Source organism: Pseudomonas sp. HB05 (assembly GCF_016756915.1).
Lineage (GTDB): Bacteria > Pseudomonadota > Gammaproteobacteria > Pseudomonadales > Pseudomonadaceae > Aquipseudomonas > Aquipseudomonas alvandae.
Window position 1 is genome coordinate 226313 of record NZ_JAESPG010000003.1, and the last position, 115343, is coordinate 341655.

The 115343-nt window shown below is 61.0% G+C and carries 98 protein-coding genes (2 of these 98 running past the window's edge); 51 read left to right on the top strand and 47 right to left on the bottom strand.

The genetic code is table 11. The features are described 5' to 3' along the window. The 10 genes from JMN22_RS05160 to yaaA all read right to left on the bottom strand — a co-directional run. Positions 1-670, bottom strand: the beginning of a protein-coding gene (locus tag JMN22_RS05160; protein WP_030139655.1) for an MBOAT family O-acyltransferase. Its footprint begins 896 nt before the window's first position; 670 of the gene's 1566 nt are visible here — the first part of the coding sequence; it begins with the start codon at positions 668-670; its stop codon lies beyond the left edge, outside the window. A 220-nt stretch (positions 671-890) separates the two neighbouring features. Continuing rightward, complete coding sequence (locus JMN22_RS05165) at positions 891-2015, bottom strand: mannuronate-specific alginate lyase (RefSeq protein WP_030139654.1); 1125 nt, start codon at positions 2013-2015, stop codon at positions 891-893. Positions 2016-2038: 23 nt separating this feature from the next. Then, the gene (locus JMN22_RS05170) at positions 2039-3490 is read right to left on the bottom strand and encodes an alginate O-acetyltransferase (RefSeq protein WP_030139653.1); all 1452 of its coding nucleotides are present in this window, start codon (positions 3488-3490) and stop codon (positions 2039-2041) included. A 12-nt stretch (positions 3491-3502) separates the two neighbouring features. Then, positions 3503-5092, bottom strand: a complete 1590-nt coding sequence (gene algG, locus JMN22_RS05175) for a mannuronan 5-epimerase AlgG (protein ID WP_198796592.1) — start codon at positions 5090-5092, stop codon at positions 3503-3505. 26 nt (positions 5093-5118) lie between these two features. Next, positions 5119-6603, bottom strand: coding sequence for an alginate export family protein (locus JMN22_RS05180; protein ID WP_198796646.1), 1485 nt, complete (start codon positions 6601-6603; stop codon positions 5119-5121). 5 nt (positions 6604-6608) lie between these two features. Further along, positions 6609-8093 carry an alginate biosynthesis TPR repeat lipoprotein AlgK gene (gene algK / locus JMN22_RS05185; RefSeq protein WP_033864473.1) on the bottom strand — a complete coding sequence of 495 codons (1485 nt, stop codon included), beginning with the start codon at positions 8091-8093 and terminating at the stop codon, positions 6609-6611. Between the two features lie 15 nt (positions 8094-8108). Further along, positions 8109-9278, bottom strand: coding sequence for an alginate biosynthesis protein Alg44 (locus JMN22_RS05190; protein ID WP_030139649.1), 1170 nt, complete (start codon positions 9276-9278; stop codon positions 8109-8111). Positions 9279-9313: 35 nt separating this feature from the next. Continuing rightward, positions 9314-10795 (bottom strand): mannuronan synthase, encoded by a 1482-nt coding sequence (gene alg8 / locus JMN22_RS05195; protein WP_407682753.1) that lies wholly within the window; start codon positions 10793-10795, stop codon positions 9314-9316. A gap of 100 nt (positions 10796-10895) precedes the next feature. Next, positions 10896-12212 (bottom strand): nucleotide sugar dehydrogenase, encoded by a 1317-nt coding sequence (locus tag JMN22_RS05200; protein ID WP_030139647.1) that lies wholly within the window; start codon positions 12210-12212, stop codon positions 10896-10898. Positions 12213-13022: 810 nt separating this feature from the next. Further along, the gene (gene yaaA / locus JMN22_RS05205; protein ID WP_198796591.1) at positions 13023-13802 is read right to left on the bottom strand and encodes a peroxide stress protein YaaA; all 780 of its coding nucleotides are present in this window, start codon (positions 13800-13802) and stop codon (positions 13023-13025) included. Positions 13803-14156: 354 nt separating this feature from the next. Between yaaA and JMN22_RS05210 the strand changes: the two genes are divergently transcribed. The 6 genes from JMN22_RS05210 (at position 14157) to JMN22_RS05235 (ending at position 19371) form a co-directional block, all read left to right on the top strand. Continuing rightward, the gene (locus JMN22_RS05210) at positions 14157-15281 is read left to right on the top strand and encodes a polysaccharide deacetylase family protein (protein ID WP_030139645.1); all 1125 of its coding nucleotides are present in this window, start codon (positions 14157-14159) and stop codon (positions 15279-15281) included. A gap of 334 nt (positions 15282-15615) precedes the next feature. Then, positions 15616-17010: a PhoH family protein gene (locus JMN22_RS05215; protein WP_030139644.1), complete on the top strand. Its 1395-nt coding sequence runs from the start codon at positions 15616-15618 to the stop codon at positions 17008-17010. 154 nt (positions 17011-17164) lie between these two features. Then, positions 17165-17638: a cyclic pyranopterin monophosphate synthase MoaC gene (gene moaC / locus JMN22_RS05220; protein WP_030139643.1), complete on the top strand. Its 474-nt coding sequence runs from the start codon at positions 17165-17167 to the stop codon at positions 17636-17638. Further along, positions 17635-17877 (top strand): MoaD family protein, encoded by a 243-nt coding sequence (locus tag JMN22_RS05225; protein ID WP_198796590.1) that lies wholly within the window; start codon positions 17635-17637, stop codon positions 17875-17877. The genes moaC and JMN22_RS05225 overlap by 4 nt, the downstream gene beginning before the upstream one ends. 3 nt (positions 17878-17880) lie before the next feature. Continuing rightward, positions 17881-18333, top strand: a complete 453-nt coding sequence (gene moaE / locus JMN22_RS05230; RefSeq protein WP_198796589.1) for a molybdopterin synthase catalytic subunit MoaE — start codon at positions 17881-17883, stop codon at positions 18331-18333. Between the two features lie 261 nt (positions 18334-18594). Next, on the top strand, positions 18595-19371 hold the full coding sequence (locus JMN22_RS05235) for an ABC transporter substrate-binding protein (RefSeq protein ID WP_198796588.1): 777 nt from the start codon (positions 18595-18597) through the stop codon (positions 19369-19371). A gap of 109 nt (positions 19372-19480) precedes the next feature. On the opposite strand, the gene JMN22_RS05240 is transcribed toward JMN22_RS05235, so the two are convergent. From JMN22_RS05240 to JMN22_RS05260, 5 genes are all read right to left on the bottom strand, one after another. Then, complete coding sequence (locus JMN22_RS05240; protein ID WP_030139639.1) at positions 19481-20107, bottom strand: helix-turn-helix transcriptional regulator; 627 nt, start codon at positions 20105-20107, stop codon at positions 19481-19483. A gap of 87 nt (positions 20108-20194) precedes the next feature. Next, positions 20195-21322, bottom strand: coding sequence for an NAD(P)/FAD-dependent oxidoreductase (locus JMN22_RS05245; RefSeq protein WP_198796587.1), 1128 nt, complete (start codon positions 21320-21322; stop codon positions 20195-20197). An 85-nt stretch (positions 21323-21407) separates the two neighbouring features. After that, entirely contained in the window at positions 21408-22355 is a 948-nt protein-coding gene (locus tag JMN22_RS05250; protein WP_198796586.1) for an ornithine cyclodeaminase family protein, read from the bottom strand. A gap of 155 nt (positions 22356-22510) precedes the next feature. Further along, positions 22511-23989: an ATP-dependent RNA helicase RhlB gene (rhlB, locus tag JMN22_RS05255; protein WP_198796585.1), complete on the bottom strand. Its 1479-nt coding sequence runs from the start codon at positions 23987-23989 to the stop codon at positions 22511-22513. 98 nt (positions 23990-24087) lie between these two features. Beyond that, complete coding sequence (locus tag JMN22_RS05260) at positions 24088-24744, bottom strand: alpha/beta hydrolase (RefSeq protein WP_030139635.1); 657 nt, start codon at positions 24742-24744, stop codon at positions 24088-24090. Between the two features lie 472 nt (positions 24745-25216). Between JMN22_RS05260 and JMN22_RS05265 the strand changes: the two genes are divergently transcribed. The 4 genes from JMN22_RS05265 to JMN22_RS05280 all read left to right on the top strand — a co-directional run bounded on the left by JMN22_RS05265 (position 25217) and on the right by JMN22_RS05280 (position 29378). Next, positions 25217-26248, top strand: coding sequence for an amino acid ABC transporter substrate-binding protein (locus JMN22_RS05265; RefSeq protein WP_030139634.1), 1032 nt, complete (start codon positions 25217-25219; stop codon positions 26246-26248). 65 nt (positions 26249-26313) lie between these two features. Next, positions 26314-27495: an amino acid ABC transporter permease gene (locus JMN22_RS05270; protein ID WP_198796584.1), complete on the top strand. Its 1182-nt coding sequence runs from the start codon at positions 26314-26316 to the stop codon at positions 27493-27495. A 10-nt stretch (positions 27496-27505) separates the two neighbouring features. Further along, positions 27506-28603 (top strand): amino acid ABC transporter permease, encoded by a 1098-nt coding sequence (locus tag JMN22_RS05275; RefSeq protein ID WP_030139632.1) that lies wholly within the window; start codon positions 27506-27508, stop codon positions 28601-28603. 10 nt (positions 28604-28613) lie between these two features. After that, positions 28614-29378, top strand: a complete 765-nt coding sequence (locus JMN22_RS05280) for an amino acid ABC transporter ATP-binding protein (RefSeq protein WP_003178331.1) — start codon at positions 28614-28616, stop codon at positions 29376-29378. 65 nt (positions 29379-29443) lie between these two features. Here the strand turns inward: JMN22_RS05280 and JMN22_RS05285 are convergent, their stop codons facing one another. Both JMN22_RS05285 and JMN22_RS05290 read right to left on the bottom strand, forming a co-directional pair. Further along, on the bottom strand, positions 29444-29926 hold the full coding sequence (locus JMN22_RS05285; RefSeq protein WP_198796583.1) for a type II toxin-antitoxin system MqsA family antitoxin: 483 nt from the start codon (positions 29924-29926) through the stop codon (positions 29444-29446). Continuing rightward, entirely contained in the window at positions 29923-30234 is a 312-nt protein-coding gene (locus JMN22_RS05290) for a type II toxin-antitoxin system MqsR family toxin (protein WP_198796582.1), read from the bottom strand. The genes JMN22_RS05285 and JMN22_RS05290 overlap by 4 nt, the downstream gene beginning before the upstream one ends. 164 nt (positions 30235-30398) lie before the next feature. Here JMN22_RS05290 and JMN22_RS05295 point away from each other — a divergent pair, with 164 nt between their 5' ends. The 5 genes from JMN22_RS05295 (at position 30399) to JMN22_RS05315 (ending at position 34312) form a co-directional block, all read left to right on the top strand. Next, positions 30399-31058, top strand: a complete 660-nt coding sequence (locus JMN22_RS05295) for a FadR/GntR family transcriptional regulator (RefSeq protein ID WP_198796581.1) — start codon at positions 30399-30401, stop codon at positions 31056-31058. After that, positions 31048-32376: a CynX/NimT family MFS transporter gene (locus JMN22_RS05300; RefSeq protein ID WP_198796580.1), complete on the top strand. Its 1329-nt coding sequence runs from the start codon at positions 31048-31050 to the stop codon at positions 32374-32376. The genes JMN22_RS05295 and JMN22_RS05300 overlap by 11 nt, the downstream gene beginning before the upstream one ends. A gap of 85 nt (positions 32377-32461) precedes the next feature. Further along, complete coding sequence (locus JMN22_RS05305) at positions 32462-32932, top strand: nuclear transport factor 2 family protein (protein WP_198796579.1); 471 nt, start codon at positions 32462-32464, stop codon at positions 32930-32932. Between the two features lie 41 nt (positions 32933-32973). Further along, the gene (locus JMN22_RS05310; RefSeq protein ID WP_198796578.1) at positions 32974-33297 is read left to right on the top strand and encodes a GIY-YIG nuclease family protein; all 324 of its coding nucleotides are present in this window, start codon (positions 32974-32976) and stop codon (positions 33295-33297) included. Positions 33298-33376: 79 nt separating this feature from the next. Next, entirely contained in the window at positions 33377-34312 is a 936-nt protein-coding gene (locus JMN22_RS05315; RefSeq protein ID WP_198796577.1) for a glutathione S-transferase family protein, read from the top strand. Positions 34313-34454: 142 nt separating this feature from the next. Here JMN22_RS05315 and JMN22_RS05320 read toward each other — a convergent pair whose 3' ends face one another. Both JMN22_RS05320 and yejK read right to left on the bottom strand, forming a co-directional pair. Then, positions 34455-34811, bottom strand: a complete 357-nt coding sequence (locus tag JMN22_RS05320; RefSeq protein WP_198796576.1) for a glutaredoxin family protein — start codon at positions 34809-34811, stop codon at positions 34455-34457. Then, positions 34811-35815, bottom strand: a complete 1005-nt coding sequence (yejK, locus tag JMN22_RS05325) for a nucleoid-associated protein YejK (RefSeq protein ID WP_030139623.1) — start codon at positions 35813-35815, stop codon at positions 34811-34813. The genes JMN22_RS05320 and yejK overlap by 1 nt, the downstream gene beginning before the upstream one ends. 394 nt (positions 35816-36209) lie before the next feature. On the opposite strand from yejK, the gene JMN22_RS05330 reads away from it, so the two are divergent. Beyond that, on the top strand, positions 36210-36491 hold the full coding sequence (locus JMN22_RS05330; RefSeq protein ID WP_030139622.1) for an HU family DNA-binding protein: 282 nt from the start codon (positions 36210-36212) through the stop codon (positions 36489-36491). Between the two features lie 190 nt (positions 36492-36681). Here the strand turns inward: JMN22_RS05330 and rlmF are convergent, their stop codons facing one another. From rlmF to JMN22_RS05355, 5 genes are all read right to left on the bottom strand, one after another. Then, positions 36682-37707: a 23S rRNA (adenine(1618)-N(6))-methyltransferase RlmF gene (rlmF, locus tag JMN22_RS05335; protein ID WP_198796575.1), complete on the bottom strand. Its 1026-nt coding sequence runs from the start codon at positions 37705-37707 to the stop codon at positions 36682-36684. An 832-nt stretch (positions 37708-38539) separates the two neighbouring features. Beyond that, the gene (locus JMN22_RS05340; RefSeq protein ID WP_030139620.1) at positions 38540-41386 is read right to left on the bottom strand and encodes a valine--tRNA ligase; all 2847 of its coding nucleotides are present in this window, start codon (positions 41384-41386) and stop codon (positions 38540-38542) included. Positions 41387-41618: 232 nt separating this feature from the next. Continuing rightward, the gene (locus tag JMN22_RS05345; RefSeq protein WP_030139619.1) at positions 41619-41984 is read right to left on the bottom strand and encodes a hypothetical protein; all 366 of its coding nucleotides are present in this window, start codon (positions 41982-41984) and stop codon (positions 41619-41621) included. 7 nt (positions 41985-41991) lie between these two features. Further along, the gene (locus JMN22_RS05350) at positions 41992-42420 is read right to left on the bottom strand and encodes a DNA polymerase III subunit chi (protein ID WP_030139618.1); all 429 of its coding nucleotides are present in this window, start codon (positions 42418-42420) and stop codon (positions 41992-41994) included. A gap of 60 nt (positions 42421-42480) precedes the next feature. Continuing rightward, positions 42481-43971 carry a leucyl aminopeptidase gene (locus JMN22_RS05355; protein WP_198796574.1) on the bottom strand — a complete coding sequence of 497 codons (1491 nt, stop codon included), beginning with the start codon at positions 43969-43971 and terminating at the stop codon, positions 42481-42483. A 313-nt stretch (positions 43972-44284) separates the two neighbouring features. On the opposite strand from JMN22_RS05355, the gene lptF reads away from it, so the two are divergent. From lptF to pdxJ, 8 genes are all read left to right on the top strand, one after another. Next, complete coding sequence (gene lptF, locus JMN22_RS05360) at positions 44285-45406, top strand: LPS export ABC transporter permease LptF (protein ID WP_030139616.1); 1122 nt, start codon at positions 44285-44287, stop codon at positions 45404-45406. Beyond that, positions 45399-46460, top strand: coding sequence for an LPS export ABC transporter permease LptG (gene lptG / locus JMN22_RS05365; protein WP_030139615.1), 1062 nt, complete (start codon positions 45399-45401; stop codon positions 46458-46460). Before lptF ends, lptG begins: the two co-directional genes overlap by 8 nt. Positions 46461-46601: 141 nt before the next feature. Continuing rightward, positions 46602-48401 (top strand): translation elongation factor 4, encoded by a 1800-nt coding sequence (lepA, locus tag JMN22_RS05370; protein ID WP_030139614.1) that lies wholly within the window; start codon positions 46602-46604, stop codon positions 48399-48401. 5 nt (positions 48402-48406) lie between these two features. Beyond that, the gene (gene lepB, locus JMN22_RS05375) at positions 48407-49261 is read left to right on the top strand and encodes a signal peptidase I (RefSeq protein ID WP_030139613.1); all 855 of its coding nucleotides are present in this window, start codon (positions 48407-48409) and stop codon (positions 49259-49261) included. A gap of 184 nt (positions 49262-49445) precedes the next feature. Beyond that, positions 49446-50135, top strand: coding sequence for a ribonuclease III (gene rnc / locus JMN22_RS05380; RefSeq protein ID WP_030139612.1), 690 nt, complete (start codon positions 49446-49448; stop codon positions 50133-50135). Then, positions 50128-51030 carry a GTPase Era gene (gene era / locus JMN22_RS05385; RefSeq protein ID WP_030139611.1) on the top strand — a complete coding sequence of 301 codons (903 nt, stop codon included), beginning with the start codon at positions 50128-50130 and terminating at the stop codon, positions 51028-51030. Before rnc ends, era begins: the two co-directional genes overlap by 8 nt. Before the next feature lie 168 nt (positions 51031-51198). Continuing rightward, a complete protein-coding gene (gene recO, locus JMN22_RS05390; protein WP_030139610.1) occupies positions 51199-51882 on the top strand; it encodes a DNA repair protein RecO in 684 nt (227 codons plus the stop codon). 50 nt (positions 51883-51932) lie between these two features. Beyond that, positions 51933-52676, top strand: a complete 744-nt coding sequence (gene pdxJ / locus JMN22_RS05395) for a pyridoxine 5'-phosphate synthase (RefSeq protein ID WP_030139609.1) — start codon at positions 51933-51935, stop codon at positions 52674-52676. 189 nt (positions 52677-52865) lie between these two features. Here the strand turns inward: pdxJ and mltF are convergent, their stop codons facing one another. Continuing rightward, on the bottom strand, positions 52866-54326 hold the full coding sequence (mltF, locus tag JMN22_RS05400) for a membrane-bound lytic murein transglycosylase MltF (protein ID WP_030139608.1): 1461 nt from the start codon (positions 54324-54326) through the stop codon (positions 52866-52868). 287 nt (positions 54327-54613) lie between these two features. Between mltF and purL the strand changes: the two genes are divergently transcribed. Together purL and JMN22_RS05410 are read left to right on the top strand one after the other, a co-directional pair. Beyond that, positions 54614-58510, top strand: coding sequence for a phosphoribosylformylglycinamidine synthase (gene purL / locus JMN22_RS05405; RefSeq protein WP_198796573.1), 3897 nt, complete (start codon positions 54614-54616; stop codon positions 58508-58510). A 4-nt stretch (positions 58511-58514) separates the two neighbouring features. Further along, positions 58515-58826 (top strand): YqfO family protein, encoded by a 312-nt coding sequence (locus JMN22_RS05410; RefSeq protein WP_198796572.1) that lies wholly within the window; start codon positions 58515-58517, stop codon positions 58824-58826. 246 nt (positions 58827-59072) lie between these two features. Here the strand turns inward: JMN22_RS05410 and nagE are convergent, their stop codons facing one another. The 5 genes from nagE to JMN22_RS05435 are packed head-to-tail and all read right to left on the bottom strand — an operon-like array spanning position 59073 to position 66246. Next, positions 59073-60788: an N-acetylglucosamine-specific PTS transporter subunit IIBC gene (gene nagE, locus JMN22_RS05415; protein WP_030139605.1), complete on the bottom strand. Its 1716-nt coding sequence runs from the start codon at positions 60786-60788 to the stop codon at positions 59073-59075. A gap of 33 nt (positions 60789-60821) precedes the next feature. Further along, a complete protein-coding gene (gene ptsP, locus JMN22_RS05420) occupies positions 60822-63335 on the bottom strand; it encodes a phosphoenolpyruvate--protein phosphotransferase (RefSeq protein WP_198796571.1) in 2514 nt (837 codons plus the stop codon). A gap of 52 nt (positions 63336-63387) precedes the next feature. Further along, positions 63388-64410 carry an SIS domain-containing protein gene (locus JMN22_RS05425; RefSeq protein ID WP_030139603.1) on the bottom strand — a complete coding sequence of 341 codons (1023 nt, stop codon included), beginning with the start codon at positions 64408-64410 and terminating at the stop codon, positions 63388-63390. Then, positions 64391-65497, bottom strand: a complete 1107-nt coding sequence (gene nagA / locus JMN22_RS05430; protein WP_198796570.1) for an N-acetylglucosamine-6-phosphate deacetylase — start codon at positions 65495-65497, stop codon at positions 64391-64393. Before nagA ends, JMN22_RS05425 begins: the two co-directional genes overlap by 20 nt. Before the next feature lie 17 nt (positions 65498-65514). After that, positions 65515-66246, bottom strand: a complete 732-nt coding sequence (locus JMN22_RS05435; RefSeq protein WP_030139601.1) for a GntR family transcriptional regulator — start codon at positions 66244-66246, stop codon at positions 65515-65517. Positions 66247-66323: 77 nt separating this feature from the next. Between JMN22_RS05435 and JMN22_RS05440 the strand changes: the two genes are divergently transcribed. After that, positions 66324-66665: a hypothetical protein gene (locus JMN22_RS05440; protein WP_198796569.1), complete on the top strand. Its 342-nt coding sequence runs from the start codon at positions 66324-66326 to the stop codon at positions 66663-66665. A gap of 186 nt (positions 66666-66851) precedes the next feature. Here the strand turns inward: JMN22_RS05440 and JMN22_RS05445 are convergent, their stop codons facing one another. Next, positions 66852-67358: a L,D-transpeptidase family protein gene (locus JMN22_RS05445; RefSeq protein WP_030138556.1), complete on the bottom strand. Its 507-nt coding sequence runs from the start codon at positions 67356-67358 to the stop codon at positions 66852-66854. Between the two features lie 184 nt (positions 67359-67542). Then, positions 67543-68094 carry an NUDIX hydrolase gene (locus JMN22_RS05450; RefSeq protein ID WP_030138555.1) on the bottom strand — a complete coding sequence of 184 codons (552 nt, stop codon included), beginning with the start codon at positions 68092-68094 and terminating at the stop codon, positions 67543-67545. A gap of 146 nt (positions 68095-68240) precedes the next feature. Here JMN22_RS05450 and JMN22_RS05455 point away from each other — a divergent pair, with 146 nt between their 5' ends. From JMN22_RS05455 to JMN22_RS05465, 3 genes are read left to right on the top strand one after another with little or no spacing between them, the layout of a single operon-like run. After that, a complete protein-coding gene (locus JMN22_RS05455) occupies positions 68241-68840 on the top strand; it encodes a CoA pyrophosphatase (protein WP_030138554.1) in 600 nt (199 codons plus the stop codon). 16 nt (positions 68841-68856) lie between these two features. Beyond that, complete coding sequence (locus tag JMN22_RS05460) at positions 68857-69381, top strand: gamma carbonic anhydrase family protein (protein ID WP_198796568.1); 525 nt, start codon at positions 68857-68859, stop codon at positions 69379-69381. Further along, entirely contained in the window at positions 69378-69587 is a 210-nt protein-coding gene (locus JMN22_RS05465; RefSeq protein WP_198796567.1) for a DUF1289 domain-containing protein, read from the top strand. Before JMN22_RS05460 ends, JMN22_RS05465 begins: the two co-directional genes overlap by 4 nt. Before the next feature lie 173 nt (positions 69588-69760). On the opposite strand, the gene JMN22_RS05470 is transcribed toward JMN22_RS05465, so the two are convergent. Together JMN22_RS05470 and JMN22_RS05475 are read right to left on the bottom strand one after the other, a co-directional pair. Next, on the bottom strand, positions 69761-70378 hold the full coding sequence (locus JMN22_RS05470) for a Pr6Pr family membrane protein (RefSeq protein WP_030138551.1): 618 nt from the start codon (positions 70376-70378) through the stop codon (positions 69761-69763). 30 nt (positions 70379-70408) lie between these two features. Beyond that, entirely contained in the window at positions 70409-70639 is a 231-nt protein-coding gene (locus JMN22_RS05475; protein WP_030138550.1) for a VF530 family DNA-binding protein, read from the bottom strand. Between the two features lie 507 nt (positions 70640-71146). On the opposite strand from JMN22_RS05475, the gene JMN22_RS05480 reads away from it, so the two are divergent. Then, positions 71147-73561: a glucose/quinate/shikimate family membrane-bound PQQ-dependent dehydrogenase gene (locus JMN22_RS05480; protein ID WP_198796566.1), complete on the top strand. Its 2415-nt coding sequence runs from the start codon at positions 71147-71149 to the stop codon at positions 73559-73561. A 300-nt stretch (positions 73562-73861) separates the two neighbouring features. On the opposite strand, the gene purT is transcribed toward JMN22_RS05480, so the two are convergent. The 4 genes from purT to JMN22_RS05500 all read right to left on the bottom strand — a co-directional run bounded on the left by purT (position 73862) and on the right by JMN22_RS05500 (position 77213). Then, the gene (gene purT / locus JMN22_RS05485) at positions 73862-75043 is read right to left on the bottom strand and encodes a formate-dependent phosphoribosylglycinamide formyltransferase (protein WP_030138548.1); all 1182 of its coding nucleotides are present in this window, start codon (positions 75041-75043) and stop codon (positions 73862-73864) included. Between the two features lie 89 nt (positions 75044-75132). Continuing rightward, positions 75133-75600: a preQ0 transporter gene (locus JMN22_RS05490; RefSeq protein WP_198796565.1), complete on the bottom strand. Its 468-nt coding sequence runs from the start codon at positions 75598-75600 to the stop codon at positions 75133-75135. 261 nt (positions 75601-75861) lie between these two features. Further along, the gene (locus JMN22_RS05495) at positions 75862-76647 is read right to left on the bottom strand and encodes a siderophore-interacting protein (RefSeq protein ID WP_030138546.1); all 786 of its coding nucleotides are present in this window, start codon (positions 76645-76647) and stop codon (positions 75862-75864) included. Beyond that, positions 76644-77213 carry a PadR family transcriptional regulator gene (locus JMN22_RS05500; RefSeq protein WP_198796564.1) on the bottom strand — a complete coding sequence of 190 codons (570 nt, stop codon included), beginning with the start codon at positions 77211-77213 and terminating at the stop codon, positions 76644-76646. Before JMN22_RS05500 ends, JMN22_RS05495 begins: the two co-directional genes overlap by 4 nt. Before the next feature lie 429 nt (positions 77214-77642). Between JMN22_RS05500 and JMN22_RS05505 the strand changes: the two genes are divergently transcribed. The 8 genes from JMN22_RS05505 (at position 77643) to JMN22_RS05540 (ending at position 85946) form a co-directional block, all read left to right on the top strand. Next, positions 77643-78134 (top strand): CS1 type fimbrial major subunit, encoded by a 492-nt coding sequence (locus tag JMN22_RS05505; RefSeq protein WP_198796563.1) that lies wholly within the window; start codon positions 77643-77645, stop codon positions 78132-78134. A gap of 113 nt (positions 78135-78247) precedes the next feature. After that, entirely contained in the window at positions 78248-80782 is a 2535-nt protein-coding gene (locus tag JMN22_RS05510; RefSeq protein WP_198796562.1) for a CS1-pili formation C-terminal domain-containing protein, read from the top strand. A gap of 139 nt (positions 80783-80921) precedes the next feature. Further along, entirely contained in the window at positions 80922-82169 is a 1248-nt protein-coding gene (locus JMN22_RS05515) for a hypothetical protein (protein ID WP_198796561.1), read from the top strand. Positions 82170-82208: 39 nt separating this feature from the next. Continuing rightward, positions 82209-83453 (top strand): hypothetical protein, encoded by a 1245-nt coding sequence (locus tag JMN22_RS05520; protein ID WP_030138541.1) that lies wholly within the window; start codon positions 82209-82211, stop codon positions 83451-83453. Between the two features lie 60 nt (positions 83454-83513). Then, positions 83514-84257 carry a molecular chaperone gene (locus JMN22_RS05525; protein ID WP_198796560.1) on the top strand — a complete coding sequence of 248 codons (744 nt, stop codon included), beginning with the start codon at positions 83514-83516 and terminating at the stop codon, positions 84255-84257. A 38-nt stretch (positions 84258-84295) separates the two neighbouring features. Continuing rightward, positions 84296-84778, top strand: coding sequence for a CS1 type fimbrial major subunit (locus JMN22_RS05530; protein ID WP_030138539.1), 483 nt, complete (start codon positions 84296-84298; stop codon positions 84776-84778). 41 nt (positions 84779-84819) lie between these two features. Then, on the top strand, positions 84820-85311 hold the full coding sequence (locus tag JMN22_RS05535) for a hypothetical protein (protein ID WP_030138538.1): 492 nt from the start codon (positions 84820-84822) through the stop codon (positions 85309-85311). Positions 85312-85475: 164 nt separating this feature from the next. Beyond that, positions 85476-85946 carry a CS1 type fimbrial major subunit gene (locus tag JMN22_RS05540; RefSeq protein ID WP_410002279.1) on the top strand — a complete coding sequence of 157 codons (471 nt, stop codon included), beginning with the start codon at positions 85476-85478 and terminating at the stop codon, positions 85944-85946. Between the two features lie 19 nt (positions 85947-85965). On the opposite strand, the gene JMN22_RS05545 is transcribed toward JMN22_RS05540, so the two are convergent. Further along, positions 85966-89073, bottom strand: coding sequence for a transglycosylase domain-containing protein (locus JMN22_RS05545; RefSeq protein WP_030138536.1), 3108 nt, complete (start codon positions 89071-89073; stop codon positions 85966-85968). Between the two features lie 385 nt (positions 89074-89458). Here JMN22_RS05545 and JMN22_RS05550 point away from each other — a divergent pair, with 385 nt between their 5' ends. From JMN22_RS05550 to JMN22_RS05575, 6 genes are all read left to right on the top strand, one after another. Further along, the gene (locus tag JMN22_RS05550) at positions 89459-89917 is read left to right on the top strand and encodes an REP-associated tyrosine transposase (protein ID WP_198796559.1); all 459 of its coding nucleotides are present in this window, start codon (positions 89459-89461) and stop codon (positions 89915-89917) included. 560 nt (positions 89918-90477) lie between these two features. Next, positions 90478-91899 (top strand): amino acid permease, encoded by a 1422-nt coding sequence (locus JMN22_RS05555; protein ID WP_198796558.1) that lies wholly within the window; start codon positions 90478-90480, stop codon positions 91897-91899. A gap of 150 nt (positions 91900-92049) precedes the next feature. Then, on the top strand, positions 92050-92424 hold the full coding sequence (locus tag JMN22_RS05560; RefSeq protein WP_198796557.1) for a GtrA family protein: 375 nt from the start codon (positions 92050-92052) through the stop codon (positions 92422-92424). Beyond that, on the top strand, positions 92421-93371 hold the full coding sequence (locus tag JMN22_RS05565) for a glycosyltransferase family 2 protein (protein ID WP_198796556.1): 951 nt from the start codon (positions 92421-92423) through the stop codon (positions 93369-93371). Before JMN22_RS05560 ends, JMN22_RS05565 begins: the two co-directional genes overlap by 4 nt. Before the next feature lie 38 nt (positions 93372-93409). Next, entirely contained in the window at positions 93410-94903 is a 1494-nt protein-coding gene (locus JMN22_RS05570) for a glucosyltransferase domain-containing protein (protein WP_202334959.1), read from the top strand. 123 nt (positions 94904-95026) lie between these two features. Further along, entirely contained in the window at positions 95027-95383 is a 357-nt protein-coding gene (locus JMN22_RS05575) for a polysaccharide synthesis protein GtrA (protein ID WP_198796554.1), read from the top strand. Between the two features lie 577 nt (positions 95384-95960). On the opposite strand, the gene JMN22_RS05580 is transcribed toward JMN22_RS05575, so the two are convergent. From JMN22_RS05580 to JMN22_RS05605, 6 genes are all read right to left on the bottom strand, one after another. Continuing rightward, positions 95961-97580, bottom strand: coding sequence for an FMN-binding glutamate synthase family protein (locus JMN22_RS05580; RefSeq protein ID WP_198796553.1), 1620 nt, complete (start codon positions 97578-97580; stop codon positions 95961-95963). Between the two features lie 232 nt (positions 97581-97812). Further along, positions 97813-99219, bottom strand: a complete 1407-nt coding sequence (locus JMN22_RS05585; protein WP_030138528.1) for an ATP-binding protein — start codon at positions 99217-99219, stop codon at positions 97813-97815. Beyond that, on the bottom strand, positions 99216-101015 hold the full coding sequence (locus JMN22_RS05590; RefSeq protein ID WP_030138527.1) for a DAHL domain-containing protein: 1800 nt from the start codon (positions 101013-101015) through the stop codon (positions 99216-99218). Before JMN22_RS05590 ends, JMN22_RS05585 begins: the two co-directional genes overlap by 4 nt. Beyond that, on the bottom strand, positions 101012-101971 hold the full coding sequence (locus JMN22_RS05595) for a cytochrome-c peroxidase (RefSeq protein ID WP_198796552.1): 960 nt from the start codon (positions 101969-101971) through the stop codon (positions 101012-101014). The genes JMN22_RS05590 and JMN22_RS05595 overlap by 4 nt, the downstream gene beginning before the upstream one ends. Positions 101972-102011: 40 nt before the next feature. After that, positions 102012-103886, bottom strand: coding sequence for an EAL domain-containing protein (locus JMN22_RS05600; RefSeq protein WP_198796551.1), 1875 nt, complete (start codon positions 103884-103886; stop codon positions 102012-102014). Next, a complete protein-coding gene (locus JMN22_RS05605) occupies positions 103883-106174 on the bottom strand; it encodes an EAL domain-containing protein (protein ID WP_198796550.1) in 2292 nt (763 codons plus the stop codon). The genes JMN22_RS05600 and JMN22_RS05605 overlap by 4 nt, the downstream gene beginning before the upstream one ends. A 227-nt stretch (positions 106175-106401) precedes the next feature. On the opposite strand from JMN22_RS05605, the gene JMN22_RS05610 reads away from it, so the two are divergent. The 4 genes from JMN22_RS05610 to JMN22_RS05625 all read left to right on the top strand — a co-directional run bounded on the left by JMN22_RS05610 (position 106402) and on the right by JMN22_RS05625 (position 109558). Then, positions 106402-107769 (top strand): HD domain-containing phosphohydrolase, encoded by a 1368-nt coding sequence (locus tag JMN22_RS05610; RefSeq protein WP_030138523.1) that lies wholly within the window; start codon positions 106402-106404, stop codon positions 107767-107769. Positions 107770-107984: 215 nt separating this feature from the next. After that, positions 107985-108401 carry an NUDIX hydrolase gene (locus JMN22_RS05615; protein WP_198796549.1) on the top strand — a complete coding sequence of 139 codons (417 nt, stop codon included), beginning with the start codon at positions 107985-107987 and terminating at the stop codon, positions 108399-108401. Positions 108402-108425: 24 nt separating this feature from the next. Further along, entirely contained in the window at positions 108426-109064 is a 639-nt protein-coding gene (locus JMN22_RS05620; protein ID WP_198796548.1) for a LysE family translocator, read from the top strand. Beyond that, positions 109061-109558: a GNAT family N-acetyltransferase gene (locus JMN22_RS05625; RefSeq protein ID WP_030138429.1), complete on the top strand. Its 498-nt coding sequence runs from the start codon at positions 109061-109063 to the stop codon at positions 109556-109558. The genes JMN22_RS05620 and JMN22_RS05625 overlap by 4 nt, the downstream gene beginning before the upstream one ends. Positions 109559-109747: 189 nt before the next feature. Here JMN22_RS05625 and metR read toward each other — a convergent pair whose 3' ends face one another. Further along, a complete protein-coding gene (metR, locus tag JMN22_RS05630) occupies positions 109748-110665 on the bottom strand; it encodes a transcriptional regulator MetR (protein ID WP_060740854.1) in 918 nt (305 codons plus the stop codon). 109 nt (positions 110666-110774) lie between these two features. Between metR and metE the strand changes: the two genes are divergently transcribed. Then, entirely contained in the window at positions 110775-113087 is a 2313-nt protein-coding gene (gene metE, locus JMN22_RS05635) for a 5-methyltetrahydropteroyltriglutamate--homocysteine S-methyltransferase (RefSeq protein ID WP_198796547.1), read from the top strand. A 267-nt stretch (positions 113088-113354) separates the two neighbouring features. Further along, entirely contained in the window at positions 113355-114374 is a 1020-nt protein-coding gene (locus JMN22_RS05640; RefSeq protein ID WP_030138432.1) for an alpha/beta fold hydrolase, read from the top strand. Positions 114375-114521: 147 nt separating this feature from the next. Here JMN22_RS05640 and JMN22_RS05645 read toward each other — a convergent pair whose 3' ends face one another. Then, positions 114522-115343, bottom strand: the 3' portion of a protein-coding gene (locus tag JMN22_RS05645) for a LysR substrate-binding domain-containing protein (RefSeq protein ID WP_030138433.1). Its footprint extends 60 nt past the window's final position; 822 of the gene's 882 nt are visible here — the last part of the coding sequence; the start codon falls outside the window, past its right edge; the stop codon is at positions 114522-114524.

A 115343-nucleotide genomic window follows, 5' to 3' on the forward strand; every position in this document is an offset into this window, starting at 1 on the left:
TCGGGTTCTGCAGGGCGAAGCAATGGTCGGCCACCACCGCCAGGGTGTCGGCGATGAACACCTTCTTGATGAAGCCCTGCATGAAGCGCGTGCAGCCTTCGGAGAATTTGTCCAGCGTGTGGGTGCGGTTGTTGAACTGGTCGGCCAGGTCGCGGAAACGCAGCACGGGGCCGGCGATCAGGTGCGGGAAGATCGCCACGAACGCCGCGAAGTCGATCAGGTTGCGGGTCGCCGGCGTATCACCGCGATACACGTCGATGATGTAGCTGATGGACTCGAAGATGTAGAACGAGATCCCGATCGGCAGCAGCACGTGGGTCAGGATGAACGGGTTGAGCCCGAAGCTGGTGATGATTGCGTTGAGGCTGTCCACGCCGAAGTTGGCGTATTTGAAATAGCCCAGGATGGCCAAGTCCACGCCCACGCCGAGCAGCAGCCAACGCTGGGCCGGTTTGGTGCGCACGCCGGCGGCACCGACTTTCAGGCCGATCCAGTAGTTCCACAGCGTGACGCCGGCGAACAGGGCCAGGAAGTCCACTCGCCACCAGGCATAGAACACATAGCTGGCGATCAGCAGCAGCAGGTTGCGATAGCGTTGCCCGCTCAGGTAGTACAAGCCGAGAAAGATCGGCAAGAACAGGAACAGGAACACATTGGATGAAAATACCATCCCGATCTCTCCTTGTTGAATCAACAGTCAAGGGCCAGAGCCCCCCCAAACCCCCCCATGAAAACCGGGGGGCATTGCATTTGAAACAGACCACTTTCCCTTGTGGGAGCGAGCTTGCTCGCGATAGCAGTGGATCAGCTTGCATCGCAGTGGCATGTGCCGCCGTCATCGCGAGCAAGCTCGCTCCCACAGGGTTCCCTTTCAGGCAGGGAGAACGGTGTCAGCTTCCTTTCTCGCCTTTCTCCCGCGAAGGGTCGTACACCCGGGTCAAGTCGCCGCCGAGGCGGAAGGTCTTGAACGGCTGCATTTCGTGCTTGCGTTCAAGCACGTCTTCGGAGCAGGTGTAGAGGCTGCAGAACGGTTCGAGCCAGGCGAATTTCGAATCGATCTTCAGATCCTTCATGTCCTGTTCTTCGCCGTTCTTCTCTTCGAAGATGTCCGGGTCTTTCACCCCGGCCAGCACTCGGTCACCCAGTCGCTTGAGGGCGCCGTTGTTTTCCTGGCGCAGGTCCACGCCATTGACCTGGGCGAAGCTGGCGATCATGGCCAGCGGCGGCAGGGCATAGTTGTGGTAGGACAGGGCCCGTTGCTTGCGCTTGAGTTCGTTGGGCAGGAAACCATCGGAATCGATCTGGTTGACACCGACCTTGTATTCCTTGACGGCCCAGTCGAACAGGTCGCGACGGTTGGTCGCCACGGACGTCGCCATCACCGACCAGGCGGCCCAGTACGAGTGATTGTTGGTCTTGTCCAGCGGCAGGTTGTCCCAGTCGCTGACTACCTGGTCGGCCATCTTGCTGAACCAGGCTTCGATCAATTGCGCCTGGTCCTGATGGTTTGCCAGCGGGCGCGACTCGGAGAACTTCAGGCGGACATAGGCCGAAGCCATGCTGCCCAGCGCCCATTTGCGCATGGACTTGCCGGTGTGGTTGAAGTCCTTGGACATCAACGCATCGGCCTTGGCCCAGGCGGTCAGCCAGTTCAGGGTGCATTCCAGTTGCTCGGGGCGACCGTCGCGCATGAACTGCATGACTTGCTTGCTGATGCCGCGCTCGATCTTGGTGATGTCGGCGGTGCTGTCACGGAAGGCTTTTTCCGATTGCACGTTCAGCGTGGCGCGAGCCTTGTCGGAGCCTTCGTACTTGCTGCGAAACTGCAACGAGCCGGTGTACGGCGTCGGCACGGCTTCGCAGCCCTTGCCGCCGTCGCCTTCCTTGACCTTTTCAATCGGTGCGAAGTAGCCCTGTGGCGGGCGTAGTGGCGCGGCGGCCTGCGTGGCCCCGGCGAACATCGCCAGGGTCAGCAGGGACGGCGCCAACAGCGTTTTCAACGTTCGGGTGCGCATGGTTCTGGTCATGAGACGAGACCTCATTGTCCGATTTGAGCCGTTTGTTGCTCGGCTTGCGGAGATGCGTTGCGTTTGCAGACTTTCGCTTCCACTTGCAATGGCTCCTTGCCGGCTTCAGGCCCTTGGACTTCTAGAGCCAAGAGGTTCTGGGAAGCCCAGTCCTCGTCGGTGCGCAATTGGAAGGCGAAACGCCCGTCGGTTTCGGAGGTGTTCGGTTTTTCGATCTTGATGTCCTCGTGGCGCCCATTCATGTACCAGAGGGTGGCTTGCAAGGTTTTCACCGACGTGTCGGCGAATTGGATGTCGACCTGGTGGCTGCCGTTACGCAGATCCATGTTCTTGCTGTTGACCATCAATTCGTTCTTGCCCGGCTTGAGCTTGGCCTTGCTGCTCATCAATGCCGGCTTGCCTTCGCAACCGTTGTTGTCCAGCAGCGCCATCATCTGGCGGTAGATGGTTTCCTGGTCCAGGCGATACAGCGGCGAGAATTCCCAGATGAGAATCTTCGGTGGGTTCTTCTGGAACTCTTCGCTGCCCAGGTACTGGATCATCGCGCCTTCGAAACCGCCGCCCGGGAAGGCCACGTTGAGGATGTCGGCGCCGATGGCTTCTTCCAGGAAACCGGCGAAGTTGTAGTTCTTGCCGCTGTGGCTGGTACCCACGAGGGTGATCTGCGGGTTGCCGGAATCGCCGAACAGGTCGCCATCGCCAGCCTCGCCCTTGGGCTCGGTGGTGAACTGGTCCATGTACTGGATCGCGTAGCTGGTGCCGCACAGTTGCCCGGCCATGTTGTGCAGGGTGCCGGTCTTGCCCATGCGGCCGGACTTCTTGGTTTCGAATTCACGCTTGGGAATGTCGGCGAAGGCCGGGATCTGCTTGACCTTCTCGGCCACGATCTTCGCCGTGCGCTGGGCACCGTACGGGGTCCAGTGCTGGTCGCCACGGAAGTAGAAGTCGTGGGCCGGCAGGGTGTCGGGCAGGTTTTCGTTGGTCAGCGGTGACAGGTCCGGCACGACGTAACCCATCTGCGCGAAACGACCCAGCATGGACTTGTAGTTGGTCAGGGCCTTTTCGTAGTCGAAGGCAGCCTTTTCCTGGGGGTTGAGTTTGTTGCGGTTCACCAGGCCACGGGTCGGCTGGTAGACGATCACCAGCTCGACGCCTTTTTTCTTGAACGCATCGTGCAGCTGCTGCATGCGCTTGTAGCCGGCCGGCGTGGTGTTGAACTCCGTGCGCAGGTCTTCCTGGGTACGGAACAGCCAGTCGCCCTGGGCCTGTACCAGCGTGGTGAAGTTTTGTTGGTAACGCGTGGTGTAGTTCTTCGCGTCGTGGGCAGCCGGGCACAGGTTGCAGCACGGTTCGGCAGTGAACGTTGGTGCCTTGATTTCATCGGCGCGAGCGCCGCTTGCGGCGGCGAGAATGCCGGCAGTCAGGGCGGAAAGGCCCAGAAGTTTGATCATCTGTGGGTTCATAAAGGTCATTCCTCAGTCCCGCATTTCGGTCTGGCGTTCAACGGGGTCGATCAGCACGGCTTTTTGCTGGCGCACCAGCAGGTCGAGAATTTCGTCCTGGCGTTCGCCAAGGATTCCCGTGAAGCTGATGCCGCTGGATTTGGTCGGCGCGAGCATGGACACGCGGTACAGCTCGACGCTCAACGGCGAGTCGATGGACAGCGGGCCACTGCCGTTGCCGGCCAGTTCGCCACCGACCACGATCAGCGACACTTCGGCGTCGAACGGGTCGAGCTTGATGTCCCGGTCGGTGTCCGACAGGTCCTTGATGTGGCCGTACAGACCGGTCAGGCCGTTGGCCATGGACAGGTTTTCGTACAGGCGGATGTTCACGCTGTTACGAATCCGGATGCCGTGGCGCTGGTTGCTGATCACCTTGTTGCCCCACAACAGGTTGTCGGCACTCTCGTAGAGCGTGATGCCGTCGGTGTGGTTCTTGTAGATCTCGTTGTAGGCGATCAGGTTGTTCACGCTGTTACGGTCGATCACCAGGCCCGAGAGTTTGTTGTCGTAGCTTCGGTTGTTGATGATGAAGCTGTCGTTGACCTCACGGGAAACGATGATCCCGTGCTTCTTCTTGGTCCCGTAGACGGTGTTGTCGGCGATGATCAGCCGGTGCGAACGGTCGTGGGGGTCGATGCCGTAGACGATGTTGTCTTTGTAGGTGTTGCCCTTGATGACAAAGTCGCGGGTCTCGTAGCAGTAGAAGCCGTACCACATGTCCGAGAACTCGGAACCGATGATCCAGCCGGTCGGTTCCGGGCGCTTGAGGACCTTGGCCATGTTCGGCGTGTATTGGGAGATACTCACCCCGTACGACTTACTGTTGGCATAGCCGAAGCTGGCCATCTTGGTGTTGACGATGTAGGTCTCGGTGCCGCCCCAGGACAGCAGGAACGGACGGAACTCCTTGGGCGAGCGGAACGTGGCGGGGCCATTGTCCTTTTCGCGCCAGCCGGTGACCTTGGTGTCGCGGATGAACATCTGGCCATCGTTGACCAGGAACGACCCGCCCTCCTGGGACAGGCGCAGTTCCTGGGTCTGTTTGTCGATCTCGAGGATGCCCTTGCGACCGACGACGATCGGGATCTTCGCCAGGTATACGCCTGGCGAAGTCTCGATGACGTACTTGGGCACTTTCTTGACCAGGTCCTTGAGGTTCATGTAGCCGTCGTCAAGAAAGATGGCCTGTGGGATACCGTGCTGGCGCACCACCCACTCGGCCATCTTGTTGTCGCCGCCGATGAAGTCCTTCAAGGCGTCTTCTTGCATCATCCGTCGAACGCTGACCTTGCCTGCCTTGGTCCGTACGATCTTGGCTGCAGCCGCTTCGGCGGTGTAGCCCTTGAGGTCGGGCAGGGTAGGCGTGGCCAGCTCCAGCGGCGCGGTCGGCGCGCTGCTGACGGTGTAGGTCTTGGCGCGTTGCAGTTCCTTGACCACGTTGCCCGGCTTGGCCACCGGTTCAACGTTGGCGAACGCCGACGAGCCGGCCAGCAGCATCGCTGCGGCCAACAGGCTGATCGAACCTTTCATCGCCTGGCTGTTCCTGAGGTAGCGGTTCATATCGGGCACTCCCATGGTCGTTTGCATCAGAAGCGCCAGATCACGTCGACAAAGGCCCGATGCATGTACGAATCGACCTCTTTGCCGTAGGCGTCGCCTGGCTTGAACACGCCGCCACGAAAGCGCACCAGCGCCGACGGCTCATCGATGGACTGACTCAGCGCAGCCGGCAGCAGGCCTTGCTTGAAGTATTTGGTGACGACCAGGTCGACTTCCTGGCCCAGGTCCTTGTCACCGTCGCGCAGCGGCAACGACGAGGTCGACAGGATGGCGCCGGTCACGTCGTCGGTGTTGTTTTCCACCGCATTGATGCCGTTGCTGCCCACCGGCTTGTTGCCGTCCACGCGCCAGAACTTGTGGTACACCAGGCTGGCGTCGTATTCGTCGCGCAATTGCCAGGAACCGAACAGGCTGGCGCTCTGGGTGTTGGCCATTTCGCCGCGGAAAGCCTCGCCGAAACGGTGGACCCGCGAGCGGGTGCCGGTGAAGTTCGAGCGGTTGCTTTGCAAGCCGTTCTGTTCGTAGTCCTCGCTGGCCCGGGCATACGCTGCACCGACTTGCCATTGCGGATCGAGGCGCAGGCGCACACCCAGGTCGGTGGCCCAGCCGTCGACATCGTCACTGCGCTTGGCTTGCGCCGGGCGCGTGCCGTCGGCGTTCAGCGCGTTGACGGTGTCGCGGTCGCCGGTCATGCCGGTGAGGCTTGCCCAATAGTTGACGGTGTTGGTGTTGCGCCAGTTGTAGGCGTCGCTGGTGGCCTCCAGGCCGAGCCAGGTCAAGTCACCGTTCTGGGTCTTGTCCAGGGTGTCGGTGGGCTCGCCCGGGGTCGGGTAGTCGAGGCTGCCGCTGTCGTGGCTGTGGTGGGCACGGATACTGGCCCACTGGCCTGGCATCCACTGATAGCCGACGTCGCCATAGACGTGCAGGCGGTCCTTGTCTTTTGGAGACAATTCCTTGAGGTCGGTGCGGTATTCGCTGAAACGCTCGGCCACGCCGAGGTTGGCCCGCAGCAAGGTGGTGTCGAAGGTCCAGTTCAGGGCTTCGATGTTGGTGTCGCGCCATTGGCCGTCGTCGTTGCGCAGGCGCTGGCGGCCGAATTTCAAGAGTTCGCCCGGATAAGGGGTCAGCCCGCTGTAGCCAATCCAGAATTCGCGCATGGCCAGGTAGCTTTTCTTGGCTTCGCGGTCGCCGCTGTCGGTTTCCTGCGTAGCGCCATCGGACTGTTGCAGGGTGTCGGTCTCGATGATGTCGGTGGACGTGACGGCCTGGGCCATGGCGTAGGCGCTCCAGTCACCGCTTTCGCCATAGACCCAAGGACGCAGGTCCAGGCCGATACCGTTGACGTCGCCACCGTGTTGGGTGCCCAGGTCGCGGTCGTCTTCAGACTGGCCGGTGATCTTCACTTCCAGGCCGAAATTCTTGCTTTCGGTCAACGCCGCCAGGGTCGGGCAGGACCACAGCAGGGCAAACGACAGGCCAATACCAGCCTGCACAAAAGGATTGAGCTTCAAAAGCTTCATAGAGGTTCCTCGCCGTCATCTTCTTTTAGGGCTTGCAGTTCAAGCGTATCGGGGCTCATTGCGCCGCGAATGGCCTGCTCTTGTTGTAGCAGGCGTTGCGCTTGTGCAAGTTGTTCCGGCGGTAATTGTGCTTCGAGGGTCTGGGCAAGCTCGGTGGCCTGCGGGGTGTTTTGCACCTTGGCCAACTGGCTGAACACGTAGGCGTTGACCGGGTTGGGCTTGGTGCCCTTGCCTTGGGAGAACAGCTGGGCAATGGCAAAGTCAGCGCTGTTCTGGCCGTTGCGGGCGGCCTTGAGCAGGTGGTCCAGGGCTTTTTGCGAGTACACCTGGCCCAGGTAACCACGGCGATAGATCTGGCCGAGGTAGTAATCGGCAGCCACTTCCCGGCCCACGGCTTTCTGGAAATGTGCCTCGGCGACCTTGGCGTCGGCCGGTACCCACTTGCCTTCGTAGTACAGCTTGCCCAGCAACAGCTCGGCACGAGGCTGGTCGGCGGCGCGGCCGTTTTCCAGGTATTGCATCATCTTGTCGACGTCACCCAGCTCGGGGAAGTCGTAGAGCAGTTGCGCCAGGCTGACCCAGGAAGCGGGGTTGCCGGGGGCGATGCCTTCGAGCAACGACTGGGCGGTTTTCTCGTCAGTCTTGCCCAGGCTTTGATCGGCCAGGACGCGGGCGACGCTGTCCACACGCTGGGCCGAGACCACGCCGCGGGCGTGACCGGCTTGCATTTGCTTGATCAGCTCGGCCTGCTGTTCCGGTTGGCCGCGTTTCTGATAGACCGTGGCCAGTTCGACGTAGCATATGTCGGTGGTGGCCAGGGCGGCCTTGCAGACCTTTTCCACTTCGTCCAGGTGCTGGTCGTAAGTGCCTTGGGTGCGATAGAGCAGGATCTGCGCCAGGCCCGCTTCCGGGTAGCCGGCGCTGCGCCATTGGCTGATCTGCTGCTGGGCGTTGACGTTCGGGAAGCTGTGGGGATATTGCAGATACAGCATCGCCAGCGGGATCAGGGTGTTGCCTTCACCGTTGGCGAAGGCTTTTTTCAACAGGCCTTCGGCTTCGTGTTTTTCAGCCTCGGTGGAGCCGGGCTTGGCCACCAGCAGGCGACCCAGGCGAGCCTGGGCGCGCGGCGAGATATCGGCGGCGGCGCGGTAGGTCGCCTCGGCCTTGCGCATCTGCTCGGGGTCGCGGCTGTCCACCTGGATATCGGCCAGGCCGACCTGGGCTTCGCTGTAGCCCAGGTCTGCCAGTTGCTGATAGTTCTGCTGCGCCAACGCCGTGTCGCCGCGCTTGAGGGCTTCGTTGGCCAGGCGTTGGTCGGGCAGGCCGGCGCAACCGGCCAGGCTCACTGCCAATGCCAAGGCACAGAGGGTTCCCACTTGGGAACGAGCTTGCGGCGCATCGTCCTGACCGCGTTGATCCTTTCGCGAGCAGGCTCGCTCCCACAGGGTCTGTGGGCTGTTCAGGATTTTTATAATGGTCACGGGCATATCCTCGACTTAAAGACCAACGGCCATGGCTTTGTCGATCAGCCAGTTCAGGCTTGGGCCACGATCGCTGACGACTTCCACCGGACGGCCGGCCAGCGCGCTGTCGAGGGCTTCGTCAGGTTGGATCAGCACACGGATGTCGGAGGACAGGTCGGCACTTTTCAGGCTGGTGCTGCTGACAATCTTGCCGGTGCGGGTGGTGTCTTCGCCGGCAACCTGGAAGCTGACCGGGGTGCCTGGACGCACGTCGCCGAACTGGCGATAGGAGAAGCGTGCCTCAACGTTGGCCTCGGTGCCCCGTGGTACCAGTTGGAAGATCACGTCACCCTTGCTCGCGTACTGGCCGTTGGAGACCAGTTGCTGGGTGACGATGCAATCGCATGGCGACGTCAGGGTGCCGGTCATCTGCTTGCCGAACAATTCCTCGACCTTGGCTGGTTGCAGTTGGTTGTCGTCCAGGTGGCCCTTGAGCACGTCGAGCATGCTGGTGCTGAAGGTCGCCAGCGGGGCACCCTTGGCGGCTACGCCGTCGGCCTTAACGAGGCTCTGCACGGTGCCGTCGCGCGGCATGGTGATGGCCATGCCCGGTACGTTGACGATGCCGGCCTGCGCGTGGCTGACGAAGTACATGCCGTACACCGACTTGAAGATGAAACCGAACGCCGCCAGGCCAACGACGAATACGCCCAGGCTGAAGGTCACGGCGCGCAGGCGACCGAAGGCAGTCATGCCGCCGTTGTCATCTTTCTGCTTGCGGGCCTTGGTGAAGTTGTCGCGCTGCAGGGTCGCCAGCACATCGCCGACGCCGACGATGTCGCCGGCCAGGTGCGAGGTGATGATGTGACGCAGTGTCGAGATGTCCCGCGGCTCCAGGTTCTGGAACTGGCAGCCGGTGCGGCCGGTCTGGCGGTCGTAGGAACGGATCTGCAATTCGACGTCCATGGCCAGGCCGAGGTTGTCGATCACGAACTGCAGGCGAGCCTTGTAGGTCTCGCCAACCTTGAGCGGCAGTTGGCCGGCGTTGAAGCACAGGCCGCCGGCCGACAGGTCCAGGACCTTGACTTCCATGGGCGTACGGTCAGGGCCGAAGAAACGCAACTTGGCCGGGATTTTGACCCGGGCGTGTTGGCGTTGGGCTTCGGATTCATGCACTACGTTGACATTCACGGCGGTGTTCATAGGGGCGATTTCCTAGTTAATTCATTCAAGTCCGGTCAGACCATCGTCAGCAGCACGGCGACAAAGATGCTGCCGGCGGAGAAGGTCATGGTCCGAGACGACCAAGTGTTGAACCAACGTTGAAAGCTGGCGAGATCACGGGTCAGGTGGGTGGGCTGGCGGGTCCAGGACTGTTGATCAAGGCGGAAGAACACGTAGATCTTCACCAGGGCACCGACGATCTGGTTGTAATAGAGAATCGCCGGGTAGGCCGGGCCGATCCGGTGTCCGGAGCACGACAGCAGCAAGGTCAGGATCAACCGCGTGATGCCGATCCACAGCAGGTACACCAGGATGAACGCGGTGCCGTACTTGAAGCTGGCGATGATCGCCACGGTCAGGCCCAGCAGCGACGTCCACATCGATACACGCTGGTCGAACAGCACCACCGAAGTGAACAGGCCCAGACGCCGCAGACCCAGGCCCAAGGCCCGGGAGTTCTGCCGCAGGTTGTTGCCGTACCAACGGAACATCAACTTGCGACTCGCCTTGATGAAGCTCTTTTCCGGTGGGTGCTCGACCGTATTGATCGCCGCATCCGGCACGTAGAAGGTGTCGTAGCCCAGGCGCATCAGGCTGAACCAGCTCGATTTGTCGTCGCCGGTGAGGAATTTGAAGCGGCCCAGGCGCCAGTGTTGCAGCGAGTCGCTTTCCACGTCGGCGATGAAGTCCGGGTTGGTGACGACGGTCGCGCGGAACACCGACATGCGTCCGGTCATGGTCAGGACGCGCTTGGACAACGCCATCGAGCACATGTTGATGTGGCGTTGGGCGAAGCGCAGCTTGTGCCACTCGCTCATGATGTAGCCGCCGCGCACTTCGCAGAACTCGTTGGTGGTCAGGCCGCCGACGTTGCCGAACAGCTGGAACCACGGCACGGTCTTGCGCACCACGCCCTCGGCGAGGACGGTGTCGCCATCGATCACCGCGACCACTGCGCGATCGTCCGGCAGGTGGCGGGAGATGGCGCGGAAGCCGTAGGCCAGGCCGTCGCGCTTGCCGGTGCCGGGGATGCGCACGAAGTCCAGCTTGACGTGCTCCGGCGGGTTCATGCGGGCCCAGAGGCTCTTGACCAGCAGTTCATCGGACATTTCCACGATGGAGCAGACCACGGTGGTCGGCAGCCCGCACTCAATGGCTTCGCGAATCACCGAGCCGTAGACTTGGGCGGTGGTCAGCGCGTCGATGCGGAAACTGGTGACCATCAGGTACACGTGGGACGGGTCCGCCGCCTTGCCCAGCTTGCGTACCTTGCGGCGCAGGTGTGGGTAGACGATGTACAGGAAGATCATGCCGCGCACGAAATGCGTCGCGCCCATGGAGTAACGCCAGATGCCCACGGCGCCGATCAGGAAGATGAAATCCTTGGATTCGGAGTCGAACGTGGACGTGGGCAGCGCCATGGCGATGCCCATCAGTAAACTCAAGTAAAACAGCCAACCGGCGGCCTGAAGCAGGCCGTGCTTTAGCCTGTGCATAATCTGCATCCGTCTCTATCTCGGGCGGGCCTTGTGGGCGGCCCGATGGGTTAAGGCAGGCGAAAGGCCGGCCAGGGCGAGCCCCGGCCGGCTAACAGACTTACCAGCAGATGCCTTCGGTCCGGCCACTCGGGGAGGTGGCCTTGGACATGAAACCAACCAGGTCGATGACCTGCTTGCCTTCCGGTACGTTCTCGGTCAGCGCACGGAACTTCTCGTCGCGGTTGCCGAGAATGATGATGTCGGAGCTGTCGATCACCGCGTCGAAGTCGGAGTTGAGCAAGGACGAGACGTGAGGAATCTTCGACTCGATGTAATCCTTGTTCGCACCGTGGACACGGGCGTATTCGACGTTGCTGTCGTAGATGCGCAGGTCATAGCCCTTGCCGATCAGCATTTCCGCCAGTTCTACCAGTGGGCTTTCACGCAGGTCGTCGGTACCGGCCTTGAAGCTCAGGCCCAGCAGGGCGACTTTGCGCTTGTCGTGGCTGGAGACGATGTCGAAAGCGTTCTGCACCTGGGATTCGTTGCTGCGCATCAGCGAGTTGAGCAGCGGCGCTTCCACGTCCAAGGAGCTTGCGCGGTAGGTCAGGGCGCGCACGTCTTTAGGCAGGCAGGAGCCACCGAAGGCGAAGCCTGGGCGCATGTAGTACTGCGACAGGTTCAGGGCCTTGTCCTGGCAGACCACGTCCATCACTTCGCGACCATCGACGCCGACGGCCTTGGCAATGTTGCCGATCTCGTTGGCGAAGGTGACCTTGGTGGCGTGCCACACGTTGCAGGTGTACTTGATCATCTCGGCAACGGCGATGTCCTTGCGGATGATCGGTGCGTCGAGCTCTTCGTACAGCGATTGCAGGACGTCGCCCGAGGCGGTGTCGAACTCGCCGATGACGGTCATTGGCGGCTGGTCGTAGTCCTTGATCGCGGTACTTTCACGCAGGAACTCCGGGTTGACCGCGACGCCGAAATCGACGCCGGCTTTCTTGCCGGAGCAGTCTTCGAGGATCGGGATGACCACATTGGCCACGGTGCCTGGCAGTACGGTACTGCGCACCACGATGGTGTGGCGGGTGGTCTTGTCGCGCAGGACAAAACCGATCTCGCGGCACACGGCTTCGATGTAGTTCAGTTCCAGGTCGCCATTCTTCTTACTTGGCGTGCCAACGCAAATCATCGACAGGTCAGTATCGCGAATGGCTTCGGCGAAGTTGGTAGTGCCGCGCAGCCGACCCGTTTGAATGCCCTGCGCCAACAGCTCGCCAAGACCCGGTTCAACGATCGGAGACTTACCAGCATTGATCATGTCGATCTTGTCTTTGGCGACATCTACGCCAACTACATCATGGCCCCGTGCAGACAGGCAACCGGCACATACTGCACCGACGTAACCCAAACCAAATATGCTAATGCGCATCGCATTTACCTCTGTTTTCACGCCATTAAATGGCCGGAGTTAATAGTGTTCAGCGGTCATCGTGCACTCGGAAGTGTGGAAATGCAGGCGCCACAGTGCCGTGTGCAGGCATACAAAGTTCCGAGTGTCTAAATAAGTGCACTCAAGTTGTGCGCAAAGCGGCCTAGTTGTTATGACCTGCCCTGTTATGCAGCCAGTCCTCGTTGGCGGGACGCTCGTGCAAAAGATCTTTCACTTCAGACTCCTGGCAAAAAGCCCACAAAATCAGAAGGTTGGGTGCTCGGGTGAGCACGTTAATAGGGGCGCAGCCTTGGCCTTGTAGGGGATAGTAATGGTGCGTTATCTCCCGTCCTTTAAGGGTGGATCCAATAAGACGACCGTTTCGCTAAGTTGTCGTTACAACTCCGTTACTTCGGACGACGTGCCTTGTAAGTTATCTCGTACACGCTCGGCGAGAATCGTTACGGGTGGTATGAGCCGTGCAATTTCACATAGTTCCGATCCGCTCATCGTGATTTTCGAAATTTTTCGAAATATTTGCCTAGATGGCACTGCTCTCATATTGATAGCACCACCGATTTCGCCCTTTAGTTTCGGGGAGTTAAAGGGGGTAGATAGTTTTGTGCCAGTACTGAAGAAAAAAATCGGTGCCACTACGGAAAAATCTGACATTTGTCGAGTGAAAGAAAAGTTAGCGCGGGGAGTGTTTGTTTTGTTGACGCCAAGAAAGTGGCGAATAGGGCGGGGAAGTTGGATGACAAATTCGGCTTTGATCGAGGCCCCTTATCGGGGCCCGGAAATGACGCTGCGTTATTGCGGGGCGTGGTCGCGCAGGAAAACCAGCTTGTCTGAAGAAGATTGCTCGGCGCTGTAGCGATACCCCTGCACATCAAATTGCTTGAGTGCCGTTGGATCGTTGATGCGTTGTTCAATGACAAACCGGCTCATCAAGCCTCGGGCTTTTTTGGCGTAGAAACTGATGATCTTGTACTGGCCATTCTTGAGGTCCTTGAACTCGGTATCGATGATGCGGGCCTTCAGTGCGCTGCGTTTGACTGCGCTGAAGTATTCATTGGAGGCCAGGTTCAACAACAGGTCGTCGCCCTGGTCGGCCAGCGCCTCGTTCAGCCATTCACTGATGCGGGTGCCCCAGAAGGCGTACAGGTCCTTGCCCCGGGCGTTGGCCAACTTGGTGCCCATCTCCAGGCGATACGGCTGCATCAAGTCCAGCGGGCGCAGCAGGCCATAAAGGCCGGAGAGCATGCGCAGGTGCTGTTGCGCATAGTCGAAGTCGGCTTCGCCAAGGCTTTGTGCGTCGAGGCCGGTATAAACGTCGCCCTTGAACGCCAGCAGCGCCTGCTTGGCGTTGGCCGGGGTGAACGCCGGGGTCCAGCTGCCGAACCGCGCGGCATTGAGGCCGCCGATCTTGTCGGAAACGTGCATCAGTTCACTGATCTGGGCAGGCGAGAGTTCACGCAATTGCTCGACCAACTCCTGGGAATGATCCAGGTATTGGGGCAGGGTGAAGCGCTCGGTAGCCGGCGGTGTTTCGAAGTCGAGGGTCTTGGCGGGGGAAATCACCATCAGCATGCAAACGTCTCCTTTGAGGGTGCGGCGATTCTAGGGGGTTGTCCGGGTGGACTCCAGCTATTGGGGTGATAGGGGATGGATGGTGAGGCGCGAATTGCCGAGTTTTGTGTGGCGAGGGGATTTAGCGAAACGTCGCACCGCCCCGCTGGGGTGCGAAGCAGCCCTGAAAAATCTACAGCCTGATGGAACTGATTGGTTGCACCTTTGTTGGGGCTGCTGCGCAGCCCAGCGGGGATAAATCCCCTCGCCACAGCAAGCTCCCTCGCCACAGAGGCTTATTCGCCAGTTTGCGAAGAGGTGCCACACCAGGATCAGCTATCATGCCGCGCGGGTTTCGTTATGGAGACATCCCTTTTGCGTATCGTCCTTCTACTGTCGGTGTGGTTGTTGAGTTTCGGTGCCATCGCCGCGCCCAATGACGTCGCCACCCTGGACCGCAGCACCTGGCCCGAGCAGCTCACCAACCCGACGCTGTTCGATGTGGCCTCCCGGGCCGAGGTGCTGATGTTTGCCCGGGTGTTGCTGGACACCGATGCCATGGACGAAATCGCCCTCAAGCAATACCTGGGGCTGCGCACGGTCAACATGGCGGCGGTCAATGCCCTGCGCGCGCGGTTGTGGCAGCGATTGCTGTCCAGCTACAACTTTGCCCAGCGAAGCTGCGAACTGGACGCGTCGTTCTGCTATCTGGTGGAAAACATGGCGACCTTGCGGGAAGAGGCGGGCAGGTTTCAGCTCGACGACAACTCGTATTACATCAAGTGGGCCGAGCCAAGCCGGATCTTCCACACCCGGTATCGGGACGAACTGCTGCGCAAGGCGGCGCTGTTTCCCCAGGTCACCAGCGAAATCGAGCGTTTCGGCGATTACGAGCGCAACGGCGAGCAGATGAATGACCGGCTGTTCCTGTTGACCTTCGACAGCGGGGCCAACGTCGCGCCGGACAACACGCCGTGGCTGACAGATTACCTGCGCAAGTCGAACATGAGCGGGACGTTCTTCGTGTTGGGCAAGGACATCCAGGCGCGCCTCGCGGATCGCTCGGTCAATGATCTCCAGACGGTCTATTCCGGGCAGTGCGTCGGTGTGCAGGGTTGGGAGTTTCGTTCCCACAGTTACTGGCAGGATTGGCAGGACTCGGTGCGGCGCAGTGTCGACCTGGTCAAGGGCAAGCTGCCGGAGAATTTCGTGCCGCTGTTTCGCCCGCCCCAGGGGCAGCGCCGGGGTGACGCGCAGTCGTTCTTCCGGAACCAGGGCCTGCAAGTGGCGCTGTGGGATATCGATCCCCAGGACAGCACCAACCGCCTCAAGCCCGAGCAGAGTGCCCAGCGTGTGCTGACCCTGATGCTGTTGTGGCGTCACGGCGTAATCAATTTCAACGCCAAGCAGGATGCGGTCAAAACGGCTATGCCGTGGCTCATCGCGCAAACAGCGCAAAGCGGGATCGGTTGGGAAGATTGCCAGGACGCGTTTCGCTGAATGCGAAAGGCCTGTAAACGTTGGGCTGGAGGTAAATTCGATCGGGCTTTCATGGCGACCGGACTTCCGACTTTAACGGTGCAGCAACGGTACGCCAAGGGTTATTCGTCACTCTGAAAAATAAACTTCAAAAAACCGTCAAAGTGCTTTTTCCTGTCATGTGTTTTGGAGTATCAAGAAGACAGACCGCCGAAACCTGCAACACAGGTGGCGTCTTCCAAGACCCAGTTTGTGTGCAGTTCACCCGAATCGTCGCGGGTGGATTCGGTGGCTACCTCGAGGCGCAGCACTGTCACGGTATTGCGTCGAATGGCCCCCACAAAGGTGACCGAGTATGGATGACCACGGACGTAGCCCTTCCTCCAACCAGCCAATCCTGTATGTACTCGATACCAACGTATTGATCCACGATCCAAACGCGCTGCTGAATTTCGAAGAACACCACGTTGCCCTGCCGATGACCGTCCTGGAGGAGCTGGACAAGCTCAAGAGTGGCCATCACAGCGTAGCGGCCGAATGCCGCCAGGCGATCCGCCTGATCGACAAGACCCTGGGCGACGCTTCTCCCGAAGACGTCGAGCTGGGCGTACCGATCCAGCGCGGCAAAAGCGGTCCCAAGGGCCTGCTTTCAATCCTGATGAGCAAGCGCACCGAACCCAACCTGGTGCTGCCTGAACACCTGAACGACAACATCATCATCAACCAGTTGATCGACCTGCACGCGCGCAACAAGGATCAAGCCGTGGTGCTGGTGACCAAAGACATCAACATGCGCCTCAAGGCCCGCGCCTGCGGGATCGCGGCGGAGGACTACAGCACCGACCAACTGGTCGACGACGTTTCGCTGCTGCCCAACGGCTACCACACCATGACCGGCTCCTTCTGGGACCGCGTGAGCAAGGTCGAAACCCGCCAGGACCATGGTCGCACCTGGCACCAGGTGCAACTGATCGACAACCTGCCGGCGGTGCACATCAACGAATTCATCATCGACGAACAAGGCTTCGTCGGCTGGATCAAGGAAATCCAGGTCGACAAACTGCTGATCCTCGATTTGCATCAGGAACCCTTGCTGCACCAGGAGGCGTGGGGCCTCAAGCCTCGGGACATCTACCAGAGCCTGGCGCTGTTCGCCTTGCTCGACCCGGATATCCACCTGGTCAACCTGTCCGGCGCCGCCGGTTCCGGCAAGACCATCCTGGCCTTGGCCGCCGCCATCGAACAGACCATGGTCAGCAAGCGCTACCGGCGCATCATCGCCACCCGCAGCGTGCAGGGCCTCGACCAGGAGATCGGCTTCCTGCCCGGCACCGAAGCGGAAAAAATGGAACCGTGGCTGGGTGCGATTACCGACAACCTCGAAGCGTTGCACATGGACGACGAGAGTACCCATGGCAGCGTCGACTACATCCTCAGCAAAGTGCCGTTGCAGTTCAAATCCCTCAACTACATCCGGGGCCGCAGCTTCCAGCAGAGCCTGATCCTGATCGACGAATGCCAGAACCTGACCCCGCACCAGATGAAAACCATCATCACCCGTGCCGGCGCCGGTTCCAAAGTGGTGTGCCTGGGCAACCTGGCACAGATCGACACCCCTTACCTGTCCGCGACCAGCTCCGGGCTGACCTACCTGACCGAACGCTTCAAGGACTTCCCCAACGGGGTCCACATTACCCTGCAAGGTGTACCGCGCTCGATCCTGGCCGAATACGCTGAATCCCACCTGTAACCCGAGCCAAGCCGGGCGACCGCAAGGTCGCCTGGTTTTTTATGAATCGCACAACCCTGTGGGAGCTGCGTTGCAAATGGTGGGTGCGACAATCAGCCCTGCCGGAATCTGACCCACGGGTTTACAATCGACGCTCCTGATCAGGAGTAACCCTGTGCTGACTCATCTCGATTCCCAAGGTCGCGCCAATATGGTCGACGTGACCGACAAGGCCGTGACGTTCCGTGAAGCCACGGCTGAAGCTTTTGTGCGCATGTTGCCCGATACCCTGCAAATGATCGTCAGCGGCGGCCATCCCAAGGGCGACGTGTTCGCCGTTGCGCGCATTGCCGGTATCCAGGCGGCGAAGAAAACCAGCGATCTGATTCCGCTCTGCCATCCGCTGATGCTCACCAGCGTCAAGGTCGAGCTCAATGCCGAAGGCGAGGACCGGGTACGCATCGTTGCCCGTTGCAAGTTGTCGGGCCAGACCGGTGTGGAAATGGAGGCGCTCACCGCCGCCAGTGTCGCCGCGCTGACGATCTACGACATGTGCAAGGCCGTGGACCGTGGCATGACCATCGAAGGCGTGCGGGTGCTGGAAAAGCTCGGCGGCAAGAGCGGCCATTTCCAGGCGGATGCCTCATGAAAATCACCGTGAAATTTTTTGCTCGCTACCGCGAAGCGCTTGGCGTGGACTCGGTAAAGGTCGAAGGCGATTTTGCCAAGGTCGACGACGTGCGCGCATTGCTCGCCCAGCGTGACGGTGCCGAGGTGCTGAAAGAGCAAAACCTGATGTGCGCACGCAACGAAGACCTGTGCCAACTCGACGAGCCTTTGGCCGACGGCGATGAAGTCGCGTTCTTCCCGACTGTGACAGGAGGCTGAGCCATGGCGATTCGGGTGCAGGCCGAGCCGTTCGATCCCGGGACCGAAGTCAACGCGATGCACGCGGCGAATGTCGGCGTAGGGGCGGTGGTGAGTTTTGTCGGCTACGTGCGCGACTTCAATGACGGCCTCGATGTGTCCGGGATGTTCCTGGAGCATTACCCAGGCATGACCGAGAAGGCCCTGGGCAAGATCGCCATCGAGGCCGAGCAGCGCTGGCCATTGCTCAAGCTCGAGGTGTTGCATCGCATTGGTGCCCTGGAACCGGGGGAGCCGATCGTTTTTGTCGGTGCTGCCAGCGCCCATCGCCAGGCAGCGTTCGACGCCTGCGCCTTTGTCATGGACTACCTCAAGACCCGCGCACCGTTCTGGAAAAAGGAAAACACCGTCGATGGCCCGCGCTGGGTGGAAGGGCGGGACAGTGATCATGCGGCGGCGGATCGCTGGAAGCGGTAGGCAGATTATTTTGAAGTGATAAGCCGTCTTCGCGAGCAGGCTCGCTCCCACAGGGAATTTGCGTTGGATACAGCCTCTGTGTTCACCGCAGCACCTTGTGGGAGCGAGCTTGCTCGCGATGAGGCCATCAGCCTCCCATCACATTCCCTCTTTCCCCGATTGACGATATGTACATTAAAGTCCAGTATGGATTTATAAGTACAAATTAAGTCGCGCCTATTTTTCTCTGCCAAACCAACAACAATCCGCGAGAGAACGACCATGAAAAAACTTCCCCTCATCACCGGCCTGGCCTTGAGCCTGTTGGCCTCCAGCACTCTGTTTGCTGCCGATAAAACCTTGCGCATCGGCATCGAGGCGGCTTATCCACCGTTTGCCTCCAAGACTTCGGAAGGCAAGATCGAAGGTTTCGACTACGACATCGGCAACGCCTTGTGCGCGCAGATGCAGGTCAAGTGTGAGTGGATCGAGGGTGAGTTCGACGGGCTGATCCCGTCCCTCAAGGTGAAGAAGATCGACCTGGCGCTGTCGTCCATGACCATCACCGAAGAGCGCAAGAAGTCGGTGGATTTCACCCACAAGTACTATTTCACTTCGTCGCGGCTGGTGATGAAGGAAGGCGCCGTAGTCGATGACCAGTACGCCAGCCTCAAGGGCAAGACCGTGGGCGTGCAGCGCGCTACCACCACGGATCGTTTCGCCACGGAAGTCTTCGAGCCCAAAGGCGTGACGGTCAAGCGCTACAGCAATAACGAAGAAATCTACATGGACCTGGCGTCGGGGCGCCTGGACGCGATTTTTGCAGACACCATCCCGCTGGAAGACTTCCTGTCGATGCCTCGTGGCAAGGGCTACGCGTTTGTCGGGCCGGAGCTCAAGGATCCGAAATACGTCGGTGAGGGCGCCGGGATCGCGGTGCGCAAGGGCAATACTCAATTGGTGGCGGATTTGAACAAGGCCATCGATGGGATTCGGGCCAATGGCGAGTACCAGAAGATCCAGGCCAAGTATTTCAAGTCGGATATCTACGGCGACTGATCAATAGCCTTCGCGAGCAAGCTCGCTCCCACACTGGACCTCATTGAACAGAGATCCCCTGTGGGAGCGAGCTTGCTCGCGATGAGGCCAGTACAGGCAGCACAAAACCTCAGCCCTTCAATTCCTTCAAATGCTTGTACACCGTCGCCCGCCCCATGTTCAGCACATTGGCCACATAGTTGGACGCGCTCTTGCCCTTGAACGCGCCTTCGGCATGCAGCGCCAGCACCAGCTCGCGTTTGTGGTCGCGGGTCAGCAGGTTCAGGCTCAATTGACGCTCGCGCATCCAGGCGTGGAGGAAAGTGTTGATCCGCTCCTGCCAATCATCGCGAAACAGCGAGTCGGGTTGCGCAATCAATTTGTTCGGTGACAGGAACAGGTCCAGCGCCGCCTTGGCGTTTTCGAACAGCGAAATGTTCAGGTTGATGCACAGTACCGCCAATGGGTGGCCCTTGGCGTCTCGCAGCACACTGCTGAGACTGCGAATCTTTTGCCCATCCCAATTCAGTTTCTCGTAAGGCCCGATGTTTCGTTCGCTGACGTCTTCGCTGAGCATGTCTTCCAGGGATGAGTCATCGCCAATTTCGCGCTTGGACAGGTTGTTGGCGATGTAATCGACCCGTTGCGTGCGCAGGTCATGCAGCACCACTTCGGCGTGGGGGTAGAAAAGCGTGGCGATGGCATCGGCGATGGTGCGGAAGTTATCCAGCGCCGGATCGGCTTGCGGGGCATTCATGACAGGACTCCAGGCAGTCAGCGCCCCGTGAAGCAGGGGCGCGAGGGAGTGTGCCGCAATCGTGGCGATGCGTCACCTTGGTGAAGATCAGCCCAGGCGTGCGGGCGATAGCATCGCGGCGCTCAAGCCGAAACGGGCGAGGCCATCGGGCAGCGGTTCGCCGCGAACCAGCGCCGCGCTGGCCTGACCCATGGCCGGAGAAGTCTGGATGCCGTAGCCGCCCTGGGCCGCGACCCAGAACAGTCCAGGCACCTGCACATCGAAGCCGGCCAGCAGATCGCCGTCGTGCACGAAGCTGCGCAACCCGGCCCAGGTGCGGGTCGGGCGGCGGATGGTCAGGGTGGTGGCTTCTTCGATCTGGTAGATGCCCATGGCGATGTCCAGCTCTTCGGGCTGCACGTCGTGGGGCTCGACCGGGTCGGCATTGGCGGGCGAACCGAGGAACATGCCGGCGTCCGGTTTCATGTAGAAGGACTCGTCGAGGCTCACCAGCATCGGCCAATCATGAATGTCCACGCCCTCGGGGCCGGCAAAAATGAACGCTGCCCGCCGCTTCGGTTGCAGGCCCAGCTTGCGTGCGCCGGCCATCTCAGCCACTTGGTCGGCCCAGGCGCCAGCCGCGTTGACCAGCACGGGCGCGCGGAAGGTCTGGCTGGCGGTCCTGACTTGCCATTGCCCTTGATCGTCGCGGATCAAGTCGAGCACTTCGCTGTCGGTGTGCACTTCGCCGCCGCTGCGACGAATGCCTCGCAAGTAACCCTGGTGCAGCGCATCGGTGTCGATGTCGCAGGCCGTGGGGTCATAGATCGCGCCATGGACTTTTTCCCGGCGCAAGATCGGCAGCCGCACGCAGGCTTCTTCGGCATTGAGCAACTGCATCTGCGGTACCGTGGCCTTGGCGCTGAGGTATTGATTGTTCAGTTCGGTCGGGTCACCGGTGAAATCCACGGTCATTTCGCCGCGCGGTGTGAGCAGCGCGTGCTCGCAGAAGCCGGTTGGCGGGGCGTCGAAGAAGTCCCGGCTGGCCTGGGTCAATGCCCTTACTTGTGGCGTGCCATAAGCGGCGGTGTACAGTGCCGCCGAACGACCGGTGGAGTGATAGGCCGGATGCGATTCGCGTTCAAGCACGATGACCCGGCCGTGGGGCGCCAGCCAGTAGCCGGTGGAAGCACCGGCGATGCCGCCGCCGATGATGATGAAGTCTGCTTGTGTCATGAAGCTCTCCTGTCGAGCACGGTGCCGGGAGTTTCCGAGAACCTGTGGGAGCGAGCAGGCTCGCTCCCACAAGGAAAAGGGCGTCTCAGTGATGAAGTCGATACAGCGCATTCGCCAGCGCAACATCCTCCAGCCCCAACCCAATGGAACGGAAGAACACATGGCGCTCATAGCTCGGACGCGCCGTCCGTTCGCTCAGCAGATCGGGCAAGTCACCCATGATCTTCGAGGCCTCCCAGCCATGCTGTTCAGCGGCGATCAACATCTCGCCAGCCGAGCCCGGGGTGGTCTGACGATAGTCGCAGAACACATCCATGTCGTTGAGGCTCGGGGGCGGCACTTCATGGGCGCGCGGGGCGTTGGTGCTGATCGATGTGATCAACGCCGGTTTGCCGAGTGTCTGCGGGTCGAGCACTGCCTTGGCGGATGAGGTGCAGAGCATCACCACATCGGCGTCGTGCAGTGCCGCTTCAAGGGTGTCGGTGATTTGCAGGCGCGGGTCCAGGTCGGTGAGCGAGGCCAGTACTGCTGCCGACTTGGCCTTCAGGCCTGGCGAATAGAGACTGATGGCTTGCCAATCCCGCAGTCCCTTGACGTATTGCACATGAGCCCGCGCCACCGCGCCGCTGCCGATCACTGCCAGGCGCTTGGCCTTGAGTGGGGCGAGGGCGTCGACGGCGACGGCCGTGGTGGCGGCGGTGCGGACCGTCGTCAGCTCGGCGGCATCGCACAACAGCAGCGGTTGGCCGGTGCGCATCGACATCAGCAACGTCCAGGCGGTGACCAATGGACCCTGTTCGCGGACGATATAGGGTGATGTCTTGACACCGTAGACCTGGTCTTCAGCCAGCACGCCCAGGTAATTGATGAAATCCCCGGCGCCTTGGGGGAACTCCACCCATTGCTGGGGCGGCTGCACGGCTTGCCCGGCGGCGAGACCGCGGAACAGCTTGCGAAGGATTTCCAGCACATCGACATTTTCGAGCAGCGCTCGGGCCTGGGCTTGGGTCATGACATGAGGCGTGCTGGTCATCGTGTGCTCCGGATGCCTGAATTAAACTAATTTGTCCATTATGGACTTTTAGTTTATTCGAGCAATATCCCAAGGTAAAAAAAAGCGCAGCCTGTATTGGCTGCGCTGATCGTTCCCACGCCCTGCGTGGGAATGCCTCAATGGACGCTCTGCGTCTAAGGCCGTTTGCGCTCGACCGGTCGCAACAGATGAGTCGGTGGCATCTCGCAGCTGATCTTGCGACCCAGCAGCGCTTCGATCGACGGCAACTGGTAGGAGTCGTCTTCGCCGGCGAAGCTGATCGAAACCCCCGCGGCTCCGGCACGACCGGTGCGGCCAATGCGATGCACGTAGTCGTCCGGCACTTCCGGCAAGGTGAAGTTGATCACATGGCTGATGCCATCGATATGGATGCCGCGACCGGCCACGTCGGTGGCGACCAGCACGCGGATCTTGCCTTCGCGGAAACCTTCGAGGGTCTTGATGCGCTTGTGCTGCGGTACGTCGCCGGAGAGCTGGGCGGCGTTGACGCCATCGCGCACCAGGCGTTCTTCGATACGGCGTACTTCGTCCTTGCGGTTGGCGAATACCATCACCCGCTCCCAACCGTTGTCGTTGACCAGGTTGTAGAGCAGCTTGTACTTGTCGGCACCGGCAACGGCGTAGATATGCTGCTCGACGTTCTCGCTGGCGACATTCTCGGCTTCGATCTCGACGATGGCCGGATCGGTGGTCCACTGCTTGGCCAGGTTCATCACGTCTTCGGTGAAGGTGGCGGAAAACAGCAGGGTCTGGCGTTCGCTTTTCGGTGGGGTCTGGCGAATGATCTGGCGCACCTGCGGGATGAAGCCCATGTCGAGCATGCGGTCGGCTTCGTCCAGCACCATCACCTCGACCATGTCCAGGTGCACGTCGCCGCGCTGGTTGAAGTCCAGCAGGCGACCGGGCGTGGCCACGAGGATGTCGCAGTGGCGGGCTTCGAGGTGCTTGAGTTGCTTGTCGAAATCCATGCCGCCCACGAACGTCATGACGTTCAGGCCGGTGTACTTGGTCAGGTCGGCGGCGTCCTTGGCGATCTGTACCACCAGTTCGCGGGTCGGCGCGATGATCAACGCCCGCGGTTCGCCCATGTAGCGTTCCTTGGGCGGCGGAGTCTGGAGCAACTGGGTGATGATGGAGATCAGGAACGCGGCGGTCTTGCCTGTACCGGTCTGGGCGCGTCCGATGGCGTCTTTGCCGGCGAGGGTGTAACCGAGCACCTGCGCCTGGATCGGCGTGCAATAGGGGAAACCCAGGTCCTGGATGGCGTGCATCAGTTCAGGGGCGAGCTTGAAATCGTGGAAGCGGGTCTTGCCTTCCTGGGGTTCTACGACGAAATCTTCAAGCTTCCAGGCAACGACGGGCGGTTTTGGTGCGCGTTCGCGGCGCGGCCTTGGCGCTTCGCTACGTGGCTTTTCCTGGGCCGGTACGGCGACAGGCTGGGCAGCGGGTGAGGTCGTCGGCGTTGTCATTGCCTGCGCAACCGGCGGAGCGGTCCGGCGCGGTTGTTGCGCATCGGTGCGGCTCGGGGCTTGGACTGGCGCGCTGGAAACGGGCGCGAGCTGCTCGGCCTCGCTTTTACCGAACATCTTCTTGAGTGCTTTGAGCACGGTCATCTCATCGATTGGTTAAGGAATGTACGCCGGCCAGTGTAATGCAAGAAACGGGCGCGGCGTAGTGTGATCATCAAAGCGCTGGCGTGGCGATTTGCCTCTTAGCGCAGCCGTTCGGCCAGCCAAGTGCCGATGTCGCGAATCTCCTCGGGTAACACTTCGTGGCCCATTGGGTATTCCTGCCATGTCACGGTGACACCATGGAGCTTCAAATACTCCTGAGCGGTCCTGCCCATGGGGTTGAGTACCACTTCATCGTATTGCCCGTGCAGCGCCAGGACCGGGATGCGTTGTTGACTGGCAGACAACTGCAGTTCTTCGCTGAACGTTGGCGCATAGGTGGACAGGGCGATCACGCCCCCCAGCGGCCCCTGCCATTTCACAAAAGCGGTGTGATAAACCACCGCGCCGCCCTGGGAAAACCCCGCCAGGAAAATCCGCGAGGCGTCTATTCCGCTGGTTCGCTGGGTGTCGATGAGGTCGATGACTCGCTGCGCCGAGGCCTCCAACTGATCTTCGTCAATGGCTCGGGCCGGGCTCAGGGCGCGGATGTCATACCAGCTGGGCATGGCATAGCCGCCGTTGATCGTTACAGGCTGGGTCGGTGCCTGGGGCAGAACGAAACGCGTCGTGAGCAGGCTTTCCTGCAACATTTCTGCGACCGGCAGGAAGTCAAAACGATCGGCGCCCAGGCCGTGGAGCCAGATAACGCACGCATCGGCGGTGCGGGAGGGCTCGAGAATCAAGGGGTCGGTCATGGTGTGCTCCAAAAATGTGCGGGCGCGCTCAATCAGTGCGTGATTACGGTGCAGCCCTGGTGTCTCAGTTAATTAGATGTCGCAATACTACAACTTTTTGTCTTGACCTCTTCAGTAAGGGGCAAGCGCAGCGGTGTGGTACGGGCTTTGCTATGGGTGTAGCTGAGTGATGATTCTTACGCTGCGCGGTAACACTATCAGCTCGACGCGACGCATGGGATATCAGAAATCCGGTGATGGATGTTCGCCAATAGCCGCTACGGGCTTCGCGAACGTGAAGGGCTACAGCCCGTTCGGCCGATTGGTGAGAAGTGAGCAGCCCCACTGTTTATTGGCGCTCTCATTAATAGACTCATAGCGAAGGCCCAGACGTCGGTTGACCCTAAAAAAAGCCAACAAGGGTCGGCAATGCCTCAAAAGGGTGCGACAGGGCTCGAGCTCCGACACAACAAGAGCAAAACTGGAGGTTTGAATGAAGTTACTGAAATCCACCCTGGCAGTCGTGACTGCAGCAGCAGTCCTCGGTGTCAGCGGGTTCGCTCAGGCGGGTGCAACCCTGGATGCCGTGCAGAAGAAAGGTTTTGTGCAATGTGGTGTAAGTGACGGCCTGCCGGGTTTCTCGGTGCCTGATTCCACCGGCAAGATCGTCGGTATCGACGCTGACTTCTGCCGTGCCGTTGCCGCAGCAGTGTTTGGCGATGCAACCAAGGTCAAGTTCAGCCAGTTGAACGCCAAGGAGCGCTTCACCGCGCTGCAGTCCGGCGAAATCGATCTGCTGTCGCGCAACTCCACCATGACCAGCTCCCGCGATGCGGGCATGGGCCTGAAATTCCCAGGCTTCATCACCTATTACGACGGCATCGGCTTCCTGGCCAACAGCAAACTGGGCGTCAAGAGCGCCAAGGAACTGGACGGTGCAACCATCTGCATCCAGGCCGGTACCACCACCGAGCTGAACGTTTCCGACTACTTCCGCGCCAATGGCCTGAAGTACACCCCGATCACTTTCGACACCTCCGATGAAAGCGCCAAGTCGCTGGAATCCGGTCGTTGCGACGTGCTGACCTCCGACAAGTCCCAACTGTTCGCCCAGCGCAGCAAGCTGGCTTCGCCGAAGGACTACGTGGTGCTGCCGGAAACCATTTCCAAGGAGCCACTGGGTCCGGTCGTGCGTAACGGCGACGACGAGTGGCTGGCCATCGTTCGTTGGACTGGCTACGCCATGCTCAACGCTGAAGAGGCAGGCGTGACTTCGGCAAACGTCGAAGCCGAAGCCAAGTCCACCAAGAACCCAGACGTCGCTCGTATGCTGGGCGCTGATGGTGAATACGGCAAAGATTTGAAGCTGCCGAAAGACTGGGTCGTGAAGATCGTCAAGCAAGTAGGTAACTACGGCGAAATGTTCGAGCGCAACCTGGGCAAGAAGACTCCGCTGGAAATCGATCGCGGCCTGAACGCTCTGTGGAACGCAGGCGGCATTCAATACGCACCACCAGTGCGCTGATGGTTCTATCACCCGGTGGGCCAACCACCGGGTGATGTTCTGTTCCATTCTTTGCGGGGCACTTCATGCAAAATTCAATCGGCGCACCTAAGCAGAGGCTCAGCCTCAGCGATCCACGAGTGCGTGCGTGGGTATTTCAGATCGTCACCATCGTGGCGGTCATCGCGCTGGGCTGGTTTCTGTTCGATAACACGCAGACCAACCTTGCACACCGGGGCATCACTTCCGGTTTCGGCTTTCTGGAGCGCAGTGCCGGTTTCGGCATCGCCCAACACCTGATCGACTACACCGAAGCGGACAGCTATGCCCGCGTCTTTGTCATCGGTCTGCTCAATACTCTGCTGGTAACCTTCATTGGCGTGATCCTGGCGACCATCCTGGGGTTCATCATCGGCGTCGCACGCTTGTCGAAGAACTGGATAATCTCCAAGCTGGCGACCGTCTATGTGGAGGTCTTTCGTAACATCCCACCGCTGTTGCAAATCCTGTTCTGGTATTTCGCGGTCTTCTTGACGATGCCGGGACCACGGGCTGCCCACAACTTCGGCGACACCTTCTTCGTCAGCAGCCGAGGCCTGAACATGCCGGCGGCGCTGGTGGCCGACGGGTTCTGGCCGTTCGTGATCAGCATCGTGCTGGCGATTGTCGCGATCGTGCTGATGACCCGCTGGGCCAACAAGCGTTTCGAAGCAACGGGCGAGCCGTTCCACAAGTTCTGGGTGGGCCTGGCGTTGTTCCTGGTGATCCCGGCGCTGTGCGCGCTGATCTTCGGGGCGCCTGTGCATTGGGAGATGCCGGAGCTGAAAGGCTTCAACTTCGTTGGCGGCTGGGTGTTGATCCCTGAGCTGCTGGCGTTGACCCTGGCCTTGACCGTGTACACCGCGGCGTTCATCGCCGAGATCGTGCGTTCGGGTATCAAGTCGGTCAGCCATGGCCAGACCGAGGCGGCTCACTCCTTGGGGCTGCGCAACGGTCCGACGTTGCGCAAGGTGATCATCCCGCAAGCCCTGCGCGTGATCATCCCGCCGTTGACCAGCCAATACCTGAACCTGGCGAAGAACTCTTCCCTGGCTGCCGGTATCGGTTACCCGGAAATGGTTTCGCTGTTTGCCGGCACGGTGTTGAACCAGACCGGCCAGGCCATCGAGGTGATCGCGATCACCATGAGCGTGTACCTGGCGATCAGTATCAGCATTTCCTTGCTGATGAACTGGTACAACAAGCGCATTGCGCTGATCGAGCGGTGAGGAAAAGCGCATGACATCCCATACTTTCAAACCTGATATGCCGCCACCGAGCAAAGTGTTCGGGCCGATGGCATGGATGCGCGCGAACATGTTCTCCAGCTGGATCAACACGCTGCTGACGCTGTTCGCGTTCTACCTGATCTACCTGATCATCCCGCCGATCCTGGAATGGGCGATCCTGGATGCCAACTGGGTAGGCACCACGCGCGCCGATTGCACCAAGGAGGGCGCCTGCTGGGTGTTCATCCAGCAGCGCTTCGGCCAGTTCATGTATGGCTACTACCCGACGGAGCTGCGCTGGCGCGTGGACCTCACCGTGTGGTTGGCCGTGATCGGCGTGGCGCCGCTGTTCATCTCGCGCTTCCCGCGCAAGGCGATCTACGGCCTGAGTTTCCTGGTGGTGTACCCGATCGTCGCCTGGTGCCTGTTGCACGGTGGCGTGCTGGGCCTGGCCGCTGTAGCGACCAGCCAATGGGGCGGCCTGATGCTGACCCTGGTGATCGCCACCGTCGGCATCGCCGGCGCCTTGCCACTGGGCATCGTCCTGGCGCTGGGTCGTCGCTCGAACCTGCCGGCGATCCGCGTGGTCTGCGTGACGTTCATCGAGTTCTGGCGCGGCGTGCCGTTGATCACGGTGCTGTTCATGTCCTCGGTCATGCTGCCGTTGTTCCTGCCTGAAGGCATGAACTTCGACAAGCTGTTGCGTGCGCTGATCGGCGTGATCCTGTTCCAGTCGGCCTACGTGGCCGAAGTGGTGCGCGGTGGCCTGCAAGCGATTCCCAAGGGGCAATACGAAGCGGCCGCGGCGATGGGCCTCGGTTACTGGCGCAGCATGGGCCTGGTGATCCTGCCACAAGCCCTGAAGCTGGTGATCCCGGGTATCGTCAACACCTTCATCGCGTTGTTCAAGGACACGAGCCTGGTGATCATCATCGGCCTGTTCGACTTGCTCAACAGCGTGAAACAAGCTGCCGCCGACCCGAAATGGCTGGGCATGGCCACCGAAGGCTATGTATTCGCCGCCCTGGTGTTCTGGATTTTCTGTTTTGGTATGTCCCGCTATTCCATGCATTTGGAACGCAAGCTGGACACTGGCCACAAGCGTTAGGAGTTGACTCATGAGTGAAGCGATCAAACAGCCTGTGAGCCCTGAAGGCATTATTCAGATGCAGGGCGTGAACAAGTGGTACGGCCAGTTCCACGTGTTGAAAGACATCAACCTGAACGTCAAGCAGGGCGAGCGCATCGTGCTGTGCGGCCCGTCGGGTTCCGGCAAGTCCACGACCATCCGCTGCCTCAACCGCCTGGAAGAGCACCAGCAGGGTCGCATCGTGGTCGATGGCGTGGAACTGACCAACGACCTCAAGCAGATCGAAGCGATCCGCCGTGAAGTCGGCATGGTGTTCCAGCACTTCAACCTGTTCCCGCACCTGACGATCCTGCAGAACTGCACCCTGGCGCCGATGTGGGTTCGCAAGATGCCCAAGCGCAAGGCCGAGGAAATCGCCATGCATTACCTGGAACGCGTTCGCATTCCAGAGCAGGCGCACAAGTACCCGGGCCAGCTCTCCGGTGGACAGCAGCAGCGCGTAGCGATCGCCCGTGCCCTGTGCATGAAGCCGAAGATCATGCTGTTCGACGAGCCGACCTCGGCCCTCGACCCGGAAATGGTGAAAGAGGTGCTCGACACCATGATCGGCCTGGCCGAAGACGGCATGACCATGCTCTGCGTGACCCACGAAATGGGCTTCGCCCGCACCGTGGCCAACCGTGTGATCTTCATGGACAAGGGTGAAATCGTCGAACAGGCCGCGCCGAACGACTTCTTCGACAACCCGCAGAACGACCGCACCAAGCTGTTCCTGAGCCAGATCCTGCATTGATCCGGCCTTAGCCAGTGAAATAAGCCCGGACTTGTCCGGGTTTATTTTTTTGCAGTGCCGGCGGCTCAGGAAGCCGTGAGGGTTTCGTGCTCCTTGTGCACTGTCGACTTGAATCCTCTCAAGTCCGCGCCTTCAGCCAGGGCTTGTGCATCTGCAAGCAAATGCGGGTAGCGATCAAGCAGGCGCATCAGCAATGTCAGTGCTTTTGGCGCCAGGACCTCGCCACGCTCATAGCGGGAAAAAGCGTTGTGTCCACCGCCCGATAGCAGCAGTACCGCTTCCTTTTGCGATAGATGCAGTTTGCGCCGGACACGTTTGATCTCTTCACCGATCATTCGCCTGGCCGCATTGACCAGCTCATCGCCTGCCTGGTCGTAGCGATCCGAGCAGCTTGAATCGAGCTCGACTTCGCCGCACATCTGACATTCCCAGCCAGACAAGTCATCGACCCGGCGTTCCAGCCCCTTGACGCTGATGGTTTCGCCGCGACCTTCGAAATGCAACATGCCCTCCGGGGCACCACAGCTGAAGCATTGCTGGTGTTTCATGAGTTTTTCTCCTTGAAGGAAATTACCGGTGGGCCTCCGCAGGGGCGGTACGTCACCTTCAGGTAAATCTGCAGACCGTGTGAATTGGCGTGGTAGACGTCATGCCAGACTCGATGATCGTCATAGGTGGTCATCGATTTGTAGAACTGTTTTCGCTCAAGCCCATGGATGACGTGCTGCATGTCCGAGACGTTTAAACCGAGCGTTCGAGCAGTGTTCTTCGCAGAGCTGGTGAAAGCTTTTCCTTTAAGCCGCCTGACATCCGCCTGTATCGCTACCAAGGCGTAATGGGGTGTGTTCTTTTCCATGGAACGGTGCGCCTTGTTCGTAAAATTACCCTTAAAGGGTAATTTTGACTAGTCGAAAATCTCGTTTCTTTGGCCTCCCATTGACCCTAGGCGGTTGCCGTCCTACACGAAGCTGACTAACATGTCAGAAAATTCATCCTATGATTGGATGAAAAGGCGAATCCATGTCCGATATTTCTCCATTGATAAAGCGCTCCTTGGTCGACCAGGCCTTGGAGCAATTGCGCCGCCGCATCAGCGACGGCGTCTGGCCCGTAGGCCAGCGCTTGCCCACCGAGCCGGAGCTGGTGGCCGAGCTGGGCATCAGCCGCAACACCGTGCGGGAAGCCATGCGCGTGCTGGCGTTCTCCGGGTTGATCGAGATTCGCCAGGGGGACGGCAGTTACGTGCGGGCAGTGGTCGATCCGCTGGACACGCTAAAGGTGCTGTCGCGCTGTTCGTTGGAACAGGCTCGGGAAACCCGCCACATCCTGGAGGTGGAGGCCATCGGCCTGGCGGCACTGCGGCGTACCGATGAGGATTTGCTTGCGTTGCGCCAGGCGCTGAAAACCAGCGGCGAGCATTACCACGGCGACTTGGAGCACTACATTGCCTGCGATCTGATCTTCCATCGTCTGTTGGTAGATGCCGCCCACAACCCGGCCCTCAGCGAGCTGTATCGCTATTTTTCCAGCGTAATCGGCGCGCAATTGCGCCATAGCCTCAACATCATTCCCCGCCATCAACACGTGTTCGATCTGCACATCGAAATCCTCGAAGCCGTCGAGCGACAGGATCCGGAGCGGGCCAAGGCCCTGTGTCGGCAGTTGATCAATGAACCCTGAACCAGAGTTTTCCATGTCCCGCGATTCGCTTGACCGCACCCCGGTGACGACGCACAAACGCGCCGCCGAACTCGAAGAACTGCTGATCGACGCCGAAGCGGACGATGAGCAAACCCAGCAGGACCACCCGTTGGTGCGCCGGCCCTGGCTGTTGTTGCTCGGGTTGATCCTGGTGGCGTTGAATTTGCGTCCGGCGCTGTCGAGCATGGCGCCGCTGCTCAGCGAGGTTTCAAAGAGCCTGGGGCTGTCGGCTGCGCAAGCGGGTTTGTTGACGACGCTGCCGGTGCTTTGCCTGGGCCTGTTCGCGCCGTTGGCGCCGGTGCTGGCGCGGCGTTTTGGTGCCGAGCGTGTGGTGCTGGGGATCTTGCTGACGTTGGCCGGTGGAATCGTCCTGCGCAGTTCGTTCGGCCAGATCGGCTTGTTCGCCGGCAGTATCCTGGCGGGCGCGAGTATCGGGATCATCGGCGTGCTGTTGCCGGGTATCGTCAAGCGCGACTTCGCCAAGCAGGCTGGCACCATGACCGGTGTCTACACCATGGCCCTTTGCCTGGGCGCCGCGATGGCGGCAGGGGCCACGGTGCCGCTGAGCGAGCAGCTCGGCGAAAACTGGGCCTTGGGCCTGGGGTTCTGGGTGGTCCCGGCGCTGCTTGCTGCGGTGTTCTGGCTGCCGCAAGTGGGGCAGAAACACGGCGCCCACCAAGTGGCGTACCGGGTCCGTGGCTTGCTGCGCGATCCGTTGGCTTGGCAAGTGACCTTGTACATGGGGCTTCAATCGTCCCTGGCCTACATCGTGTTCGGCTGGCTGCCCTCGATTCTCATCGGTCGAGGGCTGAGTCCGACCGAGGCTGGGCTCGTGCTGTCTGGCTCGGTCATCGTGCAACTGATCAGTTCACTGAGTGCGCCTTGGCTGGCAACGCGTGGCAAGGACCAGCGCCTGGCCATCGTGATCGTCATGCTCATGACCCTGGGCGGTTTGTTCGGTTGCCTCTACGCGCCCATTGACGGTTTGTGGGGCTGGGCGATCCTGTTGGGGCTGGGGCAGGGTGCGACGTTCAGCCTGGCGCTCACCCTGATCGTGTTGCGTTCGCGGGACGCCCATGTGGCCGCCAACCTCTCCGGCATGGCCCAGGGCTTTGGTTATACGCTGGCGTCGCTGGGGCCGTTCGCGGTCGGCGTGGTCCATGACTTGACCGGCGGCTGGAATGCCCTGGGCTGGATCTTCGGCCTGATTGGCGTGGGGGCGATCATCGCCGGCGTGGGGGCTGGACGGGCATTGTATGTGGGCGTGGTCAGCGAGCGAGTCACGGATCGTCGTTGATATCATTTTCATGGCGAATGACGGTGGTCTTCCCCGCAGCGGCAGATTATCGTGCAGGCCTACTGAAACGTTTCGGAGCCTGCCCATGAGTGATGCCCACAACGCCTTGATCACCCGTTTTTATCAGGCCTTCCAGCGCCTGGACGCTGAAGCCATGAGCGCTTGCTACACCGATGACGTGGTGTTCAGCGATCCGGCGTTTGGCGAACTGCGCGGGCACGATGCTGGTGACATGTGGCGCATGCTGACAACCCGGGCCAAGGACTTTTCCCTGACCTTCGACAACGTGCGCAGCGACGAGCGCAGCGGCGGTGCGCACTGGGTGGCGACCTACCTGTTCAGCCAGACCGGCAACATTGTGATCAACGACATCCAGGCGCGCTTCGTTTTCCGTGACGGCAAGATTTGCGAGCACCATGACAGCTTCGATCTGTGGCGCTGGTCTCGCCAGGCGTTGGGCACCAAGGGCCTGTTGTTGGGTTGGACGCCGTTGGTGCGCAACGCCGTCAGGGCCCAGGCGCTGAAGGGGCTGCGGGCGTTCCAGGCCAGTCGCTGATAAGATCGCGGCTTGTTTTTTACACGTTTGCAGAACATTTCGTGACGACCGCCAACGAATCTTCAGATCTATGCGTGCCCGAGGCGACCGAGCCGGACAAGCCCTGGTTCGTCTACCTGGTGCGGGCCGCCAACGGCTCGCTGTACTGCGGCATCAGCGATGACCCGGTGCGGCGCTTCGCCAAGCACCAGAGCGGCAAGGGCGCGCGCTTCTTTCTGTCCAGCCCGGCGGTGGCCCTGGTGTATACCGAGGCCTGTCGCGACAAGGGCGAGGCCCTGCGCCAGGAAAGGCTGATCAAGAAGCTCAGGAAGAGTGCCAAGGAATGTTTGGTGGCCAGTGCAACGGTGCTCGATCAACCGCGCTGATAGTCCTTCATCAGGCGGGTAGGCTGTTGCTTCTTGGCGCGCTAAAGTGCGGGACTTCCTACCTGCATTGGCGAATCTCATGTCAGAGCTGATCCTTCACCATTATCCGACATCTCCTTTCGCGGAAAAGGCCCGCCTGCTGTTGGGCTTCAAGGGCCTGGCCTGGCGTTCGGTGAGCATCCCGCCGATGATGCCCAAGCCCGACCTGACGGCATTGACGGGCGGCTATCGCAAGACACCGGTGTTGCAGATCGGCGCGGATATCTATTGCGACACGTCCCTGATGGCCCGTCGGCTGGAACAGGAAAAGGCCTCGCCAGCGCTGTTCCCTGAAGGCCGTGAAATGATCGCAGCGTCTTTCGCGGCGTGGGCTGATTCGGTGGTGTTCCAGCACGCGGTGAGCCTGGTGTTCCAGCCTGAATCGGTGGCGGTGCGTTTTGCCAGGCTGACGCCTGAAGCCATCAAGGCGTTCATCCGCGACCGCGCCGGGTTGTTCAGTGGCGGCACGACCACGCGTCTGTCTGCCGAGCAGGCCAAGCATCAGTGGCCGACGATCATGGCGCGGCTCGAGCAGCAGTTGCAGCGCGAAGAGGGCGATTTCCTCCTGGGCGATCCGTCGATTGCCGATTTCGCCATGGCGCATCCGCTGTGGTTCCTCAAGGGCACACCCGTCACTTCACCGTTGGTGGATGAGCATCCGGCTGTGTCGGCTTGGCTCGCGCGGGTGCTGGGCTTTGGTCATGGCGCGCCGAAAGAGATGAGCTCCGAAGAGGCGTTGGACGTGGCCCGGAACACTGCACCAGCAGCGCTGCCGGATGAATTGTTCAATGAGCCGAATGGCTTTGCGATGGGGCAGCAGGTCACCATCGCCGCGACGGACTATGGTGTCGATCCGGTGGTCGGTGAATTGCTGTTTGCCGGGCGCGAAGAACTGATCCTGCGCCGTGAAGATGAGCGCGGCGGCGTTGTGCATGTGCACTTTCCGCGATTCGGGTTTCGGATCGAGGCAGTCTGACCTTCCCGGAGGCGGTGACTGAGCCATCGCTTTCGCGAGCAGGCTCGCTCCTACAGAGATCGCGCCGGATACCATGATCACCGCAGATCCAATGTGGGAGCGAGCCTGCTCGCGAAGGGGCCGTCACTGTTGGCGGGTCGTCTTAAGTCGCGGACAACGCCCTGAGGATATTCTCCGGCTCATATCCGCGAATCAACGTGCCGTTCACGTCGAGGATCGGAATCCCCCGGCCGCCCAGCGCCTCGTAGGTCTTGCGCGCCTCGGCGTCTTTCTCGATATCGAACTCGCGAAACGGTACGCCTTTCTCATCCAGGAAACGCCGGGTGGCCTTGCAGTAGCCGCACCAATCGGTGGCATACAGCATGACGCGGGCGCTGCTGCGAATCTGCTCTGAAACCATCTGCGACGGGTTGAACACCCGCTCGATCTTGCCCCAATTCTGGTAAGCCACCACCACCAGAAGAACCAGCAGGCATTTCTTCAGCACACCACTGAGCATCAATTGCGGCGCTTGAGCTGATCGGTCAGCGACGTCGGCAACCCCTTGATGATCAGCGTGCCCGCTTCTTCGTCATACTCGATCTTGGAGCCCAGCAGATGCGCTTCGAAGCTGATGGACAAGCCTTCGGCGCGGCCGGTGAAGCGGCGGAACTGGTTGAGGGTGCGTTTATCCGCCGGGATCTCCGGCGACAGGCCGTAATCTTTGTTGCGTATGTGGTCGTAGAACGCTTTCGGGCGCTCTTCGTCGATCAGTTCGGACAGTTCCTCCAGGCCCATGGGTTCGCCGAGCTTGGCCTGGCTGCTGGCGTAATCCACCAGGGTCTTGGTCTTTTCCCGGGCATCGTCTTCGGGCAGGTCTTCGCTTTCGACGAAGTCGCTGAAGGCCTTGAGCAGGGTGCGGGTCTCGCCGGGGCCGTCGACGCCTTCCTGGCAACCGATGAAGTCGCGGAAGTACTCCGAGACTTTCTTGCCGTTCTTGCCTTTGATGAACGAGATGTATTGCTTGGATTGTTTGTTGTTCTGCCATTCCGACACGTTGATCCGCGCCGCGAGGTGCAACTGGCCCAAGTCCAGGTGACGGGACGGGGTGACGTCCAGTTCGTCGGTGACGGCAACGCCTTCGCTGTGGTGCAACAGGGCGATGGCCAGGTAGTCGGTCATGCCTTGCTGGTAATGGGCGAACAGCACGTGGCCGCCCACTGACAGGTTGGATTCTTCCATCAATTTTTGCAGGTGTTCCACCGCCACGCGACTGAACGCGGTGAAATCCTTGCCGCCATCCAAGTACTCCTTCAGCCAGCCGCTGAACGGATGCGCCCCGGACTCGGCGTGGAAGAAACCCCAGGCCTTGCCTTGTTTGGCGTTATAGCTTTCATTGAGGTCGGCGAGCATGTTCTCGATGGCCGTTGACTCTGCCAGTTCGGAGTCGCGGGCATGGAGTACAGCAGGGGTGCCGTCGGGTTTTTTGTCGATCAGGTGGACGATGCAATGACGGATCGGCATGGATTTCTCGGCTGATGAAAGAGGGGAGGGCGCGCTCCCCGAAAAGGGCCCAGTGTACCGCAATCACTGGTTTTGCGACGCGTCGAAGGCCCTTTCAGACCCTTCCGACACCCAGCGGGCGTTTTTTTACCGATTTAGCGCAATAAAGCTGACCAAATGGGTAGGTAGAGGCGGATATTTCACAGGCGTTGTGCTAGTTTTGCCCGGTCTTACGCGATGTCACTGCGTTAAGCGTGCATTCAGCATTTGTCAGGTCGAACCAAACCCGGATTTCGGCATCTATTACCCCGATCCGTCGTGGTGATGACCGAGGGCGGCTGATCAGATAGATCGGGCTCGATGGCTGACACTGCACTCTGCAATCCATATGAATTTGATAGGGAAGGAACACTACATGGCTCTTACTAAAGACCAACTGATCGCTGATTTGGCTGAATCTGTAGACGCACCAAAAGCTACCGTGCGTGCTCTGCTGGACCAACTGGGCCAAGTCGTTGCCGATCAGCTGGAAAACGGCGGCGAACTGACCTTGCCAGGCGTTGGCAAGCTGAAAGTCACCGAGCGTCCTGCCCGCACCGGTCGCAACCCTTCGACTGGCGCAGCCATCGAAATCCCGGCCAAGAAAGTGATCAAGCTGGTTGTGGCCAAAGGCCTGACCGACGCGGTCAACAAGTAAGACCGCTGTAAAAAAAACCGTGCCTCGGAGCGATCCGGGCACGGTTTTTTATTGCCTTGAAAACCACCCGTAGGAGCTGTCGAGCGAAGCGAGGCTGCGATCTTTCCCCTGGCAGTTGAATCTCCAGTGAAAGATCAAAAGATCGCAGCCTCGCTTCGCTCGGTAGCTCCTACAGTAGAACAGCGTCTTTCTAATCCTTGCGAACCCAGCGGGCTTGGCGCCACGCCTGTTGCTGGGCTTCGGTCTGGAAGGTCCAGGCCACGAATCGACTCTGCTTCTGGCCCTGAGACATCTCCACCACCTGGCTGTGCAGTGCCCCGGCCTTTTTCAATGCGGCTTGAATCGCCGGCAAGTTCGACGCCTTCGACACCAGAGTGCTGAACCACAGCACCTGCCCGGCCACTTGTGCGCTCTCATTGATCAATTGCGTCACGAACCGCGCCTCGCCACCCTCGCACCACAACTCCGCAGCCTGACCGCCAAAATTCAGCACCGGCAGCTTGCGCTTCGGATCGGCCTTGCCCAACGCCCGCCACTTGCGCTGGCTGCCCTTGGTGGCTTCGTCCAGGGAGGCGTGGAACGGCGGGTTGCACATCGTCAGGTCGAACCGTTCGCCGTCCTCCAACAGGCCCAGGAGGATCTGCTTGCGGTTGGCTTGCTGGCGCAACTGGATGGCCTTGTTCAAGCCATTGGACTGGACGATGGCTTTGGCCGAGGCAATGGCGGTCGGGTCGATCTCCGAACCGAGGAAGTGCCAGCGGTAGTCGCTGTGGCCGATCAACGGATAAACGCAGTTGGCGCCGGTGCCGATGTCCAGCACCTTGACTGCCGCCCCGCGGGGGATTTCACCGGCGTTGTGGCTGGCGAGCAAATCGGCGAGAAAGTGCACATAGTCCGCACGACCTGGCACCGGCGGGCACAGGTAATCGGCGGGAATATCCCAGTGGGCGATGCCGTAAAAGGATTTGAGCAGCGCCCGATTGAACACCCGCACGGCTTCGGGGCTGGCGAAGTCGATGCTTTCCTTGCCATAGGGGTTGATGATCACGAACTTTGCCAGTTCCGGTGTGCTCTTGATCAACGCCGGGAAATCATAGCGACCCTGGTGGCGGTTGCGCGGATGCAGGCTGGCCTTCTCACGCGGTGCCACGGCTTTGGCCTCGGTGGCGGGCTTGGGCTTCTGGCGGGCTGGTTTGGGTGTGCGGGGGGCGGTCATGGGCGGGTCGATTCGGGGATGGCTCAAAAAGTGGCGGGCATTGTCCCACATCTGGCCCGGTCTTGATGGCTGCGCGGTTTAAATGTGGGGGCGTTCGTAAGAAGGTGATGGACAAGGCCGGCGGCTTCAGTTGTTGTGAGGTGGACAGACCGTTTGTGAAAAATCCGACTTCGCGAAATGTTACAACTCCCTCTCTGTGCGCCGTTCCTTCGATGGGCTAATTCGGAAGTTTACTCGCTATATCTGCGCTCGGTATACCCTGGCGTAATTAGATATAGCGCAGGCTTTTTTTAATAAATATAAATATAAAAAACTGTCAGGAATGACAGTAGACCAAGTGTCGGGCGAAAAATAATATCCAACCTCCACCCATAAAGGAGGTCCTACCATGTCAGATGATAAGTTTCACTATGGAGGTGCTACCCCCAGCCCGTTCAGCGATGTTGATCCTGGTACAGGCACCACCAGCGGAGAAGGCGCTCCACCAGCCAGCGATAGAGTCGGTGTCTCTGTGAAGGGCGGAGAATACCAATATCAGTGGCCAAAAGAAGAGGGAGGGGACGATCGGTGGTATAAACAACCCCATTAGCCAGGCCCGTTATATGATTGGCTTATATTGAGAGGTTTGAATTGGCGCGCTATAAGAGAAATGTCACTCACCTAAACGATTGATGTTTTTATAGTGAGGTGTGTCGAAGTTTGAAAGGATGGACATAAAAATCCGACGCTTTTATACCAGCGTCGGATTTTTATTTGTTGTTGGCAAAGGCCAAGCGAAGAGACTTAACGGCGTGGCGCCATCCGCTAAGGTGCATTCAGATGCGAACCGCCGTTACAGGCTGGCAATCCGCGCGTGCTGCTCAGCCAGCTTGCCCAGGGCCTGTTCGGCCTCGGCCAGCTTGGCCCGTTCCTTCTCGATGACCTCGGCCGGCGCCTTGTCGACGAAGCCAGCGTTGGACAGCTTGCCGCCAACCCGCTGGACTTCGCCCTTCAGACGCAGGATTTCCTTGTCCAGGCGCGCCAGTTCGGCGGCCTTGTCGATCAGGCCGGCCATTGGCACCAGCACTTCCATTTCGCCAACCAATGCGGTGGCGGACAGCGGCGCTTCTTCGCCCGCCGCCAGCACGGTCACCGATTCAAGCTTCGCCAGCTTCTTGAGCAGTGCTTCGTTCTCATTGAGGCGACGCAGGTCTTCGGCGTTGGCGTTTTTCAGGAACAGGGTCAATGGCTTGCCCGGGCCGATGTTCATTTCGGCGCGGATGTTACGCAGGCCGAGCATGAAGGTCTTCAGCCATTCGATGTCGTCTTCCGCTGCCGGATCGATGCGGCTTTCGTTGGCCACCGGCCACGGTTGCAGCATGATCGTCTTGCCTTGGATGCCCGCCAGCGGCGCGATGCGCTGCCAGATTTCCTCGGTGATGAATGGCATGAATGGATGCGCCAGGCGCAAGGCCACTTCCAGTACGCGCACCAGGGTGCGACGGGTGCCGCGCTGGCGCTCGACCGGCGCATTTTCGTCCCACAACACAGGCTTGGACAGTTCCAGGTACCAGTCGCAATACTGGTTCCAGATGAACTCGTACAACGCTTGTGCGGCCAGGTCGAAACGGAACTGGTCAAGCTGGCGGGTCACTTCGGCTTCGGTGCGTTGCAACTGGGAGATGATCCAGCGATCGGCCAGGCTCAGCTCGTAGGCTTCGCCGTTCTGGCCGCAGTCCTCGCCCTTGTCGAGCACGTAGCGCGCGGCGTTCCAGATCTTGTTGCAGAAGTTGCGATAGCCTTCGACGCGACCCATGTCGAACTTGATGTCACGACCGGTGGACGCCAGCGAGCAGAAGGTGAAACGCAGTGCATCGGTGCCGTAGCTGGCGATGCCCTCGGCGAATTCTTCGCGGGTGGCTTTCTCGATCTTCTTCGCCAGTTTCGGCTGCATCAGCCCGGAGGTGCGTTTCTGCACCAGGGTTTCCAGATCGATGCCGTCGATGATGTCCAACGGGTCCAGGACGTTACCCTTGGACTTGGACATCTTCTGGCCCTGGCCGTCGCGCACCAGGCCATGGACGTAGACCGTCTTGAACGGCACTTGCGGCGTGCCGTCCTCGTTCTTCACCAGGTGCATGGTCAACATGATCATCCGGGCGACCCAGAAGAAAATGATGTCGAAGCCGGTAACCAGCACGTCGGTGGAGTGGAATTTCTTCAGAAACTCGGTCTGTTGCGGCCAGCCCAGTGTGGAGAAGGTCCACAGGCCCGAGCTGAACCAGGTATCGAGGACGTCGTTGTCCTGCGCCAGCGCCACGTCCGGACCGAGGTTGTGCTTGGCGCGGACTTCGGCTTCATCGCGGCCGACGTAGACCTTGCCCGACTCGTCGTACCAGGCCGGGATGCGATGGCCCCACCATAGCTGGCGGCTGATGCACCAATCCTGGATGTCGCGCATCCACGAGAAGTACATGTTCTCGTATTGCTTGGGCACGAACTGGATGCGGCCATCTTCGACGGCGGCAATTGCAGGTTCGGCCAACGGCTTGGTGGACACGTACCATTGGTCGGTCAGCCATGGCTCGATGATGGTGCCGGAGCGGTCGCCTTTCGGGACTTTCAGGGCATGATCGTCGACGCTGACCAGCAGGCCGGCGGCGTCGAACGCGGCAACAATCTGCTTGCGTGCCTCGAAGCGGTCCAGGCCGGCGTATTCGGCCGGGATCTGGCCATCGACGCTTTCGTTCAGCGTGCCGTCGAGGTTGAACGCCTGGGCCGCTGGCAAGACATTGGCGTTCTTGTCGAAGATGTTCAGCAGCGGCAGGTTGTGGCGCTTGCCGACTTCATAGTCGTTGAAATCGTGGGCCGGGGTGATCTTCACGCAGCCGGTGCCGAATTCAGGATCGCAGTAATCGTCGCCGATGATCGGGATGCGCCGGCCAACCAGCGGCAGCTCGACGAACTGACCGATCAGCGCCTGATAGCGCTCGTCGTTCGGGTTCACCGCCACGGCAGAGTCGCCCAGCATGGTTTCCGGACGGGTGGTGGCGACGATCAGGTAATCCTTGCCTTCAGCGGTTTTCGCGCCGTCGGCCAACGGGTATTTCAGGTTCCACAAGAAACCTTTCTCGTCGTGGTTCTCCACTTCGAGGTCGGAAATGGCCGTGTGCAACTTGGTGTCCCAGTTGACCAGGCGCTTGCCGCGATAGATCAGGCCGTCTTCATGCAGGCGGACGAAGGCTTCTTTCACCGCCTCCGAAAGGCCGTCGTCCATGGTGAAGCGCTCGCGGCTCCAATCCACGGATGAGCCGAGGCGACGGATCTGGCGGCTGATGTTGCCACCGGACTCGTCTTTCCATTCCCAGACTTTCTCGAGGAATTTCTCGCGACCGAGGTCATGACGATTCTGGCCCTGGGCTTCGAGACGACGCTCTACCAGCATCTGCGTGGCGATACCGGCGTGGTCGGTACCCGGTTGCCACAAGGTGTTGCGACCTTGCATGCGACGGAAACGGATCAGGGCGTCCATGATCGCGTTGTTGAAGCCGTGGCCCATGTGCAGGCTGCCGGTGACGTTCGGCGGCGGGATCATGATGGTGTAGGAATCGCCCGCGCCTTGCGGAGCGAAATAATTCTCGGACTCCCAGGTGTTGTACCAGGAAGTTTCAATGGCGTGCGGCTGGTAGGTCTTATCCATGCGCGGCGGGACCCTATTGGCATTTATTCAGGAAAAGCCGGGAAGTATAGCGGGCGGGGCTGGTGCAAGCCACAAGCTGCGAGCGAGAAGCCGAATGGGAGCGCAGTTGAACCCTGTGGGAGCGAGCTTGCTCGCGATAGCGGTGGTTCAGCCTGCACTGATATTGGATGTGCCGGCCCCATCGCGAGCGAGCTCGCTCCCACAGGAAGTGCAATCAGTTGAGTGTTGGATGCTACTCGTACTGACTCAACAGCCGTTCCATCCGCGCTTCCAGCCGGCGCTTGATCTCGGTCTCGATGTGCGGGGCGAAGTCGTCGATGACGTCTTGCATGATCAACTGCGCGGCGGCGCGGAGTTCGCGGTCCAGGTGCAGCAGGGCATCGGGGCCCTTGGGTTCAGGCTGGGGGGCTGGCTGGGGTTCGGGCTGGCCGTTGATCGGGTCGAACAGCAGCGGGATCTGTTCGTCATGCACCGGCTCGTGTTCCACCGTATCGGTCAACAGCGGCGGTTGCAGGTTGTCATCGCCGAGCAACTGGCGGATCGACTCGAGGTCATCCAGCAATTGGGCGGGTTTTTGCGGCGGTTTAGGAGTGTCCATCGTAGGCTCAGAGTCGCTGTAAACGGTGGTCTTGCAGAGGATAGCCCTGTTCGCGGTAGAAACGGAAACTCTCCCGCGCGGCTTGCCGGATGGCCGGGTCCTCAACCACCACTTCCGCCACGCGGGCGAAGCGCTGGGCGAAGGCCGGCACTTTCAGGTCAAGGTTGACCAGCAGGTCCTGATGTTGCCCGCAGTCATTCCCCAAGCCGAGCACGATCAAGCCCTCGGGCTCGCTTTCTGCCGGGCCATGGGGCACGAAGCTTTCGCCCTTGAAAGCCCACAGTCGTGCGTCGAGGTCTTCGCGCTGGGCGGCATCGCTGCAGTGCAGGTAGATGCGATGGCCCATTCGCCAGGCCTTTTCAGTCAGCTTGCAGGCGAAATCCAGCCGCGCCGAGGGATCGGCGCTGGGCAGGATATAGAAATCGACTTTGGTCATTGCGGTTCCTGAACAGCCGCTGGCGCCACCCGAGGGCGACGCCAACGGCAGTCATTGGTGTCAGGCCTTGGCGCGGTCCAGCAGGTATTGGGTCAACAGTGGAACCGGACGGCCGGTGGCGCCCTTGTCCTTGCCGCCGCTGGTCCAGGCCGTGCCGGCGATGTCCAGGTGCGCCCAGTTCAGGTTCTTGGTGAAGCGCGACAGGAAGCACGCCGCCGTGATGGTCCCGGCTTTCGGGCCGCCGATGTTGGCGATGTCGGCGAACGGGCTGTCCAGTTGTTCCTGGTACTCGTCGAACAGCGGCAATTGCCAGGCGCGGTCATCGGCTTGCTGGCCGGCGCTGAGCAACTGGCCGATCAGTTCGTCGTTGTTGCCCAGCAGGCCCGAGGTGTGGGCGCCAAGTGCGACGACGCAAGCGCCGGTCAGGGTGGCGATGTCGATCACCGCTTGCGGCTTGAAGCGCTCGGAATAGGTGAGGGCGTCGCACAGGACCAGGCGGCCCTCTGCGTCGGTGTTGAGGATTTCGACGGTCTGGCCGCTCATGGTGGTGACGATGTCGCCAGGACGCGAAGCCGTGCCGCTGGGCATGTTTTCAGCGCAGGCGAGAATGCAGACCAGGTTGATCGGCAGTTGCAGCTCGAGCACGGCGCGCAAGGTGCCGAGCACGCTGGCGGCGCCGCCCATGTCGTATTTCATTTCATCCATGCCGGCGCCGGGCTTGAGGCTGATGCCCCCGGTGTCGAAGGTGATGCCCTTGCCGACCAGTGCGTACGGCTTCTCGGCTTTCTTGCCGCCGTTGTATTGCATGACGATCAGGCGTGGCGGCTGGGCGCTGCCCTGGCCGACGGCATAGAACGAGCCCATGCCAAGGTCCTTGATTTTCTTCTCGTCGAAGACTTCGACCTTGAGCCCTTTGAATTCCTTGCCCAGTGCCTTGGCCTGTTCGCCCATGAACGTCGGGTGGCAGATGTTCGGCGGCAGGTTGCCCAGGTCGCGGGTGAAGGCCATGCCGTTGGCAATCGCGGTGGCATGGGTCACGGCGCGCTGGACTTCGGCCTGGGCGGCCTTGATGGTCAGCAGGGTGACTTTCTTCAGGGCGCGGGGTTCGGCTTTCTGGCTCTTGAATTGGTCGAATTGATATTCGCCGTCCACCAGGGTCTCGGCCAGCAGGCGGTTCTTGCCATAGCTGTCGCGGCCCTTGACCACCAGCTCGTCCAGCGCCAGTGCTGCGTCGCCACCGCCGAGGTTTTTCAGGGTGCCCAGCACGCCGGCAATGATCTTGCGGAACGGACGGTCGCCCAGTTCAACTTCCTTGCCCACGCCGACCAGCAGCACACGCTCGGCCTTGAGGTTGGGCAGGCTGTGCAGCAACAGGCTTTGGCCGACCTTGCCGGCCAGGTCGCCGCGCTTGAGTACGGCGCTGATCGCGCCGCCGCTCAAGGCGTCAAGCTGGGTGGCGACGACGCCGAGCTTGCGGTTTTCACCAACGGCAACCACCAGCGTGGCGGTCTTCAACGTTTCTGGGCTGACGCTTTTTACAACCAGTTCCATGTCCGGATCCCTGAATGAATGGTCAAGAGGCCAGGCGCCGAGACAGTGGCGCGCTGAACAGCTGTCTTCTATATAAAAGAAGCGCCGGGCTTGCCGGCGACAAAGGCCGCAGTTTGAACCTCGGCGCCCGAGCCTGACAACCCTCGCAGTCGTTAACTTTTTGGCCATGAAGCGTCTGGTTAAAGCGTGCGCAGTGACAGGCGCGTCCAATCACAGGATAATGCGGCTCTTTTTTCGGCGGCTCGCTGCGTGAGCTGGCTCGATACGTTTCCTTGTTTGGCCGCCATAGCCTGACAATCGTGGAGTGTCTGGTTTGATCGTCTTTCGTTATCTGTCCCGCGAAGTCCTGCTGACCCTGAGCGCGGTCAGCGCCGTGCTGCTGGTCATCATCATGAGCGGGCGCTTCATCAAGTACCTCGCGCAGGCGGCCTCCGGCGCCCTGGACCCGGGCTCGTTGTTCCTGATCATGGGATTCCGCCTGCCGGGCTTCCTGCAACTGATCCTGCCGCTGGGGTTGTTCCTCGGCATCCTGCTGGCTTACGGTCGCCTGTACCTGGACAGCGAAATGACCGTGCTGTCCGCCACGGGCATGAGCCAGCAGCGACTGTTTCGCATCACGTTGTTCCCGGCGACGCTGGTGGCGCTGGTGGTGGCCTGGCTGAGCCTGAGCCTGGCGCCCCAGGGAGCCAACCAATTCCAGCTGCTGATCAACCAGCAGGACGCCATGACCGAATTCGACACCCTGGTGCCGGGGCGCTTCCAGGCCCTGCGTGACGGGACGCGTGTCACCTACACCGAACAGCTTTCGGATGACCGGATCAACCTGGGGGGCGTCTTCATCACCCAGAAAAACCTGTCTTCGGATGCCAAGAAAGACCGCGGGATCTCCGTGCTGGTGGCCGAGAAGGGTCGGCAGGAAATCAACCCGGACGGTAACCGCTACCTGATTCTCGAGAATGGCTACCGCTACGACGGCAAGCCGGGCCAGGCCGATTATCGCGCTATCAAATACGACACCTACGGCGTGTTGCTGCCCAAGCCCGAGGCCAGCGACGAAGTCACCGATCGCGATGCGATGCCGACTTCAAGCCTGCTGGGCAGCAATGACATCCGCGCCCGTACCGAGCTGCAGTGGCGCTTGTCGCTGCCGCTGCTGGTGTTCATCGTGACGCTCATGGCGGTTCCGCTGTCGCGGGTCAACCCCCGCCAGGGCCGTTTCCTCAAGCTATTGCCAGCGATCCTTTTGTACATGGCTTACCTGACCATCCTGATTTCCGCCCGCAGCGCCCTGGAAAAAGGCAAGATCCCGCCGGCGCTGGGCCTGTGGTGGGTGCATTCGATATTCCTCGCCATTGGGCTCGGGTTGCTCTATTGGGAGCCCATGCGCCTGAAGCTCGCCAGCCGTCGCAGTGCGCTGGAGGTGGCCCGTGGTTAAACTCGACCGCTACATCGGCAGCAGCGTATTCATGGCGATCCTTGCTGTGCTGGGGATCATTCTTGGCCTGGCGACCTTGTTCGCGTTCATTGATGAAATGAGCGACGTCAGCGACACTTACACCCTGGCGGACGTCCTCAGCTACGTGTTGCTGACCGCGCCGCGGCGCCTGTATGACATGTTGCCGATGGCTGCGTTGATCGGCTGCCTGATTGGCTTGGGCAGCCTGGCGAGCAACAGCGAATTGACCATCATGCGCGCGGCTGGCGTGTCCATCGGTCGGATTGTCTGGGCAGTGATGAAGCCGATGCTGGTACTGATGCTGGTCGGTGTGCTGATCGGCGAATATGTTGCCCCGGCCACCGAGAACACCGCCCAGGCCAACCGTTCCCTGGCCCAGGGTGGCGGCGATGCGCAAAGCGCCAAGCACGGCCTTTGGCACCGCCAGGGTGATGAGTTCATCCATATCAACTCGGTCCAGCCGAACGGTACCTTGTATGGCGTGACTCGCTATCGTTTCGACGATCAGCGGCACATGCTGTCCTCGAGTTTCGCCAAACGCGCCAAATTCGCCGAAGATCACTGGCAACTGAGCGACGTCACCACCACTCTGTTCCACGACAAACGCACCGAAGTGGTCGCCGCTCCAACGGAGCGCTGGGACGTGGCGTTGAGCCCGCAACTGCTCAGCACCGTCGTGATGGCGCCAGAATCGCTGTCGATCACCGGCCTGTGGGGCTACATCCACTACCTGGCAGACCAGGGCCTGAACAACGGGCGCTACTGGCTGGCTTTTTGGGTCAAGGTGTTGCAACCGCTGGTGACCGCTGCCCTGGTGCTGATGGCGATTTCCTTCATCTTCGGTCCGCTGCGTTCGGTGACCCTCGGCCAGCGGGTGTTCACCGGCGTGCTGGTGGGCTTTACCTTCCGTATTGCCCAGGACTTGTTGGGGCCATCGAGCCTGGTGTTCGGTTTCTCACCGCTGTTTGCGGTGCTGGTGCCGGCCGGTGTTTGCGCGTTGGCCGGCCTCTGGCTGCTGCGTCGGGCGGGTTGATCCCATTTTCTTGTGGCGGGGGAGCTTCTGTGGCGAGGGAGCAAGCTCCCTCGCCACACGTGACGCTTGCTCAATGGATCAGGTACAATTCCCGGCTATTTTTCGGCGGGCCTTGCCTGCAGCCTTTTTGAGTGTTGATCCGTGAGTGATTTGAGTCATATCCGCAATTTCTCCATCATCGCCCACATTGACCATGGCAAGTCGACGCTGGCTGATCGCTTCATCCAGATGTGCGGCGGCCTGGCCGAGCGTGAAATGGAAGCCCAGGTCCTGGACTCCATGGACCTCGAGCGTGAACGCGGGATCACCATCAAGGCCCACAGCGTTACCCTCTACTACAAGGCCAAAGACGGCATTACCTACCAGCTCAACTTCATCGATACCCCGGGCCATGTCGACTTCACCTACGAAGTCAGCCGGTCCCTGGCGGCCTGTGAAGGCGCGTTGCTGGTGGTCGATGCCGGCCAGGGCGTCGAGGCCCAGTCCGTCGCCAACTGCTACACGGCCATCGAGCAAGGCCTGGAAGTCATGCCGGTGCTGAACAAGATCGACCTGCCACAGGCCGATCCGGAACGCGTGAAGGAAGAAATCGAGAAGATCATCGGCATCGACGCCACCGACGCGGTCACCTGCAGCGCCAAGACCGGCCTGGGCGTCGACGAAGTGCTCGAGCGCTTGGTAACGACCATTCCCGCACCGACCGGCAATATCGAAGATCCGCTGCAAGCGTTGATCATCGACTCCTGGTTCGACAACTACCTGGGCGTGGTCTCCCTGGTTCGCGTGCGCCACGGCCGCGTGAAGAAAGGCGACAAGATCCTGGTCAAATCCACCGGCAAGATCCACCTGGTGGACAGCGTCGGTGTCTTCAACCCGAAACACACCGCCACCGTCGACCTGAAGGCCGGTGAAGTGGGCTTCATCATCGCCGGTATCAAGGACATCCACGGTGCGCCGGTCGGCGACACCCTGACCTTGAGCACCACCCCCGACGTCGAAGTGCTGCCCGGTTTCAAGCGTATCCAGCCGCAGGTCTACGCCGGCCTGTTCCCGGTCAGCTCCGACGATTTCGAGGACTTCCGCGAAGCCCTGCAGAAGCTGACCCTGAACGACTCGTCCCTGCAATACACCCCGGAAAGCTCCGACGCCCTGGGCTTCGGTTTCCGTTGCGGGTTCCTGGGCATGCTGCACATGGAAATCATCCAGGAGCGCCTGGAGCGCGAGTATGACCTGGACCTGATCACCACGGCGCCAACGGTGATCTTCGAACTGCTCCTCAAGAACGGCGAGACGATCTACGTCGACAACCCGTCCAAGCTGCCGGACCTGTCGGCCATCGAGGACATGCGCGAGCCGATCGTGCGCGCCAACATCCTTGTGCCTCAGGAACACCTGGGCAACGTCATTACCCTGTGCATCGAAAAACGCGGCGTGCAGCACGACATGCTGTTCCTCGGCACGCAGGTCCAGGTGACCTACGACTTGCCGATGAACGAAGTGGTGCTGGATTTCTTCGATCGGCTGAAATCCACCAGTCGCGGCTATGCTTCGCTGGACTATCATTTCGATCGCTACCAATCGGCTAATCTGGTGAAGCTGGATGTGCTGATCAACGGCGAGAAAGTCGATGCCCTGGCATTGATCGTGCACCGTGACAACGCGCACTACAAAGGTCGCGCGTTGACCGAGAAGATGAAGGAACTGATTCCGCGGCAGATGTTCGACGTGGCAATCCAGGCCGCCATTGGCGGTCAGATTGTGGCGCGTACAACCGTCAAGGCGCTCAGAAAGAACGTATTGGCCAAATGCTACGGCGGCGACGTCAGCCGTAAGCGCAAGCTGTTGGAAAAGCAGAAGGCCGGTAAAAAACGCATGAAGCAGGTCGGTAACGTGGAAATTCCACAGGAAGCCTTCCTTGCGGTGCTCAGGTTGGATAGTTAGGTCCTATGTCGCTAAATTTCCCGCTGTTGCTGGTTATCGCCGTGTTTGTCTGCGGCCTGTTGGGGTTGCTCGATCTATTGTTCCTGGCGCCCCGGCGCCGGGCCGCCATTGCCTCTTATCAGGGCAGCGTCAGCCAGCCTGATGGCGTGGTCATTGAAAAGCTCAACAAGGAACCGCTGCTGGTCGAGTACGGCAAGTCGTTCTTTCCAGTGCTGTTCATCGTGCTCGTGCTGCGCTCGTTCCTGGTGGAGCCGTTCCAGATCCCGTCCGGCTCGATGAAGCCGACCCTGGATGTGGGCGACTTCATCCTGGTGAACAAGTTTTCCTACGGGATCCGGTTGCCGGTGATCGACAAGAAAGTCATCGAGATCGGCGACCCGCAACGCGGCGATGTGATGGTGTTCCGCTACCCAAGCGATCCGAACGTCAACTACATCAAGCGCGTGGTCGGCCTGCCGGGCGACAAGATCCGCTACACCGCCGACAAGCGTCTGTTCGTCAATGGCGAGCTGGTAGCCGAGCAACTGATCGGCTCCGAGCCGGGCACGCTGGGCAGCGCCGAGCTCTACAAGGAAAAACTCGGCGAAGCCGAACACCTGATCCGCAAGGAAATGAGCCGCTACCGCGCCACCCCGGACCATTCGTGGACCGTGCCGGCGGAGCACTACTTCATGATGGGTGACAACCGCGACAACTCCAACGACAGCCGCTACTGGGATGATCCGAACATTCCCAAGGACCTGCTGGGCATGGTCCCCGACCGCAACATTGTCGGCAAGGCCTTTGCGGTCTGGATGAGCTGGCCGGAACCCAAACTCAGCCACCTGCCGAATTTCTCGCGGGTTGGCCTGATCAAGTAATCACACACGGCGCTGTTGAACACAGCGCCGAATGCTTTTCTGGAGCCTGCACAAGGTTGCCCGAAGGCATGAAGCCAACGATAGTCAGGACGTCATTTTTGAACACAGCGTTAATTGTCCCAAGCCAGCGGCGCCTCGTCGCCGTGGCGGTGGAATCCAGCCACGAACTCAGCGTGGGTAAACCGTGAGCGTTTCTCTAAGCCGCCTCGAGCGTCAGCTCGGCTACACTTTCAAGGATCAGGAGCTGATGCTCTTGGCCCTCACTCACCGCAGTTTTGCCGGGCGCAACAACGAACGCCTGGAATTCCTCGGCGATGCCATCCTCAATTTCGTCGCCGGCGAGGCGTTGTTCGAACGCTTTCCCCTGGCTCGCGAAGGCCAATTGTCGCGTTTGCGCGCACGATTGGTAAAAGGTGAGACCCTGGCCGTACTGGCCCGTGGTTTCGACCTGGGCGATTATCTGCGCCTGGGGTCGGGTGAGCTGAAAAGCGGCGGTTTCCGTCGCGAGTCGATCCTCGCCGATGCCCTGGAAGCATTGATTGGCGCGATCTACCTGGATTCGGGCATGGAAATGGCGCGCGAGCGCGTGCTGGCCTGGCTGACGTCCGAGATCGACAGCCTGACGCTGGTGGACACCAACAAGGATCCCAAGACCCGCTTGCAGGAATTCCTGCAATCGCGCAGTTGCGAACTGCCACGCTATGAAGTGGTGGATATCCAGGGTGAGCCGCATTGCCGAACCTTCTTCGTCGAGTGCGAAGTGGTCCTTTTGAATGAAAAAAGCCGAGGCCAGGGCGTCAGCCGTCGTATTGCCGAACAGGTCGCGGCCGCTGCAGCACTGATCGCCTTGGGCGTGGAGAATGGCAATGACTGATACAACCGTCACCCGCTGCGGCTATGTCGCCATTGTCGGTCGGCCGAACGTGGGCAAGTCCACGCTGTTGAACCACATCCTGGGCCAGAAGCTGGCGATTACCTCGCGCAAGCCGCAAACCACACGCCACAACATGCTGGGCATCAAGACCGAAGGCGACGTGCAGGCGATCTACGTCGACACCCCGGGGATGCACAAGGGCGGTGAAAAGGCCCTGAACCGCTACATGAACAAGACTGCTTCGGCGGCGCTGAAAGACGTCGATGTGGTGATCTTCGTGGTCGATCGCACCAAGTGGACCGAAGAAGACCAGATGGTCCTCGAGCGCGTCCAGTACGTGACCGGTCCGCTGATCGTGGCGCTGAACAAGACCGATCGCATCGAAGACAAGGCAGAACTGATGCCGCACCTGAGCTGGTTGCAGGAGCAGTTGCCGAATGCCCAGATCATCCCGATCTCCGCCCAGCATGGCCATAACCTCGACGCGCTGGAGCGGGTGATTGCCGAGCACCTGCCGGAAAACGATCATTTCTTCCCCGAAGACCAGATCACCGACCGCAGCAGCCGCTTCCTCGCCGCTGAACTGGTGCGCGAGAAAATCATGCGCCAGATGGGTGCCGAGCTGCCATACCAGATCACCGTCGAGATCGAAGAGTTCAAGCAACAGGGGAAGACCCTGCATATTCATGCCTTGATCCTCGTCGAACGTGACGGCCAGAAGAAGATCATCATTGGCGACAAGGGCGAGCGTATCAAGCGCATCGGCACCGAGGCGCGCAAGGACATGGAGCTGCTGTTCGACTCCAAGATCATGCTCAACCTGTGGGTCAAGGTGAAGGGCGGCTGGTCCGATGACGAGCGGGCGTTGCGTTCGTTGGGTTACGGCGACCTCTGATTAGCTGGATATACCGAGAACCATTGTGGGAGCGAGCTTGCTCGCGATGAGGGCCTGATATTCAACATGGACGTTGACTGACAGACCGCTATCGCGAGCAAGCTCGCTCCCACATTGGTTTCGGGTTGTTTATAAAATTTTGCTCGCCCAGTGAGAACTGCGACTTTAATGTCCCAACCCATCGCCCAACCCGCCTACGTCCTCCACAGCCGTGCCTACCGCGAAAGCAGCGCCCTGGTGGATTTCCTCACGCCCCAGGGGCGGCTGCGGGCGGTGTTGCGTGGGGCGCGGGGCAAGGCCGGGACGCTGGCGCGGCCGTTCGTGCCGCTGGAGGTCGAGTTTCGCGGGCGGGGCGAGTTGAAGAACGTCGGGCGCATGGAAAGCAACGGCGTCGCGGCCTGGCTCAACGGCGAGGCGTTGTTCAGCGGCTTGTACCTCAATGAGCTGTTGATCCGCCTGCTGCCCGCCGAAGATCCCCATCCCGCCGTTTTCGATCATTACACCGCGACGCTGCTGGCCCTGGCCGAAGGCCGGCCGCTGGAGCCGTTGCTGCGCTCCTTCGAATGGCGCCTGCTGGACGACCTAGGCTACGGTTTTTCCCTCGACACCGACCTGCACGGCCAGCCCATCGCCGCCGACGGGCTGTACCGCTTGCAAGTGGATGCGGGCCTGGAGCAGGTCTACCAGTTGCAACCGGGGCTGTTCAATGGCGTTGAGCTCTTGGCCATGGCCGAAGCCGACTGGACCGCGCCCGGTGCGTTGGCGGCCGCCAAGCGTTTGATGCGCCAAGCGCTGGCGGTTCACTTGGGTGGCCGGCCGCTGGTCAGTCGCGAGCTGTTTCGCAAGCCCTGATCTCCCCGTATGCTGTGGGCCGAATCTCTGTCCATTCAGGAGCGCTTTTCGTGAGCACCAGCAATCGCATTCTTCTCGGCGTGAACATCGACCATGTCGCCACCCTCCGCCAGGCCCGTGGTACGCGCTACCCGGATCCGGTCAAGGCTGCGCTGGACGCTGAAGAGGCGGGTGCCGACGGCATCACCGTGCACCTGCGTGAAGACCGTCGCCACATCCAGGAGCGCGACGTGTTGCTGCTCAAGGATGTGCTGCAGACCCGCATGAATTTCGAAATGGGCGTGACCGAGGAAATGATGGCGTTCGCCGAGCGCATCCGCCCGGCGCACATCTGCCTGGTACCGGAAACCCGGCAGGAACTGACCACCGAAGGCGGCCTCGACGTCGCGGGGCAGGAATCGCGGATCAGCCTGGCGGTGGAACGCCTCTCGAAGATCGGCGCCGAGGTGTCGCTGTTCATCGACGCCGACGAGCGGCAGATCGAAGCCTCCAAGCGGGTCGGCGCCCCGGCCATCGAATTGCACACCGGTCGTTACGCCGATGCCGAGACGCCCACCGACGTGGCCGATGAACTGCAACGAGTGGCCGACGGCGTCGCTTTTGGCCTGGCCCAAGGCCTGGTCGTCAACGCCGGCCATGGCCTGCATTATCACAACGTCGAAGCCGTCGCGGCGATCAAGGGCATCAACGAACTGAACATCGGCCATGCGCTGGTGGCCCATGCGTTGTTCGTCGGGTTCAAGTCGGCGGTGGCGGAGATGAAGGCGCTGATCCTGGCGGCTGCCAGGTCCTGAGCCCACCACAAAACTTCTAAACGCCCCGATCAAAACTGTGGGAGCGGGCTTACTCGCGAAGGCGTCAGGTCAGTCACCATTGAAGTGGCTGACACACCGCTTTCGCGAGCAAGCCCGCTCCCACAGGGGATCTTGGCTGGATACAAAGTATGTGGGTAGTCCAAGCAAAGCTGTGGGAGTGGGCAGCTGTCAGAGCTGCGGGGATTCCTGGTTTGGCTTGCTCTTGTCCACGCCCGGCACATGCAGGTTGCCTTCGGCCACCTGGTTGCCTTCGAGCTGCGGCTGCGTCACCCAGGTGAGGATGTCGTAGTAGCGACGGATGTTCGCCACGAAATGCACCGGCTCGCCGCCCCGGGCGTAGCCGTAGCGGGTCTTGCTGTACCACTGCTTCTGGGAGAGGCGCGGCAGGATTTTCTTCACATCCAGCCACTTGTTCGGATTCAGCCCTTCCTTGGCAGCGAGCTTGCGCGCGTCGTCGAGGTGGCCACTGCCCACATTGTAGGCGGCGAGGGCGAACCAGGTGCGGTCCGGTTCTTCGATGCTCTCGTCCAACTGATCCTTCATGTAGGCCAGGTATTTGGCGCCGCCCATGATGCTCTGCTTCGGATCCAGGCGATTGGACACGCCCATGGCCTGGGCGGTGTTCTGGGTCAGCATCATCAGGCCGCGCACGCCGGTCTTGGACGTGACCGCCGGTTGCCAGAGTGATTCCTGGTAACCGATGGCGGCCAGCAAGCGCCAATCGACTTTTTCTTTCTTGGCGTAGGCCTTGAAGTGCTGCTCATACTTGGGCAGCCGTTGCTGCAGGTGTTGGGCAAAGGTTGTCGCGCCCATGTAGCCGAGGACATCGACGTGCCCGTAATAGCGGTCCTTGAGGCGTTGCAGCGTGCCGTTCTTCTGCACCTTGTCCAGGTAGGCATTGATTTCGTTGAGCAGGCTGTTGTCTTCGCCGGGACCGACCGCCCAACTCTGGCTGCGCGCGTCGCCCAGGTCGAACGCCACGCGCACGTTGGGGAAATACACCTGGTTCATCGCCACTTCGTTGGAATCGACGAGGGTCAGATCGATCTGGCCCTCATCGACCATGCGCAGCAGGTCGACGACTTCAACCGCGTCGGACTCTTCGTATTCGATGCCTGGATATTGCTGCTTCAACTGCGCCAATTGCTCGGCGTGGGTGCTGCCCTTGAGCACCATGATCTTCTTGCCGGCCAGGCCTGCCGCGTCGGTGGGGCGTGACTGGCCGTTGCGATAGATGATCTGGGGGGTGACTTCCAGATAAGGATGGGAGAACCGCACCTGCTGCTTGCGCGGCTCGCTGCTGACCAGGCCCGCGGCGGCCAATACCGGGCCATTCGGCTTGCCGACCTGGCCGAACAGGTCATCCAGGTTGTCGGCGGTCTCGATTTTCAGCTCGACCCCCAAATCCTCGGCGAAGCGCTTCACCAGCTCGTATTCGAAGCCGGTCTCACCATTGCGATCCTGGAAGTAGGTGGCGGGGCTGTTCCGGGTAACGACCCGCAGCACGCCATCCTCCTTTACGCGCTCCAGTGTGTTGGGTTTCTCAACACAACCACTGAGCACCAGGAAGAGTCCGGTTGCGATCAGCCATCTGGCGTACCGCGGACGCAAAGCCGTTGGGGAAAACATCTGCGCAGTATACGCAAACGGCCTCGACCGCCATATATCGACAGCAAAAGGCCAGTCTGCTAGAGGTTGCGAAACATGTCCGCGAGCCAGGCGGGCCGGCGCCCGGCGGGGTTCCTTGCGATAAAAAATAACTCTGGCGCGCGCGCCCGATGACCGCGCCAGCGAGCGGCGGGCGGCACGACCGACGTTCGGCTGGCATCACACGTACCGTTTCGGGTGCCGTCGCCAGCGGTTTAGGCTAGAATGCACGGCCTCAAAGCACACCCCTTCCCGAGGCTGTCCCGAAGATGTTGATCCTGCGCGGCGCTCCTGCCCTTTCTGCCTTTCGCCACAGCAAACTTCTTGAGCAACTGAGCCAGAAAGTCCCGGCTGTCAGCGGCTTGTATGCTGAATTCGCTCACTTCGCCGAAGTCACCGGCGGTTTGACCGGCGACGAACAGCAGGTGCTCGCGCGCCTTCTGAAGTACGGTCCAAGTGTTCCGGTCCAGGAGCCAACCGGTCGCCTGTTCCTGGTATTGCCGCGTTTCGGCACCATTTCGCCATGGTCGAGCAAGGCCAGCGACATCGCCCGCAACTGCGGCCTGGCAAAAATCCAGCGCCTGGAGCGCGGCATTGCCTTTTATGTCGCCGGTGAGTTCAGCGAGGCCGAGGCCCAACTGATCGCCGATGGCCTGCATGACCGCATGACCCAGGTCGTCCTGGGCAACCTGGAACAGGCTGCCGGCCTGTTCAGCCACGCCGAACCCAAGCCACTGACCGCCATCGACGTGCTGGGCGGTGGCCGTGCCGCGCTGGAAAAAGCCAACGCCGAGCTGGGCCTGGCCCTGGCCGAAGACGAGATCGATTACCTGGTCAACGCCTTCCAGGGCTTGAAGCGCAACCCGCATGACATCGAACTGATGATGTTCGCCCAGGCCAACTCCGAGCACTGCCGCCACAAGATCTTCAACGCCAGTTGGGACATTGACGGCCAGAGCCAGGAAAAAAGCCTGTTCGGCATGATCAAGAACACCTACCAGATGCACAACGAAGGTGTGCTGTCGGCCTACAAGGACAACGCCGCAGTCATCGTCGGCAACGTTGCCGGTCGTTTCTACCCGAACCCTGAGACCCGCCAGTACGGTGCGGTCCAGGAGCCGGTGCACATCCTCATGAAGGTCGAGACCCACAACCACCCGACGGCCATTGCCCCGTTCCCGGGCGCGTCCACCGGTTCCGGTGGCGAGATCCGCGACGAAGGCGCCACCGGTCGCGGTGCCAAGCCCAAGGCCGGCCTGACTGGCTTCACCGTGTCGAACCTGCAGATCCCGGGCTTCGAACAGCCGTGGGAAAAGCCGTACGGCAAGCCTGAGCGCATCGTCAACGCCCTCGACATCATGATCGAAGGCCCACTGGGCGGCGCGGCGTTCAACAACGAATTCGGTCGCCCGGCCCTGACTGGCTACTTCCGTACCTTCGAACAATCCATCACCACTCCACGTGGCGAAGAGGTTCGCGGCTACCACAAGCCGATCATGCTCGCCGGCGGCATGGGCAACATCCGCGCCGAACACGTGCAGAAAGGCGAGATCGTGGTCGGCTCCAAGCTGATCGTCCTCGGCGGCCCGGCCATGTTGATCGGCCTGGGTGGCGGCGCGGCTTCGTCCATGGCCACCGGCACCAGCTCGGCAGACCTGGACTTCGCTTCGGTCCAACGGGAAAACCCGGAAATGGAACGCCGCTGCCAGGAAGTCATCGACCGTTGCTGGCAGTTGGGTGAGCACAACCCGATCAGCTTCATCCACGACGTCGGCGCGGGCGGCCTGTCCAACGCCTTCCCGGAGCTGGTCAACGATGGTGGCCGTGGTGGTCGCTTCGAATTGCGCAACATTCCGAACGACGAGCCGGGCATGGCCCCGCACGAAATCTGGAGCAACGAATCCCAGGAACGTTATGTCCTGGCGGTCGGCCCGGCCGACTTCGAGCGCTTCCAGGCCATTTGCGAGCGCGAGCGTTGCCCGTTCGCCGTGGTCGGTGAAGCCACCGCCGAACCGCAACTGACCGTGACTGACAGCCATTTCGGCAACAGCCCGGTGGACATGCCGCTGGAAGTGCTGCTGGGCAAGGCCCCGCGCATGCACCGTTCGGCCGTTCGCGAAACCGAGCTGGGCGACGATTTCGATCCGTCCACCCTCGACATCGCCGATTCCATCGAGCGCGTGCTGCATCACCCGGCCGTGGCGAGCAAGAGCTTCCTGATCACCATCGGCGACCGCACCATCACCGGCCTTGTGGCCCGCGACCAGATGGTCGGCCCGTGGCAGGTACCGGTGGCCGACGTGGCCGTGACCGCCACCAGCTTCGACGTCTACACCGGCGAAGCCATGGCCATGGGCGAGCGCACGCCGCTGGCGCTGCTGGACGCCCCGGCGTCGGGCCGCATGGCGATCGGCGAAACCCTGACCAACATCGCGGCTTCGCGCATCGGCAAGATTTCCGACATCAAGCTGTCGGCCAACTGGATGTCCGCCGCCGGTCACCCGGGTGAAGACGCCCGCCTGTACGACACCGTCAAGGCTGTCGGCATGGAGCTGTGCCCTGAGCTGGGCATCACCATTCCGGTGGGCAAGGACTCCATGTCCATGGCCACGCGCTGGAATGACGAAGGCGTGGACAAGAGCGTGACCTCGCCGCTGTCGCTGATCGTGACCGGTTTCGCCCCGGTCACGGACATCCGCCAGACCCTGACCCCGCAACTGCGCATGGACAAGGGCACCACCGACCTGATCCTGATCGACCTGGGCCGTGGCCAGAACCGCATGGGCGCCTCGATCCTGGCCCAGGTGCATGGCAAGCTCGGCTCGCAAGCGCCGGACGTCGACGATGCCGAAGACCTGAAGGCGTTCTTCGCCGTGATCCAGGGCCTCAACGCCGACGGTCACCTGCTGGCCTACCACGACCGTTCCGATGGCGGCTTGCTGACCACCGTGATGGAAATGGCCTTCGCCGGTCACTGCGGCCTGAACCTGACCCTGGACAGCGTCGCCGAATCCGCCGCCGAGATCCCGGCGATCCTGTTCAACGAAGAGTTGGGTGCGGTGATCCAGGTTCGCCAGGACGCCACCCCGGACATCCTCGCCCAGTTCAGCGCCGCCGGCCTGGCCGAGTGCGTCTCGGTGATCGGCCAGCCGATCAACAACGCCCACATCAACATCACCTTCAACGGCGACACCGTCTTCGAAGGCCAGCGCCGCCTGTTGCAGCGCCAGTGGGCCGAGACCAGCTACCAGATCCAGCGCCTGCGTGACAACGTCGAATGCGCCGAGCAGGAATTCGACGCGCTGCTGGAAGAAGACAATCCGGGCCTGAGCGCCAAGCTCAGCTACGACGTCAACGACAATGTGGCCGCGCCGTACATCAAGAAAGGCATTCGCCCACAAGTGGCCGTCCTGCGCGAGCAGGGCGTCAACGGCCAGGTGGAGATGGCGGCAGCGTTCGACCGCGCCGGTTTCAACGCGATCGACGTGCACATGAGTGACATCCTCGCCGGTCGTGTCGATCTGAACGACTTCAAGGGCATGGTCGCCTGCGGCGGCTTCTCCTACGGTGACGTGCTGGGTGCCGGTGAAGGCTGGGCCAAGTCGGCGCTGTTCAACAGCCGCGCCCGCGATGCGTTCCAAGGCTTTTTCGAACGCACCGACAGCTTCACCCTTGGCGTGTGCAACGGTTGCCAGATGATGTCCAACCTGCACGAGCTGATCCCGGGCAGCGAGTTCTGGCCGCACTTCGTGCGTAACCGTTCCGAGCAGTTCGAAGCCCGTGTCGCGATGGTTCAGGTGCAAGAATCGAACTCGATCTTCCTGCAGGGCATGGCCGGTTCGCGCATGCCGATCGCCATCGCCCACGGCGAAGGCCATGCGGAGTTCCAGAGCGAAGAAGCGTTGCTCGAAGCCGACCTGTCCGGTTGCGTGTCGCTGCGTTTCGTCGACAACCACGGCAAGGTCACTGAAACCTACCCGGCCAACCCGAACGGCTCGCCGCGCGGGATCACTGGCCTGACCAGCCGCGACGGCCGCGTCACGATCATGATGCCGCACCCTGAGCGGGTGTTCCGCGCGGTGCAGAACTCGTGGCGTTCGGACGACTGGAACGAAGACGCGCCATGGATGCGCATGTTCCGCAACGCCCGCGTCTGGGTGAACTGAGGCGGTGTACAAGCTCTGCTTCTTCGTCCTGGCCAGTCATGTGGACGAGGTCAAAAGCGCCGTATTCGCTGCCGGTGGCGGACGAATCGGCGACTATGACCACTGCGCCTGGCAGGTGCTGGGCCTGGGTCAGTTTCGCCCGTTGGACGGCAGCCAGCCGTTCATCGGCGAGGCCGGGCAGGTCGAGCAGGTCGAGGAGTGGAAGGTAGAGCTTGTTGTCGCCGATGAGTTGATCCGCCCCGTGGTGGAGGCGCTGAAACAGAGCCATCCCTACGAGACACCGGCGTATGAGGTGTGGCGGTTGGAGGAATTCTGATTCTCCCGCTGTTGTAATAAAAAACCCGCTGATCGATTCAGCGGGTTTTTTATTGCCCTCCATTTCTGTTTACATATAACTGTGGCGAGGGGATTTATCCCCGCTGGGCTGCGCAGCAGCCCCAAATATTGACTCCCGGTGTGTCAGGCAGATGGGGCTGGCTGCTTAGGGGGCCGCTTCGCGGCCCAGCGGGGATAAATCCCCTCGCCACAAATTGTGTCCTGTTAGGGATTATATTGTGGGGCTCTAAGCCTTGATCCCAGCCCTCGGGCTCACCATCACCACCTCCAACGCCCGCCACAACCCCGGCGCTTTCTCCCCCAGCAGCAAGTGCCAAACGCCACCGTCCAGTGAGCTGATCCCCTGGCACCCAAGCGCCTTGAGCTGGTTTTCCGACAATCCCTTGCCATCGGCCAGTTGCACCCGCAAACGGCTCATCGCCACGCAATCGAGCTGCAACACATTCCCGCCACCGCCCAGGGCCGCGAGCCATTGTTGTGCTTCGGCCTCGGAGACGACTGTCGGCGGGACAGGCTCAGCTACGGCGGCCACGGGCGCGCTGGCTGGTCGTTCGGAAGAGGGCAACGCCAAGCGAATTTCATCCGCAATGCTATCCGCCATCGGCCCCACCACCACTTGCAAGCTGCCGCCATTACCCGGTCTGACCACGGCCATCGCGCCGAGGGCCTTGAGCTGGGCGTCGGACGCCTTGCCGCGATCCACCATGTCCAGGCGCAGGCGGGTGGTGCAGGCGCCGACAGTGATCAGGTTGTCGGCACCGCCCAAGGCTTGGATATACGCAGCGGCGCGTTGGTTTTCGGCGATGACCGGTTTGTCGCCCACCGGTACTTCCTCACGCCCCGGCGTCTTCAGGTCGAAGCGGCGGATGCAGAAGTCGAACACCAGGTAATAAATCGCCGCGTAGGCCAGGCCCACCGGGATGACCAACCAACCGTTGGTGGATTTGCCCCAGCCCAGGACCATGTCGATGAAACCGCCCGAGAAGGTAAAGCCCAGGTGGATATTCAGCAGGTTCGTCACCGCCATCGACAGGCCAGTGAGCAGCGCATGGACCAGGTACAACAGCGGCGCAAGGAACATGAACGCAAATTCGATCGGCTCGGTGACGCCGGTCAGGAACGAAGTCAGCGCCATTGACAGCAGGATCCCGCCCATGACCTTGCGCCGCTGGGGCAGGGCGTTGCGGTACATCGCCAGGCACGCGGCGGGCAGGCCGAAAAGCATCACCGGGAACATGCCGGTCATGAACTGGCCGCCCTTGGGGTCGCCGGCGAAATAACGGGTCAGGTCGCCAGTGACCACCGCGCCGGTAGTCGGGTCGGTGAAGCTGCCGAAGATGAACCAGGCCATGTTGTTGAGGATGTGGTGCAGGCCGGTGACGATCAGCAATCGATTGAATACACCGAAGACGAACGCACCGAAGCTACCGCTGGCCATCAGCAGCTCGCCGAAGCTGTTGATGCCGTGCTGGATCGGCGGCCAGACCAGGCCGAACACCAGGCCCAGGCCGACGGCGCTGAAACCGGTGACGATCGGCACGAAGCGCCGGCCGCCAAAGAACGCCAGGTACTCCGGCAGCTTGATGTCCTTGAAACGGTTGTACAGCGCGCCGGCCAACAGGCCACTGATGATCCCGGCGAGCATGCCCATGTTGATGGTCGCGTCGAGCACCTTCAGGGTCGCGATCATGACCAGGTAACCGATGGCCCCGGCCAGTCCGGCGGTGCCGTTGTTGTCCCGGGCGAACCCCACGGCGATGCCGATGGCGAAGATCATCGGCAGGTTGGCAAAAATCGCTTCGCCAGCGTCGTGGATTATCGCGATATTCAATAGGTCCGTGTCACCCAGGCGCAGGAGCAGGCCGGCGATCGGCAGGATCGCGATCGGCAGCATCAGCGCCCGGCCGAGGCGTTGCAGCCCTTCGATGAAATGCTGGTACATGGCGTCTCTCCTTTTATTGTTCTTCGACGGGCTTCAGCCCAGGGGCCAATGTTGATGACAGGCCTGGCGCACGGCGGCGGCGCTGGCCAGGTTCAGCAAGTCGGTACTGATGCGCTGGCACTGGGCGGCATCCAGGTGGCGTACGCGGTCCTTGATCTCACCGACCTGCGGCGGGCTGACCGACAGTTCCCGTACACCCAGCCCGATCAGCACCGGCGTTGCCAGCGGATCGGAGGCCAGGGCCCCGCACACCCCGACCCAGCGCCCATGCCTGGCCGCACCGGCGCAGGTCTGGGCGATCAGCCGCAACAGCGCCGGGTGCAGGGCATCGACCCGGGCGGCGAGACCGGCGTGGTCGCGGTCCATGGCGAGGGTGTACTGGGACAGGTCGTTGGTGCCGATGGACAGGAAATCTGCGTGTTCGGCCAGCTGTTCGGCGAGCAGTGCGGCGGCTGGCACTTCGATCATCACCCCAAGCTGCGGGCGCTCCTCCAGGCCGAGTTCGGCGGCCAAGGCATCAAGGCGCTGGCGGATGTGCAGCAGTTCGTCAACCTCGGTGACCATCGGCAACAGAATGCGGCAGCGCTGCAGTGGACGGGTTTGCAGCAGCGCCCGCAATTGCTGATCCAACAGTTCCGGCCGCACCTGGGCCAGGCGAATGCCTCGCAGGCCGAGCACCGGGTTGGCTTCGGCCGGCAGCGGCAGGTAGTCCAATTGCTTGTCGCCACCGACGTCGATGGTGCGGATGATCACGGGCCTGTCGCCCATGGCATCGAGCACGGCCTGATAGGCCTCGCGTTGTTCTTCGTCGTCGGGGGCGGTGTGGCGGTCGACGAAGAGAAATTCGGTGCGCAGCAAGCCGATGCCATCGGCACCGTTGGCGAAGGCCTCGCCCGCTTCGACGCTGGAGGCAGCGTTGGCGGCGACCTCGATCCCTATTCCATCAACCGTTCGCGCCGGCGTATGGGCGAGGGTCTGTTGCTGGGCGCGCAAGGCGACGCGTTGACTGTGCACTTGCTGCACTTGTGTCAGTCGCTCGGCGCTTGGCGTAAGTTCGAGGCGGCCGCCGTCTGCGTCCAGCACCACCGATTGGCCCGGCGCCTGTGCAAGCAGGGCCTCGCCCAACGCCACCAGGCAGGGCAGGCCTTTGCCCCGGGCCAGGATCGCCACGTGGGAGGTCGCGCCGCCTTCGGCCATACATACGCCGGCCACGCCTTGGGCGCTGAGTTGCAACAGGTCTGAGGGGGTCAGCTCTCGCGCGGCGACGATCGCGCCTGTCGGTACGTCGAACTTACAGGCTTCACCCAGCAACACCCGCAGAACCCGCTGGCGCAGGTCGTGCAAATCATTGGCGCGCTCGGCCAGCAGTGCACTGCCCAATTGCCGTAGCACCTGGCACTGCATGTCGATGGACTGGCTCCAGGCATGGGGCGCGGCACGGCCCTGATCGATCGAGAGGTCAGCGGCGTCCAGCAGGACCGGGTCTTCCAGCAACGCCAGATGGGCGCTGAAAATGGCCTGCTCATCGATGTGGCGCCGGGCCTTGGCGTGTTCCAGCGTGATCTGGATGTCGCGACTGACGTGGGCCAGGGCTTGGCGCAGTCGTTGACGTTGCTCTTCGACGTCATGTCCACCGACATCCTCGGGCAATTGAATGCCCTCCAGCCGGACCAGCGTCCCGCTGACCAGTCCGGGGGCGGCGCAGACGCCGTGCAGCACACCCTCTTCAGCGGCCCGGCTCGGTGCCTTGGCCTGGGGCGCCTGGGTATGAGCCTCTTCGGCCAGGGCCGTGGACAGGGTGGTCAACAGCGCTTGCAACGCCGCTTCGGCATCGCTGCCGCGACAACTGACATGCACCTCAGCCTGTTCGTTGATCGCCAGGCCCATCATGCCCATGACGCTGTCGCAGGACGCCGACCGACCGCCAAAGTGCAGCTGCGAGCGACTCTTGAACCCTTGCGCGGTATGGCGGACCAAGGCTGCCGGTCGGGCGTGCAGGCCTCCCCGATGGGCGATACGGATCTGGCCGAACACCTCGATGCCGACGTCCAACTCATCGTCACGTGTTTCATTCGGTGTCTTGCTGACGATGTGCAGCAACGGTTCGCCGACCTTGACGCCTTTAAGTGTGATCGGCCGTGCCTGGAAGTGTTCGCCGTTGGTGATGACCAACAGGCTGACCAGGCTTTTGCAGCGCTGGGCCACGTTGTCCAGGTCATAGCGCAGCAGCGCCTGGCCGTTGCTGACTCGCGCACCTTCCTTGACCAGTATGGAAAAACCGTCGCCCTGCAACTCGACGGTGTCCAGCCCGAGGTGCAGCAGCAATTCGGCGCCGTTGTCGGCCCGCAGTGTTACGGCGTGGCCGGTACGAGCGACGTGGATCACCTCGCCGTCGCAGGGGGCGTAGAGGGTATCGTTCAGTGGATCAATGGCGATCCCATCGCCCATCGCACCGCTGGCGAACACCGCGTCCGGCACGTTGGCGAGGGTGAGCACCGGACCGCTGAGCGGGGCGCTGAGGATCAGCTCTTTATTGTTGTTGGGCATGGGCTCGCTCTCTTTGGGATCATTGGCCTTGCATGAAAAGAACGCTGGCGGTTCAGTGGGTCCGGGTGACCTTGCTCAAGTGCCGTGGCTGATCGGGGTCCAGGCCTCGGGCCACGGCCAATCGGGCGGCCATGCCGTAAAAGCTCTGGATCGCCAGGATCGGGTCCAGGGCTGGATGCCCGGCGCGACTCAGCGTCAAGTCGCGCTCGGCGATGTCATCGGGGGCGGCCAGCAGTACCCGGGCGCCGCGCTCGCGCATGTCGGCGGCCAGGCTCAACACGCCAGCCTGCTCGGCACCGCGCGGAGCAAAAACCAGCAGCGGATAGTTTTCGTCGATCAGGGCCATCGGCCCGTGACGGACTTCGGCGCTGCTGAAGGCTTCGGCCTGGATCGCCGAGGTTTCCTTGAACTTGAGTGCCGCTTCCTGGGCGATGGCAAAACCGGCGCCACGACCAATCACCATGAGCCGTTGGCAGTCACGCAGCGCTTCGACGGCGGCGCTCCAATCCTGGCTCGCCGCGTCGCGCAGGCCTTCGGGCAGCGCATGGCCGGCTTCGAGCAACTCGGTGTCGTCCTTCCAGTGGGCCACCAACCGCGCACTGGCGCTGAGGGTGGCAATGAAACTCTTGGTCGCGGCTACACTGCTCTCGATGCCGGCGCACAACGGCACGCTGAATTCGCAGGCCGCCTCCAGCGGAGAATCCTCTGCGTTGACCATCGCCACGCTCAACGCGCCGCGCTTGCGCAACAGGCGCAGGCTGTTGACCAGGTCCGGGCTCTGCCCCGACTGCGAGAACGCGAACGCCACCTGGCCGCTGACCTTCAGCGGCGCCTGTTGCAGCGTGACCACCGACATCGGCAGCGATGCCACCGGCAAGCCCAATTGCTGCATGGTCAGGTAAGCGAAATAACTGGCGGCGTGGTCGGAACTGCCCCGAGCCACGGTCATCGCCACTTGCGGCGGTTGACGACGCAAGCGTCCGGCGATTTCCGCCAGCGTCGGATCCAGTCGCTGCAATTGACGCTCGACGGCTTCGGCTGAGGCGAGGGCCTCTTCAAGCATTTTGGAAGTCAACGGCTTCTCCTTCGACCATTACGTCGATCAGGTTCAGGGCACGGTCAAGGCGCACGCAGTCGGCCCAGGCGCCGGGATGCAGGCGTCCGCGCTCGGGCAGGCCGAGGTAGTCGGCGGGGAATTGCGACAGGCGTCGGGAGGCGTCGTCGAGGGGCAGGCCGATCTTCACCAGGTTGCGCAGGGCCTGGTCCATCGTCAGGGTGCTGCCGGCCAAGGTGCCGTCGGCCAGCCGCACGCCGCCCAGGCATTTGGTCACGGTGTGGCTGCCCAGCTTGTATTCGCCATCGGGCATGCCGGCGGCGGCGGTGGAGTCGGTAACGCAATACAGGCACGGGATCGAACGCAACGCCACGCGCATGGCACCGGGGTGCACGTGCAGCAGATCCGGGATCAGCTCGGCGTATTGCGCATGGGCCAGCGCCGCGCCGACGATGCCCGGTTCGCGGTGATGCAGCGGGCTCATGGCGTTGTACAAATGGGTAAAACTGCTGGCCCCGGCGGCCAGTGCCGCGACGCCTTCTTCGTAGCTGCCGAGGGTATGGCCGATCTGCATGCGCACACCGCGAGCGCTGAGGGCACGGATCAAGGCATCGTGGCCGGCGATTTCCGGAGCGATGGTAATCACCCGGATCGGCGCCAGGGCCAGGTACGTTTCCACCTCGGCCATCAACGCGGTGTGGGCGAAATTCGGTTGCGCGCCGAGTTTTCCGGGATTGATGTAAGGGCCTTCCAAGTGCACGCCGAGGACACGTGCGCTGCCGCTGGGCCGCTGTTCGCAGAACTCACCGAGGGCCTTGAGGACGCTGGCGATTTCTTCGCTTGGCGCGGTCATGGTGGTGGCGAGCAACGACGTGGTGCCAAAGCGCACGTGGGTACGGGCGATGGTTTCGAAGGCTGGGGCGCCCTCCATGATGTCCTTGCCGCCACCGCCGTGCACATGCAGGTCGATGAAACCGGGCAGCAGGTAGGGCAGGTCGTTGCTCGTCGGGTCGCAGGGCTGGCCTTCGACGGACACGACCTTGCCGTGTTCATGGATCAGGCGGCCGCGTATCCAGCCGTTGGCGGTGAGGATGTTGTCTTCGGACATTGGAATTCTCTGGTCGTCTAGCGCCGTAGCTCTGCCACAAAGTCGTAGTAGTCGTTGCGGCAATAGGTGTCGGTGACTTCGATGGGCGTGTTGTCTTCCAGGTAGCCGACCCGCGTCATCAGCAACATCGCGGTGCCGGGGGCGATGCCCACCAGGGCGGCGAACTCGTCCGAGGCGTTGATGGCCTGGATGTGTTGCAAGGCTCGGACAACCGGTTTGCCGATGCCATCGAGAAATTCATAAAGCGAATCGCCCACCGCCTGCGGCTTGGGAATGATCGACGCCGGCAGGGTGCTCATCTCGATTGCCATGACCGTGTCGTCGGCCTTGCGCAGCCGTTTGAGGCGGGCGACTTTGTCGGTGGGTGACAGGCCCAGGCGGATCAGTTCTTCGTGGGTCGGCGGGGTGATTTCCCGCTCCAGCCATTGGGAACCGGGCACGAAGCCCTTGAGGCGGAGCATCTCGCTGAAACCGCTGAGACGCGAGAGCGGTTGCTCCAGGCGCGGAGTGATGAACGTTCCGGAGCCTTGGTTGCGGCGGATCAGGCCTTGTTCGAAGAGTACTTCCAGCGCCTTGCGGGCGGTGACCCGGGAAATGCCCAGTTGCTCGCTCAGGCTGCGCTCGGACGGCATCGCTTGCTCGGCTTTCCATTGGCCGGCGTGGATGGCGGCTTCGAGGTTGCGGGCCAGTTGCAGGTAGAGCGGGGTGGGTTGGGTGTCGTCGGGGCGCAGGGCCAGGATGTCGTTCATGTGCGATGTGTCCGATGCGGTTGTTGTGGGCGTTGTCGCTCGGTGATTGGGGTGGAAGCTAATACCACTTGAATACCATGTCAACGCTGCTTCTGGCGCTTGATATGAATTCATGGGGCATTTTTGGAAGGTTGGCTTTAAGTGGTATTGGCGTGGTGGAGGTGGTGCGTGGAGTTACGGTGTTCGAGCTGATGTTTTTGAGGGCAGTGGTATGCACCGAGGGCAGGTTACGCAATTTGATTTTTATTTCTGGGGCACCGAGTTTCTCCTGTGGGAGCGAGCCTGCTCGCGAAGGCGGCAACACAGTCGATGAAGATGCTGAATGTGCCGGCCTCTTCGCGAGCAGGCTCGCTCCCACAGGGGCAGGTGTCGATCACTGGTTCTGTGAACAACAAAAATCCATTGTGGAGCGAGCTTGATCGCGATAAATCGAAAGACGGACACAAAAATTCCGGTGGAACACCGAACCTGTGGCGAGGGAGCTTGCTCCCGCTGGATGCGTCAGCATCCCCTGCGGTGTGATGGCTGGTAAAGCAGGGGGCCGCTTCGCAACCCAGCGGGAGCAAGCTCCCTCGCCACAAGAGCTCCTCGCCGCGAAAATGGGGCTACGGCCGAATCTCGATCATCGTCCCATCCGGCACCAGGTTCCACACCTCGCGCATGTCCACATTGCGCATGGCGATGCAGCCGTCGGTCCAATCCAGGGTATGGAACAACTGCTCGGGGTTTTCTTCCGTATCGGGCGTGCCGTGGATCATGATCATGCCCCCCGGCTCCACGCCTTCGCGGCGGGCGCGGGCGGCGTCGCTGATGTTGGGGTAGGAGATGTGCATCGACAGGTAGAACTTGTCGCTGACCTTGCGCCAGTCAATCCAGTAGAAGCCCTCGGGGGTGCGCTTGTCGCCCTCGATCAGCTTGGGGCCTTTCTTGGCGCCCTTGCCCAGGGAAATGCGATAGGTCTTGAGGGGCTTGCCGTCGTTGATCAATTGCAATTGATGGGCGGACTTGAGCACCAGGACTTTTTCGATGACTTTGCCGTTGTAGGTTCCCACGGCAGCGGCTTGGGACACGGCGGTAAACGACAAGCAGAACAGGACAAGCAACCAGCGCATTGAAACGATATCCCTAGAGGTGTCGCGGCTATATTGGATTTTCTAGGCTCTGTACGAAATGTATCCGCACTTGCCCATACTGCGTTGAAACGAGGCTCGGAATGCTCATGTACTCCAGTACACTGCGCTTCCTCGCCCCGTTTCGCCTTGTCTGGCCTTCGCGCGAACACATTTCGTACAGAGCCTACGTATTGGCAGGCTGAGCCAGCGGCGGTATCGACTCGGATCGCACCGGATAATCCTCGGCTCGCCGGTCAGCGTAGAAGTATTCTAGGGTACGGCCCACCGTGCGGAAAGCCAGCTCGTCCCACGGTATATCGGCTTCTTCGAACAGCTTCACTTCCAGGCTTTCCGGCCCGGCGGCGAAATCCTCGTCCACCAGCTCGGCGCGGAAGAATACATGGACCTGGCTGATATGCGGGACGTCAATCAGCGTATAGATACTCAGGTTGCGTACCCGGGCGCAGGCTTCTTCGGCGGTTTCACGCGCGGCGGCCTGCTCGACGGTTTCGCCGTTTTCCATGAAGCCCGCCGGCAGTGTCCAATAACCGCGCCGCGGCTCGATGGCGCGCCGGCACAACAGGACTTTGCTGCCCCAGGTCGGTACGCAACCGGCCACGATGTTGGGGTTCTGGTAGTGAATGGTGTGACAGGTGTCGCAGACAAAGCGCAGTCGCGAGTCGCCCTCGGGTATGCGCTGGGTTACCGGGTTACCGCACTGGCTGCAGAATTTCATGCTGGGATTCCTGGAGGCTGCGCCTATCTTGGCGTGTACTGGGCGGTATCGGCAAGTTGTCGTTTCGCGACATGACGCGGTCCGGGGCTTGGGCCGCTTGCCTGATTGGTGCATGATGCTAGGCAGCGAATAAATCGAGAAGTCTCATGCTGGACGAGCTACTGCATCGAGTAAGCAACCATACGCCGCGCGATCTGGAGACCGATCGGCGTTTCCCTGAAGCGGCGGTGCTGGTGCCGATCACGCGCAGTGATGAACCGGAGCTGGTGCTGACCCTGCGCGCCAGCGGTCTCTCGACCCACGGCGGCGAAGTTGCGTTCCCCGGCGGACGTCGAGACCCGGAAGACCCAGACCTGATCTTCACCGCCCTGCGCGAAGCCGAAGAGGAAATTGGCCTGCCCCCTGGCCTGGTGGAGGTGATCGGTCCCCTCAGCCCACTGATCTCATTGCACGGTATCAAGGTCACGCCTTACGTCGGTGTGATTCCGGACTATGTCGAATACCAGGCCAACGATGCCGAGATCGCCGCGGTGTTCAGCGTGCCGCTGGAGTTTTTCCGCAAGGATCCGCGCGAACACACCCATCGCATCGACTACCAGGGCCACAGTTGGTACGTGCCCAGCTACCGTTTCGAGGGGTACAAGATCTGGGGGCTGACGGCGATCATGATCGTGGAGTTGGTCAACTTGCTGTACGACGCCGGTATCGACCTGCACACGCCGCCCAAGACTTTCATCAATACATGATGCCCCGAGGACTCCGATGAAATACCGCCTGGGCGATGCCCGTGTCGAAACCCACCCACAAAGCTGGGTCGCGCCCAACGCCACGCTGGTGGGCAAGGTCCGCCTCGAAGAGGGCGCCAACGTCTGGTTCAACGCGGTGTTGCGGGGTGACAACGAACTGATCCTGATCGGCAAGGACAGCAACGTCCAGGACGGCACGGTGATGCACACCGACATGGGCTATCCATTGACCATCGGCACCGGCGTGACCATCGGCCACAACGCCATGCTCCACGGCTGCACAGTGGGGGACTACAGCCTGATCGGCATCAACGCGGTGATTCTCAACGGCGCGAAGATTGGCAAGAACTGCATCATCGGCGCCAACTCGCTGATCGGCGAAGGCAAGGAGATCCCGGACGGTTCGCTGGTGATGGGCTCGCCGGGCAAGGTCGTGCGGGAACTGACCGAGGCCCAGAAGAAAATGCTCGAGGCCAGCGCGGCGCATTACGTTCAAAATTCGCAGCGTTATGCCCGCGACTTGGCCGAGCAAGAACAATGAACGCACCTGAACGTCCGGTTCCTTCGCCCTGCGTGAACATCTGCTCGCTGGATGATGACGATACCTGCACCGGTTGCCAGCGCACCGTGGCGGAAATCACCCGTTGGAGCCGGATGGACAACGATGAGCGCCGCGGCGTGTTGGCGTTGTGTCATGAGCGGGCGAAGGCGAGTGGGTTGGTGTGGATGTTGCCGGTGAGGCGATGATTGTGAACACGCCCCTGTGGCAGAGGATTTATCTGTGGCGAGGGGATTTATCCCCGCTGGGCTGCGTAGCAGCCCCCAAATTCGGCGCCTCGGTGTGTCAGGCTGAATGAGTTGAATGCTTTGGGGCTGCTGCGCAGCCCAGCGGGGATAAATCCCCTCGCCACAGGCGCATCTCACAAGGCTTTAACCGATCGTCGCCCCAACCATCGATCCAACCCCACCACCCCCAGCGCAATCCCGACAAAACCGGCCAATACCCCCCCTGCATTGATGAACACCTGTGGATAACCCAGGCTCGCCACGTCAATGAATGGGTAGGGGTAGGCCGCCAGCAAATCCCCGCGCAGCAGGATGTAGGCGAAGTACACCAGCGGATAAATCATCCACAGCCCGATGTGACCCAGGCGCAATGTGCCTTTAGGCACCCAAAGCCCCCAATAGATGATGAACAGTACAGGCATGACGTCATGCAGCAATTCATCGGCGACAAACTGCCAGCCTTCCGGTTGCCAGAGGTGGCGCAGCAGCACGTTATAGGCCAGGCCGACCAGGGCGATGCTCACCGCGATGCCGCTGCGTACCGCAGGTAGCAGGAACCAGCGCCGGACGGCGGATTCACGCTGGGTCAGTTCCCAGGTCAGCACCACGGCGGCGAGGGTATTGGTCAGCACCGTGAAAAAACTGAAGAAGTTGACCAAGCCACCCAACAGGCTCGCGCCCAATTCCCAGCGACCCAGCAGGATCAGGTAAAGCTGGACGCTCAACCCAACCCAGCCGAGCAACGCCAGCATCGACACGAAACCGGTTCGCACGTCCACGGTTCAGAGGGGCCGCTTGGTGCGCATCAGCTTGATGTACAGGCGCTCGACTTTTTCCCGCGCCCACGGCGTCTTGCGCAGGAACGTCAGGCTCGACTTGATGCTCGGATCGCTTTTGAAACAACGAATATCAATGCGTTCGGCCAGGCCCGACCACTCGTAGTGCTGCACCAGGGCGTTGAGGATCTGCTCCAGCGTCACGCCGTGCAGCGGGTTGTTGTTCGGTTCGGTCATGGCGGGCCTTTGCATGAAGAAGTCTAAAGCCGCGCACCTTAGCCGAGGTGCCCGTTGGGTGGAAGTATGGCTTTCATCCTGGCTTCGTGAAGCTGGGCACACTGTTACCGAATCCGAGATGATCCATGTCAACAAAAGCGCTTTCTCTATTTGTAACAGGACATTATCCTTGCGCCGCTTGCTGAAACGCTTCTTCTTTTGTGACAGAGCCTCTGCGTACAGCCTGATCCGATAGAAAAATCAAAGAAAACCTAGCGTTCAGACTTGAGAGATAGCGCTGTCTCTTGGCGTATGACGATCGACTTTCTGTGGGAGCGGGCTTGCTCGCGAAGACGATTTCACATCCGGCCTTAATGTCGCCTGACACGTCGCTTTCGCGAGCAAGCCCGCTCCCACAATGGTCCGCGTCCACCCAATTACCTTTTTTACTGAACCATGCCCCGCCAGGATCGTCATCTAAAGTGACACCTTGCGCGGGACTCCTTAAAACGTCACGGAGATACAACTATGAGCACTGAGGGTGCTTTGAGTCGAAGCCGTCTGTTACCGAGCCTGCTCGGCATTCTGCTTCTATTGATGGGGCTGGCCTTGTTGGCCGGTGGGATCAAACTGAGCACGCTCGGCGGCTCGCTGTATTACTTGCTGGCCGGTATCGGCCTGGCGATTACCGGCGTACTGCTGATCATGGCCCGCCGTGCGGCCCTGGGATTGTATGCGCTGGTGCTGTTCGCGAGTACCGTCTGGGCGCTGTGGGAAGTGGGCCTGGATTGGTGGCAACTGGTGCCGCGCCTGGCAATGCTGTTTGCCTTGGGCATTGTCCTGCTGCTGCCATGGTTCCGCCGTCCGTTGCTGACCGCCGATGCATCGCCCATGGGCACCCGAGCGCTGGGCGCCGCGGTGATCATCGCCGGTATCGCCGCCCTCGCCAGCCAGTTTACCAACCCCGGTGAAATCAAGGGTCAACTGGACCGCGACAGCGTTCCGGGCATGGCCAACACCGCACCGGCCATGCCGGACGGGGATTGGAACTCCTACGGCCGCAGCGCTCACGGCGACCGCTATTCGCCGCTGGCGCAGATCACCCCCCAGAATGTCGGCAAGCTGAAGGAAGCCTGGACGTTCCGCACCGGTGACCTGCCAGGGCCGAACGACCCGGGCGAGACCACGGCGGAAAATACCCCGCTGAAGGTCAACGGCATGCTGTATGTGTGCACACCTCACAGTCAGGTGATCGCACTGGAGCCTGAAACCGGCAAGGAAATCTGGCGTTTCGATCCGAAGCTTTCCACGCAAAAAGCGGAAAACTTCAAGGGTTGGGCCCACATGACCTGCCGTGGCGTGACCTACCACGACGACGCTGTCTACGCGTCCGCTGAGCAGAGCCCGACCGGCACCGCCAGCACCACTCCGGCCAGCACCGTGTGCCCACGGCGGATCTTCCTGCCGACCGCCGACACGCGCCTGATCGCCCTCAACGCCGACACCGGCAAGATGTGTGAAGACTTCGGCGACAAAGGCCAGGTCGACCTGACCGCGAACATCGGCGGCTTCACGGCCGGCGGTTACTACTCCACCTCGCCACCGGCGGTCACCCAGAACCTGGTAGTGATTGGCGGCCACGTCACCGACAACGTCTCCACCGACGAGCCAAGCGGCGTGATCCGCGCCTACGACGTACACACCGGCAAGCTGGTATGGAACTGGGACAGCGGCAACCCGGACGACACCACGCCGATTGCCGAAGGCAAGACCTACACCCGCAACTCGCCGAACATGTGGTCCATGTTCAGCGTCGATGAAAAACTCGGCATGCTCTACCTGCCGATGGGCAACCAGACCCCCGACCAGTTCGGTGGCATGCGTACCCCGGAATCGGAAAAATATTCCGCTGGCCTGACCGCATTGGACATAGCCACCGGCAAGGTGCGTTGGTACTTCCAGTTCACTCACCACGACCTGTGGGACATGGACGTCGGCGGTCAACCGACCCTGATGGACATGAAGACCGCCGATGGCGTGAAGCCGGCCGTACTGGCTTCGACCAAGCAGGGCAGCATCTACGTGCTGGACCGCAGCAATGGCCAGCCGATCATTCCGATCAAGGAAATCCCGGTGCCGCAAGGCGCGGTGGAGGGCGACCACACTTCGCCCACCCAGCCGATGTCCGACCTGAACTTCGTGCCGCCGGTCCTCAAGGAGCGCGACATGTGGGGCGTGACGCCGTTTGACCAGATGTTGTGCCGGATCGACTTCAAGTCGCTGCGTTACGACGGCATGTTCACGCCGCCGTCGCTGCAAGGCTCGATCGTCTACCCAGGCAACTTCGGCGTGTTTGACTGGGGCGGTATTTCGGTCGATCCGGTGCGCCAGATCGCCTTCGTCAACCCGAGCTACATGGCGTTCAAGTCGAAGCTGGTTCCAGCAGCGGAAGTGGCGGGTGGCCCGGGTCGCAAGAGTGAAACCGAAGGCGTGCAGCCGAACAAAGGCGCGCCATACGGGGTGATCCTCGAAGCGTTGCTCTCGCCCATGGGCCTGCCGTGCCAGGCACCTGCGTGGGGTTATGTCGCCGCCGTGGACCTGACCAACAACAAGACCCTGTGGAAGCACAAGAACGGCACCGTGCGCGACAGCTCGCCAGTGCCGATCCCGCTGAGCATGGGCGTTCCAAGCCTGGGTGGTACCTTCACCACCGCCGGTGGCCTGGCGTTCCTGAGCGGTACGCTTGACCAGTACTTGCGCGCCTACGATGTGAAAAACGGCAAGCAATTGTGGGAAGGCCGCCTGCCCGCAGGCGCCCAGACCACGCCGATGACCTACACCGGCAAGGACGGCAAGCAGTACGTGCTGGTCGTTGCAGGTGGTCACGGTTCCCTGGGCACCAAGCAGGGTGACTATGTGATCGCCTACAAACTGCCGGATTAAATCCAAGCAGCGCTCATGAAAAAGGCGACACCCTTGCGGGTGTCGCCTTTATTTTAATACCCGATTTCACGCTGGCTTCTGTGAATACAACGAGCCTTTGGCTTTTGTGAACACAACAAGCTTTTGTGGCGAGGGGATTTATCCCCGCTTGGGCTGCGAAGCAGCCCTAAACCCAACAACTCGGGGTGTCAGGCAGATTGGGTTTGCTGCTTTGGGGCTGCTGCGCAGCCCCAGCGGGGATAAATCCCCTCGCCACAGATAAATCCCTTCCCTACAAGGATTGTGTTCAGCCTTGGGCTTTTACAGTTCGATTTTCACGGCCTGCGAAGCCCGGGTCGCCTTGGCGCGGGCGGCTTCGATGGATTCATCGCGGGCCAAGGCCACGCCCAGGCGACGCTGGCCGTTGACTTCCGGCTTGCCGAACAGGCGCAGCGCGGTGTCCGGTTCGCTCAGGGCGGCGCCGAGGTTGGCGAACGCGGTCTGGGTCGACTGGCCTTCTACCAGGATCACCGCCGAAGCCGATGGGCCGAACTGGCGGATCAACGGGATCGGCAAGCCAAGAATGGCGCGGGCATGCAGAGCGAACTGCGACAGGTCCTGGGAGATCAGCGTCACCAGGCCGGTGTCGTGCGGACGCGGCGAGACTTCGCTGAACCACACCTGATCACCCTTGATGAACAGCTCGACGCCAAACAGGCCACGGCCGCCCAAGGCCTCGGTCACCGCCTTGGCAACGCGCTCGGATTCAGCCAGGGCCGCCGGGCTCATGGCCTGTGGCTGCCAGGATTCCTGGTAGTCGCCCTTTTCCTGACGGTGGCCGACCGGCGCGCAGAACGTGGTGCCGCCGACATGACGCACGGTCAGCAGGGTGATTTCGTAATCAAAGTCGATGAAACCTTCGATGATCACCCGGCCCTTGCCGGCGCGGCCGCCTTCTTGGGCGTAATCCCAGGCTTTCTGTACGTCATCGGCGCTGCGCAGCAGGCTCTGGCCCTTGCCCGAGGAGCTCATCACCGGCTTGACCACGCAGGGGAAACCCAGGGTTTCCACAGCCTTGCGGTAGTCTTCCACGGTGTCGGCGAAGAAATAGGGGGAAGTCGGCAGCCCCAGCTCTTCGGCTGCCAGGCGACGGATGCCTTCGCGGTTCATGGTCAACTGCGCGGCGCGGGCCGTAGGGATCACGGTGAAGCCTTCGGCCTCCAGTTCCACCAGGGTGGCGGTGGCGATGGCTTCGATTTCCGGCACGATGTAGTGCGGCTTCTCGGCCTCGATCACCGCGCGCAGGGCGGCGCCGTCGAGCATGTTGATCACATGGCTGCGGTGGGCCACTTGCATGGCCGGCGCGTTGGCGTAGCGATCCACGGCAATCACTTCAACGCCCAGGCGCTGCAGTTCGATCACCACTTCCTTGCCCAGCTCACCGCTGCCACACAACAAAACGCGGGTCGCGGTGGGCGACAATGGAGTTCCGATACGGGTCATCTGAAGGTCCTCAAACAGGAGCGGGTCATCGGGGCGCGCGCCGGGCGAGCTTCCCAGGGGAGAAAGCGCGGCATTTTACATGAACCGCGTCAGCCGGCGATGGCCTGTTTGCGCAGACGCCAGGCCATGATCAGCCAGACGGCGGTGACCCCGGCGAATTTCGAAAGCAGGGCGGTCGTCACCACGGCGGGTGTCAGGGCATCGATCAGACCGAAGAAAATGAAGGTGTCCAGGGGAATGCTCAGGGCCGAGCTTATCCACAGGCGATCGTGCAATGGGCGCTTGGTGACGGTGAACACCAGCCAGTCGATGCATTCGGACACCGCGAATGCCGTGGCGCTGGCCAGGGCGATGGTCGGGTCGGAGGTGACGTAGGACAGCACCAGCGCTGCCAGCATCGCCGCGATGGCACCATGGCCGAAACGGGTCTGCACCATGTCGCGCAATACAAACACCAGCCCGCCCCAGGCCGACCAGATGACGTCCAGGTGTGGCGCGGCCGAGAAGGCGAAGTTGATCAGCACGACGCTGCTGATGTAGGCGAGCAGGAAAAGCATGGGGCCGGGTACCTGGTGATGACGGATAAGGTGTTAAAGGACAGCGATAGCCCTGTGGTGAGGGGATCTATTTTGTGGCGAGGGGATTTATCCCCGCTGGGCTGCGCAGCAGCCCTAAAATCAGGCAACTCGGTGGATCAGACAGATTGAGGTGACTGTTTTGGGGGCTGCTTCGCAGCCCAGCGGGGATAAATCCCCTCGCCACAGGGGTTATGTACAGTCCCTCAGTGGATGCAGGGTACTTCAGCCACCGCCCGTCCCTCAATCCTCCTCACTGTCATCCAGCTTCCAATACCCCACCGCCTTCACGAAATCCTGGTCCAACCCTTTCTCTTCCAGCAACACCTTGCGAATCTGCCGAGACACTTTGCTTTCGGTCGCGACCCAGGCATACAGCTTGCCTATCGGCATTTCCAATTGCTGCACGGTGCGCAGCAGGCTGTCGTGGCGGCCTTCGCGCAATACCCAGATCACATGCACCTGCGCCGGGCTTTGGAGCACTTGCTGTTCGGCGCCATTTTCAACTTCCACCACCACCAGGGCCCGCCGGTTGGGCGCCAGGCCTTCGAGGCGGCGGGCGATGGCGGGCAGGGCGGTTTCGTCGCCGATCAACAGGTAACTGTCGAAGATGTCCGGCACGATCATCGAGCCCCGTGGCCCGGCGATGTAAAGGTGTTGCCCCGGTGCCGCCTGCGTCGCCCAGGTCGCGGCAGGGCCGTCGCCGTGGAGCACGAAGTCAATGTCCAGCTCCAGGGTTTCCAGGTCATACCGGCGCGGGGTGTAGTCGCGCATCTCGGGCATCGGTCCCTGGGCCTTGCCGGCGGTGGGGTTGAAGTTTTCCAGGGCGGCGTGTTCCTCGGCGTTCTGCGGAAACAACAGCTTCACATGATCGTCGGTGCCCAGGCTTGCAAACCCGGCCAGTTCCGGCCCGCCGACGGTGATGCGGCGCATGCGTGGGGTCAGGTCGACGACGCGCAGCACTTGCAGGCGGCGGCGCTTGATCTCGTGGTTGACGCGGTGGATGGTGTTTGGATCGACTTCAGTCATGGGTTTGACTCCGAAACAGGTGGACGGCCCGGGCCGTCGGTGATGGCTTTGGCGGTGTCGTCGAGCAGGCCGCGCACCCGTTGGACTTCTTCCGGGCTCCAGCGGCCAGGGTGCTTTTGTAGCGCATGGCGCAGGTTATACACCGCTTCACGGATTTCAGGGGGACGATCGGGGCCACGCAGCATGCGCTTGCTGGTTTCGATTCGCTTGCGCACCTGATTCAGCGCGTCGGCCTGCTCTACAAGGGATAGACGTCCGGCATCGGTCACGCTGTAACTCTTTTTCCCATCTTCGACACCGCAAATGACCATTGCACTCATTTCCAGAAAGGCCAGCGTCGGATAGATAACGCCGGGGCTGGGGCTGTAGGCGCCATCGAACATTTGCTCGATCCGGCGCATCAGGTCATAGCCGTGGCAAGGCTGCTCGGCCAGCAGCGCCAACGACAGCAACTTCAGATCACCGGCAGCGAAGATGCGAGGTCCTCGGCTGTTACGTCCACGGCCCGTCGGGGCTCGTTCAAAACAGTCATGTTCGTCTTCAGGGGAAGAGTAAGAGGAGGTCATAGGCTGTTCTCCGTTCTGCCTAGATGTTGAGATATAACTTTTTGCATAAGATATATTTTGACGTGCGCGAAATTTCGAAACTAAGATATATCTAACTTGCCGTTCGTTATTTACAGTGAGGCAAGACCTTACCTGATTGCGATATAGAGGCCGAGTTTGATTTTTCCGGGCTTTTTTTCTTGACATCATCAAGCCCGCTTTATTGCTGGCGTTGTAAGTTCTTTCTGACATCCAAAATCTGTTTTTAACAGAATCCGAGTCTTTTTCTCGCACGCGTATGCCGGATTTACTACGTGCATATAGGAATCTGCCTGCTTTTTTTTGTTTCAATAGCGTTGATCATGCCCGGCGTTGGAAGTGCAGCCAGAATGATTGTCTGGCGGCAACTTCAACTCTTCTATCTATTGCAAAAGAACAGGTATGAACAACATGCTCAAACAACTCGTAACCGGTGCTTCCCTGGCAGCTGCCGCCCTGACTTCTTCGCTGGCATTCGCCGCCGACGACGCGCGCTCTTCCATCCACATCACTGCCAACATCCCGACCCAGCAGTTTCATGTGCAGCCTCGCAATCCGGACTTCGGTAAGGATGAGACCATGAGCTACAACACGGTCAGCGGCACCTTGACTTCGTTGCGCCAGACCTACGACGTGAAAAACACCGAAGGTTCGGTCCATGCCTATATCGAAGGCGGCCCTGCTGCGCTGTACAACGGCAGTAACTCCATTGCCCTGACCACCGCCTTCAACGGCGTCACCCTGAGCGCCCTGCCTCAGGAAGTGGTGGACGATGCCACCTCCACCCCAGGTACCCAGGCCGACATGACCATCGTCGCGGCCCGGCCTCTCGATACCCAGAACGGCCTGTACACCGCCGACATGACCGTCATCTTCGACGCGGTGCCTCGCGCTACGCCGTGATGCCATCCGATGCCCGTTGATTTGCACGGGCATTCGCAGGCCGGCCGGCACTCCCCAGCCGGTCGGCCTGTACCTGAAACGCCTTGAACGCTCGCTGATTAGAGAATCCGTTGATGTTTCCGATGACACCCATCGCGGGTGCGCTCGCGCTGTTGTTGTGCGCGAACGCCTCGGCCGCGCCGACTGCCCCCGGTACAACGCCCAAAAGCCTGTTGTCCCAGGCCAAGGGACTGCCGGCGGAGTTTGAATCCCACTTCTTCGATGTGCCACTGGCGGTTCGTGTTGAACTCAATCAACAGTACCTTGGCGAAGCCATGGTGGTATTGACCCGGGACGATCGTATTACGTTGCTCGAATTCACCGACACGCAAGACAGTCCGATCAGCAACCTCGAACGTGAGAAATGGGAACAACTGCTCAAGCAAGGACAGTCGCTGGGCGCATGCGAAGCCAATTGTTCATCAGGGCTGCTCGCCATGCATTACAGCCTCGAGAATTCGTTGGTGACGATCCTGACTCGGGATGTGGAACGCGGCACTGAAACCAAGCGTTACCACGATCAGCCAGAAGGTGGCAGCCTGGGTCTGATCTTCAACAACCAGCTCAATATCAATGGTGGCCAAGAGCAGGACACCGGCGGGCGCTATGGCCTGAATGCAAGTTCCAGCCTGGGCAACTGGAGTCAATCGCTCGACCTTCAACTCTCGCGTCTCGGCGGACCGGACGACAAGATCTACCACGCCGTCCACGAGCTCTATACCCAACGAGAACTGGAAGGTACTTTTTTTCGCCTGGGTTATTTCACGCCCAGCTCCGATGGCCTGAATCGACAGATCCGTTCGTTCGGTGCCAACCCGGACACTGCCGTGGGCGTGATGTATGGCAGCTCCGACAGCCTGGTCATCGATAATCCCCGGCCCAGCGTCTACCCCATCTACGTCACCGCGAGCCGACAGGCTTCGGTGGAGATTTATCGCAGCGGCCTGTTGATCAATACGCAGGCGGTCAGCGCCGGCTTGCAGAGCCTGGACACCCGGCCCTTGCCCGGCGGCATTTATGAAGTGGAAGTCCGCTTGGTCGAGGACGGGCAAACCAGCGCCACCAGCCAGGAGCTGGTCTACAAGCCCAACAACTGGAGCAGCACCGAAGACCGCTGGCGCTACAACCTGTTTGCCGGCCGCGAAACCCGGCTCTGGAGCAACTGGGAAGACCAGCCTTCCGGCTTCACGACAGCCGGGGTCGGCTTGAATTACCTGCTGCACCCGCGGGTCATCCTGGGAGCCTCCACGCGCCAGGTGCAGGACAAGCTGCAAGTGGGCACCTCGGTGGATTGGACGCTGGCGAGCAACACCAGCCTCTACGCCAACGTCTATCAAACCCAGCAGTATGGCACCGGCATGGATCTGCAAGGTTTGTACAGCTACCTCAACGGCAGCGTGGTGGCCAGTCACAACCGCAGTTGGCTGGACACCCGCAACACATACGAAACGTTGCAGGACGGCACGCGTATTCGCCAGCGCCAAGTGTATGTCGGCCACACCAGCAATTCCTCGCTGTCGGTCAACCATCGCTTGAGCAACAAGACCTCCGTCAATGGGCGACTGGCCTACAGCGAAGGCAACATCCAGGGCACGGGGTTGGACCTGGGCTGGACCCAGCGTGGCCAACTGCGCGGCAGCGATGCCAACTGGCGGGTGTCGGTATTCGATCGCCCTGGCACCACCAGCACGGGGGACAAGCGCAATCGGGGCGTGGACCTGAGCGTCAGCGTGGCCTTGGGCGGGCCGGGGGAATACTGGTCGGGCAGCATCGGGACCCGCACCTCCCGCGATGGCGCGCGAGACAATAATGCCTCGCTGTCGTATCGCCGCAGCCTGGAAGACCATGTGCTGCAAAGCGTTTCCGGCACGGTGTTGGCCGACACCTATGGCGTGGGCCTGTCCAGTATTGCCAGTTTCGAAACCGATTCGCTTTTCGGCGATGGCTTCGTCCAGCGCTCGTCCTATAACGATAACCTCACCGGCGGCCTGAACCTGAGCAGCACGGTGGCGGTGGGAGGCAGCAAAGCGGCCGTTACCGCTACGCCTCATGGACGCGGCGCGGGCATGATCGTCGACGTCGAAGCCGACGTGGATGATGTTGTCCTGCGCGCCGACGACTTGACCGGCGGCAGCACCACGTTACGCCCCGGTCGCAACTTCGTGCCCATCACTGCCTACAAGAACAGCCAGGTGACCTTCGACTTCGAAGGCGTGCACCCGCCGGCGGCGAATATCCAACCTTCGCGCACCCGCTATCACCTGAACAAGGGCGGGGTGGACTACCGCAAGATCAGCGTGATGAGGACGGTGACCGTGCTCGGACGCCTGGTGGATGGGCAGGGCCAACCGCTTCGAGGCCACCACGTGATCAACCATGCCAGCCGCGGCATCAGCGAGGCGGACGGATTCTTTTCCATGGAAATGAATGCCGGCTCGCCGACCCTGGAAGTGCGCCACGCAAACGAATTGTTCTGCCGGTTCCGCCTCGACCCGGAGACTGCCAACCGCGAAGGCGATGTGTTGATGATCGGGGACTTGCGTTGCACGCCGGACACCTTGGCCGATACGGCAGTCGCCGAGGCTGGTGGGGTGAAGCAGCGTTCATGAAGCACCTTATTGGTAATGCCGTTCACCCGGGAAAAACGATGAAACCGTGGCTGGGAGAACCCGTGAGGGAGCAAGCTCCCTCACCACGGGGCTTCTGGTTTTCTCGCAGTGATTTGTCTTCAAGTATGAGGTTGTATAAATGAAACCCTTATCGGTTGCAGTGCGCAGCGTGGTCTCGGTGTTGCTGTTTGCGTGTGTGCCTGTGGCCAATGCCTTGGAGCGGGACATCACTGCAATATTCAGGCCTGACCCTTCCAAGCCCCAGGAGAATACGTTTCTCAATACCACGCCGGTGAGTGGTTACTGCGCTGACCATCCCGCGGAATGCGGAACGGCAAAAATGTTCAGCCTCACGTTGCCTATTACCTTCGACTCGATCCGCCCCATCCAGGCGAATCATGGCGATGTTCGGCAAGGGGCGATGTTTCACGCGCCCGTCAATTGGCGCACGGTACAAGTCACCCATTCAGGAACGGGCGAAACGGAAATCGTTGAAGTGCGCTGGTCCGGTGTAGGCCTGACCTACCGTCTTCCAACGAGTGCAGTCAACCTGGTGGGTGGCGGCGTGAGCAACCTCACCGCGCATAGTATGTTGTGGGGCAACTCCTCTTGGGTAAATGCCCCTTCGCCATGTCGATACAGTGGTGTGGGTTATCTGAGTAGCGTGGATTACACGTTTTTCTGGAAAACCCCGGTAGCAGGTGTATGTGCCAAGAAGGCCAGCTACCTGATTCCCAGCATGAAGTACCTTTCGCTGAATTTTGCCTATGAGTTGCGCACCCCCAACCCCTTGAAAATGTCGTCCGGGCTATACACCGGTTCGCTGACCTATACCGTTGGCCCGGGGCAGGATTTCGATGTGGGCGACGTCATGCTCCCGGATGATTCAACACTGACGCTCAACTTCAAACTCAACGTCGAGCACACCCTCAAGGTCGAAGTCCCCCCCGGCGGCAACCGCGTGGAGTTGGTACCCCAGGAAGGCTGGCAATCCTGGCTGAACAGCGGTCGCAAGCCAACACGATTGTTTCGCGACCAGCGCTTCCATATCTCGGCGTCCTCGCGTTTCAAGATGGAACTCGAATGCCAATACGTCAGCGGCAACACCTGCGCAATTTCCGAAACCGGCACCGGTCATGCCGTGCCGGTGGATGTCAGCGTCACCCTGCCCGACGGCTTGACTGACGGCGCCGGGCAGCCGGTCAACCGTCGACGGTTACTGCGTGACGGCAGCGGTACCGAACTGTTCCAGCCGGGGCTTTATGTCGATCGCCGGTCGGGCACCCTGCACTTTGAAGTGGGCCGCGGCAGCGTCGAAGAGATGCTGGACAGCGGCGCCAAAGCCTACACCGGAAACATCACGGTGATCTGGGATTCAGAAGTTTAAAAACACCTATTCAACGGATTTGAATATGAGGTCATACCCATGAAAGGAACACCGGTAGTCGCGAACTGTGTGGTTTCAACGGTTTTGTTTGCGAGCATGCCCATGGCCAACGCCTTGACCCAGGACATCAGCGCTGTGTTCAGGCCAGACCCGTCGAAGCCTCAGGAAACCGGGTTTCTCAACACCACGCCAATGAGTGGTTATTGCGCCGAAGCTCCGTCGCAATGCCAGGCATGGAAAATGTTCAGCATCCGGCTGCCCCTGAGTGTGAATTCCATCAGGCCTATCCAGGCCGGGCACGCCGACGTTCGACAAGGGGCCATGTTTCAAGTACCTGCCAACTGGCGCACGGCGCAGATCGTTCATTCCGGTACGGGCGAGACCGAAATCGTCCAGGTGCGGTGGGTCGGCATTGGTGCTCGCTATCAAGTCCCTGGCAGCGTGATCGAACTGGTCGGTGGCGGGGTGGAAGCGGGCACTGCGCATACGATGCTGTGGAACGACAACTGGGGCCAGGCGCCTTCACCGTGCAACTCCAGCGGGTTCAGTCGTTTCGGCGACAACCATTACGAGTTTTTCTGGCGGACCCCGTCGGAAACCGAGTGCGCAAAAAAGGCCAACTTTGTGATCCCCAGCATGGCGTATCCCTACGTGGACTTTGCCTATGAGCTGCGCATGCCGAACCCGATGAGAATGTCGGCGGGGCAGTACACCGGGGATCTGACCATCGGCGTTGGACCAGGGCGGGAGCTGGACATGGGCGACGTCATGCTGCCCAGCGATTCGGCCATCACGCTCAATTTCAGGCTCGATGTCGAGCATACCTTCAAGGTCGAGGTGCCTCCCGGCGGAAACCGGGTGGAGCTGGTGCCCGATGGGGGCTGGCAAGCCTGGCTGAATGGCGGCAGCAAACCGAGCCGGCTGGCGCGCGATCAACGCTTCCATATCTCCACATCGTCACGCTTCAAGATGGCGCTCGATTGCCAATACATCAGTGGTAATACGTGCGCGATCGGCGAAGCCGGCTCGGGCCATTCCGTACCGGTGGACGTCAGGGTGACGCTGCCTGAGGGGCTGACCGATTTTGGCGGACAACCCATCAACCAGCGTCGCCTGTTGCGAGATGGCAGTGGCACGGAGCTGATCCAGCCCAGTGTCTATGTGGATCGCAGGCCTGCAAGCCTGCATTTCGAAGTGACTCGGCAAAGCATCGAAGAAATGCTCGACGGCGGCGCCAAAGTCTATTCCGGCAACATCACGGTGATCTGGGATTCGGAAGTTTGAGCGGCCTGATCGCCGGCGGTATCCAGTGAGTTGCGCTTAAAGCATGAGGTTGAGAAAACAATGAAACACGTATTGGCATGGGTGGGTTTGTACCTGTTTTGCGGCGTGGTCCAGGCCGGGCCGCAAATCGGTGTCGGGGTGGTCTACGACTACCTTGACGGTGATAAAAGCACTTACATGAAGCGGGTGTTCAATGGCGGAACGTCCACGGCATTCATCAAGGTCAATGTCCTGGAAATTCTCTATAACGAGGACGGCAGCTACCGCGAGGAGCCGGTGCAGAGCCAGCCTGGCGGGCTGGCCAAGGATGGCTTGATGGCCAGCCCGGCCCGGCTGATCGTGCCGGCCAACGGCATGCAGGGCACGCGATTGCTGTTCCTGGGTAACCGCGACAAGGAGCGTTATTTCCGGGTGCGCTTCGTGCCTGTGGTGCCGGAAGCGGAGGACGAGTTCGCCGTCAGCGAGGAGGAACGCGAGGCCTATAAAAAGGAACGCGTGACGGCCGGGGTCAAGGTGCTGGCGGGCTATGGCACGGTGTTCTTCGTTCGCCCCAAGAACACCCGTTTCGAGACCGTGATCGAGGACAACGCCAGCCGCTACGTGATGCGCAACAACGGCAACAGCGTGCTGGTGATCGATGAGTTCAAGGATTGCGTGGCGAAGAAGGAAAACGACTGCCGGCCGACCACCAAGCACCACGTCATGGCCGGCCGCACGTTCTCGTTCGACAAGGAGTCGGGACGTGAATACCGCTTCACGTTGATCGAAGGCGGCCAGAGCAAACCCATCCAGATCAAGGGTTGACGGTCGCCGTACCGTCCTTGACGCCACAGGTATCCACTATGTTCAAGACACTGGCATGCCCTCTCGCCGTCGCCGCGCTGACCTTGCCCTGGGCCCCGGCCTGGGGCGCGGTCGAGCGGGAAACCTTCGAGCTCTACGTGACCATCCCCACGGTCGAGTTCTTTGTGTTGCCGCTCGACCCGCAGTTGGTCCAGCGCGAACAGCGCTTGCCCTTCAACACGATCATCAATGACCTCAGTCCGCTGCGCGCGACCTACGAGGTGAAAAATACCAACGGTTCCATCGACGCCCGCCTCGGGGAGGAGGCGTATCTGTCCAACGGCCGCGAACGCATCGACCTGCGGGTGAGGTTCAACGGCGTCGAATTGACCTTGGATTCGGCCCAGGTGGTATCGGCCAGCGAGGCCCGGCCAGGACGCCAGGTCCCGTTGGAAATCGCCGCCATCCGGCCCGATGACGACTACAAGCCCGGCGATTACTACGGCACGGTGCACATGGTGTTCGATGCCGTTGCGCCTTAAGGCTTGGTCTTTGTTTCTATCAACCATTAACAGGTAACGACATGTACAAAACAATAATATCTGCCGTCGCGCTGGGGGCTGCAGCCCTGAGCCCTTTACTGGCCGGGGCGGCTGACGATGCGCGTTCAGCCATCCACATCAGTGCGAACATTCCGAACAAGCAGTTTCATGTGCAGCCGCGTAACCCGGACTTCGGCAAGAACGAGGTCATGCACATGGATCCAGTGAGCAGGAAATTGACCTGGCTGCGCGAGACCTTCGATGTGAAGAACACCGACGGTTCGGTGCATGCCTACATCGATGGTCCAGCCTGGTTGTACAACGGCGTTCATTCGATCCCTCTTTTTATCACGTTCAACAACGTTGGCCTGGGTAGTACTCCGACGGAGGTGGTAGATGACGCAACGTCCACGCCAGGTATGCAGGCCGAGATGGTCATCTTCAATCCGTGGGCGGTTTCAACCAGACTGTCAGGCCAATTTACTGCCGATATCACCGTAATTTTCGACGCGGTCCCTCGAGTCAGCCTGTAAACCACCGCGCCACGCCGTGACTCATTGCCCCGCCACCGTGCCTCGCAGGGCGTACCAATGGCGAATTGAGCTTCAGCACACAACCCTTCGGCGAGGGAACAAACTCCCTCGCCACAGGTTTTTTAATAGGAAAGGTGTCAAGTATGTTTAAAAAGAGGGTGTCAGTGACTGCCCTGGCTATCGCGGCCTTGAGTGCTTCGTGGGTGTTCGCTGCCAATGATGCACGCTCTTCCATTCATGTCACTGCAAACATTCCGAACAAGCAGTTTCATGTGCAGCCTCGCAATCCGGATTTCGGTAAAGACGAGTACATGAATTACAACCCTGTCAGCTACGAGTTGAGTTCCATACGCCAGGCCTTTGATGTAAAGAATACCGACGGCTCGGTCCATGCCTACCTTGATGGGCGCTCTATTTTATCCAATGGTGTCGTGCTCATACCGCTGCGAGTCAGGTTCAACGACGTCTTGTTGGACGAGATGCCTCGAGAAGTAGTCGATGACGCCACATCCACGCCAGGGACCCAGGTGGAGATGTTCATCCATGCCAATCATTGGCCCATTCCTCGTGATCCTGGCCTGTACACCGGGAACTTCACTGTCGTCTTCGATGCGGTGCCTCGTGTAACCCTGTAAACCAAGGTCCCGGTGCAGGTTATTGTCCCGCCACCAACGGCTTGCACTGGGTATGAGTCCCCGGTTGCAAGTACGGCGTGAGAAACGGTGCCATGCCCTTGAGCACCTGCACCGGCAAGGCTGAGGTGAATTTGAAGTTCTGTGCCGAGGCCCCCGGGACGTAGGCGGTGAGGGTGCCGAAATGGCTGTCGCCGATGTAGAACACGAACGTCGCCGTGCGGTTGATCGACTTGGAGCTGAGGATTCGGCCGCCGGCACCGATGGCTTCGATGCGGTTGTCACCGGTGCCGGTCTTGCCGCCCATCGCCAGCGGCGTGCCATCGGCGAGCTTGAAACTCCCCGCCACGCGTTTCGCGGTACCGGCGTCGACCACTTGGGACAGCGCGCCGCGCAGCGCCTGGGCGACTTCCACCGGCATCACCCGCTTGCCGTTTTCCGGATTGCTGACCAGTCGCGTTTCATAGGGTGTGTCCACCGCGAACTGCAAACTGTCGACGCGCAGGGCGGGGCGACGCACGCCGTCATTGAGGATCGTTCCCACCAGTTCCGCCAACGCGGCCGGGCGGTCGCCGGAGCTGCCGATGGCGGTGGCCAGCGAAGGCACGAGGTGATCGAACGGGTAGCCGACTTGCTGCCAGCGCTGGTGAATATCCAGGAAGGCTTCGATCTCCAGGATGGTGCGGATGCGACTGTCGCGGGCGCTCTTGTGCCGGCTCTTGAACAACCAGCTATAGACTTCCTGGCGCTCGAACTGGCTGGCCTTGACGATCTGGCTGAACTTGGCGTCGGGGTTGTTCAACAGGTAACCCATCAACCACAGGTCCAGCGGGTGGACCTTGGCGATGAAGCCCTGGTCCGGCAGGTCATAGGCGCCGGGGCCATAGCTTTGGTAGAGCCGTTCCAGGCGTTCATCAGTGAGTTTTTCCGCGCTTTTTGCCGTCTTCAAGTGCGCACGCACGAAGCGATTGAAGCTCTCCTGGCTGTCGTTGGGAAAGAAATAGCGGTGCACGGCGGCCAGGCGAATTGCGGTGGGACGCATGCCGTCGAGGAAGGTTTCCAGGCGCTGGCCGGTGTCCTTCTTCTGATATTTCTTCCAGAACCTGAGCAGGAACGACGTGCCCTCGCGATCGGCGAATTGGGCCAGGTATTCCTGGCGGCGCGGGTCCTTGTCGTCCTTGAGCAGCTCGGAACTATTGTTGGGGCCGGCATAGGTGGCGTAGCGCACCAGGTCGCGCATCAGGCGAATGAACGGCAGGTTGATGGATTCGCGCAGGGCGTCGCGCAGCGTCGGCAGGCGGCCGTCGTCTTCCTTGCGGAAGTTATGGAAGGTGTGCAACCCGCCGCCAGTAAAAAATGCCTCGCCGGGGCTGGCCGAATAGGTGCGATCCAGCGCGGCTTCGAGCATCTTCGGCAGGCTGCGGTCGGTGTTTTCAATCAAGTAGTCCACCGCCCAGCGCGACAGGCGATCCTGCTCGGCGATCTCGGTTTTCTTCAACGCCGCCGGGGCCTGCTGGGCATAACGCTCGTGCAGTTCGGCAATGATTTGCAGGTAGGTGGTCAGCACGCGCAACTTGGCGGTGGAGCCCAGCTCCAGCTTGCTGCCTTCGTTGATGTCGAAAGGCTGGTCGGTGCTGTCGGTTTGAACGCGCACGCGGGAGCCATCCTGGGTCAGTTCCAGCAGGGTGAAGCTGTAGCGCACCTGCGTGGTGCTGGTCGGGGTCAGCAGGCGTTCTCCCATCAGGCCGATCTCGGTCGCGAAGGCCGGGTCGGCCAAGCGCTTGAGGTACTCGGTGGCCTGGGCCTGCAAGTCGCTCTGCAAGGTGCTGGTGGCGGAGAGGTCGAGGCGATCGAGGTCGTACAGCGGACGGTTGAGCAGCGCCGCGAGGCGACTGCGGGCGGCACTGATGCCCTTGTTTGTTTCGTTGGGCTGGACGGTCGGGTCCTGGACCCAGTCACGGTAGGAAACCTTGCTCGCCAGCGCGGCCTCGGACAGTGCGGCGTCGATCACACCGTTCTGCGCCAACAAGCGGATGTGGCTGTCGGTCAGGCGCGCGAGTTCGTCATGGCCCTTGGAAAGGTAATGGGACGGCCGCCGCTGGGCGATCATCAACGACAGCATCTCCCGCAGGGCCAGGCCCTTTTCCGCCAGGCTCTGGGGATCGGTGGCGGTGCTGAACAAGCGTTCATTGGCCCGTTTGAAATCCGCGCCATACCAGACCCTCAAACCTTCCGCCATGCCGTGGACTTCGCCATGCCCCGGCACGGCCGAGAGGGGGACGCTGTTGAGGTAGTCGCGGACGATCCGCTGGCGCGCCTCAAGGGTTTGCGGGCCGGCCTGGTAAGCGCGCACGCTGGCGGAAATCATCTGGCGGATCTTCTCCGCGCCCGACACGGTCAGGCCTTCGGGGGAGTGCCGGTATTTCTCAAGCTGTGTAGCCAGCGTGCTACCGCCGGCCGACTGTCCCGGCAGGCTCAACAGCTTGGCCACCTGCGACCAAGCCGCCATGCCGAAGCGCGGCCAGTCTACCGCCGGGTTGGCCAGTGGCTGCTTGGGGTCGAGCAGAAAGCGGTTCTCGATGAACAACAGGCTTTGCACCACCACCGGCGGGATGGCGTCAAAGCTCGCATACAGCTGCTGCGGGTACTTGAACTGATACACCGGCGCGGCGCGGCAATCGGTGAGGGTCAGCCCCGCCTGGATCTTTTCCGCGTAGGGCACGAACAAGCCCTTGTGGACGTAGTCCATCAAGGCCGGCGAAAACCGTGCCTGGGCCTCGACCACATAATCACGCTTGAGCAGCCGCGGCAGGAATTCTCCCAGCGAGCTATACCCCAACCGCTGATCGAACGGGCCGGCACCGGGATAGACGATGGCATCGCTCGGACCCGGTTGCACCGAATAGGTCAAGGATGCGGCGTACTTGCTGACCTCCTGGGCCTGGAACCGGGAGGTGCGCATCTCCTTGGCCACGGCCAGGCCGACCACCACCACGATGATCAGCAACAACAACCAGAACGCCCGCCAGCCATGCCGGGCGCGGCGAGTTTTTTTGGGTAAAGGCGCTTCTTCCATACGTTCAGTCGGGACCACAGGTTTATTCGAATCGGTTTGCCACAAAGCGCCCATAGTCGACTGATCCATTCACGCAGATTGATCGGACTTGCTTGAAGCTTAGACGGTGGTTGGCGTGGGGGGAGGGGAAATTGTCGGCATCAAAGTGAGACCGGCAAGGGGTGAGGTTCCTGTGGCGAGGGGATTTATCCCCGCTGGGCTGCGCAGCAGCCCCCCAAACAGTCACCTCAATCTGTCTGATCCACCGAGCTGTCAGGCTTTAGGACTGCTTCTCAGCCCAGCGGGGCGGTGCGACGTTTCGCTGAATCCCCTCGCCACAGATAAATCCTTCTCATCAAAGGGATTACGCGAGTTTCGGAAATTTCACTCGACGTTTGCGGAGTTGACATCACATCGGCGTGGCTACGCTGCGTTCAAGCCCATTCAAAGGAAGCAAGGAATGCATCCACGCCCAAATTCCCATCGCTTGCGTCGAGGTCGTTATTCGGAGCCAGAACGAGCTTATCTGGTGACTGCTGTCGTTCATCAGCGGCGACCGGTTTTTTCAGATTGGAAGATCGGACGGCTATTGGTCGCTGAATTCAAACGTGCTCATGATTCCGGTCAGGTGAATTCTTTGGCTTGGGTGGTGATGCCGGATCATTTCCACTGGTCGCTGCAGATTATTGATGGTCATCTCAGTCACGTCGTAGGCGTTACCAAAGCTCGATGCACCCATAGCGTCAATAAAAAGATCGGACTGTCTGGTCCACTTTGGCAAAGCGGCTTTCATGACCGCGCGATTCGAGATGATGAGGATGTGCGGCACTTCGCGCGCTACGTCGTTGCCAATCCGCTTCGCGCGGGACTGGTGAGTCGCATTGGCGACTATCCGCTGTGGGACGCTGCGTGGCTATGAGCCACTTGGGTTTAGCAATGAGCCCCGGTGGCGAAACATTCATCCGTGGCGAGGGGATTTATGCCCGCTGGGCTGCGCAGCAGCCCTTCCAAACATTCACCTCAATCTGTCTGATCCACCGAGCTGTCAGGCTTTAGGACTGCTTCGCAGCCCAGCGGGGATGAATCCCCTCGCCACAATCAGATCCCTTAATCACAATTAGATCCCCTAGTCACGATGGTCTGAAAGCCTTGAACCAGAGCCATCACCCCATGCCAGCGCATGACGCTGCACCATCACTGTGCAATACTCGTCGTCGCTTCAAAAAGGCCCTTGGTTCAGATAATCCCTCTTGATAAAGCCATCATCGGCTTAGGCATTCCCTGAATTAACCTGCTTTTACAGTGAAACTTTCTGTTCCCGGCTTTTTATACTGCACGACCCGCTGATCCTGAGGTTGTTGTCCCACAGGACGGCCTGCCCACAAGGCAGGCCCGGTTTCGGCAAGGCTTGCAGGCCCACCCGCCCGCGGCTTTGGAGACTCGGTGGTCAATCCAATAACAAGACGAGGTTGTATCCCTATGCCAGTCGGCAATCATCTGCCCCATGGCGAGACCGCGCAGGGTGGTCCGCTCAAACGTGAGCTCGGCGAGCGGCATATCCGCTTGATGGCGCTCGGCGCCTGCATCGGTGTCGGGCTGTTCCTCGGTTCGGCCAAGGCCATCGAAATGGCCGGCCCGGCGATCATGCTGTCCTACATCATTGGTGGCCTGGCGATCCTGGTGATCATGCGCGCCCTCGGCGAAATGGCCGTGCACAACCCGGTGGCCGGTTCGTTCAGCCGCTACGCCCAGGACTACCTCGGCCCGCTGGCCGGCTTCCTGACGGGTTGGAACTATTGGTTCCTGTGGCTGGTGACCTGCGTGGCGGAAATCACCGCCGTGGCGGTGTACATGGGCATCTGGTTCCCCGATGTGCCCCGGTGGATCTGGGCCTTGGCCGCACTGGTCAGCATGGGCTCGATCAACCTGATCGCGGTGAAGGCCTTTGGCGAATTCGAGTTCTGGTTCGCCCTGATCAAGATCGTCACCATCATTGCCATGGTCATCGGTGGCGTCGGCATCATTGCATTCGGTTTCGGCAATGACGGCGTGGCCCTGGGTATTTCCAACCTCTGGACCCACGGCGGCTTCATGCCCAACGGCGTGTCCGGCGTGTTGATGTCCCTGCAAATGGTCATGTTCGCCTACCTGGGCGTGGAGATGATCGGCCTGACCGCCGGTGAAGCGCGCAACCCGCAGAAAACCATCCCCAACGCCATCGGCTCGGTGTTCTGGCGGATCCTGCTGTTCTACGTCGGCGCGTTGTTCGTGATCCTGTCGATCTACCCGTGGAACGAAATCGGCACCCAGGGCAGCCCCTTCGTCATGACCTTCGAGCGCCTGGGCATCAAGACCGCCGCCGGCATCATCAACTTCGTGGTGATCACCGCCGCGCTGTCGTCCTGCAACGGCGGGATCTTCAGCACCGGGCGGATGCTCTACAGCCTGGCGCAGAACGGCCAGGCCCCGGCCGGCTTTGCCAAGACCTCCAGCAACGGCGTGCCACGCCGCGCGCTGCTGCTGTCCATCGCCGCCTTGCTGCTGGGCGTGCTGCTCAACTACCTGGTGCCGGAAAAAGTCTTTGTCTGGGTGACTTCCATCGCCACCTTCGGCGCGATCTGGACCTGGGTGATGATCCTGCTAGCCCAGCTCAAATTTCGTAAAGGCCTGAGCGCTTCCGAGCGTGCCGCACTGAAATATCGCATGTGGCTGTACCCGGTCAGCTCCTACCTGGCGCTCGCTTTCCTGGTGTTGGTAGTGGGCCTGATGGCGTACTTCCCCGACACCCGCGTGGCGCTGTATATCGGCCCGGCATTTCTGGTGCTGCTGACGGTGTTGTTCTACACCTTCAAGTTGCAGCCGACCGGGGATGTGCGGGGAGCCGTGCGTTCGGTTTCCTGAGTCGATAGCGATGTAAACCAGAGCCCCGGTCCACGACCGGGGCTTTCTTTTTCCTGAACTGTGGAGCGCCTGTTACTTCTAACGATAGTCCGCGTGCTGACGGGGCCCTGGATTCAACGTAGTCCGACAGCACGGCCGTTGGAGGGGCTTATGAAAGCGATATGGAACGGTTTTTTCAGCTATTCGCTCGTCGGGTTGGCCAATACGCTGATCCATTGGCAGATTTTCTTTGTGCTGCGCGTGGCGTTCGGCCTCGACCAATCGACGAGTAACTTCATCGCTTTCTGCGTGGCCGCCTCCTTTTCTTTTTATGCCAACGCGCTCTACACCTTTGAAGCCAAGCTCTCCGTGCCGGGTTATGTGCTTTTCCTATGCGTCATGGGCGCGCTCAGCTTCATCGTCGGTCACTTGGGGGATCGCTGGCACCTCCATGGCCTGCTGACCGTGGCGGCGTTTTCGCTGTTGAGCCTGGTACTTGGTTTCCTGTTTTCCCGGTTCGTCGTGTTTCGCGGACATCGGCCATGAAGATCTCGCTGATTGTCCCGGTGTACAACGAAGAACAGGCCATCGGTCTCTTCTACGAAAGTGTCCGTCAGCATCCGCAGCTCAAGGATCATTGCGTCGAGATTGTCTTCATCAACGACGGCAGCAACGACCAGACCGCCGGCCTGGCGCGAGAGATAGCGTTGACGGACAGCGAAGTCCTGCTGATCAACTTCTCCCGTAATTTTGGCAAGGAGCCGGCCTTGTTCGCCGGCATCGAGCATGCCAGCGGCGATGTGGTCATCCCGATGGACGTGGATTTGCAGGACCCCATCGACGTGATTCCGCGCATGGTCGAGCAATGGCTAAAAGGCGCCGAAGTGGTGCTGGCCAAGCGTCGCGATCGTTCGTCCGACAGTTACCTGAAGCGCCGAGGCGCGGCGTTGTTCTACCGTTTGCTCAATCGCATTGCCTATCCCCATATCGAACAGAACGTGGGGGACTTTCGCTTGATGGACCGCAAGGTCGTGGAAGTCATCAAGACGCTTCCCGAGTATCAGTTGTTCATGAAAGGTGTGTTGTCGTGGGCGGGTTTCAATACCGTCATCATCGAATACGACCGCGCCGGCCGCGCTGCGGGCAACAGCAAGTTCAACGGCTGGAAACTATGGAACCTGGCCCTGGAAGGCATCACGTCGTTCAGTACCGTGCCGTTGCGGTTGTGGACTTACGTGGGTAGCTGCATTTCGTTGATCTCATTGCTGTATGCCGCCTACCTGATCCTGGACAAGTTGATCTTCGGAAGCGATCTGCCAGGTTATCCATCGCTGATGACGGCGATCCTGTTCCTCGGCGGGGTGCAACTGATCGGCATCGGTGTGTTGGGTGAGTACATCGGGCGAATTTATCTGGAGACCAAACATCGCCCTCGATACGTCATCAAGGAAATGATCCGGGGCGGCCGACCCAAGATGCGAGATGAGCCGTGAGCCAGTTCCTGTGGGCAAGAACCTTGACGCCACGGGAAGTGCTGCTGTTTTTCCTGGCGGCCAGTTTTCTTTTCATCTTTCCCTTGGTGCAGGCCGATTATTTCTACAACGACGACAACTGGCGAGCGCTGGTGGCCGGAGGAGGTTGGCGCGAGGAGGGGCGAGTTGTCATCGAATGGCTCTATAACGTCCTCTCGTTCAGCTCGGCATCTGCGGACCTGTTTCCCTTGCCATTGTTCATCGCGACGACAGCTGTTTCGTTTGCGTTGAAATCGCTGGTTTTTTTCTATTTCGAACGACCGACGTTAGTTCATTGCCTGGTCGTCCTGCCCATCTGGTACAACCCTTTTCTCTTGCAGAACCTGTCTTATCACTATGACGGGCCGGCCATGGCGTTGGGATTGGTCGCGCTTATTCATGCCGTTATCTGGTCATCTGACAAGATCTGGCGAAACGTCCTGGTTCCGGCATTGTTATTGGCGCTGGCACTGTCCATCTACCAAGTGCTTATCGGTTTTTTTATCGCGATGTGCTGTGTTGAGGTGATCCGCCTGGTTTGGCAGGGCAAGCCTTCGCAGCAAGTGTTGCGGTTGATCGGCTGCAAGCTGGTGGCAATCGGTGTCGGCGTATCGGTTTATTACCTCACGGCTTATCAACTCATGACGGGAGCGCGTCAGGTGTTGTTGCCGTTGGGCATCAGCAGCCTGCTGGAAATTGGCAATCGCCTTTCGTTTCTGGCGCGCATGTTCGATGGCTGGGTTACCGAAGGCGCCCAGGCATTGGTGTGGGGCGGTGCGTTGCTGACGCTGGTTGGGTACGTGTGGGGAGGCATCGGGTTAGTTCGTCGTGCGGAATCTCCCTGGCGAGAAGCACCGCTGTTGTTTTGTTATCTGCTGGCCCCTGCGGTGCTCTTGTTCTGTATCCCTGGCATCACGCTTTTTTTCGCCGAGTTCAACTACGGCGCCAGGACGTTGGTGGCTTTTTCGGCGTTGTTGTTGCTGGTGTTTTTTCTGAGTCTGCAAATACTCATGCGCCTTCATGCACGCTTGGGATTGGTCCTGTTGATTCCATTACTGGCGATGTTGTCGTTTTCGTTCGGACACGGGCGCGTCCTCTCGCTGCAAAAACAACAGGAGGCCGTTGTGCTGGCCTCGCTGGCCTACGACATCAACCATTCGCCGCTGCGCGATAAGGATCGCATCTACATGATCCCCGAGCTGAAAGCCAACTGGCTCCCGGCAGCCAGCGGTTTATTCGCGGCGATGCCGGCTCAGCAATATGTGCTGGGCGTGGGCTACGTATTACTTCCCGAAAGCTTGCCGCGAGCGGGCATTACCAATGTGTACCTGGCCAAGGACCCAATGGTAATTGCATCGATTCGACGCGGGGATTATTCGCCAGTGGTTTCCACTCGTTTCTATGATCTCTTCGTCATCCACGACAGCGGATATATCTCGATGAAAAAGCCCCAGGGCGATCCTGATGTCGTGTCCAAGTTGTGTTTGTTTGTCGATGTCGAACGTTGTCGCTGACACGCCGGATAAGAACGATCGTCCGTCGGAATCAGTGCCCGACCTGTAAGACCTGACAGTAGATCGCCGTGAGACCCTGGCCTAGTTTGGAAACCCCTAACGGTAAATGACAAGGCAGATACGATGAAGGGTTTCTCTGCGTTGACGGTGATCGTCCTGGTCAATGGGTTGATTCATGGCCAGATTTTTTTCCTGCTGTATGGCGCCGTTGGACTGACCCAGGCAACCAGTAACTTCGCAGCGTTTTGCGTCGCTGCGGTGTTTTCGTTTTACGTGACGGCGCTTTATATCTTTGAGCCTGGGAAGTCATGGCGCGGCTATTTGCTGTTCCATTGCTCGATGGGCGTTGCGAGCTATGGCATCGGCTCGATCGGCGATGTGTTGAGTTCGCCTGGATGGGTGGCGGTCGCTTTGTATTTCTTGCTGAACCTGGCGACGGGCTACAGCTTGTTCCGGTTCCTTGAATGCCGCGTCTTGTAGTTTCTGCGATCGTTCATCGGCGTGGGGCATCGACTCTAGCCAAGTGAAGAGGATCAATGTACCCAGAAGGGTTGCCGAGGCCAGGCGAGTCCGGTCCATGGCGTCAACCCCTCGATCCGCTTGGCGAGGGCTGCCTGGCAGCCGTATCGACAACCTTGAATGCCTCCAATACCCCAAAAAGCGAAGCAAAACCAACCAGATCGCGCCGGGTCAACATAAGCACCTTCCGTGACGAGTGAGCCGTTGGGGTGAATGGTCAATCGCTGGGAAGTCGTCGTCTACTGTCAGAACCTACAGGTAGGACGTGGAAGCGGGGCATCCGGAAGAATGATGCACCCGTGGCGAGGGAGCTTGCTCCCGCTCGGCTCTGAAATTGGATGGCGAAGCCTGCGATCTTTTGATCTTGATGTTTCGCTCTTGATTCAAATGTAGGAGCCGGCGATCTTTTAATCTTGATGTTCGCTCTCGATTCAATTGGCGGTGGAAAGATCGCAGCCTCGTTTCACTCGGCAGATCCTACACAGCTCCTACATAGCTCCAGCGCCTACTGGCCCAGCGGGAGCAGTGTGTTTACGAGCTATGCGGCCACGATTTCCTGCGGCTCAAAACTGTCCGCCCGCGCCAGTTGCCACATCCGCGAATAGAACTGTCCATTCACTTCGCCGGTCAGCAATTCCCCAGGTTTCAGGAACACGTGTAACTGCGAAAACAGCTTGATCTCGGTCGCCGACATGCGCCTTACCAAATGCTTGGGCTGCAATTGCGAAGGATGCTCCAGCCCCGCGGCGGCGAGCATTTCGGCAAGGGCCTTGAGGGTGTTGCGGTGGAAGTTGTAGACGCGCTGGGCCTTGTCCGGGACGACCAGGGCGCGTTGGCGCAGGGTGTCCTGGGTGGCGACGCCGGTGGGGCATTTGTTGGTGTGGCAGCTTTGCGACTGGATACAGCCGATGGCGAACATGAAGCCGCGCGCGGCGTTGGCCCAGTCGGCGCCGATGGCCAGGACGCTGGCGATGTCGAAGGCGCTGACGATCTTGCCGCTGGCGCCGAGCTTGATCTTGTCGCGCAAGTTCAGGCCCACCAGGGTGTTGTGCACGAACAGCAGGCCTTCGCGCAGCGGCACGCCGATGTGGTCGGTGAATTCCACTGGCGCGGCGCCGGTGCCGCCTTCCTTGCCATCGACGACGATGAAGTCGGGCAGGATCCCGGTTTCCAGCATGGCCTTGGCAATGCCCATGAACTCCCACGGATGCCCGAGGCAGAACTTGAAGCCCACCGGTTTACCACCGGACAGTTCGCGCAATTGCTGGACGAATTGCATCAGTTCGATCGGCGTGGAAAACGCGCTGTGGCGGGACGGCGATACACAGTCCTCGCCCATGAGGATGCCACGGGTCTCGGCGATTTCCCGGGTGACCTTGTGCTTGGGCAGGATCCCGCCGTGGCCGGGCTTGGCGCCCTGGCTCATCTTGATTTCGATCATCCGCACCTGCGGGTTCCGGGCTTGGACGGCAAAGCGCTCGGGGTCGAAGCGCCCGTCGCTTGTACGGCAACCGAAATAGCCGCTGCCCAACTCCCAGGTCAGGTCGCCGCCGTGTTCGCGGTGGTAGGGGCTGATGCTGCCTTCGCCGGTGTCATGGGCGAAATTGCCGAGCTTGGCGCCCTGGTTCAACGCCCGGATGGCGTTGGCGCTCAGGGAGCCGAAGCTCATCGCCGAGATGTTGAACACCGAGGCTGAATAGGGTTGGGTGCATTGCGGGCCGCCGACCGTCACGCGAAAGCCGCTGGGGTCGCTCAGCGGCGCCGGGCGCATGGAGTGACCGATGAATTCGAAGCCGGTCTGGTAGACGTCGATCAGAGTGCCGAAGGGTTTGTCGGCGCTTTCGTTCTTGGCCCGGGAGTACACCAGCGAGCGCTGGGCCCGGGAGAAGGGCAGGGCGTCGCTGTCGGATTCCAGCAGGTACTGGCGGATCTCCGGGCGGATGCCTTCGACCAGGTAGCGAATGTTGCCCAGGATCGGGTAGTTGCGCCGCACGGCGTGGCGGCTTTGCAACAGGTCGAACAGCCCCAGCAGGCTCAGCAGCCCGGTCACCAGCGCAAATGGCCAGAGCCAGTCGTGTTGCAGGAACGGCAGGCTGGCGAGGGTGAAGATCACGCAGCCGGCGAAGAAGGCGTAGCGGCTCAGCAACGATAGGCTCATGCGGGTTCCTTGGGGGGAGGGCGACTGGCGAGACATTAGCGTGGAATGCCACCCCGTGGCGAGGGAGCTGTGCAGGGCTGGAATAATTAGCCTGAGACTGCGGAAAAACCTGTGGGAGCGAGCTTGCTCGCGATGGCGGTCAAACATTCAACACCTTCGTTGACTGTCACACCGATATCGCGAGCAAGCTCGCTCCCACAATTTGAACCAGAGTCGATCAGGCCGGTGTTACTCACCCCGCCAACTTCATCTGCCGCACCGGCAACTCCACCCGGAACGTCGTCCCCACACCCACTTCGCTGCTCACCGTGATCTCACCGTTGTGTTTCTTCACGATGCCGTAGGACAACGACAACCCAAGCCCCGTGCCTTGGCCGATGGGTTTGGTGGTGAAGAACGGGTCGAAGATTTTCTGCAGGGTTTCCGGTGGGATGCCCGAGCCGTTGTCGGCGACTTCGATCCAGACGTTGTCGCCTTCGACACCGTTGCGCAGGGTGATGGTGCCGCGTTCCGGGCCGATGGCCTGGGCGGCGTTGACGATCAGGTTCATGATCACCTGGTTGATCTGCGACGGCAGGCATTCGACTTCCGGTAGCGGGCTGTATTGCTTGACCACGTCGGCCTTGTACTTGATTTCGTTGGCGACGATGTTCAACGTCGAATCCATGCCCTGCTGCAAATTCGCCATCTGCCATTCCTGGCTGGAGTCGACCCGGGAGAAGTCCTTGAGGTCCTTGACGATCTGCCCGACACGGGCGATGCCGTCCTTGGATTCCTTGATCAGGACCGGAATGTCCTCCACCAGGAAATCCAGCTCCACCTCCTGGCGCAGACTCTTCAAGTTCATCACCAGTTCCGGCGAGGCAATGGCTTGCTCGGCGCTGCCGTAGGCCTGGAGCATTTCCTCGAGCTTGCTGAAATAACCACCCAAGGCGCCAAGGTTGGACGAAATGAAGCCGATCGGGTTGTTGATTTCGTGGGCGACGCCGGCCGCCAGTTGACCCAGCGAGGCGAGTTTTTCCGACTGCACCAGTTGGGTCTCGAGCAGCTTGCGCTCGTCGATTTCCATCTGCAGCAGCTCGCTGGCCTGCTTGAACGCCAGGGTGCGTTGTTCCACCAGGTCTTCGAGCTTGTTCATTTTCAAACGGGCGCGGGAGGTCATTTCCCATTTGGTGGTCAGGGTGTTGGCCATCTGCTGGACTTCGATGTTGTCGAAGGGCTTTTTCAATATCAGCAGCCGGTCGTGGCCGTTCAGGCGGTCGAGCAATTCGTCCCAGGAATAATCCGAGTACGCGGTGCAGACCACCACTTGCAATTGCGGGTCGACCTTCCACAACTCCTCGATGGTCTTGGCGCCGTCCCAGCCTTCGGGCATGCGCATGTCGACGAACGCCAGCGCATAAGGACGCTCCTTCGCCAGGGCCTGCTGCAACTTGGCCAGGCCCTCCTGGCCGCCGTAGGCCGAATCCAGTTCGAACACCGTGGTGACGGCCTTCGGTGCTTCGCCGAACAGTGCGCTTTCCATGTCCTGCAGTTCGGCGTTGCTTTCCTCTTCTGGCGTCAGGATCTTTCGGAAGTCGTCATGGATGGCGGGCGTATCGTCGATCAAGAGGATGCGCCGGTTACTCATGCTGTTCATGGCTCACCTTCTGCGAGTTTCAGGGGCAGTTGCAGTACGAATGTCGCCCCGGTCCCGGGCCCCTCGCTGTGTACGGTGAGGTGGCCGTTCATTTCAATCGCCGCCAGTGCGCAACTGTGCAGGCCGAACCCGTGGCCGTCCTTACGGGTGGTAAAACCATGGGCGAAGATGCGCGTCATGTTTTCCGCCGGGATGCCTTCGCCTTCGTCCTTGACACTGATCTGCAGCTCTTCGTCTACGACCGTGGCCTTGAGGGTCATGTTCCGCGCATGGTTGGAAACCCCGGCCATGGCGTATTTGGCATTGCTGATCAGGTTGATCAGGATCAGCAGCAGGCGGTGCTTGTCGCCCATGATCCGTGGCACCTCGCCGTACTCCTTGATCACCGTCACATGGTGGCGGGTCAGGGCGCCGGAGTTCATGCGCAGGGCATCTTCGAGCAGTTCGCTGACCACCAGCGGTTCCATCAAGGTGTTGGCGCCCGCGTAGGACTGCTGCGTGGAAACGATGTCCTTGATGTGATCGACGCTCTTGCTCAGTTGCGCCAGTTCGTCGGTCAGGCCTTGTTGTTCCACCGCGATGGCTTCCACTAATTGGTTGAGGTAGCCGGGCAGCAGCTTGCCTTTTTCGTCCTCGGTGAGGAAATGCCCCAGGTCGTGGCTGTGCTCGTTGATCAGGTTCATCGCCTTGCCCAGCCCCAGGGCCTTGCTGCTGCGCAGCTTGCGGCTGACCAGGTCGGCGGAAATGTTCACGCTGTTGAGCACGTTGCCAACGTTGTGCAAGACGTTGGTGGCAATTTCCGCCATGCCGGCCTGGCGAGCGGTGTCCATCAGTTCGCTCTGGGTGTCCTTGAGCTGGCGGGTCCGTTCCTCGACCCGTTGTTCGAGTTCGTCGTTGGCGGTTTGCAGGGCACTGTTGACCCGCTTGATTTCGCTGAAACTGCGCACCAGCCGGACGGCCAGCCAGATCAGTATCAGCACCAGGAAGGTGGCGAACACCAGCAGCAGAATGTGGTTGCGCTGATGCTTGGCGGCGGCGACCTCCTGGTCCTTTTCCAACAGGTTGGTGATGGTATCCAACCGGGGGGCGAGAGGGACTGCGTCGAAGTCGTGCATCAATTGATTGACCAACGGTTGCTCGCGAAGGATCAGCGCGATATGTCGGCGAAGAATATCGACGGAGCCGACGAGCCCCGCGGGCAGTCGCTCCTTGTTGACGTCCAGTTGGTTGAGGCCCATCAGGATTTCGGCAGCCTGGTCCTGGGTGGTGACCTGGGCGAACTCCAGCGTGCTGAGCAATAGGTCGTAGGTGTCGATGATGGCGCTTTGCAGTCGGAGCTTGTCTTCGTCAGACAGTTGGGCGAATTGCCGCTGGATGTCGTCCTCGGCGGTGGGCAGGAAGGCCAGGGAGTTGCGCAGCACCGCGTTGTGGGACTTGAACTGCTCCACCAGGCGGGTTTTTTCCTTGACTGCCTTGAGGTACTCGTCGCGCTGGGTTGACCAGAGCGACGGCGCGTGACGTCCCGTTTCCGACTCGATCGCATCCAGGCGCTGCCATAGGCGTGCCATTTCATTCAAGGGTGAAACCAGCGGATCGTAATTGCGGCTCAGGGCAACCCGGGACTTGAGCACTTCGTTATCCCAGATCGCATCCTGCTGTTTGAGCAGGCGGATCAGGTCCCTTGATTCAATGTGCGAGGCAGCCTGCTGGGCACCCGACTCGATGTACATGAACAACAAAATCGAGGCCAGCAATACGCCGATGAAGGCCAGGCCGAGGCGGCGGGAGAGGCTCATAGCGGCTTGCCCTCCCATTCACCCGTGAGGGTCTTGAGGAACTCGACGATCAGCTCCGTATCGTTTTTCAGGGGCTCGCGGCCCAACTGGTACTTGAACATGACCTCTACGGCACGCTCCAGGGTGGGCGCCGAGCCACTGTGGAAATACGGCGCGGTGCGTGCGACGTTGCGCAGGCTGGGTACCTTGAACACCTGGCGGTCGGCTTCGTCGCCCGTGACGTTGAAGCGCCCTTCGTCTGCCCGGGTGGGGGTGCCGCGGTCCGTGATGTAGTCGCCCATGACGCCGAACTTCTGGAACATGTTGCCGCCGATGTTCACGCCTTGATGACAAGCGATGCAGCCATATTCCTTGAAGCGCTGGTAACCGAATTTTTCCCGAGGCGTGAGGATGTCGGTGTTGCCCAGCAGGTATTGGTCAAAGCGCGAGTTGGGGGTCAGCAGGGTGCGCTCGTAGTCGGCGAGGGCGTTGCGGATATTCGGTTCATTGACCCCGTCGGGATACGCGTTGGAAAACGCCTTGGCATAGTCCGGATCATCGGCGATGCGCTTGACCACCGTTTCCCAGGTGCTGCCCATTTCCGTCGGGCTGATGACTACCATGTGCACCTGTTCTTCCAGGTTGTCGACGCGACCGTCCCAGAACTGATGGAAGTTCAGGCTGGCGTTGAACACGGTGGGCGTATTGACTTCCACCGGCTTGCCGTCGAAGCCCAGGGAAAACGCCTTGTCGTCGGCACCGCCCTTGTCCAGGCGATGGCAGCTGGCGCAGGACAGCGTGTTGTTGACCGACAGTCGTGGGTCATTGAACAGCCGCTGGCCCAACTGGACCCGCTTGGGGTCCAGGTTCGGGACGGCAGGCAGCGGCTTGAGCGGTTCGTCCAGTGGCTCGGCGTGAGCGGCGGTGCTCAATCCCACGAGCAGGCCGAGAGCCAGAATCAATCCGTGTGACGCCATGGGGTGCTTTCCTTGAAACGGGGTTTATGAACTCTGGCGCTTACGAAAGCGGGTTCGGGCGTTGTTCCCATTCGGCCATCCATTGGCTGAACGCTTGCGGCTCCACGGCCTTGCTGAAGTAATAGCCCTGCACTTCCTCGCACTGGTGGATCTTCAGGAATTCCAATTGGTCCCGGGTCTCCACGCCTTCGGCGATGATGTGCAGGTTCAGGCTCTTGCCCAGGCTGATGATGGTGCTCACCAGCTTGGCGTCGTTACTGTCGATGCTCAGGTCACCGACGAACGACTGGTCGATCTTCAGCACGTCCACCGGAAACTTCTGCAAGTAACTCAGGCTTGAATAACCGGTGCCGAAGTCATCGATCGCCAGCCGGATACCCAGGTGCTTGATGGCCTTGAGGGTGGCAACGGTGGCGTCGATGTTCTGCATGAGCACGCTTTCGGTGATCTCCAGTTCTAACTGTGTCGGGTCCAGGCCGGTTTCCTTGAGGGTACGGGCGATGCCGTCGACGAAACCGCGCTGGCGAAAATCGATGGCCGAGACGTTGACCGACAGGTACAGCGGCCGCATGCCCTCGGCCTGCCAGCGACACGCCTGCTGGCAGGCTTCCTGGAGCACCCATTGGCTCAGCGGCACGATCAGGCCGCTGTCCTCGGCCACCGGAATGAAGTCCGACGGGTAGACGAGGCCGTGGTCGGGCCGGTTCCAGCGCACCAGCGCCTCGACACCGACGACCTTGCCGCTCGCCAGGTCGAGCTTGGGCTGGTAATGCAGTACGAACTCCTTGCGCTGCAGGGCCAGGCGCAGGCCGGACTCGATGGTCTGCTGCTGCCGCGCCCGGCGGTTCATGTCCTCGGTGAAAAAACGGTAATCGTTGGGGCCGTTTTCCTTGACGTTGCGCATCGCCGTCTCGGCTTTCTTGATCAGCGCCACGGCGTCGAAGCCGTCGGCCGGATATACGCTGATGCCCAGGCTCGCCGTGACCGTCAGATCGTGTCCATCGATGGGGTGCGGGGAGTTGATCGCCGCCAGCAGTTTTTCCGCCACGCCCTTGGTCATCTGCGGGTCGGTGATATCGCCCAGGATCACCACGAACTCGTCGGAACCGTAGCGAAACACCGAGTCGGACTCACGCACCACGGTTGCCAGCGTCCGCGCCACGCGCTTGAGCATTTCATCCCCCACCGGATGCCCCAGCGCATTGTTGATGCGCTTGAAACGGTCGAGGCCGATGAACATCACCGCCAGTTGCCGATCATGGCGGCGGCATTGGGCCAGGGCCTGGGTCAGGCGATCACCGAGCAACATGCTGTTGGGCAGTTCGGTGAGCACGTCGTATTGCAGCAGGTGGGACACCTTGAGCAATTCCTGGACCCGCTCCTCGATGGTGCGCTCCAGGGTGCGCATCTTCCGGGCCGCGTCCTGGGCCAGTTGCCATTTCCAGGTCATGGCACTGGCCATCTGGCGGATTTCCAGGGTGTCGAACGGCTTCTTGAGGATCAACAACTGGTCGTCGAACTCGATGCGTTCGGACATGGTTTCCCATGAGTAATCGGAAAACGCCGTGCACAGGGCGATCTGCAAACGCGGGTCGGCTTTCCACAGCTCTTCGATGGTTTGCAGGCCGTCCCAGCCGGGCGGCATGCGCATGTCGGCGAACACCAGCGCATAGGGCTGGCCTTCGGACTGGGCGCGCTTGACCAGTTCCAGCGCCTCTTCGCCCTGGTAGGCCGAGTCGATCTGGAACTGCAACCGATTGACCTGTGGCGTGCCGAACAACAGGCTCTCGGTGTCGTCCAGCGAGTCGTCATTGCCGGCGCTGGGGCTGAGGATCTTGCGAAAGTCCTGGTGAATGGCGGGTGTGTCGTCCACCACGAGGATTCGCCGGTTGGCGGGGACCGACATGGGGTTCATGGGTTGCTCTCCGATAGCTGGCTGGCCGGCCGGGTCCAGTGATCCGCCACGGGAATGATGGTCCCGGCCTTGAGCAGTTCGGCGGCCTGGCCGCTGTCCACCACGGTGCTGAAATAGTGCCCTTGGGCCTGCATCGGCCCGCCGCTGGACATCAGTGTGGTGCGTTGCTCCTGGGTCTCGACGCCTTCGGCGATGATGCCGATGCCCACGTCCCGGGCGAAGTTGAGGATCGCGCGCAAGGTCGAGGCGTTTTCCGGGTCGTCACTGGCGCTGTCGAGAAACCGCTGGGCGAGCTTGAGATGGTTGACCCGGTACGTCTTCAGGTAATCGAACGACGAATACTCGGTGCCGAAATCATCGATGGCGACCTGCACGCCCAGTTCGCACAGGCGTGGCAACACGTCGTTGTGGGTCCATTTGGTCTGGGCCAGGGTCGCTTCGGTGACGTCGAAGCGCAGGTCCCAGGGCGCCAGCTCCCAGCGTGCGGTGGTGCGCAGTACGTCGTAAATCAGCTCGGGGCCGGTCTTGAGCTGGGTCAGGGACAGGTCGATGGCGATCACCGGCGGCGCCATGCCCTGGTCGCGCCATTGGCGCATCTGTTGGCAGGCCTGGTCGAGTACCCAGTGGCCGAGGCCGATGATGATCCCGGTTTTCTCGGCGGCGGGCATGAACGCCGCCGGTTCGAGCCAGCCGCGTTCGGGATGGTTCCAGCGCACCTGCACGCCCATGCCGAGGATCTTGCCGGTGCCAAGGTCGACTTCCGGCAGGTAGTGCAGTTGAAGCTCGTTATTCTCGATGGCCTGGCGCAGGTCATTGGCCAGGGCGACCCGGTCCGTCACTTCCTGGTTAATTTCCTCGTTGTGGAAGTGATACTGGTTGCGGCCCTTTTCCTTGGAGCGATAGAGGGCCATGTCGGATTGCGCCATCAGGCTGTCGGCACTCGGGCTCTGCGAGGTGTACAGGCTGATGCCGATGCTCACGGAAATGCGCACGTCATTGCCGTCCAGGGAATAGGGCGCCACCAGCGTGTCGCGGATCTTCGCCGCCAGCGCGGCGCAGTGGGTCGCTTCGTGGACGTCCAGTTGCAGGATGGCGAATTCGTCGCCGCCCAGGCGCGCGACCACATCGTTCTCCCGGGTACAGGCCTTGATGCGCGCGGCGACTTCCTGCAACAGCAGGTCGCCGATCGGGTGGCCGAGGGTGTCGTTGATGCGCTTGAAGTGGTCCAGGTCCAGGTAGAACATCGCGAACGGCGCCGCGCCCCGGCGTGCCGCGGCGAAGGCCTGGTGCAGGCGCTCGATCATGGTGGCGCGGTTGGCCAGCCCGGTCAGGCCATCGGTGCGCGCCAGCAGGGCGATCTTCTCCTCGGCCAGCTTGCGCTCGGTGATGTCGAGGATGATGCCTTCGACTTCCAGCAGCAGGCCTTGCTCATTGCGCACCGGAATGTAGCGGTTCTCCACCCAGCGGAACGTGCCGTCGCCGGTGCGCATGCGAAATTCGATGGAGGCGCCGGCGTTGTCGCGGTCCAGCACGCGGATCATGGCTTCGTCGACCTTGGCCTGGTCGTCGGGATGGATCAGGATTTGTGCCCAGTCCGGCGAGTCGATCAGTTGCGCCGCGACATGGCCGAACTTGGTGATGTTGTGGGAGATGTACATCAGTGGGAACGGCGGTTCGCCGCGCAGGCGATAAAGGATGGTCGGGCTGTTCTGCACGATGATGTTGGCGTCGGCCAGCTCCCGGGTGCGCTCTTCCACGGCCCGTTCGAGCATGTCCATCTTCAGCGCGGCGTCTTCGGTCATCTGCCATTTGACGGTCAGGGTGCTGGCCATCTGGCGGATTTCGATGGCATCGAAGGGTTTCTTCAGGATCAGCAGCCGGTCGCCCAATTCGAGGCGATCGGCGATATCTTCCCAGGAATAATCCGAATAAGCCGTGCACAGCGCCACTTGCAGCTTGGGGTCGACGCGCCACAGCCGCTCGATGGTTTCGAGGCCGTCCCAACCTGGCGGCATGCGCATGTCGATAAAGGCCATGGCGAAGGGCTTGCCCTGGGCCAGGGCCGTTTCGACCTTGTTCAGGGCTTCCATGCCCTGGAACGCCGAGTCGAGTTCGAAACTCTGGCTGGAAACCGCCACCGGTGCGCCGAACAAGGCTTCTTCAGCGCTGCTCAGGTTGTCTTCAGGGGCTGCGTCGGGGCTGAGGATCTTTCGAAAATCCTCATGAATGGTTTGCGTGTCGTCGACAATTAATATTCGCCGATTGGATCGTTCCGACGACAGGCTCATGGCCGTGCACCGTCGAAATGCGGACTACAGAACCGTGGGAACATCGGATATCCCTTTCGCTAGCATGAGTATTCGGCCTGTACTTGGCCCTTCATGGGGTACAGCATAGTCGGCTCATCGGAAGCGCGAGGTGAGTGATGGCGAATTGTGTCTAAATATTCGCGATCTACTAGCCTGTCTCTCAGGGGTGATGTAGAACGGTGGTCGTCAATGGGGAGGGGATATCAATGGAAGATCAATCGTCGAACGTTCCGGTTACGAAGCCGACGGTGTTGTTGGTCGATGACGAAGAATCGATCCTCAACAGCCTGCGTCGGCTGTTGCGCAGCCAGCCGTATGAAATCCTGCTGGCCGACAGCGGCGCCAAGGCGCTGGAGATCCTCAAGGAGCGGCCAGTCGACCTGGTCATGACCGACGCGCGCATGCCCAATATGGACGGTGCCACGCTGCTGTCAGAAATCCGCAAGCTGTATCCCTCGACGTTACGCATCCTGCTCACCGGTTATGCCGACGTGGACATGATGACCAAGGCGATCAACGAGGGGCAGCTCTATCGCTACCTGAGCAAACCCTGGAACGACGAGGAGCTGGTGCAGGCCCTGCGCCAGGCCTTGGCCCACCAGCACTCGGAAAGCGAGCGCCAGCGCCTCGAAGTGCTGAACCGCGAGCAGAACCAGCAACTCAAGACCCTCAACGCCACGCTGGAAAAACGCGTGGCGTCGCGCACTTCCGAGCTGCAGCAGACCGCCGACATGCTCGACCTGGCCTATGAAGAGCTCAAGCGCAGCTACGTGACCGGCACCGAGGTGTTCTCGCTGATCGCCAACCTGCGCCTGCCCAAGGCCAAGCAGACCAACCGGCAGATCATCGAGCTGCTCCGGGTCTATAGCCGGCTCAACTTCCTCGACGAATCCACCGACCGCGACCTGACCATGGCCGGGGCGCTCTACAACATCGGCAAGCTGAGCTGGACCGACAACATGATGGTCACGCCTGCCGACATGCTGCACCACAGCGAACTGGAGCTGTACCGCGCCTATCCGAAGCAGAGCGAATCGCTGCTGATGACGCTCGACCCGATGAAGGACGCGGCGCGGATCATCCTTCATCACCAGGAGCGTTGGGACGGCAGCGGTTTCCCCGATCACCTGCGCGGCGAGGCCATTCCGTTCGGCTCGCGGCTGCTGAAGCTGGCGGTGGATTTCATCGAGTTGCAGCGCGGGTTGATCCTGGAACGGCAGATGAACAGCGACGAAGCGCTGGTCTACATCCGCAAATACGCCGGCAAGTTGTACGACCCGGACCTGGTCGAGGACTTCATCAAGGCGTGTGCCGAATACCTGGAAGACGTGACCCTGTCCGACCCGACGGTGAAGGTCGTGACCACCCGCGAGCTGGCGGCCGGCATGGTCCTGGCGCGCAACCTCAACGCCGACAACGGCATGCTGCTGCTCAACGCCGGCAAGGTCATGAGCGGCCCGCTGATCGAAAAGCTCATCGCTTTCGAAGCGATGGAAGGGGCGCGGTACAGCGTGTTCGTCAAGATTCCGGAAGAAGAGGCGGACCCTTCGGCGCCGAAGCCGATGTTGGGGTGATGAAAGTCTGACAGGCGATTCGGTTCCCCTGTGGGAGCGAGCTTGCTCGCGATAGCGGAGTATCAGTCAGATATTTTTCGACTGACACACCGCTATCGCGAGCAAGCTCGCTCCCACAAAGGACTGCGGTGGGTTGTGGAATGGCGCCAGGCTTTGCTCCCCGCCGCCGCGATCTGTAGTCTCCCCGGCATTTTCCGCCTGAGGTTCTGTAAAACATGACCACCCCCCTGATCCGCATCGCCGCCGCCCTGCTCATCGGCCCGGACGGCCGAACCCTGCTGGTGCGCAAGCGCGGAACCCTGGCCTTCATGCAGCCGGGTGGCAAGATCGAAGCCCATGAGCAACCGGTCCAGGCCCTGGCTCGGGAATTGGACGAAGAACTTGGGCTCAAGATCGATCCGGAGCAGGCCCGTCATCTGGGGCAGTTCAGTGCGCCGGCTGCCAATGAGCCGGGGTTCATCGTGCAGGCCGAAGTTTTTTTGCTCGACATCGACGCAGTGGTTTTTCCCGCCGCTGAGATCGAAGAAATCTGCTGGGTCGACACGATTGGCGACATTGATCTTTTCCTGGCGCCATTGACAGGCGAGGTAATCCTGCCGTTTTATCGGGCCACTTGCCTCGCGACCTGCTGATCCAAGACTCAAGGACTGATACTCATGATTCCATTGCCGGACCTGCTGATTTTCGCCGCCGCCGCGTTGTTGATGGTGCTCACGCCCGGCCCGAACATGATCTACCTGATTTCCCGTTCGATCTGCCAGGGCCGCAAGGCCGGCGTCACTTCTTTGCTAGGGGTGGTGGCGGGCTTCTTCGTGCACATGTTTGCCGCTGCGGCGGGGCTGACGGCGGTGTTCCTGGCAGTGCCCATGGCCTATGAAGTGCTGAAATGGGCCGGTGCGCTGTACCTGTTGTGGCTGGCCTGGCAAGCCGTGAAACCCGGCGCGCGTTCGCCGTTTCAGGCCCAGCAACTGCCGGCTGACTCGACCCGCAAGCTGATCACCATGGGTTTTCTCACCAGCGCCTTGAACCCGAAGATCGCGGTGTTCTACCTGTCGGTGTTCCCGCAGTTCATCAGCCCGGAACACGGTTCGCTGTTCACCCAGAGCATCATCCTCGGGCTGACGCAGATCAGCGTGAGTTTCAGCGTCAACCTGCTGATCGCGCTGTTCGCCGCCGGGATTGCCTCGTGGTTCGTCCACAACCCGACCTGGCTGGCGGCGCAGCGCTATTGCATGGGTTTCGTGCTTGGTGCGCTGGCCCTGCGACTGATGCTTGAGCAACGGCGTTCGGCGTGAGCATCCGACGGCTGAAGGCAGGTGATGCCGAGGGCTATCGCGAGTTGATGCTCCAGGCTTATGAATTTCATCCACAGGCCTTCACCTCCAGCGCCAGCGAACGAGCGGCGCTGCCCATCAATTGGTGGGAATCGCGCCTGACCAGCCGGCTCGAAGTGATCCTCGGCGCGTTCGTGGCGGATGAACTGGTCGGTATCGTCGGCCTGGCTCTGGAGCCCCGGCTGAAGGCCCGGCACAAGGCGACGTTGTTTGGCATGTACGTCGTCGAGCCCCATCGTCACACCGGGTTGGGCGAACGCCTGATGCAGGCCGCCCTCGACGAAGCCCGTCGCCATGACTTCCTGCGCCTCGTGCAACTGACCGTCACCGCCGGCAACGAGCCGGCGATCAAGCTCTACCAACGCTGCGGTTTCGTGCTGTATGGCCTTGAGCCGATGGCGATCCGCGTGGGGGACGAATACCTCGACAAGGTCCATATGTGGCTTGAGCTTTGAGCTAACTACCGATTTGAGTGATGGAGCTTTTTGTGGCGAGGGGATTTATCCCCGCTGGGCTGCGCAGCAGCCCTAACCCAGAGAACTCAATCTTCCTGACACACCGAATTGCCTGTTTTGAGGGCCGCTCCGCGCCCCAGCGGGGCGGTGCGACGTTTCGCTAAATCCCCTCGCCACAAAAGCCGTCTGTCAGCGAACCGCGCTAACACCGTCAAGGGTAGAGAACGACGTGTCCTTCGCCGTCAGCAAAAAATCGCGCATATACGGCGCATCCAGCATGTCGGTCCGCACCGCCGCGTAGAGCGTGGCGAACAAGCCTTTCTCCCCCAGCCGCTTGGCCTTCACGTAGCCCCGCGAGCTGTATTCATGCAGCGCCCAATGCGGCATGCCGCAGACGCCTCGGCCGCTGGCGACCAATTGCATCATCATCACCGTCAGCTCGGAGGTGCGGACCTGGGCCGGTTCGATGTCGGCTGGCTCGAGGAACCGAGTGAAGATGTCCAGGCGATCGCGCTCCACCGGATACGTGATCAAGGTTTCGCTGATCAAGTCTTCGGGCACGATGTATGGCTTGCCCGCCAGCCGATGCTGGTTGGCAACGGCGAGCATCGCTTCGTAGGTGAACAGCGGCACGTAGGTGATGCCAGCAAGTTCCAGCGGGTCGGAGGTCACCACCAGGTCCAGGTCGCCACGGGCCAGGGCCGGCAGCGGGGCGAAGGCAAAGCCCGAGGCGAGATCGAGTTCGACTTCGGGCCAGGCATCGCGGAACTGGTCGATGGTCGGCATCAGCCACTGGAAGCAGCTATGGCATTCGATGGCCATGTGTAGGCGTCCGGCGGTGCCGCCTGCCAGCCGTGCAATGTCCCGTTCGGCGCTGCGCAGCAGCGGCAAGGCGGCGTCGGCCAGTTGCAGCAGGCGCAGGCCGGCACTGGTGAAACGGACCGGTTTGGTCTTGCGCACGAACAACTGCATGCCCAGGCGCTCTTCCAATTCCTTGAATTGGTGGGACAGCGCGGATTGGGTCAGGTGCAAGCGTTCGGCGGCTTCCACCAGGCTGTCGGCTTCGCGCAAGGCATGCAGCGTCTTCAGATGACGGAGTTCAAGCACCGGGGTTGCTCCATGAATAAAACTTGTGATCAACACGAAAAGGTTGAGTTTGTCTCATGTGGGGCTGGCTGTCGACAATGGCGCCATCTTTTACAGAAGGACATTCACCATGGCCCTGGCCCATACCCTCGGTTTTCCCCGCATCGGCGCCGACCGTGAACTGAAGAAAGCCCTCGAAGCCTATTGGAAAGGCGACCTGGCCCCGACCGCTTTGCAAGCCGTTGGGCGTGAATTGCGGGCCCGGCACTGGCAATTGCAGAAAGACGCCGGCATCGACCTGCTGCCGGTGGGCGACTTTGCCTGGTACGACCAAGTGCTCAGCCACAGCTTGACGCTGGGCGCCGTCCCGCCACGTTTCCACGGCACCCTGGATGACCAGGGCCGGCCGACGCTCGACACCTTGTTCGCCATGGCCCGTGGCGCCACGACCCGTTGCTGCGGCGCCGGTCACGGTCAGGCGCCGTACGCCCAGGAGCTGACCAAGTGGTTCGATACCAACTATCACTACCTGGTCCCGGAGTTTTCCGCCGACCAGACCTTCGCCCTGAGCTGGGAGCAGCTGTTCGACGAAGTCGACGAAGCCCACGCCCTCGGGCATCGGGTCAAACCGGTGATCATCGGCCCGCTGACGTACTTGTGGCTGGGCAAGGCCAAGGGCGGCGACTTCGACAAGCTCGACCTGCTGGAGCGCCTGCTGCCGGTCTACGGTGAGATCCTCAATCGCCTCAAGGCCCAAGGCGTGGAGTGGGTGCAGATCGATGAGCCGATTCTTACCCTTGACCTGCCACTGGCCTGGAAAAGCGCCTTCGAGCGCGCTTATCACATCCTCCAGTACTCGCCGCTGAAAAAACTGGTGGCGACCTATTTCAGTGGCCTGGAAGACAACCTCGGCCTGGCGGTGAGCCTGCCGGTGGACGGCTTGCACATCGACGCGGTGCGCGCCCCGGAACAATTGGGGCAAGTGCTGGACCGCCTGCCGACCTACAAGATTCTCTCGGTGGGCCTGGTCAACGGTCGCAACGTCTGGCGTTGTGAGTTGGAGCAGGCGCTGGCGCAGTTGCGACCGGCCCAGGAACGCTTCGGCGATAACCTGTGGGTCAGCACGTCCTGCTCGCTGCTGCACAGCCCGGTGGATCTGGAGCGCGAAGACAAACTCGATCCCGAACTCAAGAGCTGGCTGGCGTTCGCCGTGCAGAAGTGCGGCGAAGTCGCGGTGTTGCGCGATGCGCTGAACGATCCGCAGGCGCCTGGCGTACAGCAGGCGTTGATCCACAGCCGAGCAGTACAGGCCCGCCGCGCGGCCTCGGCGCGTATCCATAAACCCCACGTCCAGGAGCGTCTGGCGGCGATCGGTCCACAGGACAGCCAACGGCGCTCGCCGTTTGCCAAGCGCATCGAGCAACAGCGTGTGCGGCTCCAGCTGCCAGCGTTTCCCACCACCTCCATTGGCTCCTTCCCACAGACACCGGCGATTCGTCTGGCGCGCCAGGCCTACAAGCAAGGCACGCTGTCGGCCAACGATTACCAGGACGCGATGCACACCGAGATCCGCCACGCGGTGCAGATCCAGGAACGCCTGGGCCTGGACGTGCTGGTGCACGGTGAAGCCGAGCGCAACGACATGGTCGAATACTTCGCCGAGCAACTGGACGGCTACGCTTTCACCCGTTTTGGCTGGGTACAGAGCTACGGCTCGCGGTGTGTGAAACCGGCGATCATCTTTGGTGACATCAGCCGGCCCGAGGCGATGACGGTCGATTGGATTCGCTACGCGCAAGGTCTCACCGACAAACCCATGAAAGGCATGCTCACCGGCCCCGTGACCATGTTGATGTGGTCGTTCCCCCGGGAGGACGTGTCACGCAAGACCCAGGCCCGACAGTTGGCCCTGGCCTTGCGCGACGAGGTGCTGGACCTGGAAAAAGCCGGGATCGCTATTGTGCAAATCGACGAAGCGGCCTTTCGCGAAGGCTTGCCGCTGCGGCGCGGGCAATGGCAGGAATACCTCGATTGGGCCGTGGAAGCGTTCCGCCTGAGCGCCTCGGGCGTGAGCGATGAAACCCAGATTCACACCCACATGTGCTACAGCGAATTCAACGACGTGATCAAGGCCATCGCCGACATGGACGCCGATGTCATCACCGTCGAAACCTCGCGTTCGGACATGGAACTGCTCGATGCATTCGAGGCGTTCGACTACCCCAACGACATCGGCCCGGGCGTCTACGACATCCACTCGCCGAGGGTGCCGGACACCGCCGAAATGGTGGCGCTGATGCGCAAGGCCGTGCAGCGCATCCCCGCCGAACGGTTGTGGGTCAACCCCGATTGCGGGCTGAAGACCCGGGCATGGCCGGAGACGGAAGCGGCGCTGGTGAACATGGTGGCGGCAGCGCGGCAGTTGCGGGGGCAGGTTGCCTGAACCACCACCGCCCCCGTGGCGAGGGAGCTTGCTCCCGCTGGGTTGCGCAGCAACCCCAGAACATCTCCCCGCCACCACGGTGCGTCAGACAAACCCAAAGGGCTGCTACGCAGCCCAGCGGGAGCAAGCTCCCTCGCCACGGGTGATCATGGCTTCAGATAACCACTCGGCAATCTTCATCAAACTGTCACGCAACTGTGGCAGCGCGCTTGAACAAACTTCATCAGACTCGCGCTCTACTGGGGTTCTGCGTTTTGGTGTTTCTTCATGCGTGTATTCATTTTCCTGGCCGCGTTGTTGTGCGGCTTGCCGTCGTTGGCGGCTTCTCGTTGTGATGTCAATGTCGCGACCCAACGGGTCGACCTGGACCAGGTAAGCCTGGCGTACCAGAGCATCGGGCGTGCCTCCGACCCGGCGCTGTTGTTGGTGATGGGCTTGGGCGGGCAGTTGATCCACTGGCCGGACGAAGTGGTGGTCGCGCTATGCGAACAAGGTTTCCGGGTGATCCGCTATGACAACCGCGACGTCGGCCTGTCCGCCTGGCGCCAGGCGCCCGGCAGCGCCAACCTCACGTTCGAGGCCCTGCGCTACAAACTCGGCCTGCCCGTGGCGGCGCCTTATTCACTGACGGACATGGCCGCCGATGGCCTGGGCTTGATGGACGCTCTGCACGTGCAAAGCTTCCATGTATTGGGCGTCAGCATGGGCGGCATGATCGCCCAGCACATGGCCGCAATGGCGCCCGGGCGTGTCGAGAGCCTGACGCTGATCATGACCACTTCAGGCGCGCAAGGCTTGCCGGCGCCCAGTGAAACCCTGGTGCAATTGTTATCGCGGCGCAGCGCACCGAATCGCGAGGTGGCGCTGGAGCAGCAGGCCGACTTGCTCGCTGCGCTGGGCAGCCCGATGGTGGTGGATGATCGGCAGGTCCTGCTGCACCAGGCGGCGGTCGCCTACGACCGGGCCTTCAACCCCGAGGGTGTGAAGCGCCAGATCATGGCGATCATGGCCGAGCCGAGCCGGGTGGCGCTGCTGAACCAACTGCAGGTGCCGACCCTGGTCGTCCACGGCACTGCCGATCCGTTGTTGCCGGTGATGCATGGCGTGCACCTCGCGGCGCATATCCGCGGCAGCCAGTTGAAGCTGATCCCGGGCCTGGCCCATCGCTTTCAGGAAGCCTTCAAGGAACCGTTGCTGGGGGCGGTGTTGCCGTATCTGCAGCAGCATCGCGAAGACACCTCGCACTGGGCGCAGATCGAGCCGGCGCAGGCGCCGAATTTGCTTTGATGGAACATTTTCTGAAAAGTGCGCAGAGCTTTTGTGGCGAGGGGATTTATCCCCGCTGGGGTGCGAAGCGCCCCCAAAAATTTTGGGGCGGGGGGGCCCTACCACCGGGGTGAAAACCCACGCCCCAACAGGGCTGCAGTGGCGCTACTACCGTGTTTGAGCCTGCTCCACCAACCACCCCATCAATTCCTGCAACTGGCCCGACACCTCGGGTTTGCGCGGGTACACCAGGTGATAACCCAACCCCGTCCTGACCTTCAAATCGAACGGCATCACCAGCCGGCCGGCGCTGAGGTCTTCGCCGATCAGCGACCAGTCGCCAATCGCCACGCCCGTGCCTTGGGAGGCCATGGACATCGCCAGGTCCAGGGTTTCGAAATGCTGGCCCTTGCTGACGTTGCTCAGGTGCACGTCGGCCGCCGCCAGCCAGGCATTCCAGTCGCGCTCGTCGGCGGTGGGGTGCAGGAGCAAATGTTGTTGCAGATCGATGGGTGAATCCAAGGGGACCGGACCTTCCAGCAAGGGGCGCGAGCACACCGGTGTCAGCTGTTCATCGAACAAGTGCAGACAGTCAAGCGAGGCGTCGGGCGGCGGGCCGTAGACCACCGCCGCGTCGAACGCCTCACGCTGGAAATCCACGCCGTGGCGGACCGTGGTGGTCAGTTCCACCGGCACGTCCGGGCGCTCCTTCTGCCATTGCAACAGGCGCGGCAGCAGCCAGCGCATCACACAGGTCGGGGCCTTGAGCTGGAGGGTCTGGCGCTTCTCGCCGATCTGCTCGACCGCTTCGCCGATCAGGCTGAACACTTGCTGCACCCGGGGCAGCCACGCCTGGCCCTCGGCGGTCAGGCTCAAGCCGCGTGCCTGGCGCTGGAACAGCGCATACCCCAGATGATCCTCCAGCCCGGCGATCTGCCGGCTCACCGCGCCCTGGGTGATGTGCAGTTGTTCAGCGGCGCGGGTGAAGTT

Excerpts from the sequence above, each read along its gene's own strand:
- JMN22_RS05165 (WP_030139654.1), bottom strand. The coding sequence starts at position 2,015 with ATGCGCACCCGAACGTTGAAAACGCTGTTGGCGCCGTCCCTGCTGACC.
- JMN22_RS05170 (WP_030139653.1), bottom strand. The coding sequence starts at position 3,490 with ATGAACCCACAGATGATCAAACTTCTGGGCCTTTCCGCCCTGACTGCC.
- algG (WP_198796592.1), bottom strand. The coding sequence starts at position 5,092 with ATGAACCGCTACCTCAGGAACAGCCAGGCGATGAAAGGTTCGATCAGC.
- JMN22_RS05190 (WP_030139649.1), bottom strand. The coding sequence starts at position 9,278 with ATGAACACCGCCGTGAATGTCAACGTAGTGCATGAATCCGAAGCCCAA.
- alg8 (WP_407682753.1), bottom strand. The coding sequence starts at position 10,795 with ATGCACAGGCTAAAGCACGGCCTGCTTCAGGCCGCCGGTTGGCTGTTT.
- JMN22_RS05200 (WP_030139647.1), bottom strand. The coding sequence starts at position 12,212 with ATGCGCATTAGCATATTTGGTTTGGGTTACGTCGGTGCAGTATGTGCC.
- yaaA (WP_198796591.1), bottom strand. The coding sequence starts at position 13,802 with ATGCTGATGGTGATTTCCCCCGCCAAGACCCTCGACTTCGAAACACCG.
- JMN22_RS05215 (WP_030139644.1), top strand. The coding sequence starts at position 15,616 with ATGGATGACCACGGACGTAGCCCTTCCTCCAACCAGCCAATCCTGTAT.
- JMN22_RS05225 (WP_198796590.1), top strand. The coding sequence starts at position 17,635 with ATGAAAATCACCGTGAAATTTTTTGCTCGCTACCGCGAAGCGCTTGGC.
- moaE (WP_198796589.1), top strand. The coding sequence starts at position 17,881 with ATGGCGATTCGGGTGCAGGCCGAGCCGTTCGATCCCGGGACCGAAGTC.
- JMN22_RS05235 (WP_198796588.1), top strand. The coding sequence starts at position 18,595 with ATGAAAAAACTTCCCCTCATCACCGGCCTGGCCTTGAGCCTGTTGGCC.
- JMN22_RS05240 (WP_030139639.1), bottom strand. The coding sequence starts at position 20,107 with ATGAATGCCCCGCAAGCCGATCCGGCGCTGGATAACTTCCGCACCATC.
- JMN22_RS05245 (WP_198796587.1), bottom strand. The coding sequence starts at position 21,322 with ATGACACAAGCAGACTTCATCATCATCGGCGGCGGCATCGCCGGTGCT.
- JMN22_RS05250 (WP_198796586.1), bottom strand. The coding sequence starts at position 22,355 with ATGACCAGCACGCCTCATGTCATGACCCAAGCCCAGGCCCGAGCGCTG.
- rhlB (WP_198796585.1), bottom strand. The coding sequence starts at position 23,989 with ATGACCGTGCTCAAAGCACTCAAGAAGATGTTCGGTAAAAGCGAGGCC.
- JMN22_RS05260 (WP_030139635.1), bottom strand. The coding sequence starts at position 24,744 with ATGACCGACCCCTTGATTCTCGAGCCCTCCCGCACCGCCGATGCGTGC.
- JMN22_RS05265 (WP_030139634.1), top strand. The coding sequence starts at position 25,217 with ATGAAGTTACTGAAATCCACCCTGGCAGTCGTGACTGCAGCAGCAGTC.
- JMN22_RS05270 (WP_198796584.1), top strand. The coding sequence starts at position 26,314 with ATGCAAAATTCAATCGGCGCACCTAAGCAGAGGCTCAGCCTCAGCGAT.
- JMN22_RS05275 (WP_030139632.1), top strand. The coding sequence starts at position 27,506 with ATGACATCCCATACTTTCAAACCTGATATGCCGCCACCGAGCAAAGTG.
- JMN22_RS05280 (WP_003178331.1), top strand. The coding sequence starts at position 28,614 with ATGAGTGAAGCGATCAAACAGCCTGTGAGCCCTGAAGGCATTATTCAG.
- JMN22_RS05285 (WP_198796583.1), bottom strand. The coding sequence starts at position 29,926 with ATGAAACACCAGCAATGCTTCAGCTGTGGTGCCCCGGAGGGCATGTTG.
- JMN22_RS05290 (WP_198796582.1), bottom strand. The coding sequence starts at position 30,234 with ATGGAAAAGAACACACCCCATTACGCCTTGGTAGCGATACAGGCGGAT.
- JMN22_RS05295 (WP_198796581.1), top strand. The coding sequence starts at position 30,399 with ATGTCCGATATTTCTCCATTGATAAAGCGCTCCTTGGTCGACCAGGCC.
- JMN22_RS05300 (WP_198796580.1), top strand. The coding sequence starts at position 31,048 with ATGAACCCTGAACCAGAGTTTTCCATGTCCCGCGATTCGCTTGACCGC.
- JMN22_RS05305 (WP_198796579.1), top strand. The coding sequence starts at position 32,462 with ATGAGTGATGCCCACAACGCCTTGATCACCCGTTTTTATCAGGCCTTC.
- JMN22_RS05315 (WP_198796577.1), top strand. The coding sequence starts at position 33,377 with ATGTCAGAGCTGATCCTTCACCATTATCCGACATCTCCTTTCGCGGAA.
- JMN22_RS05320 (WP_198796576.1), bottom strand. The coding sequence starts at position 34,811 with ATGCTCAGTGGTGTGCTGAAGAAATGCCTGCTGGTTCTTCTGGTGGTG.
- yejK (WP_030139623.1), bottom strand. The coding sequence starts at position 35,815 with ATGCCGATCCGTCATTGCATCGTCCACCTGATCGACAAAAAACCCGAC.
- JMN22_RS05330 (WP_030139622.1), top strand. The coding sequence starts at position 36,210 with ATGGCTCTTACTAAAGACCAACTGATCGCTGATTTGGCTGAATCTGTA.
- rlmF (WP_198796575.1), bottom strand. The coding sequence starts at position 37,707 with ATGACCGCCCCCCGCACACCCAAACCAGCCCGCCAGAAGCCCAAGCCC.
- JMN22_RS05340 (WP_030139620.1), bottom strand. The coding sequence starts at position 41,386 with ATGGATAAGACCTACCAGCCGCACGCCATTGAAACTTCCTGGTACAAC.
- JMN22_RS05345 (WP_030139619.1), bottom strand. The coding sequence starts at position 41,984 with ATGGACACTCCTAAACCGCCGCAAAAACCCGCCCAATTGCTGGATGAC.
- JMN22_RS05350 (WP_030139618.1), bottom strand. The coding sequence starts at position 42,420 with ATGACCAAAGTCGATTTCTATATCCTGCCCAGCGCCGATCCCTCGGCG.
- JMN22_RS05355 (WP_198796574.1), bottom strand. The coding sequence starts at position 43,971 with ATGGAACTGGTTGTAAAAAGCGTCAGCCCAGAAACGTTGAAGACCGCC.
- lepB (WP_030139613.1), top strand. The coding sequence starts at position 48,407 with ATGTCGCTAAATTTCCCGCTGTTGCTGGTTATCGCCGTGTTTGTCTGC.
- era (WP_030139611.1), top strand. The coding sequence starts at position 50,128 with ATGACTGATACAACCGTCACCCGCTGCGGCTATGTCGCCATTGTCGGT.
- recO (WP_030139610.1), top strand. The coding sequence starts at position 51,199 with ATGTCCCAACCCATCGCCCAACCCGCCTACGTCCTCCACAGCCGTGCC.
- mltF (WP_030139608.1), bottom strand. The coding sequence starts at position 54,326 with ATGTTTTCCCCAACGGCTTTGCGTCCGCGGTACGCCAGATGGCTGATC.
- purL (WP_198796573.1), top strand. The coding sequence starts at position 54,614 with ATGTTGATCCTGCGCGGCGCTCCTGCCCTTTCTGCCTTTCGCCACAGC.
- nagE (WP_030139605.1), bottom strand. The coding sequence starts at position 60,788 with ATGTACCAGCATTTCATCGAAGGGCTGCAACGCCTCGGCCGGGCGCTG.
- ptsP (WP_198796571.1), bottom strand. The coding sequence starts at position 63,335 with ATGCCCAACAACAATAAAGAGCTGATCCTCAGCGCCCCGCTCAGCGGT.
- nagA (WP_198796570.1), bottom strand. The coding sequence starts at position 65,497 with ATGTCCGAAGACAACATCCTCACCGCCAACGGCTGGATACGCGGCCGC.
- JMN22_RS05435 (WP_030139601.1), bottom strand. The coding sequence starts at position 66,246 with ATGAACGACATCCTGGCCCTGCGCCCCGACGACACCCAACCCACCCCG.
- JMN22_RS05440 (WP_198796569.1), top strand. The coding sequence starts at position 66,324 with ATGTCAACGCTGCTTCTGGCGCTTGATATGAATTCATGGGGCATTTTT.
- JMN22_RS05445 (WP_030138556.1), bottom strand. The coding sequence starts at position 67,358 with ATGCGCTGGTTGCTTGTCCTGTTCTGCTTGTCGTTTACCGCCGTGTCC.
- JMN22_RS05450 (WP_030138555.1), bottom strand. The coding sequence starts at position 68,094 with ATGAAATTCTGCAGCCAGTGCGGTAACCCGGTAACCCAGCGCATACCC.
- JMN22_RS05455 (WP_030138554.1), top strand. The coding sequence starts at position 68,241 with ATGCTGGACGAGCTACTGCATCGAGTAAGCAACCATACGCCGCGCGAT.
- JMN22_RS05460 (WP_198796568.1), top strand. The coding sequence starts at position 68,857 with ATGAAATACCGCCTGGGCGATGCCCGTGTCGAAACCCACCCACAAAGC.
- JMN22_RS05465 (WP_198796567.1), top strand. The coding sequence starts at position 69,378 with ATGAACGCACCTGAACGTCCGGTTCCTTCGCCCTGCGTGAACATCTGC.
- JMN22_RS05470 (WP_030138551.1), bottom strand. The coding sequence starts at position 70,378 with ATGCTGGCGTTGCTCGGCTGGGTTGGGTTGAGCGTCCAGCTTTACCTG.
- JMN22_RS05475 (WP_030138550.1), bottom strand. The coding sequence starts at position 70,639 with ATGACCGAACCGAACAACAACCCGCTGCACGGCGTGACGCTGGAGCAG.
- JMN22_RS05480 (WP_198796566.1), top strand. The coding sequence starts at position 71,147 with ATGAGCACTGAGGGTGCTTTGAGTCGAAGCCGTCTGTTACCGAGCCTG.
- purT (WP_030138548.1), bottom strand. The coding sequence starts at position 75,043 with ATGACCCGTATCGGAACTCCATTGTCGCCCACCGCGACCCGCGTTTTG.
- JMN22_RS05490 (WP_198796565.1), bottom strand. The coding sequence starts at position 75,600 with ATGCTTTTCCTGCTCGCCTACATCAGCAGCGTCGTGCTGATCAACTTC.
- JMN22_RS05495 (WP_030138546.1), bottom strand. The coding sequence starts at position 76,647 with ATGACTGAAGTCGATCCAAACACCATCCACCGCGTCAACCACGAGATC.
- JMN22_RS05500 (WP_198796564.1), bottom strand. The coding sequence starts at position 77,213 with ATGACCTCCTCTTACTCTTCCCCTGAAGACGAACATGACTGTTTTGAA.
- JMN22_RS05505 (WP_198796563.1), top strand. The coding sequence starts at position 77,643 with ATGCTCAAACAACTCGTAACCGGTGCTTCCCTGGCAGCTGCCGCCCTG.
- JMN22_RS05510 (WP_198796562.1), top strand. The coding sequence starts at position 78,248 with ATGTTTCCGATGACACCCATCGCGGGTGCGCTCGCGCTGTTGTTGTGC.
- JMN22_RS05515 (WP_198796561.1), top strand. The coding sequence starts at position 80,922 with ATGAAACCCTTATCGGTTGCAGTGCGCAGCGTGGTCTCGGTGTTGCTG.
- JMN22_RS05520 (WP_030138541.1), top strand. The coding sequence starts at position 82,209 with ATGAAAGGAACACCGGTAGTCGCGAACTGTGTGGTTTCAACGGTTTTG.
- JMN22_RS05525 (WP_198796560.1), top strand. The coding sequence starts at position 83,514 with ATGAAACACGTATTGGCATGGGTGGGTTTGTACCTGTTTTGCGGCGTG.
- JMN22_RS05530 (WP_030138539.1), top strand. The coding sequence starts at position 84,296 with ATGTTCAAGACACTGGCATGCCCTCTCGCCGTCGCCGCGCTGACCTTG.
- JMN22_RS05535 (WP_030138538.1), top strand. The coding sequence starts at position 84,820 with ATGTACAAAACAATAATATCTGCCGTCGCGCTGGGGGCTGCAGCCCTG.
- JMN22_RS05545 (WP_030138536.1), bottom strand. The coding sequence starts at position 89,073 with ATGGGCGCTTTGTGGCAAACCGATTCGAATAAACCTGTGGTCCCGACT.
- JMN22_RS05550 (WP_198796559.1), top strand. The coding sequence starts at position 89,459 with ATGCATCCACGCCCAAATTCCCATCGCTTGCGTCGAGGTCGTTATTCG.
- JMN22_RS05555 (WP_198796558.1), top strand. The coding sequence starts at position 90,478 with ATGCCAGTCGGCAATCATCTGCCCCATGGCGAGACCGCGCAGGGTGGT.
- JMN22_RS05560 (WP_198796557.1), top strand. The coding sequence starts at position 92,050 with ATGAAAGCGATATGGAACGGTTTTTTCAGCTATTCGCTCGTCGGGTTG.
- JMN22_RS05565 (WP_198796556.1), top strand. The coding sequence starts at position 92,421 with ATGAAGATCTCGCTGATTGTCCCGGTGTACAACGAAGAACAGGCCATC.
- JMN22_RS05575 (WP_198796554.1), top strand. The coding sequence starts at position 95,027 with ATGAAGGGTTTCTCTGCGTTGACGGTGATCGTCCTGGTCAATGGGTTG.
- JMN22_RS05580 (WP_198796553.1), bottom strand. The coding sequence starts at position 97,580 with ATGAGCCTATCGTTGCTGAGCCGCTACGCCTTCTTCGCCGGCTGCGTG.
- JMN22_RS05585 (WP_030138528.1), bottom strand. The coding sequence starts at position 99,219 with ATGAACAGCATGAGTAACCGGCGCATCCTCTTGATCGACGATACGCCC.
- JMN22_RS05590 (WP_030138527.1), bottom strand. The coding sequence starts at position 101,015 with ATGAGCCTCTCCCGCCGCCTCGGCCTGGCCTTCATCGGCGTATTGCTG.
- JMN22_RS05595 (WP_198796552.1), bottom strand. The coding sequence starts at position 101,971 with ATGGCGTCACACGGATTGATTCTGGCTCTCGGCCTGCTCGTGGGATTG.
- JMN22_RS05600 (WP_198796551.1), bottom strand. The coding sequence starts at position 103,886 with ATGAACCCCATGTCGGTCCCCGCCAACCGGCGAATCCTCGTGGTGGAC.
- JMN22_RS05605 (WP_198796550.1), bottom strand. The coding sequence starts at position 106,174 with ATGAGCCTGTCGTCGGAACGATCCAATCGGCGAATATTAATTGTCGAC.
- JMN22_RS05610 (WP_030138523.1), top strand. The coding sequence starts at position 106,402 with ATGGAAGATCAATCGTCGAACGTTCCGGTTACGAAGCCGACGGTGTTG.
- JMN22_RS05615 (WP_198796549.1), top strand. The coding sequence starts at position 107,985 with ATGACCACCCCCCTGATCCGCATCGCCGCCGCCCTGCTCATCGGCCCG.
- JMN22_RS05620 (WP_198796548.1), top strand. The coding sequence starts at position 108,426 with ATGATTCCATTGCCGGACCTGCTGATTTTCGCCGCCGCCGCGTTGTTG.
- metE (WP_198796547.1), top strand. The coding sequence starts at position 110,775 with ATGGCCCTGGCCCATACCCTCGGTTTTCCCCGCATCGGCGCCGACCGT.
- JMN22_RS05640 (WP_030138432.1), top strand. The coding sequence starts at position 113,355 with ATGCGTGTATTCATTTTCCTGGCCGCGTTGTTGTGCGGCTTGCCGTCG.